We start from the raw sequence: 115,343 nt of genomic DNA on the forward strand, positions 1-115,343 counted from the left end.
ATGGGTTTTTTATTTGCAATTCGCTGGGCAACTGCTCCAAAGCTCTTACCAGGAGGAATAATAATAACGGATCATCTTGATCAAAGGCCTCCCGTATTTTTTGGTAAGCCAAACGCATTTGGCCCTCCACCGTTTTTTTAGAGATGTTTAGTTGTGCAGCAACCTGGTCGTATGTTAGTCCCTCAAGCTTACTTAGCTTCAGGATCTCTTGGCAGCGGGGTGGCAACTGGTCTATAATATGCAGTAATTTTTCAAGCCGCTCCTGTAAATATTCCGATTCCTCTAAAAATTGGTCCTGCAAGGCCCGTTGTTTTAAATCGGCAATAATCTCTATATGTATTTTATGGCGTCGGTAATAATCAATAAACAGGTTATGCCCCATTGAAAAGAGGTAGTGCTTATAGTCTTGCTCGGGTTTAATGGTTTCCCGCTTTTCCCAAAACTTAAAAAAGGCTTGTTGTGTTAAATCCTCTGCTTGGTCATGGTTGCGCGTTAGGGTGTTCATGTATGCCAATAGCGCGTCGTATTCGGTATCAAACAATTGCTTAAAAGCCTGTTCGTCACCTTGTTGTAACCGTTCTGTAAAACTTTTTTGTTCCATAGATTGCTAAGCCTGCATGCTTTAATATGGGCTAAATATATAAAAAGATTTGGGAATGGGGCGTGAAGTACAAAGTACGAGGTACAAAGTACGAGGTTTGAGGTACAAAGTATGAGGTATGAGGTACAAAATTCAAAAAAATCCCGTAACTTGTATAGGTAATGGATGTGTGTTTAGCGTTTTTTAAAAAATGTAAAAGTCTGGTTATTAGTTTTTTATAATAAAAATTTAAAATTTTTGGTCTTTGGCTTAAGGGTTTTTTAAAACTCGTTCGTAAGTGTGGTATAAAGCAAGATAGCATGAACAGCGATATGCAACATTTGGTTTACAAGGTATTGGAAAATACCATTAGCCCCTCCGAGATGGAGACCTTACAGCTATGGTTAGAAAAGCCCAAGAATTTCCAAGCCTTTAAGGCATACATGACAGCCGATTACCATTTAAACCACCTGTACCGCCATACCCAAAAAGAAGTGGCGTACAACAAACTGTTACAACGCATAGCCCAGGCAAACAAACCCGCAAGGCGCTTACGTACCGTATGGATAAAATATGCCGCAGCCGCCATTTTTGTTGGGCTGTTAGCCGTAGGCTATTGGCTTACCCAAAACCCAACACCTAGTACCCAGAACCCTATAATAGTCAACAACCAAATAAAAACAGGTAGTAACAAAGCCGTCTTAACATTAGAGAACGGCACAGAAATCGTCTTAGAAAAAGATAGCCTGTACCAAACAACATACGCCAGTAGCAATGGCGAGCAACTGGTTTACAACCCGGCAAAAGGTAGCGTATCGCCTAAAGCCTATAGCGTAGAGCGGGCAGTCAACACCTTGACTGTCCCCCGTGGCGGCCAATTCCAAACCACCCTGGCCGATGGCACCAAAATATGGCTCAACTCCGAAACTCAATTGGTTTACCCCGTTAGTTTTGCAGCAGGCCAACCCCGCGAAGTCACCCTCGTTTATGGCGAAGCCTATTTTGACGTATCCCCAAGCACCGAACATAAAGGTTCCAAATTTAGAGTCTTGTCCCCAACGCTGTCATTGCTAGGAACGAAGCAATCTCCCAACACCCAAATCGTCGAAGTCCTAGGCACCGAATTCAACATCAAAGCCTACAAAGACGAAACCAACATATACACCACCCTAGTAGAGGGCAAAGTAGCAGTCACCCCAAGTACAGTTGAGAAGTCTCAATACGCAATACCCAATACTCAAATCTTAAAACCCAACACCCAATCCACCCTAAACCTACAAACGGGCCAAATTACGCTGGCTAAAAACGTAAACGTTAGCAACATCATTTCATGGAAAGAAGGCATTTTTGACTTTAAAGATAAACCCCTTAAAGATATCATGACCGTACTAGAGCGCTGGTACGATATGGAGGTAGTGTTCGATAACCCAGCTTTACAGCAAGAACACTTTAATGGTAGAATCCATAAGCAATTTAGTATTGAAGACATTTTAAACACCATAAAAGCCAATAATAATATTAACAACTATGAGATTCATGGTAGCACGGTTATTTTAAAGTAACAAAGCATTGGAAGTGAAAAACTAAAAGTGAAAAGTGAAAAGTGAAAAGTTTGAACAAGTTCAGAGTTCAGAGTTCAGAGTTCGGAGCGTCTAATAATCGAGAAGTCTAGTAATCTAGAAATCTAAAACTAAAAGTGAAAAATACCGCGTAGCGGTTCAAGCATTGTAGCAAAAATGTTATAACGCTACATAAATTCCCCGTAGGGGATAAACAAAAACAACTAAAAGTGAAAAAATATTTTATATAAATAAGTAAACAATTTAAATAAAAAAGTAATAATAGGTATATTTATAGAGGCTAGAGGCTAGAGGCTAGAGGCTAGAGGCTAGAGGCTAGAGGCTAGAGGCTAGAGGCTAGAAGCTAGAAGCTAGAAGCTAGAAGCTAGAAGCTAGAAGCCAAAAAACAACCACTAAAACTTAAAACATGAAAAAACATCCAACATGAAATAGAAAATAGAGAAGAGAATAGAGAAAAGAGACACCAATCGGAGGTCAAGGGCCATGAGGCAGTCCCTCGGCCTATCGAGGGTATTGCTAGAAAATCAAGTGGGGCCAAGCGTTAAGAAAATGTCCGGTGGACATTTTTAGCGAAGGAGCCAGCCGGCGGGATGGAGAGGCTAAGAGATAAAAAGCTGTTTGAGGGGAGCGATAGCGGACCGAGTTCTTTTTATCTGTGGCGGGTTATCGCGTAGCATTTTCAGCAATGGTCTCGTAAGCCTAGATTTTTTTGGTTACTTTTTTCATCAATGGAAAAAAGTAATGAAACAAATAATAATAAAAGTAACCATTAACCACTAAAAACCAGAACAACATGAAAAGACATCCAACATGAAATAGAAAATAGAAAAGACCTGCCTGCCGGCAGGCAGGGAGAAGAGAGAAGAGACTTTACAAGGTTATGAGTTATGAGTAATCACATTCGAGTGCGAAAACAACTAACCGACTCTACAACAACCAACTAACCATTTAAAACAGCAGTAAGCAGTCTTTAATCTCATACCTAGATTCCTGCGTGCGCAGGAATATAAAAGGAGGAAACAGTTCGCAACCTGGAAAGTATCAAACTGTAATCCCCCTAAGCATATTAATTAATATAAATACTAACTAATACAACGTAAATTTATGGAATTAAAATTAACTAACAGTTGTTTCTTTAAACGACTTATAACATTGGTTATGAAAACATGCATTTTCTTGTTATGTGCCACGGTGTTTAGCTTAACACCCATAGAGCTCGTATCTCAAAACACCAAAATAGTGATAGACCACGACCAAACGGTTACGGTTGATGAGGTGTTTGATATGATACGCGCACAAACCAAGGACTATATGTTTATATACCACACCAGCCTGTTTAAAGACAGCCCCAAAATAGCACTAAAAAAAGGCAACATACCACTTAATGCCTTATTAAATAAAGCTTTAAACCATAACAAGCTTAATATAATAGTAACCCAAAACAATACCATTATCATTAAGGATGCCAATACCATACAGCAATTACAGGTAAGCGGTAAGGTAACCGACGCCCAGGGCATGGGCATACCCGGGGCTACCATACAAATTAAGGGCACCACCAAAGGCACGGCGGCCGATATGGATGGCAACTACAACATAGTAGTGCCTAACCCCGAAAATGTACTCGTGTTCTCCGCCTTAGGCTTTGCAACACAAGAAATAACCGTAGGCAATCAAAGTACTATAAACATCACCCTAAAAGAAGAAGTAGGACAGTTGGATGAGGTGGTTTTAAATGCGGGGTATTATAAGACTACAGAACGCACCAAAACAGGGAGTATTGTTAAAGTGACTGCAGAAACAATTGAGAGACAACCAATAAATAATCCTTTGCAAGGAATTCAAGGTAGAATGTCGGGGGTATTTGTTGAACAGTTAGGAGGAGTCCCAGGAGGAGCTTTTACAGTCCAAATTAGAGGATTAAATAGTTTAAGGGAAGGAGGAAATAATCCTTTGTATGTTATTGATGGAGTCCCTTATACATCAGAAACTTTATCATATGGTTCTCAGGCCAGTTCTATATTATTTGCTCCTAATCCACTTAGTATGTTAAATCCTTTGGATATTGAAAGTATTGAAGTTTTAAAAGATGCTGATGCTACTGCCATTTATGGCTCAAGAGGATCAAATGGTGTTATTTTAATTACGACAAAAAAAGGTAAGGTAAGAAAAACTAATTTGGAATTTAATATTCAAACTGGAATAGGAAGTTCTTATGATTTTGTTGATATACTTGATACGGAACAATACTTAGAGATGAGGAGAGAGGCTGTTGATAATGATGGACTTACGGGGCTTATAGGTAATCCTTCTTATGATAAATATTGGCCCGATTTAACTTTATGGGATACTACAAGGTATACAGATTGGCAAGAAGTATTATTAGGTAATAGTTCTCAAATAATTAATGCTCAAAGTTCTATCTCTGGGGGAAATGATAAAACACAATTTCTTTTAAATGGTGGCTATTATCGGGAGACCACAGTTTTTCCTGGGGATTTCGATTATCAACGAGGATCTGGACATATTAATATTGGTCATAAATCAGATAACGATAAGTTTACTTTTAATTTGTCAATTATTATGGCGAATGAAAATAATAAATTGCCAAGCAGTGATCTAAACAGTATTGCATTAACACTACCTCCTAATGCACCTAGATTATATAACGAAGACGGGAGTCTCAATTGGGAAAACGGCACGTGGATTAATCCAATGGTTTATACAGAACAGCCGTACGAAAACAAAACAAATAATATAATTTCTAGTTTTTCTTGCGGCTATAAATTATTCAAAAATCTAGAATTCAAAACTTCTTTTGGGTATACATTTAATCAGATGAGAGAGAAACGTCTTTTTCCTGAAAGTAGTCAAAATCCTTTGTTAAGTCCTGTCAATCGAACAATTCTTTCTAGTAATACACTAAATAATTGGATTATTGAACCACAGGTTAGATTTTTAGAGTCGTTTGCTTTTGGGAAAGTTGAATTACAGGCTGGAGCAACATTTCAGAGGAGCTTTTTGGATGGAAACATAATTAATGCTGAAGGATTTGAACTAGAATCCTTAATGGATGATTTGGGGTCGGCTACTGATATATATGTTTCATCTCAATATAGAGATTATCGGTATAATGGTTTTTTTGCGCGAATTAATTATGATTACAAAAATCGTTATTTTATTAATCTTACAGGTCGACGAGATGGTTCTAGTCGATTTGGAAATGGTAATAAATTTGCAAATTTCGGAGCTATTGGTATAGCTTGGATCTTTTCTGAAGAGGAATTTGTTAAAAAAACCTTCCCTTTCTTAAGTATGGGGAAAATACGTAGCTCATATGGAGTAACGGGAAGTGATCAAATAGGTGATTATGAGTATTTAGATAGTTACAAATCCAATGATGTGTACGTTAAGAATGGGCTTATTCCATCGCGTTTGTCCAACTCTAACTACCGATGGGAAAGTAATCATAAATTAGAATTTTCTATGAACTTAGGTTTTTTCAACCATCGACTGAACTTATCTTCGAGTTGGTATAGGAATAGAACATCTAATCAATTAGTAGGTCTTTCATTACCAATTATTACTGGTTTTCAGGAAGTGCAATCCAATTTTCCAGCGACAGTTGAAAATAAAGGCTGGGAATTTGAATTGGAAACGATAAATATACGTAGTAAAAATGTCAATTGGAAGACAAGTATTAATTTGAGTTTTAATCAGAGACGATTAGTTGCTTTTCCTAATATTGAAGGTTCTAGTTATGCTACTACTTATAAAGTAGGTGAGCCAATGAATATTTCTTTGAGATATAAGTATGATGGGGTTGATCCTGTTACTGGATTCTATGCGGTAGAGGATTTGAATGAAGACGGTGATATTTCCTCAACTGATGATCGGTATTGGTTTTTACCTAAGCCTGTAGCAGCTTTTGGGGGGATGAACAATTCTATTTCATTTAAGAATATCCAATTAGATTTCTTTATTCAATGGGTTCAAAAATCATCAACTAAAGCTAATTTTGGAATGCCAGGCTTATTGGGGAATCAACCTATTGAAGTAATGAACCGATGGCAAAAAGAAGGAGACATCACAAATGTTCAGAGGTTTTCTGCAAGTTCTACGTCAAGTTATAATCTTTATTCAGCAAGTGATGAAAATTATTTTGACGCATCATATTTTAGACTGTCCAATGTTTCACTCTCTTGGACCGTTCCTTCACATCATGCCAAGGTATATTTAAGTGGACAAAATTTATTTAACTATAAGATGAGCTCTTCATTGACTAATGGTAGTGTTTACTTTCTATCCCCTATTCGAGTTATTTCTTTGGGAGCTCAAATATCTTTATAAAAAAATAAATAATTGACAAAAGGATTAATATCGCATAAAAAAAATAATCATGAGTATTTTAACATACTTAAAAACATTAAAAATATGAAAGCAATAAAAAATCAAACTTGTTTTTGGCTGTACTTTTTACAATATTGCCAGGAAAATATAAAACTTATCTTAATTTCTTATTTGACTTGTTGTGTCATGTCCTGTGAGGATTTTGTAACGATTGATCCTCCTACAAATGAATTAGTTACAGGGACAGTTTTTGCTAATGACAAGGCTGCAGATGCAGCAATGGAGGGGGTTTATTTTGAAATGACCCAAAGCGAACACTTTTTGAGTGGAGCAATTTACTCTAGTTTGCCTTTATTTGGTGGATTAAGTTCTGATGAGCTTAATTGTAATAGAAGCTCCCAACCGTTAATTGAAATTTTTGATAATAATTTGACTGCAGATCATAACACAGTTAATAATTTTTGGACTAGTGCTTATGAGACTATTTATAGATGTAATTCTATTCTGGAGGGGTTATTTGAAGGGAATCAGATAAGTGGTGATTTAAGAGGTCAATTAGTTGGGGAAGCATTGTTTATTAGGTCGTTATGTTATTTTTATTTGGTAAATATATACGGAGGAGTCCCATTAGTAACTACAACCAATTATAAGGTGAACTCAACTAAGAAAAGAAGTTCCAAAGACGATGTTTATAATCAGATGATTGCTGACTTAAAAGAATCGTTAGGTACTCTTAATTCTAGTTATGAAATTGGAGGTGACGAACGAGTTAGATGCAATAAATGGGCGGCTGTAGCATTGTTGTCTAGAATCTATTTATATTTTGGTGATTGGGATATGGCTGAGAAAACTTCGTCAGAAATAATTGAGAAATCAGACCTCTATAAGCTTGTTGTTGATCTTGATAGCATTTCACTCAAGAATAATAGGGAGTCTATTTTACAAATTAAATCAATAAGGACGGCTAGAGATACTTATGATGGACTTTTATTTAATTCACCTACTTCTTCTTCCCGAATACCTGACTTTACTCTAACATCTCGTTTATTAAACTTATTTAGTTCTGAAGATTTGAGATTTAATAATTGGCTTAATAATAGAGTCATTAACGGTGTATCATACTATTATCCTTTTAAGTATAAGGTACGTTCTTTTTCATCTTCAACGGGTGATCATACTGAATACTTAACCGTTCTAAGGTTGGCCGAACAGTACTTGATAAGAGCTGAGGCAAGAGTAATGTTGGATAAATTAGTTGAAGCTGAGCATGATATTAATATAGTCCGCAATAGAGCAGGTCTTGATGATATAACGGCGGTCAACCAAAACGACATGATGATGATAATAGAGAATGAACGTTGGAAAGAGTTTTTTGCTGAGTGGGGACATCGCTGGTTTGATCTTAAAAGATGGGGTAAAGCTGACCAAGTACTTGGGAAAAGTGTAGATGAGGGAGGTAAGCTAGGTTGGGATTCTACAGATATATTGGCACCAATTCCAGAACGTGAGTTGACTACTAACCCTTATTTGGTTCAAAATCCAGGATATTAAATGTTGGGAGACCCTGAAACTGTTGTTTTTGAAAATCAATAACAACCTTAAACTTTATTAACGACTTTACTTGCTTCTGTTTTGATTAAAGGATGAATAAACTCATATCATCAACTTAGTAGTAAAGTTTCGGTTTTTGTACTATTCAAAATGCACTCAACCATGCTTAAGGATGAATTGGTTATAGCGTCAAAGGATAAGGAAAGGAATAAATTTATAGCGTTTAGGCTATTATATGGTATAAGCCAAATTGAACTCATTACTATAAAAGCATTACAAATCATGCTAGCGGTATAGTTTCTAAATAAGAATAATGAATATAAATAATTTTAAAACCAAATGAATATAATAAATAATCAATATTATTTTTGGACACTCTTTTTTAAATACTACTCTTTGTTTAGATATAGTATAACTGTTTTTTTGTTCGCTTTTGTATTACATCATGATTCTTTTTATGCTCAAAGTCAAGTTTTGAAATCTGACTTTACGATAGGTGGAAAGGCTCCAATCTTAACAGATGTATCTTGGTTGAGAGGAGGTCCAGTTGATGCTTATGAGAAAGGTAAATTTTATGTTGTGGAATTTGGAGGGACATGGTGTGCAGGATGTAGAGCAAATATTCCTCACTTAACTAAGCAAGCACAAGATTTTCCTGAAATAAATTTTATAAGTATTTACTTGCAGGATGGAGGGGCGGTTTTTGAAACTGAAATTGAAAAAGTGAAGCATCAAATGGAGATAATGGGCGATAAACATAAGTTTTTTACTGTAGGTGTGACTTCTATGAATGGAATACATAGAAAAGGAGGGGTTCCTGTTTCATATATTGTCGATGATACTGGTGTTGTTGTTTACTCCACATTTGGATTAATTCCTGATGAGATTTTACGATCTATTTTGTCCGATGGATTTATTGATGATTCGTTGAAAGAATTGGATAACAAAATAAGAAATGAGAATAAAGAGGTACAAGTTGTTTTAGATAGAGCTAAAAAAAATAGAGATTCTGGAGAATTCATTTTATCCTATTCAATTTTCGATAGTTTGATAGGAGCATATCCAAATCGAGTCCATCTTTATGCTGATATGTTTAATACGCTTGGGGGTATAAGTGATCCATGGATAAATAAAATACTTTACAGGAGATTAGTTTGGATGCTTTCGCATGATATGGTTGGTTTCTCTTGGTCAAAGTTTATTAGTACGTTGTATTTAATTCCAATCGAATATCGCCGATATGAATTGGATATTAAGGTTGCCGATCGAGCACTTGATGATTTGATTTCACAAGGAGCAGATATAAAATCTATCCAACACATGCTATGGCACAAAGGTTTAATCTTTGCTCAAATGGGAGAGTATCGAAAGGCATTAGAGACTGATTCAGTTGGGTATAGAAAGGGAATCAGGGCTTGCTACAATTATCTTTTAAAAGCTTCAGAGGTTGGGCTTAATTTCGCTAATAAGTGGTTGAATAAACAGGGTGAGGATTTAGATTGGGTTTCTATTAGTAGATTTGTATTAAGTCAGCCTAATGATTCGTTAGCTATTGATATTTTGAACTATGGAATTGAGGAGAGGTTTGGGGTAGAAAGGGCTTATATTTTGGATGCAAGGGCATTTTTATATGCAAAACAAGGAAAGTTAGATGAGGCAATTCGAATGCAACAAGTTGCTATCGAGGAAAGAATTAAATATAATTATTCAAGAGGTGTTTCAGATGACAACACATTAAGTGGTTTTAAAGAAAATCTTTTGTTATTTAAAAAGAGACAGAATCATGAAAAGAGTAATGATGATAGTTTAAGTGTAGGTGATGATGCTCCGGACCTAGTGATTCAAAAGTGGATAAATACAGATGCAAATTCTGTGTTCAAATTTCAAAAAGGACGTGTTTATTTAGTTGAGTTTGGAGCTGTCAATTGTGCTCCATGTAGAGTTCTTGCCCCTCACCTTACAGAACTTAGTAAAAAATATGGTGATTCCCTCACTGTTTTGAGTATTCATGTTAAAGAGAATTCTTTAAGTAATCCTAAAGATTTAAGATATGTTGACCGTGTGGAAAATTATGTTTCCGAAATGGGAGATAAAATTGGGTTTTCGGTAGGTGTTGATGTTCCAGAGCAAATTACATGGAGGAAATGGATGGTGGCTTCTGGTAGAAAAGCCATCCCTACTAGTTTTATAGTTGATCAATTAGGTAAGATTGCTTGGATAGGTGAGACTGCTAATCAAGATGTTATACTTGAAGCAATTGTTAATAAATCTTATCAAATTATTGAAGACAATAAAACTTTGAAAAGATCAAATGAAGAATTTTTAAAGGTAGGTGATGTGGCTCCTGATTTATTAGTTTCTGAATGGCTGAATACAACTGATACTATTGCTATAAAAAAAGGAAAACCCAGTTTTGTTTTTATTAGTAATGATTATGGTTTATTGGCATCTCGAAAAAGCAGATATATTTTAAGTAAAATAAGGAAAGAATATAATGATAGAATTTCTGTGATTAATATTTATTCTGTTAATAAAGAATATGAAGTATTAAAGAATTCATTTGCTAATTACTTTGATAAATTTGAAGGTGAATTTTTGGTTGGGATAGATTCTTCAGATGGTCAGACTTTTAAGAATTGGAATGCAAAGGTAGGTCCAAAAAATAATGGTGCCATTGCGTACGTTATTGATTCAAAAGGGGATATTATTTGGATTAGTAAATACTATGAATGGATAAATGATATTGCTGATTTGAAATTTGTTTTGAATTCAACTCTTATTGATTACGGTGTTGAGGCGGGAAAAGAGGTACTAGAGGATAATCAACAAATAGAAAAATCAATATTGAAATACAAAGATTATTTATCTGATGGTAATTATGATTTAGCATTAAAAAAAATGAATGAATTGATTTTTCTTAACCCCGATAATCAAGGACTATATTTTGTCAAGTACAGGGATTTTTACAACCATTATGATATGAAAAGTCAAGAAGCCAACGATTTTTTACGTTCAATGCTATTAAACATGCCAATTGGGTATTTTTGGTGGGAAGAATTATTATTAAGAAACAAGTATATTCAGCATGCTTTTTTTGAACATAGTCATGATAGTTTTGACCTAATCCTGAAGGTTTTTAATAGGGTAATTAATGAATCAGAGACACCTGAAATTGCTACTAATTTTATAATTCAAAAGGCTTATTTTTATGCAAAGGTTTATGAAAGAGATAAAATTAGTAGCCACCTTAGAGAGTCATTGAGTGTACTTGAAAATGCATTAAATAGTGAATGGATTCAGCAAAATGATAGAAGCTATAAGTTATTAAAACGTTCATTTTATGAAATTAAGTTTCGCTATTTGTTGTCTAAAAATAATCGTTATGCTAATTCATTTTTGAAATGGGTTTTTAAGAATGAAAATGTATATTTTTGGGAGGGACTTCTTCAATACTCCATTAAATATCAGAAAAACCCAAAGTTTAATTTGCTTTTAAAAATGGCTGAATTTAATATCAATAGATTTGACCCTGATCCCTCTGAGGCTTACTCGTTTAATGTAGTAGCATTTTATGCTAGATCAATTGCAGTCAAAGCAGATATATTTCGTCGGATGGGAAAATTAAATAAGGCAATAGACCTATTTGAGAAGGCTGTCTCGATTTGTGAAAAGTTTCCAAACAATCCTAATACAGATAATTACAAACAACAAATTATTTTTTGTAAAAATAAAATGCGTTAAATTGTTATCAATATCTAAAACTATATTAACAAACCCCACTGCAAATAACCATAAGGATACATTTCAAATTTTGCATTAATTTTTTATTGGGCATCCTTATGGATTGGCGGTGGTTTAATTAAAAGTGTAAACACCTACTTGCCGCTTGGCGGCAAGCGTGTTTTTGTTTAAAATTTCACTACCCCAAAATAATACAGGTACATGTTTAAAAAACTATTAGACCTTATAAAAGGGCTTCTTATTATAATTGGCTTGGCCCTATTAGGCGATTTGCTAACCTGGTTGTTTTTGTATTTGGTTTTTGGGTAGGGGTAGAGATTATTAGATTTTTGGATTTTTAGATTTGGAGGCTCTGTGAAGTTTGTAATTTTGCAGGGCTTTTATAGTACCACTCACTGTAAATGATACTTTAAGATACTATTCGTTTTGAAAACGTCAACTACTGGATTATCAGCTTTTCCCAGATTTCAAAAGTTGAAAATAATGAATTAGAAAAAGTTGTATTTCTTTATGAATCTGCTCACCGAAAATCACATTTAAATAAATATAGAAGAGAAAAGAAATATTCAACTAAAATGGAATTTTGAATTACCAAAATAAAAGCCCTCGCCACCACCAATCTCAATGCCCAAGAATTAGAAGAAATCTACGACAGCCGCGTCCGCTCACGCATGCGCCAACTTTTCAATTTGATTGCTTTTAATAAAGAAAGTTTGGATAAGAGAAAATAAAGAACAACATCACCTCAACACCACCTCAACACCGGCAAACTTATACGAAAACACCAAATTAAACTTTGGCAAAAAATTCAAAATCTACCAAAACTTAATTACTCTTTTAATAAACCAATTTTTAGAAACGAAAGTAAATTTTGCCCACGTATTTAAAACAAGGGCAATTTTTACCCTCGTTTGTAAAACGAGAGTAATTTTTTACCAATTGGAAAATGCAGGTCTGGGTAATCTAAAAACAGTTGGTAATTATTTAAAAGAGTTGGAAGCCAATGGTTTTCTCACAAGTGAACAAGTAGGTAAAGAAAAGCTATACCTTAATTTTAGATTATTAGAAGTTTTAAAGGGTTAATTAAAGAACACCTTGAATATTAAATATCCAAGGTGTTCTTTAACGGTAATCAAGAAGCTTTTTTCTTCTTTCTCCCAATACCGATGAGGTTTAAAAATGGAGTAACACGACCTCTACCAACGTTAGTGCTTAATGCTGGGCAATCATGGTAAATGCGTTCTGTATCAATTTTGTTTTCGCAAAAATCAATACAAAATCCTAATTCTTCCTTATACTTGAATGGGTGAATTCTATTCAAAAAGTCTGTAACACCTAAAGAAGAAACTGTTGCATTTAATGAAATAACAGGAGGGCTTTTTTCATTAGCTCCTTTTATGTACTTCTGTTCTTGTCGCTTTTTATATTCTTCAGGATTTTCTTTTATAAGTGATTCTCGCTCCAAGTCTTTAGAATCATACATGCCTCTTGTAAATAAAGATGAACCTCCAGGAATTAAATATCTAACCCATCCAACAATGGAGTCAATACCACCATTACCATCAGCATCCAATCCCATAGCCATATCAGTATAACCCATGATATAATAAGTTGTAAGTCTATTTACTACATCTCTGGGAAGATACCCATCTGTACATCCAAAAATGTGATCACAAAAACTTAATGCTTCCAATACTTCAATGGATTCGGTAACATCACCAATTATGGCAGTAACTTTAACGTCAAGTTTATACTCGGCAATTTTCTCCTTGAAGAAGTCAACCTTATATTTACCAATATCATTTATAGAAGCTCCAAACATCCTATTTAGATGTTCTTTTCCTATTTTTTTATTATCTACAAGAACCAATTCTCCAATTCCACTTCTAGCAAGTTCTAATATTGTTGGTGTTCCTAGTCCACTACACCCCACAACTCCTATTTTCATTTTTTGAAGTTGTGAGATAGTTTTCTTTCCAAAAGATTGTTGGTTACGTACCATATAATCAGGTAACTCAATTTCTAATTTAGTTGAATAAAAGTAATGTTGTTCCTTTCCAATAACTGCAATTTTTGAAACATTGATAAATTTACCATTAGGTAAAATAACTCTTCCAAAGATGGTTCGATCAGGTAACATAACAAAGCTTCCAACAGGTCTATTATCATCAAAATAGGCATTATAATAATCAAATAAATCCTTGTCGGATTTGTCATCTGTAATTGAAAATTGATTATATCCTCCTGGATGACAATGAAATTTAACAATGGTCAGTCCATTTTTTGATGCTTCTTCCAAAAAGGATTCAGAAAACTCTGTTGGCCAACTTATGAAATCAGGATGCCTCTCGCATATTTCATAAGGGATTGGAATTAGTTTATGCAATAATATTAAGCTTTCATCTTGGGATGAATCAAAGCCACACAAACCTAGCATAGCACTTTCATTTTCATCATGAAAAAGATAATGATGTAATTCACCAGATTGCTTTTGCGTAATTCTCATTGTATATTTCATCGCTCCAACTCCTTTCTTAAAAAAAATCTAATTAGCTCAATATGGGTTTCTATACAGTCAACACCAATAATCCAAGGATTATCATTGGTTCTGTGACGGCTCCATTGTTGAAATATTTCATTACCAAATTTTCTAGGGGACACTTTAATCAAAGGCCTTTTATCAGCTCTTGAGAGATGTGTCTTAAAAAAAGCCATGTCTAATTGCACAGAATCATATCTGTCAGGAATGATAATAACCATGTCAGATTGTGTTACATTGTATCCATTCGGTATATCAAAATCTTTTAGATATAGCAAATTAAGATTATCTATTCTTTTAAGTTCCCATCGCTCTACAAATGTAGTATCAAGATAGTTGGTGTCTTTTGAAGAAAGGGAGCTTTCGCTCCCTTTATAACCATCATTAACCTTTTTTGGCCTCGCTCTAAAACGCTCAGCCCCTGGATCTGATAAACAAACCGTTTGATTAAGAGGAATTATCTCTTCTTGGCCGTGTCTAATGAGGATTAAATCATAATCACTAGGTTTATTGTAACCAGCTATTGTTAATATTTCTGTCCCAGTAGGACATTCTGTTTCTGTTTCGTAAATAGTGTTATTTACTTTAAACTTAAATTTGGCTTGCGCCTTTTTTGCTTCCATATATTTCATTTTTTTATGGATTAAACATGTTTATCAATACTGATAAAATTTTTCAACCCTACCTTTTAAAACAGCCCAGGTTAACTGCTGTTCAGGTAAAATATTTGTTAAAGCAATTGTTTATGAAGAAAAATATCTATACATTTGTTTAACGAAATAAAAAAAGGAATGCTTCAATTAAGGTGACAAGCCTTTTGAAGTTTAGTTTACCAGACTAAAAATTATTCCTAAAAGTCTTAATCCAATCTGTTGCTCCAACAACAAATTGGATTTTTTTTGTTTCATGTCGGCACTTATTTAATTATTGCATCACAAATATACTAAAAAAAATAATTAATATATTTTTTGTTGATAACAATTTTGTTAAACTTTATTTAGCCTTAAATATTATTGACTTGTTACAAACAAATATATAATAATATTATAGTAAATTCATTTTGTGTTTACACAAAGTTCTTAATTTTTATTAACAAATTTCAAAAAAAATATTAACATTTTATTGATAATAAGGAGTTAATAACTATATTTGCATACTCTTTTAAACCAATTCTTTTTATGCAAAACAAAATCATTCACCCAGGTATTTTACTTGATAATATGTTGAATGAAAGAAGTTTAAGCCAACGAGACCTTGCCTCAAGAATTGACGTAGCTCATTCTTTGCTCAACAATATATTAAAAGGTAACAGAAACATCAATGTCCATATAGCTATAGCGCTTGAATCAGCAGGGTTTAAGGATGCTAATTATTGGCTAATGGAGCAAATGAAATTTAATTTATATCAGGCTCATAAAGATAAAGATGTAATTAAGAAGACGAAGTCCATAAAAGAGTGGAATGACATGGAAGAAGAAGGTATTGTGCCTTTATCTTTTTTTAAAAAGCAAAATATAGGGATTAATACATCTGATGATATTAACAAAATTTATGAAATATATGGTGTAAAAGACTATGAAGGTCTAAAAAATAGGGTAAATGAATTTAATCCAACATATTTTAGAAAATCATCTAAATTCTCCGAAAATAAAAACCATGTGGTAGCTTGGTCTTTGATGGCTAAATATAAAGCACACCAAGAAAAATTGCCAAATTTCAAACGCTCAAATGAAGTTTCTTTATTGAACGAATTAAAGAATTGTTTTTATGAAAATGAAAATGTTATTTATAGAACAAAAAAAATATTGAACAAATATGGAATAATATTCTTTACTTTAGATCGTCCTCCACAAACTCCAGTGGATGGGAAATCTTTTATGTCAGGTAAAAGTCCAGCTATTGTTCTTTCTTTGAAGTATAAAAGACTCGATAATTTTGCTTATACACTATTTCATGAACTTGGGCATGTGTTTGAACATTTGACAAATAAGGAACGACCAGAATTTAGAGAAGAAGAATTCTTCATTAGCAATAGTAATAATTCTGATTTAGTTGAATTTGAAGCTGATTCTTACGCCAGCAATAACCTAATTGACCAAAGTTTGTGGAGTGATTTTATCACACTCAATAGGGACTTCACAGATGATGTAATTTTAAGTTTCTCTAAAGAACATAAAATTCATCCTGGCATTGTATGGGGGCGTGTTTGTTATGAGCATAACGAATATTATAGTAAAAGGACCATTGTGAGGTCTATGAATAAGCTTGAGGTTTAATTACAGATTAGATTTGTGACTAGAAACCCAGCATTACGAAGTCTCCTGACTTCGCAGTTCTTGGCTAACGCTTGTTTGCAACGAGAGCCAACAACAGTGAGATATAGTATAAATCATTAGAAAAAAAACCTGGCTACCACACGAAACCTTTAGGTTCGACGGAGTCAAATCGTCAGATTCGACGCAGTCAATCCTTTCGCGTTAAGAGTGTATCACCAAACAACAACCATAACAAACACAAAAGCATAAGCCTGCCCGCTCTAAAATGTGTTAAACTTTCAACCGCATTGTTTTTAAAGAGATAATAAGGTTTAAAAGAATTTAGTTACTTTTAAAGGAATAAACCTAATGCAGGTAAATGTAATGGCGTTTATCTGGATACAGAAACCATTAATTAGTACATTATATAGAGATATAACCAGTTGGCAGCAAGGCAAAAACGAACAAAATATACATTTTTGCCAAATGTCAAATCCTTCACAAAAAGTGATTACTAAATTTGCTAAATGAACGATTTTATAGAATACATATTACAGTTTGGAAATTTGAACCAACAGCAAATTGACTTAATCACAAAGACAGGATCAGAAATTACATTAAAAAAAAACGATTTCTTTTGGGAAGCGGGAAAGCAAATAAAGTACGTGGGATTTACTACCAAAGGTGTATTGAGGGTTTATTATTATAATAACCAAGGTGAAGAAATCACCCGTTACTTTATTGAAAAAAAACTATTGATTCTTTATGGTCATAGTATCGAATCAAACTACATCCCTTCAGAATATTTACAAGCCATAGAGGAATCCCAACTTGTTATTTTCAAAAAAAAAGATTGGAAAGAAATTTCAGAAACTATAGTTGTTTGGGATAGTATCATTCAAAAAATAATCGGGAAACAACAAAGAGACAAATTAGACAGGAGAAGCCTTTTGATTGAACAGGATGCGCAGACCCGTTATGTTGAATTTATGCAGAAATTCCCCAACCTAATCAACCGTATCCCTTTATCCTACATCGCTTCTTATTTAGGCATCACTCAATCTACATTAAGCAGAATTAGAAAAAAAATCAGCTAGTTGGGCTTTTTGCCTTATGTCAAAAGATTCCATTTTTTTAAGCGTGAACTTTGTGTCATTGAAAATTTAACTTTAAAAATTAAGCAAAATGGAATCAAGAAAATTAGGAAACAACGGATTAGAAGTATCTGCATTGGGATATGGTTGTATGGGATTAAGTTTTCCAGGAGCACCTGCACAAAATGAGTCGATTAGTGTGATTCGTTCAGCATACGAAAATGGAATTACTTTTTTTGATACGGCACAAGCCTACGGAGAAAACGAAATATTAGTTGGTAAAGCCATTGAACCGTTCCGAAAAGACGTAGTTATAGCTACAAAATTTGGTTTCAAAGAAGGAAATCCACGCTTAGGGACAGACAGTCGCCCAGAAACAATAAGAGCAACAGCGGAAGCATCGCTTAAACGGTTAAAAACCGATTACATTGACTTATTTTATCAACACAGAGTTGACCCAAACGTACCTATTGAAGAAGTTGCAGGTACTGTAAAAGAATTGATTCAGGAAGGAAAAGTAAAACATTTTGGTCTTTCGGAAGCTGACAAAACATCCATTCGTAAAGCACATTCTGTACAACCAATTACGGCTTTGCAGAGCGAATATTCAATGTTTTATCGAAAACCTGAAAAAGAAATCATTACAACGTTGGAAGAATTGGGAATCGGATTTGTAACATTCAGCCCGTTAGGCAAAGGTTTTCTAACAGGAACAATTACAGCTGATACTGAATTTGACGAAAAAGATGGTCGAAATATGTCGCCCCGCTTCAATAAAGAAAACAGAGAAGCCAATCAGAATTTAGTAGATTTAGTCGTATCAGTTGCCAAAGACAAAGATGCTACTCCTGCTCAAATTGCATTGGCTTGGCTATTAGCTCAAAAACCTTTTATCGTTCCTATTCCGGGAACCTCCAAAATACATCGAGTGCAAGAAAATATTGGTGGAACAAAAATTTCTTTATCAAATGATGAATTAAGCAGAATCAATTCAGCATTGGAAACTATAAAAATTGTAGGTGACCGCTACCCAAAACAAATGCAAAAGAAAATTGGGAAATAGATAAAAGAAAGCCCAGCTGCCAACAAGGTATAAACGCAATAGCGGTTTAAGTGTAAACTTGAACCGTTTTTGCTTTTAATTAAGTATCTTACAAACTGAAAATAAAGTGTCTTAAATCCGCCCCCTGCTGGTGCCCGTTTGTAACGGTTATCTCGCTTCGCGAAAAAGTTTACCTTCTGCATCTGAGTGAAACTATTAAGTTCGACAAAGTCAACCCTATCGTGCTCTAAGAGTAACACAAAACAACAACCATAACAAACACAAAAGCATTAGCCCGTCCGTTCCAAAATGCATTAAACTTTCAACCGCATTGTTTTTAAAGAGATAGTTATGATTAAAAGAATTTAGCTACTTTTAAAGGAATAAACATCATGTGGATAAATGTAATGGCGTTTATCCGGATACAGAAACCATTAATTAGTACATTATATAGAGATATAAGCAGTTGTAAAGCATTTGACCGAATGGAATGAAAAGAATATTAATCATATTACCAATCATAATTTTATCAATGGGATTTTCTCTATTTAATAAACAACCAAAAGAAAAAATAAAAAAAACGCTTTACAGCAACGGGTATAGTGCATGCCCTTTGGGACACGCACCATACCCAAACCGTTAGGCTTAATATCTCTCAAAAAAGATTTATTCTACAATTTTACCATTTGGCTGTAATAATTCAAAATTTAACCCACTAACCAATAAAAAGAACACTATTGAGTAACGATTTTTATAAAACATCCATTTTACCATTTAAAGGAATAATCATCAAATTATGTCGAGCGTATACCAACTCGGAAGAAGATTTTGAAGATTATTACCAAGAAGTGTGTTTACAAATTTGGAGGAGTAAAGACAACTTTCGTGAAGAATCTCAATGGAGTACTTGGGTGTATCGAATTTCATTAAACGTTTGTTTAACCTTACTTAAGAAAAAGAAAAATAATGTTCAACATTATGTGTCAGATTCTATAACCGTTGAAGGAACCAAAGACAACCACGCTTTTTCAAATGAATCTCTAAATTTATTATACGATGCTATTCGAAAACTATCGGAAATAGATAGAGCAATCATTATGTTGTATTTAGAAGAAAAATCACAAAAGGAAATCGCCGAAATTATTGGAACAAATCCTAATAATATTGGTGTGCGCGTTAAAAGAATAAAAATTAAATTAAAAAAAATATTAGATGGAAAAATCAATTGAAAATATATGGAAAGAAGGTTTTTTAGAAAGTGACGCATTAGTAGCTCCAAAAATAAACAACTTATACAACCAAAAATCAATTCATGTCATTGATAAATTTAAAAGAATGTTTAAAATAAATTTGATTGCAATTATTGCTTTCTCATTTATCTTTTTAATTATCTCGTTCTTTATAGGAATACCAATAACAGGTGTCATTTTTTTTGTTACCCTTTCTGTACTCGTTTTTATTAATAAGAAGTTATTAAATAATTTAGAGAAAATAGATTTAGGTGCAAGTAGTTATCAATACTTAAAGGCATTTAACCAATGGAAAAATAAACAGATAGCTATCAATAAAAAAATATCAAGATTTTTGTACCCAATTATATTTCTATCTATGATTTTGGGATTTTGGTTTAAAGATGCAGAGGGTATGCCTTTAGGAGAAAGATTAGTAAATGAAGTTCTCAAAGGTTTTCCTGATATCTATTTAATATATGGAATCCCAGTTATAGGAATCGTTATCGCATTATTAATTTTAGTTTTACTCGCATTTTTTGGAGATCGAATTTATAAATGGGATTTAAACATTATTTATGGAAGGGTATTCAAAAAACTAGAAGAATTGATGGCTGATATAGAAAGCTTAAGGAGCTAAACACTTCTTAATAGCACGTGATTATACCACTTTTTAAAATTTTTCAAAAAAATAAGCTTTAAGTGTAATATTTTTAGTTGTCAGCCACTAACCAAGAAAACACTAAAAATTATGACGCTAAAAAATGCAATTAACTTTTTTGAAAGTTTGGTAATTGAGACGAGTAGAAAATCTGAGATAAAGGTTTACCAAGAATTTATTCAAATTATAACCAGTTTAGAAATGAAAGATTTGTCTAAAAATGAAATTCAATCTATAGAAACGGAATTGGATAATTTAAATTTAAAATCAAACTTTGTGAACCGAAAAAAATATTTTAAGAAAGCTCTTAGTGATTTTAAAAAATATTTAAAAGACACCTTTTCCTTAACTCCCAAAGGGTATTACACAACTTTTTATGGTGCGTTAGGATTGATATTTGGTTTGCTATTTGGGGTTGCAATTTTATCTAACCTAGAACGCTCGTTGGGTATTTCTTTAGGTTTAATTGGTGGAATGGTAGTTGGTTCAATTATGGGCCGTAGCAAAGATACTGAAGCTAAAGCTACTGGAAAGATGCTCTAATTAATATACGAAATAAACTAAGTGCTCTGCGAAGTTTGCAACTTCGTATTTTCCCCGCAATCAAACCCTTAGGTTCGACGCAGTCAAATCTTTCGCGTTAAGAGTGTATCACCAAACAACAACTAATAACAAACACAAAAGCATAAGCCTGCTTGCTCTAAAATGTGTTAAACTTTCAACCGCATTGTTGATAGTTATGATTAAAAGAATTTAGTTACTTTTAAAGGAATAAACCTAATGCAGGTAAATGTAATGGCGTTAATCTGGATACAGAAACCATTAATTAGTACATTATATAGAGATATAAGCAGTTGGCGCACATGCAAAAGGACGAACAATGACACGACATAGAATATTGATAATTAACGGGTGGTTCCTTGTAGTAGTGGGCTTTCTTCAAGCCATCATGACAATTATTGGACGCTTTACAGGCAACGGCATACTAAAACAGCTCCATGACGACCCATTAGGAGCCATCGGAATGTTTGAAGGGTTTATGCTGGCAGGACTATTTGGCATCGTTTTCATCAGAACAGCCAAGACGACTGACAAATTGAGATTTTGGAACTTACTTGCCTGTTTCATCCACTTGACACTTGGGACAGCCAATATTGTTTTCTGGACTGATACATTTGTAGTTATTAACGCTCAAATACTCGGGACAGTTGCGACAATACTTCATTTCGCATTTGCCCTGACAGAAGGGCTTATGGGACTAAAAAAATAAAAAGAATAAAAAGCACGATGCACCAACAAAGGCTAAGAAAACATGCTGGCAGAAAGGGTAAAATAAAATTTAGTACACAAAATAAATCTTTGTTCTCGACTGACAGTGACGTGTTCCAATACCCGCACGTTTCTTAGCCAAGCCGTTGGCAACAATTAGACAAATCGAATTATAATGATAAAATTGGAACAATTTAAATCCAAAGACTTAGAATATTTATCAAAATGGATTGACAATGAAAAAGATTTATTCCAATTCGCTGGAGATATGTTTTCTTTTCCAATAACAGAAACTCAAATTGTAAAATACCTAAATGATAATAATAGATTTGTTTTTAAAGTCGTTTATGGTGAAACCATCATTGGACACGCTGAAATATATTTAGAGGATAAATGTAACGCTCGACTTTGCCGAGTATTGATTGGAAATACAAAATTTAGAGGAAAAGGAATTGGAGAGAAACTAATCAATGAACTATTAAGAATGTCCTTTGAGGAATTAAAAGTTGACAGAGTAAACCTAAATGTTTTCGATTGGAATATTGGAGCAATAAAATGTTATGAAAAATCAGGAATGAAAATAAACAAAGGAATTACCAAAGAGGCAAAATTAGGAGAAGAAAAATGGATAGTTATTAATATGTCCATAAATAAAAATGAGTGGAAAAAATAAAAAACTGTTGCCAACAACTCTGCGAAGTTTGCAACTTCGCAGTCTTCCAACAACACCGACAAATCTATACAAAAACAACAAATTAAACTTTGGCAAATTTTATATTTTCTGCCAAAGGTTAATGCTATTATGTTTACATTAATCTTATTTTGTTAACCCTGCTCTGCGAAGTTTGCAACTGCTACTACTGGAAAGGCATAACGCTTTTAGGTGGTAAGGTTAAGTGTATAAAGCATTACGGTTGTTTATAAACGGGGTTGTATGGTTTTTTTTGTAATGTATTATGTTGTTAACCAATTACTTGTGTTGGTTGTATAAAAATCGTATCTTAACAAATCTTTCCCTATCGGTCTAGTAATAGCATAAGAATGCTAAGGGTCCTTAAGTGGCGCCTTGGTAAATTTTAACCAATAATTCTTAAGCTATGTCCAAAACATTTTTTGCGCTCCTTTTAGGGGTTTTCTGTGCCATAGGAAGCGTAAACAGTCAGAACAAATCTGTTCAGACCCATCACAGAATTAAGACCTTCACAAATCAATATGCAAGCCATTCTGGTATTGACTTGATTGCAAAAGACTGGCAATATATACTAACCATGCGAGATTCGGCATCTGCGTTTAAAGCCCTTACCAAAAGGGACCTGGCCCAGCTTAATAAAACCATGGATGCCATTTCCAAATTTCTTGACAACCCAGACAACCGTATCCACCAACTGGTTAAAGCCCGTTCCTTGGTATTTAATACCAATTATGTAAGGCAGGTGCACCCAGATAAATTTTTGGTGCTGGAAAAGCGCTATACCAATCTTGGTAATGGGGCTATTGCCATGCAAAAGGACAAACGTAGCCAGGAAATTGCAAATCTGGCCAAGGCCTACCAAGACCTAACGCTAGAGGCAACCAAGACCGTTAGGGCACATGCCATTAAACCGTTAAGCCACTACAAAAACCTGATAGATAGTGATATGGAACTGGTTCATGGTAGTACCGCAGACTCTATAACGTCCTACAGGATGGAAAGCTTATTTAACCGGCTGCCCCTTAGGGGTTTAAATATAGATATGGGCTTGGGCATATCTATTGATACGAATGACCCTTATATACCGCCACCATATACGCCACCAGGGCCAAAGCCAGCCGTGGGACTTTCGGTGGTAGGAACCACAGATACCTCCATTAATATTGGTTGGGTTGATGTTTCTGATAACGAAACGGGCAGCGATATTTTAAGAGAAGACACCGTGGGGTTTAACCTTATTGAAACCTTGGGGCCCATTCAAGAATTTGAAAACACCACTTATAACGACGATACGGGGTTACTGCCTGATACTAGGCACTGCTATAAAGTAAATACGTTTAACGACCAAGGCACCAGTAGCTCGAGCATTACATGTGCCTATACCAAGGATACTTTACAGATTCCTGTTTGGCGGGTGCAGCTACGGGTGCAAGTGGCAGACCTTAATAATGCGGGAACAAATAAAACTATGGCGGCTACATTAAAACCGGGCAATGGAAGCCTTTTTCAAACCACCTATTTAGATTATGGCAGGGATGATTTTGAACGTAACAAAAGCTATTTGTTCGACTTAAATTTTAAGGGTATAGAACATTTATGCGATATAAAAGGCTTTTCGTTTTCCAGCTTTGGTGGCAGCGACGACGACCTGTATGTTACAAGCATAGCATTATTGGTAAACGAACGGGAGGTTTATTTTCAATCTTTTGGTAGCACCTCGGCCAGTGTTCTAAAACTAAAGACCTATGGGGCTTATCAAGTAGATTATAATGAACTGAAAGGGAACCCAAGATATCAAGAGTACATTAATGCCCTTATGGTTTTCCCCAGGCTGGTGTATTTGCCTATTTTAACCCAAGTAAATGGGCAAACGGCCTTTATTATTACCAACGAGCAACTGGTGTCTAGGGTAGAGGCCCTTGTGGGGCATAACCTAAAATCGAGCTATAAGCTTCGCGACAATTTAAAGTGGGGCAGTATTAGTGGCGATCCAGTAGAAATAGAAAAGATGAATGATACCATCATGTCGGTAGATCTCGATTTAAGGGCCGTCCTGCCCATTTTACCAGACCCTGCTGTTGATGTCGATTTTGAGCTTGTTTTTAACGCGTCCTGTAGCAATAACAGCATTGTATTTACCTACTACTCGCAAAATTATACAACCAATGCCAGTTCATCCTTTTGGCAAGATATGCAGTCTTTAGGGCTATCGGCTGCTGCCGCGGCGATAATAAACTATTATTCTGATGGCATTGCGCCACCTTCGGTAGGAGGCACCATTACCCTGGGGCTTGGAGACCTTGTAGGCCTTAGCTGTTCTAACGTTACAATGGATATTACCCCAGATGGGGATGTGGTTTTTTGTTGTATTGATGAAAATTAGAGAAGGCCTTAGTAAACAGTTAAAAACTGAAAATTAACAACCCCAGCCACAGCAGTAGAACCTTGAAGGTTTTTTGTGGTTGGGGTTATTTTAAAAAACAGAATGGGTAATAAAATCTTCTAAAAATATAAGAAATTTAGCTATATTCGATGTGTGTGCTGTATTTAAAAAACGGCAATGCAAACTTCCCAAATCTATTATGTAAAATAGTTTATAACAAATAAAAGGCAACATGGGAAAAAAAGATGATTCTGAAAGAAAACTTACTATTCTTTTAAACGATTACAATATAACAAATGAAAAAATAGAACAGTTTTTAAAGGCACAGGTTGGTTACTTTGTTTCTGGTAATTTAATTGTATTTGGAATTTTAGGGGTGTTTGGTAATTCTAAAGAAAGCTTAGGCTTTACCGAAATATTATATTTAATACCAATAACAATACTAACTTATTTTGGGGTTATTATGTACCACTATCAAAGAACGTTAGCGTCGCAGGGATACAAAAAATATTTAGAACAAAAAATTAATGATCTTGCAGGAGAAAAATTGATTTTTTATGGCCAATTGGGTATGAAATATATGGAACGTGATAACAGGTTTGTTGTGTTTAATTTAATATCTTACGGTTTGTTGTTTTTAATTTCAATTTTTATATCCATTTTAGCTACAGTATATAATTTAGAAGATATTAGTAATATTATACTTTACTCGGTAATAGGCGTTACTGTTTTAATATTAACTTTATTTTGTTGGGCAGTTATTAAGGTAAAAAGTACATCATCAGAAATTTATAAAATAGCTATTAAAACAAATAAGTCAAAAAAATAAATCATCGACAATTAACTGTATACATGTTTTTGTTTCAAAAAAACTATATGCTATAATACCGCGTATGCGGTTAAAGTATTGTAGAAAATCATTAGGATGAATCCATTTTCCCCGTATGGGGATAAACAATACGTTTTTGCTAACTATATCTATCAATATGTGTAACCCCTGCTCTGCGAAGTTTGGAACTTCGTAGGGCCTTTATAGTAGCTAATACGCATTATGTTCTGGCATAATTTTCATGCTATTTAAGCCGTTCTAATCTTCCTTTTCTTTTTACTAGGTTTTTATAGTCCCATTGAATTTCTCTGGATTTTTGAAGCCATCTTTTTAAGTCGTTCGTGTCAATATCAAGCAGGGTATTGTAAAAGATGGATGCGTCTTTAAATTTCCCGCCTTTTGTACTTAAGGCTTCTTCGTTAAAATCTGAACCGCTCCAAAACATGAGCCTTATGCCCTTTTTCTGTTTACTATAGCCAACAGTAGGATTGCCGTTTAAGAACCAAACAGGGTGTGCGTGCCAAATTTTGCTTTCAGCTTCGGTTAATTCACTGTCAATGCACTTAGCGAGTAAGTTACAAATTTCTTTGTCTTCCAAGGTTTGCCTGTTGTTGTATGCTTGAATTTCAGAGCTCATATTTTTTGTGTTGTTTTATTTGGTTTAAACATGGAAATTTAAGAAAAACAACTATAATTTAGTAATTCCATATAATACTTATATTAAATAGCATAACTAAGTAACTAATATAGTTTTGGTATAAACATTGTTTTAAAACAAATAAATTATATAATTTTGTACAATATTTAAAAACTATGGCAATAGCAATTAAATCAATACCCATATTAAAAGATAAAGCGGCAGTACACTTTATATCTAAAGTCACTGAAAACTCTGCAAAGAAGTCTTCTATTGATTTTTCCCAACAGGCTTCTGTTGCATCAAAAATTTTAGCTAAAGCCAAATTATAAATAATAGCTTTGGGGTTTTTACTTGATAGCTGTACACTAAAACCTTATAATCAAAACATCATAGATAGTTGTAAGCCTTTTGATTGTGACCATCAGGATTTAAACGATTTTTTTTGCTAATGATGTAAATAACTATTCCTCGGAGCTATTAGGTAAAACATATTGTTTTACATTAGATGAAGATCCTACGGTAATTGTTTGTGCATTTACCATCTCAAATGATAGTATAAAGACAACACATTTACCTAATTCAAGAAAAAAGAAAGTAATTAAGGAAATTCCCAGACAAAAACATATGCGTAGTTATCCTGCGGTGCTTATAGGGCGTTTAGGCGTTCATAAAGATTATAGAATTATTGAAGGAGAAGAAGATAACACAGGTAAGCAGTTAATGGATTTTATTAAATCTTGGTTTATTGATGGAGCCAATAAAACAGGCTGCAGGTTTATAGTTGTTGACTCCTACAATGAACCAAGAGCACTAAGATACTATGCAAAAAATGGCTTTGAAGGTCTATTTAGTACAGAAGAACAGGAAAAAGAATATACAGGATTACCTGAAGGAGCAGACTTAACAACAAGACTTATTTTTTTGATTTAATTATTCTGGCAAAGGGATAACATTTGCTATTGTTTTATTTTTACGCTCCCGACATAACACCGACAATAATCCAATGATAGACCAATATAAATGCCATCCTCGTTTGTAAAACGAGAGTAATTTTCCACTATGTTTACCCTTGTATTAGCATAAAGGGTATTAACTAAACCCTTGCTGAGCTTCGACTTCGTTTTCCCCGTATGGGGATAAACAATACGTTTTTGCTAACTATATCTATCAATATGTGTAACGCCTACGCCGTAAAGGGTTAACGGGTAATAATTTGTTCTACAATACTTTATGTCCTACGGACAAGTAAAAATATTGAAAAACCAAAGTTCCTTACAGTTGTGGTTACAAACTTTGGTCCAGCAATGGCAGTTAGCATTTTTAACAAAACCACCTAATACTATTTAGCTTTGGTTTTGCGCTTTTGTTTGTTTCTTACATAAATTAATTTATGTCGGCTTTTAGGGTTTTCCCGTTGTTCAATATCAAAGCGGTCGGTAGATTTTATAAGCGGTGTTAGCTTTTCAAAACCATAATTCCTCGAGTCGAAATTGGGTTTCTTTTTCTGTATTAAACTGCCCACATCCCCCAGAAAGGCCCAACCATCATCATCCGATAGATCGTTAATGGTGCTTCTAATAAGGTTGATGTCTTTTTCGGTAATCTTATCTACAGAAGGCTCGGCAGTTTCTTTGTTGTCAACCTTTTCTTCGGTTTGTTTCTTTAAGATTTCTATATAAATAAATTTATCGCAGGCTACAATAAACGGGTTAGGTGTTTTCTTCTCACCAATGCCTATAACTTGCATGCCGGCTTCTTTTAGTCGGGTAGCCAGTCGTGTAAAATCACTGTCGCTGGATACCAGACAAAACCCATCAACCTTATTACTGTATAAAATATCCATCGCATCGATAATCATGGCAGAGTCGGTCGCATTTTTGCCCGAGGTATAGGCATATTGTTGTATGGGAGTTATGGCATTCTCCAATAGCAGGCTTTTCCATTTATACAGGCCCGGTCGGGTCCAGTCGCCATAAATTCGTTTTATGGTAGGATTGCCGTATTTGGCAATTTCTTCCATCATTTCCTTAACATTGGCAGAGGGTATGTTGTCGCCATCTATAAGAACAGCGATATTTTTGCTTTGATTCATTCTGTAAATTTAACCAAAGATAAGTAAATACTTGGCAACAGGCTTAATTAAAAGCCGCCCGAAATTCCAAAGGCGTTTGTTTGGTTTTCGATTTGAATAATTTACTAAAGGATTGCGGATGCTCGAACCCGAGGATATAGGCGATTTCACTCACCGATAAATGGGTGGTAGAGAGCTGTGTTTTGGCAACCTCAATAATTTTGTTATGGATGTGTTGCTGGGTGGTTTGCCCTGTTAGGCTTTTTAGCATACTGCTAAGGTAGTCGGGCGTTACATGCAACTTTTCGGCCACGTCGTGTACGCTGGGCAAGCCGTGTTCTGCCGCGGTGTCTTGGTTTAGTGCGGCGTTTAAGACGTCTTCCAATTGTCCTAAGAGGGCGTGGTTAGATACCTTGCGGGTTAGGAACTGGCGCTGGTAAAACCGCTCGGCATAGTTAAGCATAAGGGCGATTTGTGTGATGATGATTTCCTGGCTGAACTGATCGATATTACCCCGGTACTCCGACCGGATGTTTTTTAAAATACCTGCAACGGTCTGTTCTTCTTTATCGGATAGAAACAGGGCCTCGCGTACCGAGTAGTTAAAGAAGGGGTAACTCTTAATGGTTTTTGCCAAGGAGGTACCGAATAGAAAATCAGGATGGACGGCCAGGATCCATCCCGATGGTGTTTTATGGGCGTTGGGTTGTAACTCCACACTAATAACTTGCTCGGGCGCAAAGAAGGTCATAAGTCCCTCGTCAAAGTCATAAGACTGCTGACCATAGCGGTACTTGCCCACCACATCCTTTTTTAAGGACATGCTGTAGAATTCCTGCACCCACTTGAGCCTGTTGGTGGGCGATTCGTGTTTTACCTGCGCATAGTCAATCAAACTAATCAGGGGATGTTCCGGTTGTGGCAAGCCGTTAAACCGGTGCAAGTCGCTTATGGTTTTAAGTCGTTCCATGAGGTGTGCAATTTACAATATAATCCTTAAATATTTTGTCCGCCGGACACTTCAATACGCTGGGCGTTGACCCAACGGGCGGCTTCGGTACATAAAAAGGCGGCAATGCCCCCAATATCATCAGGAAGCCCTACGCGTCCTAAAGCGGTAGCATCTGCTACGTGTTTGTTAAGCTGTGCGTTATCACGTACCGCACCCCCTTGGAAATCGGTTTCAATAGCACCCGGTGCCAAGGTATTGGCCGCAATCCCTTTGGGGCCTAATTCTTTGGCAAGGTAGCGGGTAAAGACTTCAATACCCCCTTTCATCATGGCGTAAGCCGCATAACCGGGTAGGGAGAAGCGTGCCAGTCCGGACGACACGTTTATGATGCGTCCGCCGCTGTTGATGTACGGAATGGCTTCTTGGGTTAAAAAGAACACGCCTTTAAGGTGCACGTTTACCATGGCGTTAAACTGTGCTTCGGTAGTATCGGTAATGGGTTGAAAATTACCATACCCGGCATTGTTGATTAAGAAATCGAAATTTTTAGAGCCCTCGGTGGCTTCCAGATAGTCGGTAACGTCGGTTATAAACGCTTTAAAGGTCTCGGTTTTCGTGGTGTCCAGTTGAAACGCTCTGGCGGTTCCGCCCTGCGCTTCAATGGTATTTACGACCATATCGGCCTCGGTGTTATTACTGTGATAGGTAATGATGACATGAATGCCTTGTTCGGCAATTTTTAATGCCATGTTTTTCCCCAATCCGCGGCTTCCGCCGGTGATAATGGCTGTTTTACGCATGGTGTTGTTTTTTTAATGTTTTGATACAGCAAAGTTGCGGAAGTCTTGGCGAACCCATGTAGCCAAATCCGGGAGGGTTGTAGTTGAAAAAGAAAAAGGGACCCCATGGGTCCCTTTTAATTATACTTACTTAAATATTTTGGATAAGCCTTCTTCCTGGCGATAACCGTAAAGGTTGTTAGTAGGGTTAGCCTTATCTGCTACATACCATGTCAACATGCATGGTTGCCTTAATGGTGGCTCCCGATTGTGATAGGTCTTGTTTTTGTGTAACGCTCAAGCGTAGGGTCGTGGTATTAAGTTCTTTAATAGTATAATCAACCGAAGCCGGACCGTCCACCACATCGATGGCACCGGGTGTTGATATGGAAAATACATCGCCGGTTACCGTAAGGGTATTGCCTTTAAGAGACCAGGCACCTTCAGACTCAAAATTATCTACAGGGACTACTTGCGAGTAGTCTTGACCATTAATGTCGTAGGTAAGAAGCATGTTGTAAGACCCTTGCGATTGTATTGTATTTGGGCTATCGGTAAAAATAACGGTGGCATCTAAATCTTGACCTACACCCTCAAACGTAGAGGTTAGAGTAGTTCCGGAATAGCTGGTAGTCGTTTCACCGTCATAGGTAAAGTCGGTCAACGTCCAGGTACCCAAAAGCTCTTCATTGTTTACAGGATCTCCACTGTCACTGCTACAACCGGTTAATGAAATAGTGCCCATACATGTGATGGCGATAATGAATAATCTGAGTTTGTTTTTAATCATAATTGAAATTTATGTTAATAGTTATAAGAATATGCCTGCTAAATTAGATAATATAAATGATTGCAGTGTAATCTTTTTATTAACATATTGTAAACAGAAAAAGGTAATATGGTATTTTAGTATCTTTAGGCACTCAGGAAAATTATTTGCAAGTTTTGGTGCTATTATTGGATCGCTGGTTGCGATTTTTAAAAAGGCAGAAACGTTTTAAATTTATGGTAAACAGGAAAACTGGGACACGTTTAGGGCGGTTAAGCAGAAAAATTGCTTGTATTTAAGTAATAAATGAAATATTTAAGGTTAGTTATTCGTCCGTTATTTATGGGCGCCATGTTTTACTTATTTATATTATTAGCCAATAATTCACATTTGGTTGCAGATGATGTTATTAAAACTTGTACCGCTTTAATAGCCGGAGCCCTGTTTATGTATTTGATGGTTTATGCTGTGATTTATGATAGGCTGAGTTTAAGTGTTGCCGGTATTGGATTTATAGTGATGCGTGTTTTGTTTTCCATAGGCATGCCGATTTATTTAATAATTAATCAGGTTTTTTTTAAGGACGATTCTGAGTTAAAGCCAGCAAATTCGTTTATGCCAAAATCTAACAAGGAGGTTATTGTAAATTTTGATAAATGCCATAAAATTAAGTATGGGACTTTTGTTGTAGGAGGGTTTGACACCATTGTAAGGTACTCTGAAAATCAAAAAGATTATGAAACAATAAAGACCTATAACAACGAAGTGACCAACAGAATTTCGTGGTTAGATAGTTGCTCGTATATTAGATTTGATGAACATTCAGGGGCGGTTTGGGAATATGTGAAATTGGGGGATTTTGGTAAAAATGGGCATAGTATTTATACAAGACCTGCTAGAAGCTATGATCTGTCTGAGGAAAAGATTGAATTTGTAAGCTCGGTTAAAGAATAAAAGAAATAAATAATGAAGAAGATAGTAGAAACTACGCTATTGCTATTATGTTTAACAGCATGCCTAAGTTGTAACAAGGAAAGTGAGCGCCGGCAGGTTCACATTCAGGGCCGGGTAGAAGGTACATTACCTGTGGCTATTGAATACACGACGCCTATGGAAGGTACTTGGTTTTATGGCAATAAAAAGACGGTTACTACGGACAGTTCAGGGCACTTTAGTATGACCATAGCTGTTGATAAAGCAGCGTTTGTATCCTTATATATTTCAAGGAAAGCAGATGGGGTGTTGCTGGTAGAACCGGATAAGACTTATGAGGTCGTTTTTGATTTGAATAAGACCGAAAAACCGTTTATGGTGACATCGGCCGACAGTGCCTTGCAAAGTTTTTACAACCAACGGCCGCATCCCGAATTTTACATGCTTGCCCTAAACGATTTTTACAGGGATTCTATACCCTCGATTGCATCTAGAATAAAGACCCTTAAAACGGACGATCTTCGGGAGCTGTCGCAATTACAGGAACAGAACACGATATCGGAACAGGCCTATGAGTTGGCGGTGTTGGATAGGCAAGTGTACTACACTGCTTTAGAAACCGGCGTAGCCGGCATGCTATTAAAAAGGTTGTTGTATGAAGGAAAACAGGATCAGGCAGAGGCACTCGTTGCTTTTTGGGATGCTACTATTAGTATTGAGCAATTAAAGGCAGCAGATTACGAACGCTCCCCCTGGTTTTATGCCTTGGTACACAATACGTTGTGGTATAATAAATATGCCCAAGACCAACCCAATGCCGAGACCATGACTAAGATGAACGATGCCGATAAGCACTTGTATTTTAGAAGGGATGCCGCAAAAGAATACCTGAAAGGCAAAGCACTGGAATATTATTTAGCATCCTTTATATATTTTGAAAGTTGGCAGACCAGCGACTATTCTAAAACCATGCTAACACTTTACGAGGGGTTTAAAGAGACCTATCCGGACAGTCCGTACAACCCTTATTTAGCCGAGGTCGTACAACCCATTGTTGATTTTCATAATACGCTAGAAAACACACCTGCGAATACGAACATACGCCTGGTAGAGCACCCGGAACAGATAGACACCTTTGATGCGCTTATGAAACAGTTTGCCGGACACAAGGTTTTTGTGGACATATGGGGCACTTGGTGCGGTCCTTGTAAAAAAGAGTTTGAGCATAAGGCGGAATATTCCGAGGTGCTAAAGTCTAATAACATAACACCGCTTTATATTTGTGAGGGACGATCTAGTAAAGAAAAGGTTTGGAAGGAGATGATCGCGTATTACGATTTGGAAGGCTACCATATACAAACCAATACGGCCTTGCTGGAAGATATTTTTAAACGGTTTGGCAATCGGGGATCGTTTGCATACCCGCGGTATTTGTTGGTAGATGAACAGGGGCAGGTGGTAAACGACAAGGCCAGTTACCCTTCTAAAACAGACCGGCTGGAAGCACAAATACAGGCGGCTTATGAAGCATCATTATGATAAAAAATAAAAGGGGACTGTTGAGTCCCCTTTTTAAATGCTTACTTAAATATTTTGGATAAGGCTTCTTCCAACCGATAGCCCCTAAGGTTCTTATCGATTACTTTTCCCTGTGGGTCTATTAAAAGATTTGTTGGGATGGCTTTGACATCGTAAAGCACGGCAGCTTCATTTTTAAAGCCCTTTAAATCGGATACGTGTGTCCACGGCAAGCCCTCTTGTTCTATGGCTTTAAGCCAGGCGTTGCGCTTGGTATCCAACGATACGGCCAACACATCAAAACCTTTATCGTGATATTTGTTATAGGCCAAAACCACGTTGGGGTTTTCGGCTCTACAGGGTGCACACCAGGAGGCCCAAAAATCCAAAAATAGATAGGAGCCTTTAAAGTCTGACAGACTTACCGGGTTGCCATCGGGGTCGTTTTGGGTAAAGTCCAGTGCGGGTTTGCCAATACCGGTACGCTTTTTATTCACGCTTTCTATAAATGCAACGGCATTTTCACTGGTTTTTAAGGTGTCGGCCAATGCGTCATAAATGGGCATTAGTACGTCTTTGTCAAAACTTTTATCGGCAAAATCCTTGAGTATTTTTAAACTGAAATACGAATCGGGGTTTTGTTTGGCGAAAGCCAATAATGCTGAATCTTCACGTTTTTTGTGAGCGTTTCTAAAATCCAATAATTCTTTTTGCAGTTGTTCTTTTTCTTTAGAAGAGGCGGTTTCTTTAATAGCGGTACTAAGGCGCGAAAACTCATTCATATAGGCTTTAGAAAAAACAAGCTTATTATAGGCTTTAAAATCGGCGTTTATTTTTGAGCCTGTAATAGTGGCATCTTTAAGCTGGCCGTCCACTTCTATAACTATATTGTCATTATCTAGATATAGTGTGAGCATATCATCAATGTCGTTTAAAGACGTTAAACCCGAAGCGTCCTCTTTTTTAAGCAGTAAGGCTATTTGGCTCGGTTCTGAGACCGCGTTGCCCTTAAAGGTAAAAACGCCGTCTTTGATACTGACGGAGTCTATAATGGATGCTTTGCTAAACCGCATGATGGAGCTTGCCAGATACATCTTGGCATTGGGGTTATCTAAATGGCTCATCTTAACGGTGATGCTGTAACCGTTAGGGGTGTTTGCATTGTCCTTGTTGCTTTTACAGCCACTCAATGTTAAAAGGGTGTAACAAAGCAAGATACTTTTTTTTAATAGCATAATATATATTTAAAAACGGTTTAAAAAAGGAACCCATACTATTTTAAGCGAATTCATAAAATAGTATGGGTTTTATTGCGGGTTAATAGCCCGGGTTTTGTGTTAAATTAGGGTTTTTAAGGCGGTCCTCATTCGGTATGGGGTACAAGACCGCTTCAGGAACCCATCCGGGTTTTGCGGCTCCAAAAATGGCATCGGCCTGTCCGGTACGCTTCACATCAAACCAACGGTGCGACCACTCGCCAAAGAGTTCTCTGGCCCGTTCGGCATAAATATCCTGTAGCATAGCAGCCTTGGTCGTTGCCGTGGTACCTGAAAGTTCGCCTCGCGAACGAATCACATTTAAATCAGACGCGGCACTGTTTAAGCCCGTAATGTTATCTTGCTGTGCTCTGGCTTCGGCTCGAATTAGGTACATTTCTGCCAATCTCAACACCATGTTAGCTTCTGGCTTTTCTGGCCCAGAGGTGTTGGAATAAGACTTGTACTTATAAGGTCCAAGTAAAGTAGGGGTTAACCAAATATCGCGTCGTGCATCATCTGCCGGGATATTAGCAGCAAATGGGCCCGTTAAACGGTAACGTGGTGAGGCAGGAGAGGTTAAAAATAAATTGACTTTAGTGTATCTATTGTCACCATTGGCCAATTGGAAGATGCTTTCGCGCGAATCGGCGTAAAATACATCTTCTAAAGGCTCTAATTGATAAATGTTATTGTTAATAATTGTACTTGCTAAGCTTTCGGCAGCCCCCCAATCTTCTTGATAGAGTTTAACCCTAGCCAATAAGGCTGTGGCCGACCACTTATTGGCCCGATAGCGATCGCCTGCTTCTGTATAGATTGTACCACTTAGTGTGTTTTGGGCATCTATTAAATCAGTTTCAATTTGTACATATACATCAGCTACGGGCGTACGGGGTAACAGTCGGATTACATCATAATCTGTATCTAAATTAAGAGGAACGTCGCCCCAAAGGTTTACTAAATAGAAATAGCAAAAGGCCCTTATAAACTTAGCTTCACCAATCAATTGAGCTTTTATTTCGGGTTCTATAGCATTCGAGTTGGAGAGGTTGTTAATTATATTATTGCATTGATAGATAATATTATAAAAACCACGCCACATATTTAAAATGGTACTGCTATTAGAAGCAATAACATTATCTATGAACATGGTTTCCTCAGTAGAGTAACTCGTTTTCTCCAGTTCATCTGAAGACAGGCCAACCATTCTAAATATAAATAACGTGGCGTTACTATAGTTGGTATAGGCATATACGCCGCGCATGGCTGCTTGTGCAGAGCCTTCACTGGAAAAGACATCATCGGTGCTTACCAAATCTGGTGGTAAGTCTACGTCAACGAAGTCTTCACAACTGAAACAACAAAAGAGTGCCAAAACAAGAGCGACCGGTATGGTTTTATTTAAACGAAGCATTATGTTTTTATTTTTTAATTTCATGACGAATAGTTTTAAAAATTAAAGACTAATTTGAACACCTAAAATAAAGGTGCGTAATGGAGGTAACCTATTAAGCGTTGCCGATTCAGGATCGCCGACTTTATACGGTGAAAAGGTTAATAAATTTTGTCCCTGTGCATATACACGTAATGAACTCATACCAATGTTTTCCATTATTTTTTCTGGAAAATCGTACGATAGGGCCACGTTTTTTAAGCGTATGAAAGAGACATCAGTATATCTGAAATCGGAGAAATAGGCAGGGACATGGCCGCCATTTAAGTTAAAAAGATCAAAAAACGACGCTCTTGTGGTGAATTTTTGTATATCGGTTACATCGCCCGGGTTTTGCCAACGGTTTAAAACCACATCGGGATAGTTGATACCGGGTGCGCCCACAGGACTAGTTAAAGAGGTATATGAACCAATCCAGTTGGATCCTTTTTGCTTTCTAAATTGAAGCAGGAAATCTAACGTAAGGCGCTTGTATGTGATGGTGTTTTGAAACCCTCCGTAATACTCTGGATCGGTATTGAGCAGAGGTACAAAATCACCACCCACTTCTGCATCGAATACACCATTATCGTTATAATCCTTTACCTCGTAAAGACCGTTTTCGGGGTTTACGCCAATAAGATCGGCTCCAATCACCGTGTTTAGGGATTGCCCAATTATGTAGTAGCTATTGTAAGATGAGTCTTCAAGACCTGGGAATTCCAAAAGTTTATTGCTCGGGATGGTAATATTAAAACTGGTGCTCCAACTTAAGTCTTTTGTATGGATATTATTGGAAATCACTTGTAATTCTACCCCTTGGTTTTGTACCAACACATCTTTTAAATTGTTTACCACGTTATTGTAGCCGGTTATGCCCGGTAGCGGATAGCTCACCAACGGATCGGATGAATTGTTTCGGTACCATGCGGCCGAGAATTGGAGCTTGTTTTTAAACAAGTTCAAGTCCATAGCCACCTCTGTTTTGATATTCTTTTCCCAATGTAAGGCCGAATTGAATAGCGAAGATGGTACTAATGCCGTTTCGCCATTGTAGTTGTTTAGCCCGAAACCAGATTCATACACATCATGGTATTTATAGTTTCCAATTTTATCATTTCCGGTAACTCCATAACTGGCTCGTAATTTGGCAAAGCTTATAAAGGATACATCTTTTAAAAAGGGCTCGTTGCTTAGCAACCAGGCGGCTCCCACGGCACCAAAATTTGAAAATCGGAATGCAGGACCAAAACGACTGGAGCCATCGCGTCTTCCGGTTAAGTTTACAATGTACTTGTTGTTGTAGTTGTAATTGATACGCCCAAAAAAGGCGCTGTATTTGTACTCCGAAAAATTACTGTCTGGCGTACCGAACATTTCTGGTGTTACGACCGATAAGGTACCAATCAAGTCATCATCTTCATAACCTCTGATGTTGATTTTATAGCCTTTGTCTTCCTGACTTTGAAACGAGCCACCAAAAAGGATGTTTAAGCTGTGGTCTCCAAACACGCGGTTGTAAGTTACTTGTGGTTCTGCAATCCAGCTTTTAAAGGTTCTGTGACCGAATAGGTAGGAGCCATCGGCCCCGGTTCTATCCAAAGGATTTACCGATTTGGAGGTCCATTTACGGTCTTCATCGGTGGTGATAATGTTATAGCCAATACTACTTCTTACCGTAAAGCCCGGGAAGAATTCATAAGACAGTACGGCATTGGTATTGAGTGTAGTGATTCTGGCTTCGTACTTTCTTTTGGTGTATGCTAAGGGATTATCTGTATCGTATCCTCCCTCATTCCAGGCGATATCTCCGTTATCTTCATACAATTTATAATTGGGAGGCAAGGATAAGGCAAAAGAAAGATCGGTGGATGTACTGGTATTCAAAGTAGACGTATAACTTCCGGTAAAAGTCCCTGTAAATTTTTTGTTGGCAGAGTTGGTGGTTGCACTAAATCTGCCCGAAGCTCTGGTGTTGGGAAAATCACCCGGAATCACCATAGTTTCTTTGTGGTAACTACCGCCTAAAATAAACTGTGTTAACTCCGTACCACCTGATACAGAAGCTTGTACATCGGTGGTATACGCCGTGCCTCCAATTAATTGTTTGGCAAGATTGTTGTCTCTTAAAGTATCGTATTGTACCAGATCGTACACGCGGTTTCTAACAGACAGGCTGGGGCTGTTGGCCATGGTTTCCAGATCCAGACCATCATTGGCCAAGGCTTCTTTACGCATGGCTACGTACTCTTTTGTGGTTAACATGTTTGGTAAGGGGGCCATACTTACCCCGTTGGAAACGTTGAGGTTGAATTTGGGCTTGCCTTTTTTTCCTTTTTTGGTGGTAATTAAAATAACACCACTAGCACCGCGACTCCCGTAGATCGCAGTAGCATCAGCGTCTTTCAAAACTTCTATACTCTCAATATCCCCAATGTTTAAACTATATAGTGGGCTGATACCACTAAGCGACGAGGCGCTGATGGCCGAGGGTAATTGGTTGAGTGTTTCATTGCCACTGGCTAATGGAACATTGTCTATAATATATAGAGGCTCATCGGAGGCCCCGTTAATATTATCAATTTGTGTACGGCCGCGGATTTCCACTTCAAACGCTGCTCCGGGGTTCCCATTGTTTTGGGTAATGACCATACCGGGAACACGGCCCTGCAAGGCAGCCATAGGATCGGTAACGGGCGACAGGCTTAAATCTTCGCTGGATACCTTACTGATATTTCCTGTTTTTAAACGCTCGGTTGTAGAATAATAACCAGCATTAATAGTGACTTCTTCTAGGGTGCTTACACTTTCTTTAAGGGTAATATTGATGGTGTTTTGATTGCCCACAACAATTTCTTGAGGCTCAAAACCCAATGCGGAAAACACTAGAACATTTTCTGGATTGGCTACTGTAAGGGCGTAAAGGCCGTCAAAATTTGTCGCGGTTCCTTTGGTGGTCCCTTTTATAAGTACCGTTACACCGGGGACAGCCATCCCTTTTTCATCAATGACCTTACCTGAAACCCTGAGCTGTTGCTTGGTTTTACCCTCTTTGATAATAATGGTATTGTTAAGGGTAACGATGATGTTTAAATCTTTACCCGACAAACTTTTTGCCAATAAACTGTTGGTTGTAATGGTCCCTTTTTGTACTTGAATGCTTGGGAAATCTTCAAAAATGCCTTTTTCATATATAAATCTGTAGTCGGTTTGATACATAATCAAATCGAATACTTCGTCTACGGTCAAACGCTTATCGGCATCTATTTTCACTTTAGAGTTTTGGGACAACATACTGTTTGGCGTAAAACTAAATACGGCGGCACAGCATAAGAAAATAAGCGTTTTTGTCATAATTATCAAGAGTCGTTTTCTTCTAAGGAATCCGACATTAGTTAATTTTAATTCCATAAATTTGTAATGTTATTGGTTAGTGAATATTAATCAGTAATCTTAAATAGGGGGATAAGGTTTTTGCTTTCGACGGTTTAAACTTTACTCCCTTTTTTTATTCCCGCGAAATCGAAGATTCATGAATACCTTAATTTAAGATAAGATGAATGAATAAGGCGGGAATCTCAGGTTTAGAGGTTTAGCTTACTTGTTAGTTTTAGCGGCGGATGGCAAACTCTAAACTCCTAAACTTACTTTTTACGTTGGATGCTGTTTCATAATCGTGGTTTTTAGTGGTTAGTTTTTCAGTGATCATTTATCAATTAACATTGATCAGTGATAAATGTTAATTGTTTATTGTTATTTAAGAATAATCGTCTTCCCATGTATCTCATAGTTGCTCAACGACACCGATTTTATAGCTGATAGTATTTCTTCAATACTTTGATCTTTACTTAAAATACCTTTAAACTTTACTTTTTCAATAGCTTTATTTTCAAAAATAACTTCCATGTCATACCAGCGGGCCAATACTTTCATGATTTCTTTTAAGGATCCATCTGTAAATCTGAAGATACCATCTTTCCATGATATTTCGTTATAAACATTTACTGTTGCAACCGTTATTTGATTGGTTTTTAAGTTAAGGCTGGTTTGCTGGCCCGGTACCAAGGACTGTGTTTTACCATTGTAGTGCACCAACACCTTGCCTTTTGCCAAAGTGGTGTATACATGCGATTCGTCTTTGTAAGCTTTAACATTGAATTCGGTTCCCAATACCTGTATTTCCTGTTGGTTATGAAGTACTTTAAAATCGGCCCCCAGATGTTCAGTACTGTGGGACACTTCAAAATAGGCTTCCCCATAGGCTAATTCTACTAGTCGACTTTCGCCCTCTATAAAACTGATTGGGTATTTTAATTGGGTTTCAGAATTTAACCAAACTTTGGTACCATCAGAAAGCTTAATAAAAAACTGCCCGCCTCTAGGTACTGTTAAAATATTATATTCTATCTCTTTTTTTCCTTTTTCTCCAGATTGATAAACAATTTCTTCTCCATTGCTGGTGGCATTATCATTTTCATAAAACGCACCTTGTTCCAGTGCTAACTCTGAGCCATCTTCTAGTGTTAAAGTGGCCTTATTTGTACCAATTTCAATTTGGTTATTAACTATAATAGGTTTTTGTAATTCACTTGTATGGTCTCCTTTACTTAAAATTATGGTTAATGCAAAAATGAGTATAACGGCGGCAGCATAACCGGACCATCTAAATACCTTGATGCGGTTTTGTTTTTGTTTTTGCTTTCTTAACTCTGCTAAATATTTTTTCTTTACCTTTTCAGGATTAAAGGCGTTTAAACTCGAATCCATTATATAGTTTGTCTTTACATAACTTTGGAATATTAGATTGTTTTTAGGGTCTTTAAGCCATTCTTTTAAATGCTCCAAATCATTAGTATTTGTTTCATTCATAAGAAAATTAATACATGCCTTTTTATCTCTTTTAGTCATTTTTATCTAAAGCTTATATTATTAATACGGATGAGATTTAATACTACCCACAATTTTCAAGAAAAAAATTATAAATTTACACAAAGTTTATGCGTATTTAACACTTAAATTACTTGTATACAGATGAATGACAAAATCCTTATTGAAAATTTAATCCAAGGAAATGAAAGCACTTATACTTATGTAATGGACCACTATTATAATAGATTATGTGTATATGCATTAAACCTAACTAAAGATAAATATAAAGCTGAAGATGTTGTTCAAAATGTGTTTTTAAAACTGTGGTCTAAAAGAAAACAATTATCAACCGAGCATGCTATTAAAAGCTACCTTTACAAATCTGTATATAATGAGTTTATAGACCAATATAGGAAAAGTAAATTAATGTCGCCTCTTGAAGAGGAGCATGTTAAACACCTTAATGCAATTGTTGAGGACCAGGATATTAATGAAACCAATAGGTTGATTGAAATTGTAAAAAAGGAAATTGAAAAATTGCCAATAAAATGTAAAACAATTTTCACTATGGCTAAATTGGAAGGATTGACCTATAAGGAAATTGCAGAGTATCAAAAAATTTCAGTCAGAACCGTTGAGAACCAAATGCAAAAAGCTTTTGAAATTATAAGGCAAGAAGTGGGTGATAAAATAGACACAATTTTGTTTCTTCTTTTTAAAAATGAAAGTTTAATTCAATTTCATGCCCTGGCTAAGTCATCACCTTATAAAATGATTTAATAGGCGTTAATTCATCATGTATTGTTTGTTGTTTTTACAATGCTTATTTGCGGAAGCGTGGGTTTATTTTAGGAAGGTCAAACAATAAAAACAAAATACCATCCATACGTTCACCAATTTTTTTACGAAGCCGCGCATAGGCATTAAGCATGTGCCCTTCAACAGTTTTAATGGAAATTTTAAGGTATTCGGCTATTTCTACATTTAGAAGCCCCTCTTTTTTACTTAACAAAAACACCTCTTTGCACTTTGTAGGCAATTTTTCAATTTCCTCCTTCATAATCTGTATGGTTTGTTCCAGATCTTGGTCTTGATCTTCAACCACTTGGTTAAGTGTATCCATATATTGTTTTTCTATGGCCATAAAGCTACGTTGGTAGCGTGCATAATCTATAAACTCATTATAAACGGTTTTATATAAAAAGTTTTTTAAGGACTTGGTGGGGTGTAGGGTCTTACGTTTTTGCCATATCCTTACAAAAACGTTTTGTACCAAATCCTCGGCCACGGCCATATCATGCGTTAGGCTTGCTGCATATACACATAATTTGTGATGATAGGTTTTTAATAAATGGTCATAAGCCTCGGGCTTACCTTCTACAAGGTCAGCTATTAAGGTTGCGTCCGATTTATAAACCGTTTTCATTTTTTTTTTAGATTCAAAAATTGCTAAGCCATTTTGTGTTCAATAAATATTAATTAAACTTATAAATTAAAACACATACAAGGCGGGCCATTTTACCAAATGCGCATGCAGCAAATTAAACAAAAAAGTTTTTTAAAAAAAATAGAAAAAAATTCGAGGGTTAATCATTTTAGCTTCGTTATTATAAAAAAGGCATAGATGAAATCACTTAAAATAGATAAGATTCTTATTCGGTTTTTAAACCAACAGGCTACAATGGCAGATTTAAATACCCTGAGCAATTGGTTACAGGACAAGCGTAACCACGGTTATTTTAGGTCTTTTGTAAAAGCCAATTATGCTATGGATGTTCATGCAAAAACATTTGATGTTTCTAAAACCAGAAAAGTTATTATGGCTTTAATAGAAAAAGAACAACGCCGTAAAAACACACACCAACTGTATAACTATTTAAAATATGCCGCAGCAGTACTGGTAATTGGGTTTATGGTAGCGGACTATTTGTTTAAGGATACCTTATTTAGCACTCCAAAAAACCAGCAGCCCATTATAGTAAACAACCAAATTAAAACGGGTACCGATAAGGCTATACTAACCTTAGAGGATGGCTCTAATATAACCTTAGAAAAGGGCACCAGCTACCAAACTGCCAATGCCATTAGTAATGGCGAACAGATAACATACCAAGCCATGTCGTCTCAAGCGGCGTTGCGGGTAAATACCTTGACGGTGCCTCGTGGGGGGCAATTTCAATTAACCTTGGCCGATGGCACCAAAGTTTGGCTCAATTCTGAAACCCAATTCAAGTATCCGGTAAACTTTATTGATGGCAAAAGCCGAGAGGTAGAACTGGTTTATGGTGAAGTTTATTTTGAGGTATCGCCAAGCACCGAGCATTTGGGGGCCGACTTTAAGGTGTACCACAACAACCAGGAGGTAAGGGTGTTGGGTACCCAGTTCAATATTAAAGCTTATCAGGGTGAGGCCAATATCTATACCACATTAGTAGAAGGTAAAGTTTTGGTAAGCATAGATGATTATAAAAAACAGTTACAACCAGGACAACAAGCGGCCTACAATATAAGCACAAGAAACGTTCAAGTTAACCATGTAGATGTTTTTAGGGAAGTAGCTTGGAAAGAAGGTGTATTTAGCTTTAAGCATAAATCGCTTAAGGAAATTATGACCGTACTCTCGCGTTGGTACGATATGGAAGTTGTTTTTGAAAATAAGGAATTGGAAAATGTTAACTTTATTGGAACGCTTTATAAAAAACAGCCTATAGAAGATATCTTGGCATTTATTCAAGGAAGCATAAACACTTACGAAATAAATAATAAAACGATAATACTTAAATAAATACAAAAGCCTATGGGGAAAAAATTATTCTAAAAAAGCAAAGGGAATAAAGTTTATATCTCGCTAAAAATGTAACACTTTATCCCCCAATAACATTATTAATCAATTAAATCATTAACTAACTAATAACAAGCAAATTTATGGAAATAAAATTAACTGAAAGCCATTTCTGTTTTAGAAAATGGCTGCTAATAAACACTATGCGCACGTTTATATTTTTGTTTTGTACAACGCTATTCAGTCTCTCACCAAAAGAGATCTTATCTCAAAATACAAAAATCACGATTGATGCAGATAAAGAAGTCACCATCGATGAGGTTTTTGACTTGATTACTGAGCAAACAAAATATGCCTTTATGTACGAGGAAGGTTTATTTAAGGACACCCCAAAAATAGCACTTAAAAAAGGCAACATTCCACTTAATGCCTTACTAAATAAAACACTGGCCCATAACACGCTTAATATAATAGTAGCCAAAAACAATACTATTATTATTAGGGATGCCAATACCATACAGCAAATACGGGTAACGGGTAAGGTGACAGATGAATCGGGCATGGGCATTCCCGGCGCCACCGTACAAATTAAGGGGACTACTAAAGGTACGGCTACTGATATTGATGGCTTGTATAGCATAACAGTACCAAATCCTGAAAACGTATTGGTTTTCTCTGCTTTGGGATTCGCAACACAAGAAATTACAGTAGGGAATCAAAGTATTTTAAATGTTATTCTAGTAGAAGAAGTAAGTGAGCTAGGAGAGGTGGTTTTAGAATATTCATCAGGATACCAAAAAATACCTAAAGAAAGAGCAACAGGTTCCTTTAACCAACTCAATGCTAATATTATACAAAGATCAACAAGTACAGATATTATCTCAAGACTAGAGGGTATTGTTCCTGGTTTGCTATTTGATGAAAGAAGAGGGGAACAGCCCTCTTTAAGTATAAGAGGCGTTAGTACTATTTTTGCAGACTCACAACCTTTGATAGTTGTTGATGGTTTTCCTTATGAAGGCGAATTGACAAATATAAACCCAAACGACATTGACAACATCACTGTATTAAAAGATGCGGCGGCGGCATCCATTTGGGGTGTAAAAGCAGGGAATGGTGTTATAGTTATAAATACTAAAAAAGGAGTAAAAAATAAAAAAGCATCCATTAGATTTAATACCTTTTTAACAATATCTAATACGCCTGATTTGTTTTACGATAAGAGAATGTCTTCAAGTGATTATATAGATGTAGAAACTTTTTTATTTAATGAAGGTTATTATGATTTTGATTTAGGCAATACAATTGATCCTCCTGCTCTTTCACCAGTTATTGAAACTTTAGATGCTCTTAATAATGGCCTTATTACACCATCTCAAGCAAATAATCGTATCAATGCATTTAGAAATATTGATGTTCGTAAAGAAATGGAAGATGCCTTTTATAGAAACAGTATCAAACAACAGTATGCATTAAGTTTTGATGGTGGTTATAATAATTATGATTATTATCTATCTATCGGTTATGACAAAAATTTGAATAACCGTGTAGATAATGAGTACAATCGTATAAGCTTGCTTACAAAGCATAATATTAGTTTGGGAGACAAACTAGATTTAAGTGCGATTATTAACTATACAAATTCAAAGAATATAATTAATGCAACTAACTCAATTCTTTTTGACTTACAAAACGTTTATCCATATGCACAATTGGTTGATAATAATGGTAATGCACTCTCAATAGCCAGAAACTACAGAAACTCTTTTGTTGAGGATTCTGGTCAATATGGGTTCTTAGATTGGTATTATCGACCAGTTGATGAACTTAATTATACCGAAAATAATTCGAAAGTTAATAATATTCGAACCAATTTTAAATTAAAGTACGTAACGCCTTTAAAAGGCCTATCTGCTAATATAAGCTACCTTTTTGAAAAACAAATTACAAACAATTATTTTCATCAAACCGTAGATGCTTATTTTGTTCGTAATTTAATTAATTCGGCATCATCAATTTCAAATGGAGAGGCAGCAAGTATAATTCCATTAGGAGGGATATTAACTAAAGGTGATTTAAATTTAGATGTTCACGATGTTAGAGGTCAGTTGGATTATAATTACAAAAATGAAAATCATGAGTTACAGGCTATTGCTGGTGTTGAAGTTAGGTCATTTAAAATAGATGGCTACACATTTAGAAGCTATGGTTATGATGAAAGCACGGGTACTTCTCAACCTGTAGATTATATATCTTTCTACCGATCGTATCCTTCAGGTTCATTTTTAAAAGTACCTTATTTATCATCAAATACAGGTATTCTGGAAAGGTACAGATCTTATTATTCTAATTTGGGATATACTTTTCTTGATCGCTATTCACTTTCATTAAGTGGTCGTATCGATCAGTCCAATTTATTTGGAGTTAAAACAAATCAAAAAACCTCACCACTATGGTCAGTGGGTGGGAAATGGAAGTTAGGCAATGAAGCATTTATGGCTATACCTTGGCTTTCTGATTTAAGTTTGAGGGCGACCTATGGGTATAATGGTAATATCGATGATTCGGTTACAGCATATACCACAGCTACATATGGTTCAGCATTATACACAGGCAGAATTGCGGCGAGAATTATTAATCCGCCTAATCCAGATTTGAGATGGGAAAAAATAGGAATTTTTAATCTTGGTCTTGATTTTAATATTAACAATAGTGCTTTTCTGGGTACAATAGAGTACTATAAGAAAAAAGGGAAAGATATATTAGGCGATAGTGCTTTAGACCCAACAACAGGCTCAACATCATTTAGAGGAAATGTAGCAAATATTGAAGGAGAAGGTATTGATTTGAGTCTTACAGCAAATATTTTTAGAAAATCCAATTTAAATTGGAAGAGCACCTTCATTTTTAGTTATATAACTGATGAAGTAACAAAATATAATGCAGACCCTCCTACAATTCTAAATTACTTTTCAGATGCTAGTTTAACAGGAAGTCCTTTTGATATAACCCCTACCGAAGGACAACCCCTTTATGGTATTTATAGTTTTCAATGGGCAGGTTTAGACCCTCAAACGGGTGACCCTATGGGCTTTGTTGACGGTCAGGAAAGTTCAGATTATTCAGCAATTTTTGATGCTACTGAATTTGATGATTTAGTATTTCATGGAAGAGCTCTACCTAAATATTTTGGTTCTTTTATGAACACAATTTCATATAAAAACTTGTCTTTATCTTTTAATGTAACATACAAATTAGGTCATTATTTTAGAACACCTTCAATAAACTATTCGTCTTTATTTGCTGGTGTAAGAGGCCATAGTGATTTTGAAAATAGATGGCAAAATACTGGAGATGAACAATCTACCTATGTTCCTTCTATGGTTTATCCGGCAAATGGATCTAGAAACACATTTTATGAGAATTCTGAAGTTTTGGTTGAAAAGGCAGATCATATTAGGTTCCAGGATATTAGATTGGGTTATTTAATAACAAGGGACAAGCATCCCAAATGGCCTTTCAATAGTCTCGAAACATATATTTATGCCAGAAACCTTGGTCTAATATGGGCTGCTAATGATAAAGGCTTAGACCCAGACTATAGCGTTAGCCGTATTGTTCAAACGGGTTCCATAGTTTACCCAGAACCACTATCAATTTCTTTAGGATTTAATGTCAACTTTTAAAAAAAAATTATGAAAACTTTAAATAAAATACGTCTATATAGATCAGCCCTTCTGTTTCTTTTGATACTGCCTTTTTCATCTTGTGATAATGTGTTCAGTGAGGATTGGCTCGATGAGAAAAGAGATAAAAGTCTAGTTGTTCCAACGACGCTTAAGGACATGAGAGATCTTCTCAACAACACAAATTCGTTAGGATATGATTATTTAGGTAAAGCCATGGTGGGTATGGATGATTATTATCTAGCCTATGAAACATGGGAAGCAGCATACGATATGTTAAAAAATTGCTATATCTGGGAATCAGATGGTTTTGAAGATTTTTCAGGTTTCGAATGGGATGGGTCTTATGAACAGATTTTTTATGCAAATGTAATACTTGATGGTTTATTGAAAATTAACAAAACCAATGCTAATGAAGTGGAATATGAGGATATTAAAGGAGGTGCATTATATTTTAGGGCTAAAGCGTTCTATAATTTGGCCCAATTATTTGCTACTCCTTATGATCCTAACTCTGCATCTAGCAATACCAGCATACCTTTAAGATTAGTTTCAGATGTAAATGAACCTGTAGTTAGATCCACAATAGAACAAACCTATAGTCAAATAGTGTCAGATTTAATAGAGGCTGAACAATTGTTAAGAGATGTGCCTTTAAATAAATTTGACGCTTCCAAACCTGCTGCTTTAGGTATGTTGGCAAGGGTATATTTAAATATGGGAGATTTTGAAAATGCATTGGAATATGCTACCAAAACTTTAGAGCACCCACATGAAATGGTTGATTTTAATGATTTAAATAGCAGCAATTCATACCCAATTCCCCCTTACAATGATGAAATATTTGTTCAACATGTAGTATTTCCAAAATTTATAAATACAGTATATCTGGATGAAGATTTACTTAACTCCTATGCTTCCAATGATTTAAGGCCTGGGATTTTTTTTAGGTCCTTAAGTGGTAACCGCTATAGGTTTAAAGGTAATTACACAGGTAATTCTAGTTATTTTGGGGGTATTACTGCAGGTGAAATGTATATGATATCTGCCGAATGTAAAACTAGGCTAGGGAACTATCAGGATGGCCTTCAAGATTTAAACTTTTTAATGCAACATAGGTTCGATAATACGTTTACGCCATTTACTGCAAGCAGCCAAAATGATGCATTGGCTATAATTCTTCAGGAAAGAAGAAAAGAATTGCTATTTAGGGGGTTACGGTGGTCAGATTTGCGGAGGCTAAATAAGCAAGGAGAAGAGATCACCATCCAAAGGGATTTAAACGGTCAAATTTATTCACTTTCTCCAAATGATTCTAAGTATGTTTTACCGATACCTTATTACGTAATTGAAATGTCTGGGATTGAACAAAATTAGAGTTAGGCTATTTATAGATATTTAAATTTTATGAAATTATTCTTTTATATTTTCTGTCTTTTTTTTGTTGCTAATTTATTTGGGCAAAACAATTTAAATAGTTTGTTAACAAATAATAAAGAAGAAATTTCTAATGATACATTAAAAGTATTGCAAATAGGTGATGTTGTTCCCGATTATGTTTTTGATAAGGTTTTAAATTATGATGGGAAGACATTGGATTTATCTAATATTAATAAAGAACTTATAATATTAGATTTCTGGAGTGTAGGTTGTGCTGGATGTATTTACAGTATGCCAAAAATGGAAAGCCTTCAAAATAAATTTGAAGATCAAATACAAATTTTATTAGTAACAGCAGATGACGAAGAAAAAGTCAAAAATGCAGAAGAGAAGATAAAAATATTAAGAAACGTTAATTTACCTTCTGTAGTTGATGAAGAAAATTTTTGTAAGCTATTCCCTTTCAGGCTAGTACCTACACATGTATGGCTTGATGGTAATGGAAAAATACTTCAGATAACTAATGGGCGCAACACTACAGCAGACCAAATTCAAAAATACCTTCAAGGTGATGATGTAAAGCTTCCTGTAAAAAATCAACAGAGAGATTTTGATACGTCTGTTCCATTATGGGTAGAAGGTAATGGGCGCCAATTAAAATACATGTCGTATTACTCCTATATAATGAGGTATAATCCCAATTCGGGTGGGTTGAGAGGTATATTAAAAGATTACAATGGTACTGGAAATGTCTATAAAATAAACGCTTACAATGTAGATCTACTTAATCTTATAGTAATGGCATATGGAGGACTTGAAAAGAGTATGAAATTATATGGTGATAATCCTTTTGACCACAGTTCGAGAAGGGTTTTAGAAGTTTCTGATACAGAAAAGTATCTTGTGCCTAAAGATAAAACTAAATATGATGATTGGATAAAAGAAAATGTGTATTGCTATGAGTTGTTTTTACCAAACTCAACTAGTGAAAAAGTATTTGAATACATGCAGCAAGACCTGAAAAGATTTTTTAATGTTTCGGCTGTCGTAGAAAAAAGATCAATAAAATGTTGGGTTTTAGATATTTCTGAGAAGGATTTTGAAAAGCTAAAATCAACCAAGTCTGCATTTAAATCCAGTGTAGATTATAACACACAATTCTTAACTATAGAGAATTTACCAATATCTTATTTAGTACAAAAACTTCAAAATGCTACTTTTAAAGAAGATGTAAATCCTATTATAGATGTAACCAATTATTTAGATAACATCGATTTGAAAGTGAATGCTGATATATATAGGGATAAAGAAAATGTTATTAAGGAGTTAGAAAAAGCAGGTTTTAGTTTAGAGTTAAAGGACAGAATAATTGATGTATTAGTTATTAAGGAAATTTAAACACTCTGCGAAGTTTACAAACTTCGCAGAGTATAGTGTTTGTATTTCTACCGGATAGTTGGAATGTTAACACGCTCTGAAGTCTCAATTTCATAGCCACTCTGTACTTTAATAATCCTGAACCAAAACTTCTGTAGGAATATGAAGCGTAGTGCTTAATTTTCGTATCATATCCAAAGTGAGTTTGCGCTTTTTGCTTAAAATTTCGCTGACACGGCTTTTAAAACCCATAACTTCTACCAAATCCTTTTGCTTCATACCCATTTGTTCCATTCGAAACTTTATGGCTTCAATAGGGTCTGGCATGCCAATTGGAAAATGGGTGTTTTCGTAACGGTCTATTAAAATGGAAAGGATTTCCAGTTCATCACCGGCTTCGGTTCCTTTTTTGGCATCAAAAATCACCTCAAGTCTATCAAGGGCGTTTTGATAATCTGCTTCGTTTCTAATAGGGGTTATTTGCATAATTTAAATAGTATTTGCATCAATCTTATCATATTCGGCATGTGTGCCAATAAACCGTATCCAGCATACTTGGTATTCAAAATTGAATTTAACAATTAAACGATAATGGTTGCCTTTAATGTTATAAACAATACGATTATCCTTTAAAATACTGGCACTAGGGTATTCCTTTTTCAATTCGTTGATAGTCTGCCACTCAGATTTTTCAGTTTCCCGATACCATGATTTTAAAGAGGCTTCACAGTCTGCATGTTTTCCCCAAAAATCACGTAATGTTTGTTTTGCAATAACTCTCACGTAATATACGTTTGATACAAATATATAAAAAGTTACCGAATTGGTAACAGTGTGTGATAATATTTTAACATTTGCTAGTGGAGATGACTTGCCTGCTTTGCGAAGTTTGCAACTTCGCAACTTAGCAGTCTTCTAGTTCAACGGAGTCAATCCCCACCACAATCCTAATTTTTTTAAATTTTTTTTCACTTGTAACATGTTGTTTGTAAGTGTTTTGAGTTGTTATGTAGTAAAAAATCATAAAAAAGTTCGTCAGCACTTAAGGGTTTTTAAAAACTCGTTCGTAAGTGTTGTGAAAGAATTAATATGCGAATTAAGATTTAAATAACGACTATTTAAGATGTATAATATACATTTTAAAGCGTATTAACTAACAATGATACAGATATGATATTACAAACTTCAAAACTACCACCTACAACACTATGGGCCAAACTAGGCAAGGGCTTAAAAAAATCCCTTGGTTGGCTAATAAGCTTATTGATGCTCTTATTAAACCTATACCAATGCCATAGTACCAAAAGTGTGCATGCCAAATTGGATGCGGCCGAACAGCGTATTACCAATGCCCAGGACCAACTGGTACAGGCCAAAACCGCCATAGACAGTATGGAGGCCGGGCTATGGCATTACCGTGCTATTGACACCGAAATTGATGAAACTATAGAGGCCCTGCTTTACGAGTGGCAGGAAACACTAAACCGTATAAAGCCCCAATTAAACACCTATGAACAACAATGAACAAAAAGACGACCTTTTTGCATCACAAGATCATCATATTAGCATTACGGCAACCCATACCCTGGGTATTTTGGAAACCGTAACAAGGCTATTGAAAAGCCGACCGGGGCTAAGCATTAAGCGCTGCATGGTTACCACAACCCAATTGGAATTTATCGTTACGCTAAATGCCCACTATGGCATTGTAAACCTGATGGAATGGTTGGGTACAGTAGCGGGAGTGAAAGCGGTGGAGGTGGCGATGATTTTGGAGGCAAGACGAGACTAAAGAAATTAAGAATTAAAAAATAAACACATGCAAAAACGAATACTAAACCTACTGCTTTTAATGGCATGCATAGCAACAGCCCAAGAGCAACCGCAAACCAAAACTTTGTTGAACGACAGTACTGTAGTAACGCTAGATTATAACTGTAAGCAGATACTGGAAAGGCTGTTGGAGCAGGAGCAAGTGCATTTAGACAGTTTGCAAACCCTATTTGCCCAAAAGCAAAACAATATGGAAGGCCTGTTCCAATTCATTAGGGTGCATAATGTGGAATTGCGAACCCGACTCTTGCTAACCGATATGAAACTTTCGGAACTGAACATTAAGTTACTGGCCACCAAAGCACACTTTAAAAAAGAACAGCACAAAACGGTTTGGCGTACCATAGGTGCCGGAGTGGGTGGTGTTGTGCTAGGTATTGTAATGGGCGTTTTAATTCATTAAGAATTCAGAATTCAGAATTCAGAATTCAGGATTCAGGATTTAGAATATGATACGTTTTAAAACAATAGAATCATTCAATCATTCAATTTTTTAATCATTTAATTTTTTAACCATTTAATAAATATGTAATTATGAGTAATTTAACAAACAACAGGATTAACACCGTATTAACCCCAGAAGCTATTACAGCGATGAACGATGCGCTAACGGCTGCAGAAACAGCTTTTCAACCGTATACTTTTGCACTCACCACAGGCGAGCGCCAAACCTTGCCCAAAATACAGGGCAGTAACAAGATATTTACGGAAGATGCCATAACAGCAGCAGTGAACAATCCGCAGCTTTTGCCCGGCTATTTTAGTGCGGATGAAATGCAAAACGACATGACGTTTTTTGCCCAGTTAGAACCGTTTATCATGCGGGTGGCCTCGCTTTTGGAAAGGTTAAGTGATAGCCAAATGTTGGCAGGAAGTGAAAGCTATGTTGCGGCACTGGCATTTTACCGTTTGGTAGCTGCAGCGGCCAAAGCGGGACAGCCCGGTGCCGATGAGGTGTATAAGGCCTTAAAAAAGCGGTTTTCGCAAAGTCAGCAACCATCGGGCAACACACCGTCTTAAATAGGGGGGCTTCTAAACTACGCTGGCCTGGTTTTTAACTGCGCAGCCCTGCCTTTTAACTCGGTGGGCCGAGCAAAAAACTGGGCGGGCTTAGTAAATAACTCGGTCAACTTGGTTTTTTACTGGGTTGACTTAGTTATTTGCTCGGTTATCCCACGTATTAACTGCGTTAGCGGTGTTAATAGCTGGGGGGATGTTGTTTTTTACTAGGGCGCCGTTGTTTTTAACGCTATGGACGGTAATCTGTTTGAATTTTATAAGAAAGTCGTTATCTTTATAAGGTGACTTAAAACCTTTAAGCATAAAAGTGGAGACCAGAAACCATTGTAAAAACGGGGTAAATCTATAAAGCCATAGGCGTAGGACATAATTAAGTTAACATGGAAACTAATAAAATAATAACAGTATTTGGTGCTACAGGAGCACAGGGTGGTGGACTTGCAAGAGCCATTTTGGCCGACAGCAATTCGGCTTACAAAGTAAGGGCGGTTACCAGAGACACGAACTCGGATAAGGCAAAAGCATTGGCCGCATTAGGCGCCGAAGCGGTACAGGCCAATATTGATGATGCCGATAGTATTAAGAATGCATTAAAAGGGGCGTATGGTGCCTACTTTGTAACCTTTTTTTGGGAGCATTTTTCGCCTGAAAAGGAATACCAAGAAGTTAAAAACTTTATTCAGGCAGCCAAGGAAGCAAACTTACAGCACATTATTTGGTCAACCTTAGAAGATACCAGAAATTGGGTGGCCTTAGATAACGATAGCATGCCAACGTTACAGGGTCAATACAAAGTGCCCCATTTTGATGGAAAAGGAGCTGCAGATAAACTTTTTGAAGCAGCCGGGTTACCTGTAACGTTTTTAAGAACGTCTTTTTACTGGGACAATTTTATCTATTTTGGAATGGGCCCCCAAAAAGGGGAAGATGGCAATTACTACATTGCCTTTCCAATGGACGATAAAAAATTAGCGGGTATGGCCGCAGAAGATATTGGTAAATGTGCCTATGGGATATTTAAGAAAGGTAGCGAATTAATTGGTGAAACAGTAGGTATAGTAGGCGAAAAACTAAATGGCGATGCCATGGCAGCAAAACTGTCAAAAGCCTTGGATATTAATGTTATTTATAATAATGTAAGTCCAGAAGCCTATAGGAACTTTGGCTTTCCAGGGGCCGATGATTTAGGGAACATGTTTCAGTTTAAAAGAGATTTTAACGACGATTTTAATGGGATACGTAGCGAATCGCTTTCTTTGGAATTGAATCCCCAAATGCAGGATTTTGACGCTTGGCTTTCTTTAAATGCGTCACGCATTCCTATTGAATAACATTAATGGGCATGTGATTGCATGTGCCCGTTTAAACCGTCAATATATTCCAAAACGGCCTCTTTGCCCATGTTGTTGGTGGATGAGGTAATGAAGTAATTGGGCATGTCGGTCCAGCTTTCCAGAATAACGGCTTTATAGGCTTCAATATGCCTGTCTATAGCCTTAGGTTTTAACTTATCGGCCTTGGTAAAGATGATGGAAAAAGGAATGCCGTTTTCGCCCAGCCATTGCATAAATTCCAAATCGATGGTCTGGGGCTCGTGCCGAATATCTACCAACACAAAAGCGGTAACCAATTGTTCTCGCAGACTAAAATACTGGGTAATAAATTTTTGGAAGACCTTTTTAGCACTTTTAGATACGCGGGCATAGCCATAACCCGGCAAATCTACCAAATGCCAGTTTTTATTGATTAGAAAGTGGTTGATGAGTTGTGTTTTTCCCGGTCTGCCCGAAGTTTTAGCCAAGCTCTTTCGGTGCGTTAACATATTGATGAGCGAGGATTTCCCAACATTACTGCGACCAATAAAGGCATATTCTGGCAACATGCTTTTGGGGCATTTGGCAACATCGGAGTTGCTTACTACAAATTCAGCCGATTTTATAAGCATGTATCAAAAGGGTTTTTACAAGTTCCTGTCCTTAAGCCAAGCCTCCAACAGTTGGTTAAATTCGTCTGGGTGTTCCATCATGGCAGCATGGCCACATTTGTCTATCCAGAACAAATCAGAATCTGGTAAAAGATCATTGAACTCTTCGGCCACTTCTGGCGGGGTTACCGTATCGTTTTTACCCCAAATAATACAGGTGGGTGTGTGCATTTTTGGCAAGTCCTTAGCCATATTATGGCGTATGGCACTTTTAGCAATGGCCAGGGTTTTAATAAGCTTGTTTCTGTCGTTAACCGTGGCGTACACTTCATCCACAATAGCTTTGGTTGCTACATCAGGATCATAAAATACCTCTTGGGCTTTCTTTTTAATCACCTCGTAGTCACTGCGTTTGGTGTAGCCACCGCCCATGGCACTTTCGTACAGTCCGGAACTGCCTGTAATCACTAAGGCTTTGATTTTGTCGGGGTATAATTTTGTATGGTACAGGCCAATATGTCCGCCAAGCGAGTTGCCAAGTAAAATAACATCTTTATAACCTTTAAATTCTATGAAGTCGTGCAAGTACTTTGCAAAACTCTTAACATTGGTTTTAAGTAAGGACATGGTGTAGATGGGGAGCTCTGGGATGATGACTTTGTAGCCCCTTTCACTAAAGTATTGGGTTACCGAATCAAAATTACTTAAACCGCCCATTAAGCCATGTAATACTATAATTGGGGTACCTTCACCAGCTTCAATATAGCTGTAGTCATTCTCTTTTTTTAAACGATGCGTCATTCAATCAGTTAGTCGTTGCTTTAAAAACAAATATAGTTATTTCATTGACAAAATAACCATTTTAATTAATTCACAAAAATAATATATGAATTTAAAGATGTTAACAAAAGCTGTGTTACCAAATAATTATTTATAACGCATTGATACTAAGTGGCCGTTGCGATTTCAAGGCGTAAAACGCATAAATAAAGTGCCGTTAATCGAAAAATTATTAACAAAGTGGTATAAAGTGGTAAAATGTGGTAAAATTTTCAATATATTTGAATCATTAACTAAAAACCACTGAAAATTTACATTGGACTTGTTAACAGGAACATACGATTGTAAGGTAGATGCAAAAGGCAGGCTAATGATGCCGGCGCCGTTAAAAAAGCAACTAGCTACCATTTTAGACGATGGGTTCGTGTTAAGGCGTTCGGTGTTTCAGAAGTGTTTGGAGTTATATCCCATGGCAGAGTGGCAAGCGCTCATGCAAAAAATCAATAAGCTGAATCGGTTTAAAAAGAAGAACAACGATTTTATTCGTCGGTTTACGGCGGGAGTGAAAATGGTTGAGGTAGATACCAATGGCCGCTTATTGATACCAAAAGACCTTACAGTGTTTGCGAACATTTCAAAAGACATTGTGGTAACAGCCGCCATAAACATTATAGAAATATGGGATAAGGAATTGTATGAACAAGCCATTGATGATGCAACAGTAGATTTTGCGGATCTGGCTGAAGACGTTATGGGACAAGATGACGATGACTATGGAATATCATAACCCGGTACTTTTAAAGGAAACCGTTGATGGGTTGAACATACACCCAGATGGGGTGTATGTAGATGTGACATTTGGTGGTGGCGGGCATAGCAAGGAAATATTAAAACGTCTTGGTAAGCATGGTAAATTGTTTGCCTTTGACCAGGATTTAGATGCTCTTGAAAATGCTATTGATGATGACAGGTTTACCTTAATTAATGAAAACTTTAGGTATATAAAACGCTTTTTAAGGTTTTATGGTGTAAGGGAAGTGGATGGGATTTTGGCCGATTTTGGGGTGTCGTCACATCAATTTGATGTTGCCGATCGCGGTTTTTCAACACGCTTTGAAGCCAAGTTGGATATGCGTATGAACCAGCAAAGTGAACTGTCGGCCTACCACGTGGTTAACAATTATGAGGAACAGGCCCTTCGGGATGTGTTTTATCAGTATGGGGAGTTAAGGGCGGCTCCAGCCATGGCGAGATTGATTGTAGAGGCCAGACAGGTAGCACCCATAGTAACCAGCGAACAATTAAAAAAGGTGTTGAAGCGGTTTTTGCCGCCACGGCATGAAAATAAAGTCTTGGCACAAATATATCAGGCCATACGTATAGAGGTGAACCAAGAGATTGAGGCTTTAAAGGAATTTTTGCAACAAACCCCCGAGCTTTTAAAAACGGCTGGACGTTTAAGTTTTATATCCTACCATTCCTTGGAAGACCGTTTGGTAAAGCGCTTTATAAGAAATGGTCTATTTGAAGGGGAGCCCGAACGCGATATGTATGGCAATTTTGAAGTGCCTCTGAAAAAAGTAAACGGGCTTATAGTGCCAACAAAACAAGAAATAGAAAATAATAGCAGGGCAAGAAGTGCCAAGCTTCGCATAGCTGAGAAGATTTAGTAGGTTTTGCAACTTAAAAGAGAAAATGAAAAAAAACATCTATAAAATATTAAAAGGCACTTTTTTGGTAAGTGACGATGCTTTTAAGAATTGGAGGTTTATCATTTTTATTTCTGTACTGGCCATTATTATGATTGCCAGTTCGCATAGTGCAGATAAGAAGGTGTATGAAATAGCAAGGTTGAAAAATGAGGTGAACGAAATGCGTTCGGCCTTTATAGATGGACGCTCTAGATTGATGCGGTTAAAGATGGAATCGGCCGTTATCAATGCCATGAAAGAAAAGGGCATAGCGCCTTCGGTGATTCCGCCCAAAAAGATAAAGATTAAATCCCAAAAGTAAAGAAAGGTTTTGGCTGTAACAGAAAAAAACATATTAAACCGATTGTATTTTATAGCAGGATGTATGTTCGTCTTCGGTATTGCTGTGGTTTTTAAGTTGTTCAGTATTCAGTTTATGCAGGGCGATAAATACAAGGCCATGGCCAGTGAGCGTGTGGTTAAGAATGTGGTCATTCCTGCTAACCGAGGCAATGTGTATTCTGTTAACGGTAATTTATTGGCAACCTCCATACCCAAGTACGATGTACGTATTGATGCCATAACACCATCGGCTAAAACATTTGAAAAATATCTAAAACCCTTGTGCGACTCCCTGTCCGCCTACTCTGGGCGCCCATCAAGCTATTACCAGAACGGCATACGAAAAGCACGGGCCAATAAAAACAGGTATTACCTATTGGCGCGAAATATTGGGTATTCGGATTATATACGATTACGCAACTTCCCTTTATTGAACTTAGGTGCTTTTAAAGGCGGGTTAATCGTGGAACAAAAAACGAAGCGTGAGCACCCCATGGGGGGCATTGCACAGCGCTCTATAGGTTATGAGCGTTTTGATGATCAAGGTAATGTAACCCGAGCGGGTATTGATGGCGCTTTTGGGGTGAAGTATTTACGAGGTACAGCTGGGCAACGTAAAAAGCAACAAATAGGCAAAGGGCAATGGAAACCCCTAAGTGATGCCAACGAAATAGAACCTAAAGATGGGTATGATGTATATACCACCATTGATGTTAATATACAGGATATAGCGCACCATGCGCTTTTAGAGCAGCTGGAGTTTTATGAGGCCGAACATGGTTGTGTGGTGGTGATGGAAACCAAGACAGGTGAGGTACGAGCCATTTCCAATTTAGGAAGAAATAAGGACGGCCTCTACTACGAGCGTTTGAATTACGCGGTAGGAGAGTCGCACGAACCAGGGTCTACATTCAAGGTCATGGCACTTATGGCGGCCTTGGAAGATAAAATAATAGACACGTCTACTGTAGTAGATACCAAGTTGGGATATAAGCAATTTTATGGCAGACCTATCTATGATACCCACGGCTATGGAAAAATTTCTGCTGCTAGGGCTTTGGAGGTGTCTTCCAACATTGGGTTGGCAACCATTATAGACGAAGGGTATTCCAAACAGCCCCAAAAGTTTATCGATTACTTAAAGGGTTGGGGCTTAGACAAACCTTTGGGCTTGCCCATTGTAGGAGAGGGGAAGCCTGTAATTCCGCAACCAGGGGATAAAATATGGAGCAGGAGTGCCTTGCCTTCTATGGCCTTTGGTTATAATTTAAGGCTAACACCCCTACAAACATTAACCTTTTACAATGCCATTGCCAATGATGGTGTGATGGTAAAACCTCGATTTATTAGAGAGGTTAAAGAGTTGGATGAGGTTATTGAAGCCTTTGATAAAGAGGATTCGGATGATAAAATTTGTACAGAGAAGACCTTAAAGGAAATTCAGGACATATTAAAGCATGTGGTAGAACGTGGTACCGGACATTCGCTTTATTCCCCTTATTTCTCTATGTCAGGAAAAACGGGAACTGCCCAAACCGAATATTGGATGGAAGATTGGAAGGAAAACAAAAGATATATTTCCTCATTTGCTGGATATTTTCCAGCAGATAATCCCAAGTATTCCTGTATTGTGATTATCCATAAGCCCAGTACCAAAAAAGGCTATTACGGAGCCGATGTATCAGGCCCTGTATTTAAAAGAATTGCCCAAAAAATATTTACCGATACGCCTATTGTGGATGAGGTAACATCGCTGGACGTGCAGGTGGCCGCTGTTGAAGATGAGTTTGAAAGCTATTACAAAACGGCACAGACCTATAAAACCATCATGCCCAATGTAGTGGGATTGCCCGCTATGGATGCATTGGCATTGTTGGAGAACATGCAGGTAAAAGTAAAAGTAAAATTACAAGGAAGCGGTATTGTGAAAAAGCAATCCATCCATGAGAATATAAAATTGAAGAATAACCAAACCATTGTTTTAACAGCTTCATGATAGCATTAAAGGACATATTGTATAAAGTGACTATCAATGCCGTAGTAGGTAGTACAAGTATAGAAGTGGCTGCTATCGATTTCGATTCCAGAAACATAAAGCAGGACGATGTGTTTGTAGCTATAAAAGGCAATATAGCCGATGGGCATACCTATATAGATGTTGCTACCAAACTGGGGGCTACTGCGGTTATTTGCGAAAGCTTACCCAAACAATTGAAAGAAGGGGTAACCTATGTAGAGGTGGATAACACCAGTAAAGCATTGGCCATTATGGCCTCCAATTTTTATGAGGCACCATCTGAAAACCTAAAACTGGTTGGTGTAACTGGTACCAATGGGAAAACAACCGTAACCAGTTTGCTGTACCAGTTGTTTAAAAAGGCAGGGTATAAAGTAGGTTTGTTGTCTACCGTAAAAATCATGGTGGATAACCAAGAGTACACGGCCACACATACAACGCCCGATTCGATTACCATCAACAAATACTTGAAGGAAATGAACGAAGCCGGGGTTGAATATTGTTTTATGGAAGTGAGTTCGCATGGTATTCACCAATACCGTACGGCAGGCTTGCACTTTGAAGGGGGCGTGTTTACAAACTTATCGCACGACCATTTAGATTATCATAACACCTTTGCTGAGTACCGCGACGTTAAGAAATCGTTTTTTGATGGTTTGCCAGATAAGGCTTTTGCGCTTGTAAATGTAGATGATAAAAATGGTTTGGTGATGTTGCAAAATACCAAGGCAAAGAAAATGACCTATGCCTTAAAAGGGTATGCCGATTATAAAGCGCATATACTGGAAAACCAATTTGGAGGCTTATTGCTTAAAATCAATGATGCCGAGGTGTGGACCCGGCTCATAGGGAGCTTTAATGCTTATAACGTATTGGCTATTTATGCCACTGCTGAATTGTTAGGGCTTGAAAAAGTGGAAATCCTTCGATTGATAAGTGAGTTGGAAAGTGTAAGTGGTCGTTTTCAATATATGATATCCAATGAGAAAATCACAGCAATTGTTGATTATGCCCATACCCCCGATGCTTTAAAAAATGTTTTGGAAACTATTAATAGCATTCGTACCAAAAATGAGGCCTTAATAACCGTGGTAGGTTGTGGTGGGGATAGAGATAAGGCCAAGCGCCCTAAAATGGGCCATATTGCTTCTGCATTAAGCACGAAAGTCATTTTTACAAGTGATAACCCTCGAAGTGAGGTGCCAGAGGATATTCTTAAGGACATAGAAAAAGGCGTGGAGCCCCAAAACTATAAAAAGACATTGACCATAGTAGATAGAACACAGGCCATAAAAACAGCTTGCCAAATGGCACAGCCCAACGATATTATTTTAATAGCAGGTAAAGGCCATGAAACATATCAAGAAATTAAAGGCGAACGCTTTGATTTTGATGATTTTAAGATAGTAAACGCATTTTTAAAAGAATTACAGAAATAACCAATAACAATGTTATACTACCTATTTGAATATTTAGAACAACAATTCCAATTACCGGGCGCAACCCTGTTTGGGTTTATAACCTTTAGGGCGGCTTTGGCTATGATTTTATCATTGTTAATTTCTACTATTTACGGTAAACGCATTATACGGTTTTTGCAAAAACAGCAAGTAGGGGAAACCATTAGGGATTTAGGCTTGGAAGGCCAGCAAGAAAAAGCAGGAACGCCTACCATGGGTGGTATCATTATTATTTTGGCAACCCTAATACCTGTGGTTTTATTGGCACGATTGGAAAATATTTACATCATACTATTGATTATCACCACCATTTGGATGGGCATTATCGGGTTTATAGATGATTATATTAAAAAATTTAAAAAAGATAAAGAAGGCTTAAAAGGGCGTTTTAAGGTTCTTGGCCAATTAGGTTTGGGCATTATTGTTGGCACAACGCTGTATTTTCATAGCGATGTTACCATTAAAGAGAAATTGCCCGTTGCAGTACAGCAAGAGCTATTGGAGGCAGACCCTAAAGTGTCCCCAACAAAATTGTTTGACGAAGAAGAGAAATCAACCAAAACAACCATTCCGTTTGTAAAGGGCAACGAATTTGATTATGCCGATTTAATAACTTGGATAAGTCCCGAATTGGAAAAGTATGCCTGGGTAATATTCATCATAGTCACTATATTCATTATAGCCGCCGTATCTAATGGGGCCAACCTAACCGATGGTATCGATGGATTGGCAGCGGGGACTTCGGCCATTATTGTACTCACTTTAGGGATTTTTGCATGGGTGTCGGGTAATATCATTTTCTCCGATTATCTCAATATCATGTATATCCCAAGAGTTGAGGAGATTACGATTTATATAGCGGCTTTTGTAGGAGCACTGATTGGGTTTTTATGGTATAACACCTATCCGGCACAAGTGTTTATGGGCGATACAGGAAGCTTAACCATAGGCGGTATTATTGCAGTGATAGCCGTAGCGGTAAGAAAGGAATGGTTAATACCCGTACTATGCGGCATTTTTTTAGCAGAAAACCTATCGGTAGTTATGCAGGTAAGTTGGTTTAAATATACCAAGAAGAAATATGGCGAAGGCCGCCGCATCTTTAAGATGTCGCCTTTGCATCATCACTATCAGAAGTCGGGATATCATGAAAGTAAAATAGTAACGCGGTTTTGGATTATTGGGATTTTGCTCGCGATACTGTCGATAGTAACATTGAAGATTAGATAGATGAAGCGACTGGTGGTGCTAGGAGGAGGCGAAAGCGGAATAGGTACGGCGCTTTTAGGAAAGGCAAAAGGTTACGAGGTTTTCGTTTCCGATAAAGGGGAAATAAAAGAAACATATAAACAAGTTCTTATACATAATGAGATTGCATGGGAAGAAGCTACACATACTGAGGCAGAAATTTTAAGTGCCGATGTGGTTATGAAAAGCCCTGGAATACCTGACAAGGTGCCTTTGGTTAAGGCCATTAGAGATGCGGGCATTCCTGTGGTTTCTGAAATAGAGTTTGCTTCAAAGTTTACAAAGGCCACCATTGTGGGCATTACAGGAAGTAATGGAAAAACAACCACTGCTACCTTAACCCACCACATTTTAAAGCAGGAACTGCATGTGGGCTTGGCAGGAAATATTGGCGACAGTTTTGCCAAACAGATTTTGGAGCATGATTATAAAAACTATGTGTTGGAAATAAGCAGTTTTCAATTGGATGACATCGTGGATTTTAAGCCACACATAGCTGTGATTACAAACATAACACCAGATCATTTAGACCGGTATGATTATAAGTTTGAAAACTATATCGCATCTAAATTCAAGATTGCAGAAAATCAAACCGCAGACGACTATTTGATTTATGATGCCGATGACCCCGTGTTAGCCAATTGGTTGGAAACACATCCCATACAGTCAACATTATTGCCTTTTTCATTGAATAAAACCATTGAGAACGGCGCATATTTAGATAAAGAAAATATAACAATAACAATAGATAACAACAAAATAACTATGCCAACAACGAGTCTTACATTAGAAGGGAAACACAACATTAAAAATGCAATGGCTGCTTCTACTGTAGCGCATTTACTGAAGATTAGAAAACAAACCATACGAGAGAGTTTAGAGAACTTTCAAGGGGTGGAACACCGTTTAGAGCACGTTCTTAAAATTAATAAGGTGCAATATATAAACGATTCCAAAGCAACCAACGTAAATGCTACCTATTATGCCCTGGAAAGTATGGATGCACCAACCGTTTGGATTGTTGGAGGCGTAGATAAAGGTAATAATTATGAAGAGCTATTTCCTTTTGTAAACGAAAAAGTAAAGGCCATTATATGCTTGGGCTTAGATAACAGTAAATTACTAAAAGCCTTTGGCAATATGGTAGACATTATTGTGGAAACGGAGTTTATGAGCGAAGCGGTTAAAATAGCGTACAAGGTTGCCGAATCTGGTGACAATGTATTGCTATCACCAGCTTGTGCCAGTTTTGATTTGTTTGATAACTATGAAGACAGAGGGCGTCAATTTAAAGAAGCCGTAAGAAATTTGTAAAATATGCAAGCACTGTTTAAGAACATAAAAGGTGATCGGTTAATATGGGCCATTGTGGCACTGTTAGCTATTCTGTCATTTTTACCAGTTTACAGTGCAGCCAGTAATTTGGCATATCGAGGCGGCAATGGTAATACCTTTGCATTTTTTGTGAAGCATTTTATGCATTTGTTTTTAGGTTTTGCCATTATGTATGGGGTACATAAAATACCCTATCGTTATTTTAGGGGTTTGTCATTAATCATGATTCCTATTGTATTGGTGTTGTTGGGCATTACCATGCTGCAAGGCACTACCATTGATGGCGCCAATGCCAGTAGGTGGATTCAAATCCCTATTGTAGGTATGTCGTTTCAAACCTCTACATTGGCATCAGTCGTGCTTATGGTGTATGTGGCCAGGTATATGTCTAAAATTAAAGACAAGGCGATTACCTTTAAGAGTTCCATTTTACCACTATGGCTACCAGTGTTTTTAGTCTTGGTACTCATACTTCCCGCAAATTTATCAACCTCGGCCATCATGTTTTTAATGGTGGTGATGTTGGTGTTCTTGGGCGGATATCCCTTTAGGTATTTAGCTGTTATTATTGGATCGGGGGTTTTAGCCCTTGTACTGTTTGTATTGGTTGCAAAAGCCTTTCCAGAGGTTATGCCCAATAGGGTGGACACTTGGATGAGCAGAATTGAAAGTTTCTCGAATCCGGAGGATACCGAAGCAGACTATCAGATAGAAAAAGCAAAGATAGCCATAGCATCTGGGGGCATTCAAGGTTTGGGCCCTGGTAAGAGTATACAAAAGAACTTTTTGCCACAATCATCTTCCGATTTCATTTTTGCAATTATCATAGAAGAATACGGGTTGATAGGTGGTTTTTTCATTTTAATCCTGTATATGTGGCTGCTGTTTAGAATTGTAATCGTGGCGCAAAAGGCCGATACCATTTTTGGTAAGTTATTGGTGTTGGGTGTAGGCTTGCCCATTGTATTTCAGGCATTGATAAACATGGCCGTGGCTGTAGAGTTGTTTCCAGTAACGGGGCAAACCTTACCACTAATAAGTAGTGGTGGGACATCTATTTGGATGACCTGTTTGGCCATAGGGATTATACTAAGTGTAAGTGCTAAACGAGAAGAAATTAAAGAACAAGAATATATAGACGAAAATCCATTGGAAATTCTTTCAGAAACCATTTAAGTTGTGAGCAGTAAATCCAAGACATATAAAATTATTCTATCAGGTGGCGGTACAGGCGGGCACATTTATCCTGCGGTAGCTATAGCGAATGCATTGAAATCCCGATTTCCGGATGCAGAGTTTTTATTTGTTGGCGCTAAAGACCGTATGGAGATGGAAAAAGTGCCACAGGCTGGTTATGAGATTAAAGGGCTTTGGATTTCTGGAATTCAACGCCAACTAACCATGAAGAATCTCTTGTTTCCGTTTAAATTGATAAGTAGTTTATGGCGAGCCAGAAACATTGTAAAAGCATTTAAGCCAGATGTAGCTATTGGCACAGGCGGTTTTGCCAGCGGCCCCTTGTTGTATGTGGCTGCAGCCAATAACATTCCAAGCTTAATACAGGAACAGAATTCGTATCCGGGCATTACCAATAAACTACTGGCCAAAAAGGCCAAAAAGATTTGTGTAGCTTATGATGGTTTGGAGCGGTTTTTTCCAAAAGATAAGATAATAAAAACGGGTAACCCAGTGCGTCAGGGACTGTTAAATATTGAAACAAAAACCGTTGAGGCCAAAAACTTCTTTAATCTAAAACATGGAAAATATACCTTGTTGGTTATTGGAGGGAGTTTGGGAGCAAGACGTATTAACGAATTGATTGAAACAAAACTGGATTTTTTTGATACCCAAAACGTACAGATTATTTGGCAATGTGGTAAACTGTATTACCAAGATTATAAAATTTACAATAATACCAATAACATTCAAGTGTATGAGTTTTTGAACAATATGGATTTTGCTTATGCTGCAGCAGATATAATAATATCTAGGGCCGGAGCCAGTTCGGTTTCAGAGCTTTGCATTGTTGGTAAGCCAGTTGTTTTTATACCCTCGCCCAATGTGGCCGAAGATCACCAAACCAAGAATGCTATGGCTGTCGTAGAGCGGGATGCCGCCCTAATTATTAAAGAAGAAGATTTGGACGTGGATTTTGAAAATAAGTTTTCACAACTCATTGCATCACCAGAGAAACAAAAAGCCTTAGGTGAAAACATAAAGAAATTGGCATTGGTTAATGCTACAAAAGATATTATAGATGAAGTAGAAAAACTTCTTAAAGACAAAACATGAACTTAAATACCGTACATAGCGTTTACTTTATTGGCATTGGAGGCATTGGCATGAGTGCATTGGCACGCTATTTTGTGGGTCATGGTAAAACGGTGGCTGGGTATGACAAAACACCAACCGAAATTACCGATGATTTAATGGGTTTAGGTGTGCAAGTTCATTTTAGTGATGCGGTTAAAAACATTCCAGAACCCTTTTTAAATAAAGAAACAACCTTAGTGGTTTATACACCTGCAGTACCAAAAGAGCATGCCGAATTGGCTTATTTTAAAGAGTTTGGTTATACGGTATTAAAGCGTTCCCAGGTTTTGGGAACGATAACCGAAAACACCTTTTGTTTGGCAGTAGCGGGTACACACGGTAAAACAACAACAACAAGCATTTTAGGGCATTTAATGTATGTTTGTGATGTACCAGTGACAGCCTTTTTGGGAGGCATTAGCGAAAATTATAATTCTAATTTAATAACCAAGGGTACCGAGGTAACCGTAGTAGAAGCCGATGAGTTTGATCGCTCATTTTTAACCCTTTCGCCCAATATAGCCTGTATAACCTCTATGGATGCCGATCATTTGGATATATATGGTGATGCTACGGCGTTAATAACATCCTTTAAGGACTTTGCCAATAAAGTAAAACCCAATGGTGTTTTGTTTGTTAAAAATGGCTTACCCATTAAGGGTATAACCTATGGTATAGAGGATGATTCTGATTATAGTATTCAAAATATAAAAATAGAAGATGGAAGTTATGTTTTTGATGTAAAAACACCAAAAACCATACTTGAAAATATACAATTTAACCTACCTGGGAGACACAATCTGTCTAATGCACTAATAGCCTTGGCGATGGCTGTAGAATATGGTTGCCCTCACCGGCAGCTCGCCAAAGCTTTAGCGTCTTACAAAGGTGTTAAGCGTCGATTTACATACCAAATAAAGACCGAAGATTTGGTTTTTATTGACGATTATGCACACCACCCCGAAGAGATTAATGCTGTGTACCAAGCCATTAGGGAAATGTATCCCCATAAAAAAGTGCTCGCTATTTTTCAACCACATTTATTTAGTAGAACGCGAGATTTTGCCAATGCCTTTGCAGATAGCCTGTCACAGTTTGATGCCATAGCGTTACTGGATATTTATCCAGCTAGAGAACAGCCCATAGAAGGGATAACATCGGCATGGTTGCTAGATAAAATAAATAATGAAAATAAACGATTAGTAAGTAAAGATGTTTTGGTACAAACCATACAGCAAAGTGGGGCACAAGTGATATTAACCATAGGTGCCGGAGATATAGGAGAACAAGTTAAACATATTAAAAAAGCATTGTGTGTTGCGAATTAACTGGGGATACATAAAAGTGGTGGTTTTATTGGTTTTGGCCGTGTTCTTGTTTGCTTTTGCATCGAGAAAAAATGCTGCTAGAGCAGTGTCTAAACCACAGATAACATTTGTTGGAGAAAATAACCTTTTTGTAACCAATGAAACTGTTAGTAAATTGTTAATACAAAATTATGGGAGCGTTAAAAATGTAGCCAAAGAAACTTTAGATTTGAATGAGTTAGAAATTGCCCTAAAATCTAATCCAATGATAAAGACGGCGGAAGTGTATGTTACTGTAAACGGTACACTTAATGCCGAAATTGAACAAAAAACACCTATTGCGAGGGTAAGTACCAATGCGTCTTACTACATTGACGATGACGGTTTTTTTATGCCGCTATCAGCCAATTATTCAGCTCGTGTGCCTTTAGTTACTGGTTATGTTGAAAAAAATAATTTGAAAAATATCTATGTAGTTGCAAAAAAAATTACAAAGGACGAGTTTTTAAAAAAGCATGTTATAGAAATTCATCAAAGTTTAGATAACACCCTTTTTTTAAGGCTTAGACAATGCCGTTTTTTAGTGCAGTTAGGTGATGTGAAATTATTGGATAAGAAGATTAATAATTTAAAAGCGTTCTATCAAAAAAGTTTAAAAGAGCAAACGCTAGATAAGTATAGTAAAGTCAATTTGCAATTTGACAACCAAGTAGTATGTACCAAAATATAAACAATGGAGCATAATTTAGCAGTAGGGTTAGACATTGGAACCACAAAGATTGTGGCTATGATTGGCCGTAAGAACGAGTACGGCAAAGTCGAAATTTTAGGCATTGGCAAGTCTAAAAGTTTGGGCGTGCACCGTGGTGTGGTAAATAATATTACCCAAACCATTCAATCCATACAGCAAGCAGTTCAAGAAGCTGAGGTGGCTGCAGATATGAAAATTGAAGATGTTACCGTTGGTATTGCAGGACAGCATATTAGAAGTTTGCAGCATAGTGATTACATTACCAGATCCAATTCTGAAACGGTTATAGATGATGATGATATTGATAGGCTTATCAACCAAGTGCATAAATTGGTAATGCTGCCAGGAGAAGAGATTATACATGTGTTGCCACAAGAATATAAAGTTGACGGACAAGCAGAAATAAAAGAGCCCATTGGGATGTATGGTGGACGTTTAGAGGCCAACTTCCATGTTGTAGTGGGGCAGGTATCATCCATTAGAAATATTGGCCGTTGCATACAGAGCTCAGGCTTAAACCTGGAGGGAATTACCTTAGAGCCTTTAGCATCAGCAAATGCCGTGCTTAGTCAAGAAGAAAAAGAGGCAGGCGTAGCCTTGATAGATATTGGAGGTGGTACCACCGATCTTGCCATTTTTAGAGATGGCATTATTCGCCATACTGCCGTGATTCCTTTTGGAGGTAATGTTATTACAGAAGACATTAAAGAAGGTTGTTCCATTATTGAAAAGCAAGCCGAATTGTTAAAAATAAAATTTGGTTCTGCTTGGCCAGGTGAAAACAAGGATAACGAAATAGTATCCATACCAGGCTTAAGGGGTAGGGAACCTAAGGAAATCACCCTTAAAAACCTTTCAAAAATCATACATGCCCGCGTTGTGGAAATTGTTGAGCAGGTTTATGTAGAAATAAAGAATTACGGGCACGAGGAACAAAAGAAAAAACTTATTGCAGGAATTGTACTAACAGGTGGCGGTAGCCAATTAAAGCACTTAAAGCAATTAGTAGAATATATAACAGGTATGGATACCCGTATAGGCTATCCAAATGAGCATTTAGCTGGTGATAGTGATGATGATATTACGAGTCCGCTTTACGCCACGGCCGTAGGGTTGGTGTTGGATGGACTTAAGCGCCATGAACGAAGGAAAGCTGAGCAGCAAGAAGTAAAGCCAACAGCCAACGATGAAGAAGCACCCGTTGAGGATGTAAAACAGAAACCCATAAAAGAACGTCGTTCTTTTCTAGATAAATTAACCGAGCGTGTCAAGGATTTTTTAGATAACGCCGAGTAAGAGGATTAGTGATAAAAAAGTAAACAACAAAGAATAATATACCAGTAAAACAGAATTTATGAGCAGCAAAAAAGAATTCGACAGTATCGCATTTGATTTACCCAAAAATCAATCGAACGTTATTAAAGTTATTGGTGTTGGCGGCGGTGGCAGCAATGCTATAAACCACATGTTCCAACAAGGTATAAAAGGCGTAGATTTTTATATTTGTAATACCGATGCCCAAGCACTTCAAAATAGTGGCGTGCCCAACAAAATTCAGTTAGGGGTTAACCTAACCGAAGGATTGGGAGCAGGCGCTAACCCAGATGTTGGTGAAAAATCGGCAGTGGAAAGTTTTGAAGACATTTCAAGCATGCTAGACTCCAATACAAAAATGGTTTTTATTACCGCAGGCATGGGAGGTGGTACCGGTACTGGTGCAGCGCCTATTATTGCTAAAATGGCTAAAGATTCTGATATCTTAACCGTAGGGATCGTAACCATGCCGTTCCAGTTTGAAGGAAAAATGCGTATAGAACAAGCCCAAAAGGGTATTGAAAACTTAAGAGATGTTGTTGACTCTTTAATCGTGATCAATAATAACAAGCTTCGTGAAGTTTATGGTAATCTTGGATTTAAAGCAGGATTCTCAAAAGCTGATGAAGTGCTATCTACAGCTGCTCGTGGTATAGCCGAAGTAATAACGCACCATTACACACAAAACATCGATTTACGGGATGCAAAAACCGTATTGAGCAATAGTGGAACGGCCATTATGGGATCGGCCTTGGCATCGGGACAAAACCGTGCCAAAGAAGCTATAAGCAAAGCTTTGGATTCTCCTTTACTTAACGATAATAAGATTACAGGTGCAAAAAATGTATTACTGCTTATTGTCTCTGGATCTCATGAAATTACCATTGACGAAATTGGTGAGATTAACGATCATATTCAAAACGAAGCAGGCCATGGTGCCAATATTATTATGGGTGTGGGTGAAGACGATACCCTAGAAGAGTCTATTGCGGTTACTATCATAGCTACTGGATTTAATATTGAGCAACAGGACGAAATTTCTAATACCGAATCTAAAAAAGTGGTGCATTCCCTTGGTGATGATAATGAGGCCAATGCAAAAAGTGATAAAGACCCCGTAATTATAGCTCCAGTTATAGAATTAACCGAAAAGAAAGAACCACCTGTAGTTAGGCATACGTTGGATATAGAAGAGGTCGAACCTGAAATGCCTAGTAAAGCAGCCAACAAACCCGTTCAAAAAACTGAGCAGAATACACCTTTAAATCCCGATCCATTAATTCCTACCTCCAGTGCCATTAAGGATCTAGAGGTAGATTATGAAGAAGTAAAAGGCAAAATTCAGCAAGACGATGATTTTGTTATCAAGCCTGTAACTAAAATGTCGAAACCTGAAAAGATAGAAGTTGAAGAAGAGCAACAAATAACATTAACATTTGATTTGCCATTATCTAAAAAAGATGAAGATACAGGTAGTGAAGATGTGGTATCTTTTGGTATAAAAGATGATGAAGTTAAGGATATTTCAGTAAATGATTATGTAGAGCTTATACCCGTAACAGAATCTAACGAAGAAGGAGACGTGCGTTATGCACTTGAAGATTATATTGAAGTAGAATCGTCTATGAATAAAAGACAAAAAGATTCTGGTGAGTTGGTAGAAGAAATGGATGAGGATATTGTTTTTGAAAAGAAAGTTATAAAAGAAGAAGCCGCTGCAGAAGAAGATGTAGCAGCCGAAATAGACCCCATAAACACCCCTATTTCAGAAATGCTTAAAGAACGTGCCGAGGAACGCAGACGTAAGATGAAGGACTTTAATTATAAGTTCAATAATGCCAAGATTGATGATATAGAAAAAGTACCAGCTTACAAACGACAGGGGGTTCACTTAAATGAAGCCAAGCATTCTTCGGAAACAGATATGTCTCGAACCAGTGTTGGTTTAGATGATAATGACGACGTGCAATTAAGAAGTAACAATTCCTTTTTACACGATAATGTAGATTAATTTAGTACACTGACCTTACTTTAGTTATGAACCCGAAAGGCATCCCTCAGCTTTTCGGGTTTTTAATTCTTATTGGTTATATACTGGAACTTTTAAGCACTAAAATATAAACAGTAACATTTTATAGTTTTTTTTAACGGTGCCTTTAGGGACTTTTTTTATATATTCGCATTCTAATAAAAACGTACCATGAGTTTACAACAAGATGTTATGACGGCTTTAAAAGCAGCTATGAAGGCTAAGGACCAAACCGCTTTAACAGCTTTACGTGCTGTAAAATCGGCCATTTTATTAGCGCAAACAGAAAGTGGTGGACAAGCAGGGTTAACAGAAGAGCAGGAGCTTAAAATGCTTCAAAAGTTGGTAAAACAAAGAAAGGACAGTGCTGCTATTTATATAGATCAAGGTCGGGAAGACTTGGCAGCGCCTGAATTGGCAGAGGCAGAGGTTATCAGTCAGTTTTTACCAGAAGCCATGTCTGAAGACGCTATAGAGCAAGTGGTGGTAGAAGTTATCACAGCAGTAGGAGCAGAAGGCATGAAAGATATGGGTAAGGTTATGGGTGTGGTTACCCAGAAATTGGCTGGTAAGGCCGATGGCAAAACCATATCTAGTATAGTTAAGGCTAAATTATCTCAATAAATAAGAGGCTGCGTAGTTCAACTGGATAGAATATCAGATTTCGGCTCTGAGGGTTGGGGGTTCGAATCCCTCCGCGGTCACGAATAAATAAAAATTCCAAACGTTAAATCAAGCTCGCTTGAATTTATAAGTTTGGAATTTTTATTTTCAAAGCGGAGCTTTGAGGGATGACGAAAGTAATCCCATCGGATCATTGGGGGATGACAATGGTAATCCCAATTCAGTGTTAAATCAAGCTCGCTTGAATTTATAAGTTTGGAATTTTTATTTTCAAAGCGGAGCTTTGAGGGATGACGAAAGTAATCCCATCGGATCATTGGGGGATGACGATAATAATCCCAATTTAGTGTTTAAATAAGCGCGCTTGATTTTATAAGTTTAGATTTCTACTAACTTATAGCTTCAAATAATTGAAAACAAATCTCTATTTTTTTAATACATTTAACGTAATTAAATTTTAAAACCGACGTTATTATTTGATGCCAACCCTAATAACCACCAAAGAATTTAGCTTAGGTAGCAATATCATTCTTGGAATTTTACTTGCTGTTTTAGCCTATATTCTGTTTTACTATGCCTTTAAACTACTGGAGATGGGCTATGTGCTTAAGTATAAAAAACCTTTGTACAACCATATATATTTTTACTTAAGGCGCTTGAGTGCTAAACAAAAGCATATTTTAACACATCAATTTTCTTTTTATAAAAAATTAACACCCAAACAAAAGCGCCACTTTGAGCATCGTGTGGCCTCTTTTATAAAGGATAAGGATTTTATTGGCAGGGAGGGGATGATTATTAATGATGAAGTTAAGGTATTGGTATCGGCCACGGCTGTGATGCTCACCTTTGGTTTTAGGGATTTTTATATAGGCTTGATTTCTAAAATAGTGATCTACCCCAAAAGGTTTTACTCTAAAACCAATGAGGCCTACCACAAAGGGGAATTTAACCCTAAATTAGAGACCCTGGTGATTTCTTGGGAAGATTTTACCAAAGGCTTTTTTAACGAAAAGGATAATTTAAATTTAGGGATTCATGAACTGACCCATGCCATACATTTTAATAGTATTAAGGAGCGTGATGTAAGCTCTACAATTTTTAGTGATTCTTTTAAAGAACTCTCTGATTTATTGGTTAACAATAATACATTGCGTATAAGGCTTATGGAGTCGGATTATTTTAGAAAATACGCCTTTACCAACCAATTTGAATTCCTAGCTGTAATTATTGAGAATTTTATTGAAACCCCAAAGGATTTTAGGGCACAATTCCCAGAAGTTTATTTAAAGGTAAAGCAAATGCTAAATTTTACTGTAGCGGGGTATTAAATGATTTAATCATGACTTTTGTCATGCTTTATTGCTGCGTAGTTTAATAACTTTAGTGTGCTAACTGTAAATACGCTTGTTATGATACGAAAAGCACCTGTATCTATGATAATGACAGCACCTGTTATTACATTAAAGAAGAAAGATAGTTTAGAGACTGCCGAACGCCTTTTTAAAACCCATCATATACGTCATATTCCTGTTGTTACGGATCATGTTATTGTAGGTATGCTAAGTTATACGGATTTATTAAGGCTTAGTTTTGCTGATGTTACAAATGATATGGATATAGATGCAGATGCTATGATCTATAACATGTTTACTATTGAGCAAGTTATGAAAAAGAACATTGTAAGTGTGTCTACATCACATTCTATAAAAGAGGTTGCCGAGATCTTGGCCGCTAGGGAATTTCATGCGCTACCGGTTGTAGATGATAATAAGTTAGTAGGGATTGTTACCACTACAGATTTAATAAAATATTTGCTAAAACAATTTGATAGACGATAAATTGTGGAGTAGCCCTGCATAGTATATTATCCATATAAAAAAACAGTAATAAAAATAAATATTAATTAATAATAAAGTATATGAAACAGCGAACCCCAGTTTCTGAGATAATGAGTAAAAATGTTATTGCGCTTAAAAGAGGTGATACTTTAGAACACGCTGAAATGTTATTTAATACCCATAGAATAAAACATATTCCGGTGGTAAGCTCTGATGTTGTTATTGGCATGGTAAGTTATACAGATCTGCAAAAAATAAGTTATGCTGAAACAACTAATGATGAGCATGATGTTAATGCGGTTGTATTTAATACATTTACAATTGAGCAGGCAATGACCAAAAAGGTAGTGACTATTGACAGCCAAACTACTATAAAAGAAGCAACCATTTTATTAGCAGAACGCGAGTTCCATGCTTTACCTGTAGTAGATGATGGTATTTTGGTAGGTATTGTGACCACTACCGATTTATTGAATTATTTTATAACGCAGTATTAAGAATTAGCTGCAGTTTTTAATTCTTTAATGGTTTCAAGCGGGTGCTTGCTTTTAAAAACAAAACTACCTGCCACTAAAACATCGGCACCTGCATGAGTAAGTGCTTTGGCATTAGCCGTGGTAACACCGCCATCTATTTCTATAATGGTAGAGGCCCCTTTGCGTGCAATGAGTTCTTTTAACTGTTTTATTTTGGTATACGTGTTTTCAATAAAACTTTGTCCGCCAAACCCAGGGTTTACACTCATGATAAGTACCAAATCAATATCATTTATAGTGTCTTCCAGTAGACTTACATTAGTGTGTGGATTTAAAGATACGCCTGCTTTCATACCTTCGGCTTTTATGGCCTGAAGTGTACGGTGCAAATGTGGGCATGCTTCGTAATGTACAGTTAAGATATCACTCCCAAGATTGGCAAATGTTTTTATGTAGCGATCTGGTTCTACGATCATTAAATGTACATCAACCGTTTTTTGGGTATGTTTGGTAATGGCTTTTAGTACGGGCATGCCAAAAGAGATGTTAGGCACAAATACGCCATCCATGATATCAATGTGGAACCAATCAGCATCGCTTTGGTTTACCATTTCTATGTCGCGTTGTAGGTTTGCAAAATCGGCAGCTAATAGGGAAGGTGCTATAAGTTTTGTGTCCATCTATCTTTTAAAAGGTTTTGACAAAAATAGTGGTTTTGTTTTAGGTTTTAGCCAATTTTAATTGCAAAGTTTTAATTGCGATACACATCATACATATAAAAAAACAAACCCCCGGTAATCAGCCGGGGGTTCTTTCATCAATCAAAAAACGAACAGTTATGTGTGTAACTGTTTGTTACTGTAATTTAGTCGTAATTAAATATAATTACTATCCTAAATAGGTCTTTAATATTTTACTTCGAGACGTATGTTTTAATCTACGAATCGCCTTTTCCTTAATCTGTCTTACACGCTCACGTGTTAGGTCGAAAGTCTCGCCAATTTCTTCTAAAGTCATTGGGTGTTGATTACCCAAACCAAAGTACAAACGGATAACGTCGGCCTCACGAGGTGTTAAGGTTTCTAATGCCCGCTCGATTTCTGTACGTAGCGACTCGTGCAATAGCTCCTTATCAGGGTTTGGCGACTCACCACTGTTTAATACATCGTATAGGTTAGAGTCTTCACCTTCTACCAATGGGGCATCCATACTTACATGGCGTCCAGAATTTTTCATAGACTCTTTAACATCGTTAATGGTCATATCCAATTCCTTTGCAATTTCTTCAGCACTTGGTGGACGTTCATGACTTTGCTCTAAAAAGGCAAAGGTTTTATTGATTTTGTTAATAGAACCAATTTTGTTTAAGGGCAAACGTACAATACGTGATTGTTCCGCTAATGCTTGAAGAATGGATTGACGAATCCACCAAACAGCGTAAGATATAAACTTAAATCCACGTGTTTCATCAAAACGTTGTGCAGCCTTAATTAGGCCTAAATTACCTTCATTAATTAAATCGGGTAATGTTAAACCCTGATTTTGATACTGCTTAGCTACCGATACAACGAAACGTAGGTTGGCTTTGGTTAATTTTTCCAAAGCAATTTGGTCACCTGCCTTAATACGCTGTGCCAATTCAACTTCTTCATCTGCGGTAATTAAGTCAACTTTTCCAATTTCCTGAAGGTATTTGTCTAACGAAGCTGTCTCTCTATTGGTAACCTGCTTCGTAATTTTAAGTTGTCTCATTTAATAATTTTTTCCTCTAAAAGTTAAATATGAATATTGTTATTCAGTGATTATACGTACAAAAGATAAAAAATGTTACAAAAAAATTGAAATTATTTTGCATACATCGTTAGCAAGATTGAGATAATCTAACAAAAGGCTTGTAAACACTGAAATGTACGGTAGAAACCAATGGGTACAAAAGTGTTATGTTTTTTTAGATCTTTATTAATGATTTGTTGGGTAAATTAATGGCCTCTAGCATTTCTTGGGTAAATTTATAGTGCCCCCTAGCGGTAATTAACCTAAAGCGTGATGATTTTAGGGTACTAAGTGTGTTAAGAAATAACCATTTGGATTTTAAAAGTTTAGGTTTTTCAGATTTTAAACTGATATCAAAATAATGTTTTCTACCTTCTTTTTCTGCAACAATATCAGGTGTGATAGAGATATCGCTACCAGATTTAAGGTAAGATTTCGGGGTCTCATATCCATCTAAATCGGCTTTAATATTTTCAAAACCGTGGTTCTCTAAATAGGTGATGGAATCTTCTAGGATGTTTGAATATTTTGCTTTGTCTTCGTAAATCATAACCCATAAGATAATGAAAATAAGCAGAAAAGCAAATTTTTAACGAGATTTAACGTTTGCTATTCAAAATCAAATGCATCATTGTCAATAATAATACGCTCTCGTAACCTATTGATTTTTTGGTGCATGCGGTTAAAGAATAAGGAACGGTCTTTTTCACCTGCATTTACTAATAGCTTGGAAATGCTCATTTGTTTTTCAAAAAACTCGTACATGAGTTCACAAGTAGGTTGGTGCTCTATTTTAAAGTAGCTAATTACGGTAAAGGGGGTAAAAAATATTTTTTGATAGGGTGTTTTTACCATGATGGTATTGCTCATGGTATGTATGTCGTTTATATATAGGTTGTATATAGATTTATTTTTTGATCCAATTAAACATTGCTGTATAGCTTGTTTTTCTACATGCCGAATAACGTCTTCAATATCGGTACAGATAAGAAGGGCCAGTTCTTTAGAAAGGGCTCCAGCCTCAAAATAATATAATACTTGCTGTAAGGACCCATTGATGGTGGTATTGTTCCAAATTTCAGTGATATTGATGTCTTTATAAACTTCTCCTAAAGTAAAAGCTTGCTCTAGTAAGGATTCTGGAATATCCTTTATAAAATCGCTAAATGATACTTTATTGCGGGTCATTTCTGGATCCACATCTTTAAGCCATACATACATTTTGTATCGGGATAAATAGGAGTCTTTAAGTGTGTGGAACAGTGGAATGTCTTTTGCCGAATAAATCATAGAGGCACTTTTAAGCTTGGTTAAGGGAATAACACTGTTATAGGATTGCTTTAACCACAGTTCTAAATCTGCCTTGTCGTGTATGGGGGGCGATATATCGGTTGTTATCGTATTTTGGCTACCAACTTCAAACAATTTATTTAATGAAATTTTATAGTGCTTAGCTAATTTAACACTTTCATCTAAAGACAAGCTGGTTTTTAAATTGATGCGTCGGTAGGCGGCATCATAACCAATATCTAAAATACTGGCAATGTCTTCTACAAAAGAGGTGTTGTCTTGCGATTTGGCCTTTAAATACTGGATAAATTGCTCTTGCATTTTTTAAGAATTGTGAGTAGGAAAGCAGGTGATTTTGTGAAAAATAAGAAAAATAAATGAATTTTTAAGCATTTTGGTCTAATGATTATCAATAAATGCAAAGTAAGTTTGTGTAATAAGAAGGAGAAACAAATTTTTTACGGCACAAACCAAAAGCTATTAACAATGAAAACATTACAACAACAAAAAAAAGAATCGGGGGTGTTTAAAAGGCTTATACAGAGTGGCTTGGATATGTATCTTTATTATGTGGTAATTAGTAAAGATTACAAACAGCGTCTTAGCCAGGATATTCCCGAGCAAGCAACAATGAAATCGTATTCTGGTTTAGTAACTTCATTCAATATTTCATAAAATCTTCACGCTTTAAGGCTTGTAAAGTTCAATAGGCCCCGCCATATTTTATATAGTTGATAAATAGTAAGTTACAAGCTTCAGTATTTTGATTCCCTAAATAAACTTTTCAGACATTTTTGCTATCTTCGTTTTAAACGAAGTAAATTATTATTTAAGGACAGCCTTTAAAGCGGCTGTGCTTTTGGTTTTAGAGCAGGTATCTAATATAATGCGTAGCTTTTTAGTATGGACTTAGTGTCGGTCATAAACTTTTTTCTTATAGCTGGTGTCATTCAAGGCTTTGGCTTTAACCTTGTCACCTTATTTGTAAAAAAGAAGTATGATAAAACCATTGTGTTCTTAAATTTAACGGTGTTGTTTATTTCGTTAAACAATTTACAGCGATGGCTTATAGATAATGGCTATTCGTCGGATATGTTTCTTTTGAAAAACATGTTGGTTCCCTGGTATGTTTTAATTCTTCCCATGTTTTATGCTTTTACCATCCATTTTATAAAGGTTGAAAAACGGGTGAATGATTTTATTAAACCAACATTGGTTCTTTTTGTTGTAGAGATTGTTATTAGACTTTGCCTTATTTCTTATGTATACCATGAGGTGCCCAACCGGGATACGTCTTTAATCTATAACTATACAACCATTGAAGATATTTTTAATTTGTTGTACAGTCTGTTCTTTTTCGCAAATACCTGTTTGCTCATTTTTAGACGTCACTATTTATTGGATTTTATTTTGAGTTATGACGATTTAAATTGGATAAAATGGTTTATCCGTTTGGGGGCTTTTGTAATTGCATTTTGGGCGTTTGCCGTAATTATAAAAACAGTTACTGGTGATGAAACAGCCTATATTCCACTTAGACTAAGCTCGTCAATACTTTTGTACTGGATTGGATATCAAGGTTTTTATAAATACAATGTAGTGCAAGACCGAATTTCTTTAAGAAGTACTATCCATACCGATAAGGTGTTGATTGGGGCAGACAACCATGTAAAATCGCAGGAGCAAGGTAGTAGCGATATTTATAATGAAAAACACCAAAAAGAATTTGAAAACATAAAAAATCACATTATTAAAAACAAGTTGTATTTAGACCCGCTTTTAAGCATGGAAACCATCACCGGAGAACTGGGTATGAGCAAGAGCCACTTTTCAAAGCTTGTTAATACCTACAGCCAATATAACTTTTCAGACTTTATAAATTATTTAAGGGTACAACAGGCCAAAAAGTTTTTGTCTAATGATGAATTTAGTGCCTATACCATTGTGGCCATTGGTTTGGAATGTGGTTTTAACTCCAAATCAACCTTCTATTCGGCTTTTAAAAAATTCACTTCAGAAACACCTACAAGTTTCAGGCAACGCTTTTAGGTGTTGTTTTAGAGCTCTGAGCGTCCGAGATTATCGTTGGACATCCTAATATTTACACCATAGAACATCTAGGACATTAAAACCTGGTGCTACTAATAATTTTATGATTAGCAAATAATCTAAAAACTTTTAGTTATGATACCAGTTCTAATTTTATACGTTTTTAAAAGGTTTAAGCGACACGCTACAATAGCCAAACGTAAAGAAGCTATTAAAAGAATAGCTTATAGGGTAAAGGCCTTTTTCTTAACACTATTAATACTAGGTACATTGGCTTTTAATAAAGCTGATGTAAACAAGGTGGCTACATACCATGTTATTAAAAATGATGCTGTTATTGGAGAGATTAAAATAAAAAAACAAGTTGTTGGCGACTCGATTATTTATGCTTCAGAAAGCCACATCAAGGCAAAGCTTTTAGTAACATTTAATATTACCGCAAAAGAAACTACGATTTATAGGGATCATGTTATGGTGTACTCTTCCATATTCCGAACCCTAAATGATAAGCCTAAAACAAATCAACAAATCCTTCTAAAGGAAGCGGGCTATCAGCTTAAATCAGTTAAAAGCAACCAAAAACTGAATTTGAAGCATATTAAGCACAACCTCATTACGCTTTATTTTAATGAGCCTAAAAGTATCCAGACTGTGTTTTGTGATAATTTAAAAGCTATGGTTGAAGTTAAACCCATGGGGGACAGCAAATATAAAGTGTTGCTGTCAAAAAATGCCTATAACATTTTTTATTACAAGCACGGAAGATGTGTAAAAATAGATGCCGTTAGCAAATTGTTTAATGTAACATTAATTCCTATAACATCATGAACGTGTCTGCTACAACAGGAGTGCTTTTTACGGTGATTTTCTCTACATATTTTTTGGTGAGCCTTGTTTACAAAAAGATTGGGGTTGTTAATTTGGAAAAAGCACTAATGACCACCAATGGTTTAAGGCTTTTAAATTTAAAGCATGTATTGGGCATGGTACTTTTTGGAGCACTTCCTTTTTTAATGGTTCCTGAGTTAAGATACCTTATAGAAATCATATCTGTACCAAAGTTAGCTGTTTTAACGTCATTTTTAACGATGCTGTTTCTTTCAGCTTATGTGTCTTACAAGGCTTTTACAAAACAGCAGTCTATACACGAGACTAACACGGTAAATTTTAGTGTTTCTAATGTGTGGTTTTATTTTATAATAAGATTTTCGTTTTTGCTTTGCTACGAGTTTTTCTTTAGGGGCATTTTATTGTTTCTGTTTCTAGAGTTTACTGGTTTAGGGGCAGCTATCCTTTGCGCGACGCTTTTATATGTACTCATTCACATATTCGACTCTAGGAAAGAAGTATTAGGCGCCATACCCTTTGGAATACTGCTATGCCTTTTTACTTACTTAACACATAGCATATGGTATGCATTCTTAATGCATTTGGCCTTGTCGGCAGTTTATGAAGTTTCCATGTTTAATCATTTAACTACTAAAAGAAAGATATTATGAAAGTATTAGTTACAGGAGCCACTGGATATATAGGACATCAGTTGGCTTTAACATTGGCCCAAGACGGATATCAGGTCATGGCTTTGGTAAGGGACTTGTATTCAGACAAGGTGCCACAGCATAATAATATCCAACCATTAAAAGGGGATATTTGCGATTTAGACTCTGTAAGGCATGCAGTTAAAGGGTGTGCCTATGTGTTTCATACCGCGGCCTATACCAATTTAAAATGCAAACAGTTAAGCCTTTTTTATAATACGAATGTTTTAGGTACTGAAAATGTATTGCAGGCAGCCTTACAGGCCAAAGTAAAGAAGCTTATTTACACGAGTACACTTTCGGCATTTGGGCCATCGTACAAGGATATTCCCATTACCGAAAACCAACCACGTTTGGAATCGTATTCAAATGATTATGAATTAACAAAATGTATGTCGGAAGAGCGGGTTAGAGCCTATGCCAATAAAGGCCTTGCTTGTATTATTTTGAATGTTTCAAAAGTATATGGTCCAGGTTTAAAGACTTTTTCCAGTGGTGTTAATAGACTGGTACAGCTTATTGTGAAAAAAAACTATTTAATAGTACCCGATAGGTTGTGGGTCACTTCTAACTATGTATATGTGAACGATGTTGTAAATGCCCATATACTGGCCATGAAAAGCCCAATTACAAATGAAAAATATATTATAGGGGGTGAAAATATAAGTTATGAAAAGCTTTTTAATAAAATTAGGCAACTCTCCAAAAGCCATATTAAAATAGTAAGAATCAATTACCCTTTTTTAAAGGCCATGGTTTCTTTTATTGGAATGCTTCCATTGGTTGTTGGTGGTATGTCAGGAATTACTCCCCGTATTCTGGACGCCTTGTTTGTAAATCGGTTATCGATTTCTGATAAGGCCAAAAATGAATTGAAATATACAATAACCCCCTTAGAATTGGGATTACAGCAAACTATAAACTTTTCACAATGAAACCGTATACATTAATAACAGGAGCAAGTCAAGGGTTTGGTAAAGCCCTTGCTATTGAATATGCAAAAAAACATATGAATTTGGTATTGGTAGCACTTCCAAATTCTGGTCTGCCAGTACTAAGCGATTTTCTAAGGTTGAATTTTAATATTGATGTATTTTACTTAGAAATGGATTTAAGCACCAGAGATAATTGTATAAGATTACATCAGCTGGTAAAGTGCCATAACATAACCATTAAGTATTTGGTAAATAATGCGGGGATGCTAAGTAAGGGTCTATTTGGAGAGATGTCTGAGGATTATTTTCTAACACAAATACGCGTAAACGTATCAACCCCTACGTTACTGATAAAGCTTTTCATGGAGGATTTAAAAGCACAGGCACCTTCAGGTATTTTAAATGTAAGCAGTATGGCCAGTTTTTTTCATCTTCCAAGAAAGCAGGTGTATGGTGGCACCAAGGCCTATTTGCTGTCCTTTTCAAAAAGCTTAAGGAAGGAGTTAAAGCCTTATAACATTACGGTTTCTATTGTTTGTCCTGGAGGCATGAATACTACCACAGGTTTATGCATACAGAATCGACATTTAGGTTGGATTTCTAGACAATCCATTATGAACCCGGAAGACGTTGCCAAAGTCACCATCAAGCAATTTATTAATGGTCATGAAATAATTATTCCAGGCCGTGTAAACAAAACATTCATGGTTTTGGATGCTTTGTTGCCAGCTGCACTTAAAAATAGGCTAACAGCCCATGCTATCTAGTGTAGTTTGTCCAGAATTATCGTCTATGCATAATCTTGGACAGCCCTTTTTTAAACCCAAAATATATTTGTACAAAGCACAGAAATTATGCAATTAGTCTTTAAAATAATTCTCATTGTTGGATTGGTATTTCAAATAAATGCCCAGAATACCAAGTACAATTTTATTGAGGCACTTAATGGTTCTGAGATAATGACTATCAATAAGTATATAAACCTTTTTGACTCATTAGATATTTTGATAGAGCCACAGACTGGTGGATTGTTTAATAAGTCCTTTAGCTACGTAAAGGGTGTTTACAATTTAAAACAGAAGTATAATGATTTTGATCTTGGCTTTAAACTAGGCTTTACATGTAAAGTGCTAGGTTGTATAAGTATGCAATCAGTATATAATATAGGTGTGTTGAATTTTGAAAACCAGAAACCGGATAAAATTCCTGGCGCTCATATTAAAGCCGTATTGACATATATTTTCTAATTAAATAACTAACACAATGAAAACAATTTTAAGAATTTTAAAAACAATGGCTCTTTTAATGATTATCACCTCTTGTGGTGTTAATAGGGTATACACAACCGGTTCCTATGGGTCTATTAAGTCTTACACCGAAAAAGCACATTATGTAGATGAAAAAACATCGAATACGTATGCTTCTGCGTCGTTAAGTATGGGGAAACACCCTCAGTATGATGCTGACTTTAAAGATAAAAAGACCATTTTTGATTTAAAAGTTCATCGTAATACAACAGCACGTCATTATAACTTTTATTACGGGGCAGGTTTTTCCTTTGGGTCTTATCATTTTACAGAAGGGTATAACGACTTAATTACAGACGGTGAGGTAAAAAAGTTTTATAATATCAATGCAAAAGCGGGCATTAATTACACCTACTCAAGGCCTAAGATGGATTGGCGTTTTATTGGTGTTGAAATGGCTTACTTAAATGAATTTGGTCCTTATCAAGATAAATTGGCTATGCTATCTAAAAGTAGCGATGAGGCACTTGTGGTAGCCAATCCAAAATCTATGCTTACCTATAACTTCTATTCGGAATATGTATTTAAAACGTCTGAAGATAGTGCATTTGCATTAGGATTGTATATAGGTGATTTGTTGAATTACAGAGCTCCTGAGGAGTATGAAGGCGGCACAGGCTTTAATGGCTTTACATTTGGTTTAAGAATTAAGAAATGGACCTTTAGCGCTATCTTAGAAGAAGGGCAGGGTGATATTAAATCCACCATCATAGGACTTACCTATAAATTATAATAAATAAAAACAGTAATCATGAAAACAATAACAAAAAAATTAGTAATAGTACCTTTTTGTGTAGCTTTAATGTTTGGAATACAGGCTTTTGCGCAAAAGAAAACAAATTCAAATCAATTATTTTTAAGAGTGTACAATTTAGAAGGTAAAAAAATAGCAAAAGGCCATGTGGTTTATATTAATGATTCTATTTTAGGGATTCATGGAAACCAAGAAGAAATAAAATTAAGATACCAAGATATAGGACAAATAAAAGCAAAACATGCCCATGGTAATAATGTACTTATTGGGGCGGGTGTAGGTGCTGCTACAGGAGCGATTATTGGAGCATCATCGGCAGATCCTGATGCCTGGGTTTTTGGATATACAGCTGGTGAAGGTGCTTTGGCTTTTGGGCTTGTAGGTGCTGCGGCGGGTAGTGTTGGAGGTCTTATTTCAACAGCTTTTAAAAATTCTGAAACTTTTACTATTGATGGAGATGCAGCATTATGGCATACTTTTAAAAATAAGATAACATACCAACTTGTTAATAAATAAATTAATCATTTAGGATTAGAAGACCTGCATTTAAAGAATAAAAAAGGGCCGTGTAAAATATTTTATACGGCCCTTTGTAAATTACTAACGCATAAATGTTTAGTTATTTTCTCTTGGTTTTCTGTCGTCACGACGGTTACCATGTCCTCGATTGTCTCTACCACGGTTATCGCGTCCACCACCACGGTTATTATCTCTAGGTGGTCTAGCTACATATCCTTCTGGTTTTGGTAAAATGGCTTTGCGAGATACTTTTTCTTTTCGTGTTTTTGGGTCAACACCAAAGTATTTCACTTCAAAAACGTCTCCCATGTTAACCACATCACTAACATTTTCAGTACGCTCCCAAGCCAATTCGCTAACATGCAACAACACTTCGTTTCCAGGTGCTTGGGTGTATTCTACAACAGCACCAAAGTCCAACATTTTTATTACTTTCACTTCGTAAACACTACCAACTTCAGGCTTAAACATAAGCGAATCTATTTTAGCCAATACAGCGTCAATACCTTCTTGGTTGGTACCTAAAATTTCAACAATACCTTCCTCTGTTACCGGATCTTCGTTAATAACAATGGTTGTTTTGGTTTCTTTTTGTAATTCTTGAATTACTTTTCCGCCAGGACCAATCAAGGCTCCGATAAACTCATTAGGGATTACTCTGGTAATCATTTTAGGTGCATGTGGTTTCACTTCTGAATTTGGTTGTGCAATCGTTTCAACCAATTTGTCTAGAATGTGTAAGCGACCGTCTTGTGCTTGTTTTAAAGCTTTTACTAGAATTTCATAGCTTAAGCCTTTAACCTTAATGTCCATTTGGCAAGCAGTAATACCATCTTTGGTACCTGTTACTTTAAAGTCCATATCTCCTAAATGATCTTCATCTCCTAAAATATCGGACAGTACAGCATACTTACCTGTATCAGTATCTGTTATAAGCCCCATAGCGATACCAGATACTGGTTTTTTTATAGAAACCCCAGCATCCATAAGCGCCATTGTACCAGCACATACTGTTGCCATTGAGGAAGATCCGTTACTTTCCAGAATTTCTGAAACGATTCTTACGGTATAGGGGAAATCAGATGGCACCATGCCTTTAAGGGCACGTTGTGCTAGGTTACCATGACCTATTTCACGTCTGGAAGTTCCACGTATAGGGCGGGCTTCTCCTGTTGAAAAGGGAGGAAAGTTATAGTGCAAATAGAAACGCTCTTCGCCTTCAAAGGATGGCATGTCTATCATATTGGCTTCTCGACTGGTACCTAAGGTAACTGTCGCTAAAGCTTGTGTTTCACCTCGTGTAAAAATAGAGGATCCATGAGTAGAAGGTAAATAATCTACTTCACACCAAATAGGTCTAATATCAGTTGTTTTACGACCGTCTAAGCGTAAACCTTCATTTAGGGTTAAATCGCGCACGGCTGTTTTTTCAGCTTTACTATAATATTTAGATATTAAGCCTCCAAGTTCTTCTTGTTCCTCTTCTGTAAAAGAGGCGATAATGTTTTCTTTTATTTCTGCAAATGCAGCTCCTCTTTCATGTTTTGAAGAGCCAGCTTTGGCAACGGCATAGACTTTATCATACGCCATATCGTGTATTTTCTTTTCTAAAGCTTCATCTTCAAGTTCTGACTCGTATTCACGAACTTCTTTTTTACCAAATGCTTCGGCTAATTTTACTTGAGCTTCACACTGTACTTTAATGGCTTCATGGGCAAATTTAATGGCCTCGGTCATTTCTTCTTCTGAAATCTCTTTCATTTCTCCTTCAACCATCATCACAGAGTCGGCTGATGCTCCTATCACCATATCTATATCAGATTTACCTAATTGTGTTAGAGTAGGGTTAATGATGAATTCACCATTTATACGTCCTACCCGAACTTCAGAAATAGGTGTTTCAAAAGGAATGTCACTTAATTGAATGGCGGCCGATGCTGCCAATCCAGCCATAGCATCTGGCATGACATCTTCGTCATGCGACATTAGCTGAATCATTACCTGCGTTTCAGCATGATAATCTTTTGGGAACAATGGGCGCAACACACGATCTACCAAACGCATGGTCAATACTTCTCCGTCACTTGGTCTAGCTTCTCTTTTGAAAAAACCGCCGGGGTAGCGGCCTGCTGCTGCAAATTTTTCGCGATAATCTACCGTTAAAGGTAAAAAGTCTACATCGCTTTGCTGATAATTGGAAACTACTGTACATAACAGCATGCATTTTCCAGACTGAACAACAACAGAACCATGTGCCTGTTTTGCCAATTTTCCGGTTTCGATAGAAATTTCTCTACCGTTACCTAGGTCTATGACCTCTTTAAAAACTTGTGGAATCATAAATTTTTTAATTCTAATTAAACAATGGTCGTTGTGTTGTTGTGTGTAGTTGTTGTGACCAATGAAAAACTGTAATTAGCTTCTTCAATACGGGTTTATACTCTACGTAGAGTTATATTTAAGCAAAAAACCACGCTAAAGGCGTGGTTTTTTTTATTTTCTTAATCCTAATTCTTTTACTATGGCACGATATCTTAAAATATCTTTCTTAGTTAAGTAATCTAGTAACGCACGACGCTTACCTACTAATTTTACCAAAGAACGCTCGGTATTATAATCTTTTCGATTGTTTTTTAAGTGTTCTGTTAAGTGATTAATTCTGTGCGTAAATAACGCAATTTGACCTTCGGTTGAACCGGTATCATTCTTTCCTTTACCGTGTTTAGCGAAGATCTCTTCTTTTACTTCTTTTGATAAATACATGCTAATATTATTGTAAATAATTGTTATGTACACGAAAGGCTTTCTTTCGAGCGGCAAAGATAGTGTTTTTAAGTTGAAAGTTACAAGTTAAAAGTTAGAAAGTTGAGCCTAACTGAAAACTGCAACTGCGACTAAAATCTGCGACTGCGACTGTGAAAGTGACTGGGACTAAGCCCTGAGTGGTTGATTTAAAATAAGGTCTAAATATTGGTTGACTTTATTTTTTAGGTCTTTACGCAATGTAATAAAATCCAAAAAGCCATGTTCTAAAAGGAATTCTGAAGTTTGGAAGCCTTCTGGCAACTCTTTTCCTGTAGTGTCTCTTACAATTCGCGGACCAGCAAATCCTATTAAAGCACCGGGCTCACTAATATTAATGTCTCCTAGCATAGCAAAGGATGCTGTAGTTCCACCTGTAGTTGGATCGGTACACAATGAAATATAAGGAATTTGTGCATCAGCCAATTGAGCCAATTTAACAGATGTTTTAGCCAATTGCATAAGCGATAAAGCCGCTTCCATCATTCTAGCACCTCCAGATTTGGAAATAACCATTAAAGGTATTTTCTTCTTTAGGGCATAATCGGCAGCACGTGCTATTTTTTCACCTACTACACTTCCCATAGATCCACCAATAAAGCTAAAATCCATACAAGCTACAACTAAATTCTTTCCTTTGGATTTACCAACAGCTACACGTACGGCATCTTTTAAGTTAGTTTTTTCCTGGGCAGTTTTTAAGCGGTCTGGATATTTTTTGGTGTCTACAAATTTTAGCGGGTCTTTGGATTCTAGACTGGCATCTAGTTCTTTAAATTTATTATCATCAAAAAGGATTTCGAAGTATTCTTTACTACCTATACGCACATGGTATCCATCTTCTGGACTTACATAAAAGTTTTTCTCTAGCTCTTCGGCATCAACAATTTTACCTGTGGGAGATTTATACCATAGCCCTTTAGGGGTGTCTTTTTTCTCTTGCGTGGTAGTGGTAATTCCTTTTGTTTTTCTTTTAAACCAAGACATATTGACTTACGATTTACGATTTATGATTTACGATTTAGCATTAACAATGCTAATATATCGCTAGTAATATTACGGAATAATCATTTTAACTTATTAAAAATAAGGATTTTAAAATTTTGATAGCGTCCTATTTAAAAAAGTAAAACGAAAAGCCCGACCACAAAATTAAAGTTTTATTTTAATTCTGTGGTAACGCTATCGTAATTTTATAAGGTATTTATGTTATTTAGGTCTTCAAACGCCTTTTTTAAACGCTCTACAAAGGTTTTTTCTCCTTCACGTAACCAAACTCGTGGATCGTAATATTTTTTGTTTGGAACATCATCCCCTTCAGGATTTCCAATTTGTGATTGTAAGTAGTCGGCTTTGCTGCTCATATAATCGCGGATACCGCTCATGAAAGCATACTGTAAATCGGTATCAATATTCATTTTGATAACACCGTAGCTAATACCTTCTCTAATTTCTTCAACAGAAGACCCTGAACCACCATGAAAAACAAAATCAATATGGTTTTGGCCAACCCCGTATTTTTCAGAAATATATTCTTGAGAGTTTTTTAAGATTTTAGGAGTTAACTTAACGTTTCCTGGTTTATACACCCCATGTACATTACCAAATGCAGCCGCAATAGTAAATTGGTCGCTTACCTTGCTAAGCTCTTCATAGGCATAGGCTACTTCTTCTGGTTGCGTATATAATTTAGAATCGTCAACATCAGTATTGTCAACACCATCTTCTTCACCACCGGTTATTCCCAATTCTATTTCTAGGGTCATGCCCATTTTGCTCATGCGCTCTAAATAGCCTTTGCATATTTCAATGTTTTCTTCAATGGGTTCTTCAGAAAGATCTATCATATGCGAACTGAAAAGGGATTTGCCTGTTTCGGTATAATGCTTTTCACTGGCATCTAGTAAACCGTCAATCCAAGGTAATAATTTTTTTGCGCAGTGATCGGTGTGTAAAATTACGGGAACACCATAAGCTTCAGAAAGGGTGTGTACATGTTTTGCGCCAGCAACAGCTCCTGCAATGGCGGCTTTTTGGTTATCGTTACTTAAACCCTTACCCGCATTAAATTGTGCACCACCATTTGAAAATTGTATAATTACGGGAGCATTTAAAGCTGCTGCAGTTTCCAGTACGCCATTAATAGTATCAGACCCTATCACGTTAACTGCTGGTAATGCGAATCCTTTTTCTTTTGCTAGTTTAAAAATAGCTTGAACTTCATAGCCTGTAGCAACTCCAGGTTTTATATTGTGTCCCATATGTATTTAAAATTTTGGTTTATAGTTTGTGAACACCAAAAGTAATCAAATTTTAAATAAATAGTTGTGGTTTTGGGGCATGAAAATGTAAAAAGAGACTAAAACGTTATAGTTAAATATGAGCCATTTAGGGTTTAAAAAGGGTAGTTTATACCTATATTATATACGGCATTGGAAAAATTATAATCATTAAACCATCTGTTTTCATTTTGATAGGATGGATCGAGTGTTTTGAATCCAATATCAAACCGAAAAACGAAAAAGCTAAAATCGTAGCGTAATCCAAAGCCAGATCCTATGGCAATATCCTTTAATGAATTAAAGCTGGAAAAAGTAGCATTATCATTTTCTACATCATCCAGTACATTCCATATATTGCCTGCATCTATAAAAACGGCGCCATTTAGATCTTCAAATATGTTAAAACGCTGCTCGATGCTTAGGGCGAGTTTTAAGTTGGCTTCATTAAACTCATTAGAAGACTCCGAACTACCAGGGCCTAAATTATAGGCAGTCCATGCACGATTATCATTAGCGCCTCCAGCAAAAAAACTTTTAGAAAAAGGAATGTTGGTAGAATTGCCATAGGGTATGGCCACGCCTAAAAAGCTACGTGTAGCAAGTACATTTTTTTTACCTAAATCCCAATGCTTTACATAGTCGAGCTCAGCTTTCACAAATTGGGAGTAGGCAACATTAAAAATCTCATAGCGGTTGTTTTCATTTTTTTTCAATCCGATAACTTTGGATATTGCAGAAAGCGCATTACCTGCTAATTCCAGTTTGCAGCGAAATATTGAAAAATCTTCATCAAACAAATTAGTCCGCTCATCATTGATTAAACTAAAACTAGAAGATAGTATTAAGTTGTTTTCTGTGAGCCTGGTTTTTCGTTCGTTTATGGTATTAATGGTTGTTAATTGATTGGATGAAATTTCGTTAGGTGTTGGAGTTCCCAGAGCATAATTTATAAAAGCATTGGCTTCTTTTGGAATCACTAAGGTAGAATCTGACGGGATATAGTTTACATCTCTGGCAATATTGTTCAATGAATTGAATGAATTATCGTAAACCCTAAAATAGTTTTCAACATTTAAGTTTCTAACGTATTGCACATTAAAAACATCTAATCTATCAGTAACCTTTCTTGAAGGTTGCCAATTGTAATTAAAAATACCCGTAAAGGTTTGCTTGTCTAACCCAATATTGGTTTGGCTAGTTGTAGATAAACTTATTCGGGTGCTGGGCGACATGTATTTTGGGATAATATTTTCGGTATTGAACGGGAAAAAGAATCGCGGAATGGTGAGTTTTAAATCGAGTCCATATTCGTTAATATCAAAAAAGGGATCCTCTATATTATTTTTGTCTTTTGAGGCCCCAATAGACCCTATGGCAGACAGCTCTAAGGTTTCGGCTCCCCTAAAAATATTTCGGATTAAAAGACTGGGGTTTAATGAAAAACCAAAGGTTTGTATATTACTTTGGGAGATATCTGTACTAAACCCTAAACTGAATTTTTTTAAAGGGGTTAGCCTAATGGTATCAGATAGGGTATTGTCGGGGTTTTCAATATAATCAATATTTGGGTACTTAAATGTGCGTAACTCATTAATATGTCTATATGTAAGTGTTCGGTCCCTGTCCTTAAAAATAGTTCCTGGATTAATGAAAATGGCATCAGTAAGCGCTTTTGGGCGGTAACGTATTTTATTATAACTGTAGATGTTATAACCATTATATGAAATAGAGTCTAGGAAAGGCTTGTTTCTGTTTTCAAAAGCATCGTCAGTAATAATACTAACATCTTTTATTTTATAAATTTTAAAAGGGACGCGCTTTACGGAGTCTGGAGTTCTAATGGCCCTATTTTGAATTTGCACACTTACGTTTACATTTTTATTGGTACCAATGGTATCGATTTCAAAGGTCACATAATCTTGATTAAAATGATAAACCCCCAAGTTTCGTAGTTCACTTGTTATGCGGTCGCGCTCTTGTTCAAAATTAATGGTTCGATATTGGTCATGCTTTTGTAGTAAGCTATTACGCTTAATTTTTGTGTACAAAGAATCGATGACGGGTGATTTAATGATTTCAGAAATGGTATCCAGTTTATAAGGTTTGCCAGTTTCAACAATATATGCAATATTGGCTCTTTTATTTTCTTGCCTATCAATGTTGTACGAAGCATTTACATCAAACCAGCCATTGTTAATATAATAGTCTTGCAGCCGTTTTACAGATTTTTTTGTTTTTTCCTCATCAACAATTACGGGTGCTTCCCCCGTATTTTTTAGCCAATTGTTGAGCCCTATTCGGGTTTGAACATCTTTGTCCAATTGCTTTCTAGATAACATCTTGGTCTTCCATGCTAATTTTTCAGGATCATGATAAATTTTATGGGTTAAAATGGAATCTATATTAGGGCGTGCTAGATTATATATATGTAGTCTTAATGGAATGCCTACCGCGGGTATTTTGCTATTGGGTTTTTGGTATAATAAGTTGTTTATGGTTTCGGTATTGTCTTTTTTACCATTAATATAAACTTTGTTATTGGTAAGTAAATGCTCGTTTTCGCCCACCCGCTTAACAGCGTTGCATGAAGCTAACAATATGAAAATTACAACTAAGTATATTATTTTTGTAAATGGTTGTTTCAAATGAAATTAAAATTAATTCAAAATTACATGGTTAAAAATGGGCTGGGGTTAAAGACCTTTTATGTTAAGTTCAAAAATACATTATTTCTACAGAAAAAAATATTTAAATAAACTAAGACTTAATCGGCAGTATTTTCATTTCTTTATAAAATAAAACTGCTGCGTAAATTTCAATACATGCTCTCTAAAAACCAAATAAAACTAATAACGTCTTTAAAGCAAAAAAAATATAGATCGCAACATGGTTTTTTTGTTGTTGAGGGGGTTAAGACCATAAACGAACTGTTAAAATCGCATTTAGAATTACATGTTTTATATACAACCGAAACGTTCAATATCCTTGCCAAACAAGAAATTTTGATAACAGATTTAGAATTAAAGCGCATAAGCTTTTTAAAAACCCCTAATAAAGCACTGGCTATTTTTAAAGTACCTAAGCCCAAGCCCATAAAAAATTCAGGCATTATTGTAGCGCTTGATGCAGTAAGAGATCCTGGTAATTTGGGGACTATTATAAGGCTTTGTGATTGGTTTGGGATACAGGAATTGGTTTGTAGTACGGAGACGGTAGATTGTTTTAACCCTAAAGTTATCCAAGCTACTATGGGGTCTATTACCAGAGTTAATATTAATTATATGGATTTGGAGGAATTTATTAGTTCATCTAAATTGCCAGTATATGGTGCTTTTATGGAAGGCGCATCGGTTTACAAGGCATCGCTGCCAGAACACGGTATTTTGATTATGGGTAATGAGGCGAATGGTATTTCCAGTGCTATTAAGGCCGTTATAACCAATAAAATTTCCATACCTAGGTTTGGTGATTTGCAAGTGGCTGAAAGTTTAAATGTAGCCACCGCCACGGCCATTTTATTAAGCGAATTTAAACGTCGTTTTTATTGAAATGTAAAATTAATGAACACCCCTCTGGTTTTCATACTGTTAATATTGCTGGTCCAAGGACTATTGGGGTCTTTATCCCTAACCAATTCATCATTAATGGCAAATAAACCACGAATGGAAGGTGTAAACTTAAAGTTATGCAAATAGAGGTCTATGCCAAAGCCAAGTTCATAAAAAAGCATGTTTTTTTTTGTTCTAAACTGGCCATTGCTATTATCATTTGGATTGGATTCGTTACTTGATAAGTTTAAGGCAGTTGAAAAACCACCAACCACAAAAGGTTTAAAATTGTTTACGCGTTTGGTGGAAACTTTTACCAATAGCGGAAAATGTATATAGGTAGATTTTACCTCTCGTGTTAAATCAGAATCAGTAAATGTAGTACCATCAAAATAGGTCTGGCTATAATAAAGTTCTCGGGTTGTAATAACCAATCCAGGTTCTAACCGTAAGTCTATAAAACTATTAATGCGCATATTACCAATGAGTCCTACACTAAAACCAGGACTTCTTTTTACGTATATATCACGTAAATCTTCATTGTAGTCGAAGTTAAAATCATAGTTGTTAATTCCTAAAAAGTAACCCCAACGCAAAAATTTATTATCTGTAGAGCCGCGCCCTTGATTTGCATCATAAGTTACTTTTTCTCTTCTAAACAATTGGGCATTAGAAGTTTGTATAAGTGAAAAGAATAATATTAATGCAAAAAAATGCTTCATAGTTTTATTTTGATGATTTATAGATTGTCGCAACACCAAAAGTTTGAGGAAAATCTTCAACACTTATAAACCCAATTTTACGTAAAATATTGTTTAAGGCCTCGCCATACGGAAAAACGGATGCCGATTCACATAAATACTTATAAGCACTTCGGTCTTTTGAAAATAGCTTACCTATTAAAGGAAGCATATATTTGGTATATAAGGTGTATCCTTGTTTGTAGGGTGTCTTTGTTGGAACTGAAGTTTCAAGGATAACAAAAGTGCCATTAGGCTTCAGCACCCTGTAGATTTCCTTTAATCCGCTTTCAAGTGATTCAAAGTTTCTAACACCAAAAGCAACAGTAATGGCATCAAATGTGTTGTCTTGAAAAGGCATGCTTTCACTATCCCCCAAAACCATTTCTATTTTATGCTCTAGACCTTTATTTTTAATTTTTTTTTTGCCAATTTCCAGCATACCACTACTTATATCTAATCCAATAATCCTAGAAGCATTGGTTTCAGCTAGGTTAATAGCCAAATCACCAGTGCCTGTAGCAATATCCAAGATACTTTCTGGGTGACTTTCTTTAACTATGTTCACTACTTTTTTACGCCATTTAATATCAATTCCGAAAGAAATAACACGGTTTAGTCCGTCATATTCCCCAGAAATGGTATCAAACATTTTTGTGACTTGTTCCTTCTTTCCTAAATCACTGTTCTTGTATGGTTTAATTTTTGACAATGCTATATTTTTTGGCAAACCTACATAATTTATTCCGACTTTAAAATATCAATTAAAACCTAAATGTATTAAAGCCGCAGGATTATTAGAAGATTACTTTTGTTTTTTTATTAATTAATTGGTGGTAAAACGATAAATTACCTTGTAAAAAGTAATTTATAGTATATTTGTACTACTTTTTGTTTGAAGCTTTTGAATTATAGAAGCGAGGAGAGAATAGAGAGAGAGGGAAAGACGGCAGGTGTTCAGTGTCTAAAGACGAAGCGGTCTAAAATCTAATAGAAAATACATGAAAATAATTATTGCTGGTGCTGGAGAAGTTGGATTTCATTTGGCAAAGTTATTATCTTACGAATCGCAAGAGATTACCTTAATAGATACCAACAAGGAAAGTTTAATACATGCCGAAACCCATTTAGATATTCGTGTTATTAAGGGTGATGCCACATCAATTGCCATTTTAAAAGAGGCCCGCGTTAACATTTGTGAATTATTTATAGCAGTTACTTCTAGCGAAACAACTAATATTACCGTTAGTGTATTAGCAAAACAACTAGGTGCTAAAAAAACCATTGCTAGAATAGCCAATACCGAGTTTATAAACCATAAGGACGAAGTGGGCTTTACCAAGTTTGGTATTGACGAGTTGATATCTCCAGAATCTTTAGCAGCTTCGGAGATTGAATTGTCATTGAAACAATCGTCCTTTAACGATAGCTATGAGTTTGAAAATGGGGCGCTTGCTATGGCTGGATTAACACTTTCCAGATCGGCTTCATTTGTAGGGAAAACGGTTAAGGAGGCAGCAGCCATTTTTCCTGAAATACATTTTATGCCTATAGCTATACAACGTTTTGGTACCCAATATACCATTATTCCAAGAGGTGACACTAAGTTTAAACGAGGAGACAGCGTGGTATTTATTACCTCTGAAGGAGGAGGTGAAGAATTATGCAGGTTAACAGGAAAATCCAATAAAGAAATTAAGAATGTCATGATTTTGGGTGGTAGCCAAATAGGGTTTAAAACAGCCCGGGATTTATGCGAAAAGCATTTTAACGTCAAACTTTTAGAAGAGAACAAGGAAAAAGCTTTTGATATTGCTGATGAGTTACCAGACGTTTTAGTAATAAATACCGATGGTAGAAATGTCGATTTATTGGATGAGGAGAATATAGGTGATATGGATGCTTTTATTGCCCTAACAGGAAACTCTGAAACCAATATCATGTCTTGTCTGGTAGCAAAATCAAAAGGCGTTAAGAAAACGGTGGCACTTGTGGAAAACATGGATTATTTTGAGTTATCACATTCCATAGGTATAGATACGTTAGTCAATAAAAAATTATTGGCAGCCAATAATATTTTTAGATACATCCGTAGAGGGGAGGTTGTTGCCATGACAAAGTTGAGCAATTTGAATGCAGAATTGTTGGAGTTTGAAGTAAAAGGTACGTCGGCTGTATGCAATAAGTATATCAAGGATATTGATTTTCCAAGATCGGCTATTATTGGGGGTGTTATTAGAAATGGTATTGGCATGATAGCCCTTGGAAGCTTTAAGATACAGGAAGGCGACCGCGTGGTAGTTTGTTGTTTGTTGCAATCCATTAAACGAGTAGAAAAGTTGTTTCTTTAAATTGTGAAAAGACCTTGAAATTAAACTACAAAATCATTTTTCATTTTTTAGGACTACTGTTATTATTTAATGGTGGCTTTATGCTTTTAGCGACCCTCGTTAGTGTAATTTACAGAGACGGTGTTACGTTTCAAATATTTATTGCTGGTATTTTAACGCTTTTAGCAGGGGGGATTGCCATGGTGCTTACCCGCAATCATAAAAAAGAAATAAATAAGCGTGAGGGGTATATTGTGGTATCTTTTGGGTGGATTATTATGTCTTTGTCAGGTACTTTGCCTTATGTTTTAACTGATAGTATTCCCAGCTTTACAAATGCTTTTTTTGAAACCATGTCGGGATATACCACAACGGGGGCTTCCATTTTAACTGATATTGAGGCAATTCCCTATGGAGTTTTATTTTGGCGCAGTACGACACACTGGATTGGAGGTATGGGTATTATTGTGTTGGCCATAGCCATTTTACCTTTATTAGGTATTGGTGGTATGCAGCTATTTGCCGCAGAAGCACCAGGGCCTAGTGCTGATAAATTACACCCAAGAATCACTGATACGGCCAAGCGTTTGTGGCTTATTTATTTTGGCTATACGGCAGCAGAGACCTTGTTTTTAAAATTGGCAGGTATGTCTTTTTTTGATGCCATAAACCATTCTATGGCAACACTGTCCACAGGAGGGTTTTCAACAAAAAATGCCAGTTTAGCTTATTGGAACCACAAACCTGTTATTCAGTATATAGTCATACTCTTTATGTTTTTGGCTGGATCCAACTTTGTGTTGAGTTACTTTGCATTTAAAGGACGTATTCAAAAAATAATTCGTGATGAGGAGTTTAAATTATACTTTAGGTTTATAGTTATTTTTACAATAATAGCGGCCATTATTATATATTTTAGGGCCGATGTATCGGTGTCATCTATTTATCACCCCATGGTTTGGGGAGAAGCTGAAAGTGCTTTTAGGCATGCATTATTTCAAGTGCTTACGGTGATTACAACCACAGGTTTTATTACTGCAGATTATACCTTATGGACTCCTTTTTTAGTAGTTTTCTTTTTCGGACTCATGTTTTTAGGAGGATCGGCTGGAAGTACATCGGGTGGTGTAAAAGTTGTGCGTCATCTCCTCCTTATCAAGAATGGCTTTTTAGAATTTAAGCGCACCTTACACCCAAATGCTATTTTACCAGTAAGGTATAATACCAAGGCTATTTCGGGCAATATTGTTTTTAACGTCTTAGGTTTTTTTATTCTCTACATGTTATCATTTATTATTGGGGCATTGGTCTTTTCAATGTTTCAAATAGACTTTACTTCAGCTATTGGGCTGTCGGCCTCAAGTTTAGGTAATATAGGACCGGCACTTGGTGACTTTGGACCCGTAAATAATTATTCGGCATTACCGCCATTGGCGCAGTGGTGGTCTTCGTTTTTAATGCTCATTGGACGTTTGGAATTGTTTACAGTGCTTATCTTATTAACACCTTTCTTTTGGCGTAACAGGTAAACTAAGGGGTATTTAATATGCTACCCTGGATTCTAGATATATTCACCTTAGTTACAAACCAGATAAACCCCTGTTCTACATATGGAGGCAATACGTTTGAAATTGGATTACCCCTCGTTTTATGCCTGTTGGTACCCTTCTTGGAACTTATTAACCCCTCGTTCGGAACGAGGCAACAAGATTTTCCGAGCGAGGAGGAAACAGATCTGGAACTGAGAGGTGTGATGTTTGGAACGTGTTATGAATATATTTTGGCATGTAAGTTTTGATGTATGTTAATGTTTGGTTTTTATAAAAGCGGGATGTTATCCAAAAACCAGATGGAACTAACTCCCCTTTTCGAGAGGAATGTCATTGTATTCAACGTAATAGATAGGATGACAAATTTACAGCCCTAATCCACAGCATCTTCAATTTCATCACCAACATCTTCTGCGGCATCACCAATGCCATCACCTACATCTTCAACACCATCTTCAATTTTTTCGCCTGTGGTTCTTTGGTCTCTGCAACTTGTAAAACTGGTTCCAAGTATTAGGGATAAAATAAATATATATGCTAATTTTTTCATGGTTATAAGTTTTAATATTTTATTTGTTTTGAAATGATTTTTGTGGAAGCATACTGTATGGCATATCCCAACAACCGTTTAAATAGGTTGTTAGACTTGCCTACGATTAGCTTTTTTGAAACATAACCGCCTGTTATACTCAATAAGGTTTCCAGTAGATTGTTTTTTGCTATTTTATTTGCTTTAATATCTACTATGGCTCTATTTAGAAGCTTTGAAGGATGTAGTTCATTGTAAGTTTTGTTTAACTCGGTTTGCAATACTTTATAATCCTGTGCTTTTTTATGCTCTAAGACATGTATTTTAGCTTTTAACTCGGTACTTTTGTTTTTATAAATAGTCATAATTATTCTAAATCAGTTTTGTCGTGTTGCGCTTTTCCTGTTTTCAATAATTTGGCAATTACCAAATTGGTAATGGGTGCTTTAATAAGCGGTTTACTGAAAAAATAAAGTACTACGGCTATGATTAAATAGAATACAGATACGATTAAAAACCCCAAAAAATAATTTTCCATTTGCTGACCTATAAATAGGCTTATGGCAATGTTTACAAATAATGTAAATGTGGCTATTGCTAGTACTAAAACAATTCTTGAGGCTAATGACGACACTATGTCTGCAGTGGTTTCAATCGCATATAGCTTATGCAATTCTATACTAGTTTCTGTGTAATTTTTAGCCTTTTCGTAAATTGATTCAACGTGACTTGCAATGGGTTCCATATGTTTAAACCTTTTCAGTTTCATTAACGACTGCTTTTTTAAACGCTTCTTTTTTGGCGTTTATGGCGTCTTCACTTTCTTCTTTAACTGTAGTGTATTTTTCTGAAACACTGTCAACAATGTCATCTATGTTTTCTTTTAATTTGTCTTTGGCATCTTTAGCTTTTGATGCTATTTTTTTTCTGGTTTTATGTCCTTTGTCAGGTGCAAATAAGATTCCTAAAGTGGTTCCTACTGCGACTCCTGCTATAATACCTGCGATTGCTTTACTTGTTTTCATAATGTGTGTTTTTAAATATTAGTATTAAATTTAAGATCTGCCTACTTTAGACAGAAATGATATTAAACGCCTCGACCTCCAATTAATCTCAATAGGATTGCTATAACGGCAATGACTAGTAAGATATGGATTAGGCTTCCTAAGCTGTACACAAAGAATCCTAATGCCCAACCTATAACTAGGATGACAGCTATGATGTATAGTAAACTTCTCATAATTGTTGTTTTTATATTAATGATCGTTATCGTTTCATTTTTATGGAAAAATTCAACGCTATAAAAACCGTTATTTTAGAATTTGTCTTTCTACTGTTTCCATATTGTTTAGTGCTTGCTTTAGTATGGAATTTGTTTCTACTGATAGGGCTTTAAATTCAACATTATTTGTTGTTGTAGAAAGCTTATTTAGTAAATCAATTTGCGTTTTGATTTTTTGGGCAATTAAATCTAACTGGCTCTCAATAAATTCGCTAACATCTTCGTTCTTAGTTGCATTTGTTTCAATATTCGAATAATTGGGTATTGAAATCAATTTTTCGCGAGCCAATGCTTTGTAATCCTTAAAAATAACTTGGTGCGTGTTTTCTAAATTGTTTACTGAATTTAAAATTTTATTGTTGGGTTTGGTATTTGTAATCGCCTTGCAAAGTGCTATAATATCCAAACTGTTTTGAGAAGCTTTGACCAATAATTTAGCCTCATCTTTATTGGTTTTTATTCTGTTTTGTTTTTTAATGCTCAAGTCGTTTTGATTGTTGTTTTTAAATATGAAATTACAGGACACCATGTGTACAAGTGTAAAAGAGGTGACAAGTGTTACTTTTAAAAATGACTTGATGTTTATGTTCTGTTCCTTTTTCATAATACTTATAGAACTTATTTAATAAGTACAATACAAAGGTCGGGAATACATACACTTTTTATGTTACAGCATTTTTGTTAATACTTACAAGATTTTAATATTAATGACTAACAGTGAATTGATTTAATATCAAAAAATAAAAACCCGGTTTTATTTTGAAGGTAAATACACGGTAAAGATAGCACCTTTATTAGGTTTGCCTTTAGCAAAGATGTAACCTTTGTGGTTTTCTACAATTTTTTTGCATATGGATAAACCAATACCTGTGCCAGAGTATTCATCTTTGTTATGCAGCCTGTTGAAGAGCACAAATATTTTCTCGGCATATTTATTGTCAAAACCAATGCCATTGTCTGTAAAGGTTATTTTATGAAAATAGCCTTTTTTTGATTTTTTTATATTAGGAATTTCTGCAGCTTTCACTTTTGCATATACAATGACTATTTCTGGTGTTCTATCAGGTGCTCTATATTTAATGGCATTTCCAATTAGATTGCCAAATAGTTGTTGTATTTGAAAAGGAATAACCTTAATAATTGGAAACACATCTGTTTGTATTACTGCATTTTCTTTTGAAATAGTTTCGGCCAAATCTTGTTTGGCACCTTCTAGAAGCAGGTTGAGGTTAGATTTCTCAAATACTTTATCAGCTTTATTGGTTCTAGAGAATTGCAGTAAATCATCAATTAATGAACGCATTCTGGTAGCGGCAGTTTTAATCCGTTCCACATAACTTTTCCCTGATGCTGATAGTACATCGGCTTCTTTTTCTTCCAATCTAGATAAAAAGGTCTGTATTTTTCTAAGGGGTTCCTGTAAATCATGACTCGCCACATAATTAAAAGCCTGTAGTTCTTTATTGTTGCGCTCCAGTTCTAAATTGCGTTCTTCTAACATTTTAAAGTTTTTAATCTCGTCGGTCACATCGGTTGTGGTTGCCAGTAATTGCTTTTTACCTGCTTGGTTGGTAAATGTTTTTCCAAATGTTTTTAAATGCCTAATAGTGCCATTTTTATGTATAACCCTATAGTTAACAAAAGGTAAGTCTTTGATGTTCAGCATTTTTTCAAAAGCCTTACTCAATTTATTTTTGTCTTTAACATGCACAAACCTCATAAAATTTTCTATGGTTGGTGCAAAGGATTGGGGGGCTTCACCTAAGAGGCGATAAAAATTGTCTGAACAAACAAATTTATCTTCGTCAATATACCAGGCCCAATTACCATGATTACTAACAATTTCTGATAGATTGGCAGATTCCTTAAAAACTTCTAATTGCTCGTTGGAAGCTTTTAACTTTTTTAGGTTAGACGTAATTTTAGCATAGGCTCCGTACATAAGCAGCAACGACATTAATAACACTAAATAAAGAAAAATAGGTGTGAATTTAAGATTTTCCTTAAGCGCCGTTTGTTGTTCACTGAGCAACCTGTTTTCAAGGGCTATCATGTCCTTTATTTTAGCACGGACCGCATCCATGGCCTTTTTGCCATCTAAAAAATTTGCTTTAAAGTTGGGGTTCTCTAGGTTGGAGACAGAGGAGAATCGAAAGGATTTTTGAAAACAGGCCATTCTGTAATCAATTAAATTATTAAGTTCTTTTAGATTTTCCTGTTGGATCGGATTATTTTTGGTGAGTTCTTTTAATTCAGCAAAGCTGTTATTAATGTTTTCTCTTCCAGAGTTGTAGGGGTCTAAATAGTTAGGGTCGTTGGTTATAATAAAACCACGTTGCGCTGTTTCGGCATCTTTTAAATAGGATAAAATTTGCTCTAGTTCTACATTTACCCTATAAGTATGCGTGACTAAACTGGAGGACCGAGATAAGTTTTCCATGTTTTTGTAAGTCATCCCACCTACAAAAAGTATAACAAAGGAGCAGGTGAAAAAAACTGTTTTCACAAACCAAGGTGCTTTGTATATACTTTGAATCATGATACTATAGCCTTAATAAGAAGTTATCTTTATTTAGTCCGTTAGTATGGTATTGCCAATTGGTGGTAACCACTTCGGAAAGTACTTTTTTAAGCACCTTAAAGCTACTGGGCTTTTTTATGTAGATATTGGCACCTTGAACAAATGTTTTTTCGATGTCTTCCTCGGAAGCCGATGTGGAATAGATGGCAATGGCCATATCATTAAATTTAGGGTTGGCTTTTATTTCGTTTAAACATTCCAAACCAGATTTTCGTGGCATATTCAAATCCAGGAACAATACATGGGGCAATACGGCATCATCCATTTTTAAATAATCCATTAAATAAACACCATCTTTAAAGGTTTTTACTTTGGTACCTATTTTTAGTTCATCAAAAGCTTCGGTAAAGAACATACGATCATCGTCATCGTCATCTGCCAGTATAATATGAACATAGTCTTCTTGCATAATAAAAGGTATTATCTATTAAGGTTTAATTTACGCCGTTCTGAAATGATGCGCTGGAAGGCAGATGGTGTAATACCTGTAGTGTTTTTAAATTGTGTGCTTAAATGGGCTACACTGGAATAGTTAAGTTTAAAAGCTATTTCGGTTAAACTTAAATGATTGTTTATAATCAATTGTTTAGAGTATTCAATTTTTTGCAAAATGATAAAGTTTTCTATGGAGGTATAGGTTACTTCAGAAAATAAGCTTGATAAGTAGCCGTAGCTATGTCCCAACTTATCTACTAAATAGGCCGAGGTTTTTACATTTACAGTAGTATCTTCATTAAAAACCATATCTATAATGGTATCTTTAATTTTCTGCACCAAAATACTTTTTTGGTTTTCAATAACCTCTATGCTAAAGCTATTTAAGGTGTTGGTGAGCGTTTCTAATTTTTCTGGAGGCAGCTTTTCTAAAAGCTCAACTTCGCCAAAACCAATTATATTATATTTTATGCCTTGTGCTTTTAGGGTGTCTTCCAAAATTCTTTTACATATGGCATGGAAATCGAACTTTAAATATAATATCATCTACTTGTGTATTGGTTTTGTAAATTTAGTATATTATTATGTATTCACATGATGGGGTGGGTGTTAAATTAAATAGTGCCTAATAACCTGAGTTGACCAATCAACCTAATTAATCATGAAAAATTGAAGACTTTTGGGCACTTATTATATTATAAGTTAGAAATCATGCTATGCAATTCTTTTTTGGTCTTGCCCAGTTTTTGTTGAATTTTACCGAAAGTTTCTTCTTCTTTTCCATCAATCAATAACAAATCATCATCTGTTAAAGAGGCATATTTTTGTTTTAATTTCCCTTTAATCTCATTCCAGTTTCCTTTTATTTCTTTAGTGTTCATAATGTATGTTTTTTTAAATGTCATTATATCATATAACAACTTCTAGTTACAAAGTTAAACCTTGCACCAGCTATGTGCCTTACATAATTTTTATTGTTTGTTATAAGATTGCTATTAGGCACAAAAAAAGCCACTACTAAGTAGTGGCTTTGTATTTATTTATGTGTTTATGTTCTAGCTAACAGCTTCCTTGATGCGTTTTATAGCTTCAATAATTTGCTCTTGTGAAGCCGCATATGAAATCCTTATGCAATTAGGGTTTCCAAAGGATGCACCATCAACCGTTGCCACTAAGGCTTCTTCCAATAGATACATAGAGAAATCGGAAGCGTTATTTATGGTCTTTCCACGTAATGTTTTACCAAAGAAATGTGTAATGTTAGGAAATACATAAAAGGCACCTTCTGGTATGTTGGTCTTAAAACCTTCAATATCATTTAATAGCCCTAAGATTAAATCACGACGTATTTTAAACTCATCAATCATATATTTAACCCGGTCTGGCGATGCATTAAGTGCTGTAATAGTGGCACGTTGTGCAATACAGTTGGCACCACTGGTAATTTGCCCCTGCATTTTATTACAGGCACGTGCAATTTTTTCTGGGCCACCAAGATAGCCTATACGCCAGCCAGTCATGGCAAATGCTTTAGAAACACCATTAACGGTGATGGTGCGGTCGTACATGTCTTCAAATTGTGCCATGCTTGCATGTTGGCCTACATAATTGATGTGCTCATATATTTCATCAGAAACGACATAGATGTTAGGGTGCTTTACCAAGACATCTGCAAGGGCTCTTAGTTCTTCCTTACTGTAAATAGAACCACTGGGGTTGCAGGGAGAACTAAACCAAATCATTTTAGTTTTAGGTGTAATGGCAGCTTCCAACTGATCTGGAGTCATTTTAAAATCAGTTTCAATAGATGTTTTCACTTCTACAGGAACTCCATCATTCAACTTCACGATATCAGAGTAGCTTACCCAGTAAGGACAAGGCATGATTACCTCGTCACCTTTATTTACCATCACACCGGCAATGTTTGCCAACGATTGTTTGGCACCTGTTGAAACAACGATTTGTGCAGGTGCATATGTTAAGTTATTATCACGCTTAAATTTTGTGATGATGGCTTCTTTTAAGTCTCCATAACCATCTACTGGTGAATACGAATTGTAGTTCTCATTTATGGCTTGTATAGCAGCATCTTTAATAAAATCTGGTGTATTAAAGTCAGGTTCTCCCAAACTTAAGCCAATAATATCTTTGCCTTCTGTTCTTAATTCTCTTGCTTTGGCAGCCATAGCTAACGTTGCGGACGTTGCCATGTTTAAAATTCTATCAGATAATAATTGCATTTAAAAAATAATAATAGTTAGACTTGTAAAGCGGGTTTCATACCCATTTCGCGTAAATGCTTAAAGTGGGCAATAATGGCCTTACGTGTGGTTTTGTATTCCTTATAGGGTAAGTTAAACTCTTTAGCAGTTTCCTTAACTATTTTTGAAATTTTATTATAGTGTATATGGCTTATGTGTGGAAAAATATGGTGCTCCACCTGATGGTTAAGTCCGCCAGTAAACCAATTTACAATTTTATTTTTTGTGCTAAAATTAACTGTAGTTTTAAGTTGATGAACCGCCCAGGTATTTTTCATAGTACCATCTCTTTCTGGTAATGGCATTTCGGCTTCTTCCATAACATGGGCCAGTTGAAATACTACACTTAAAATAAGTCCGGCAGTATAATGCATAACAAAAAAGCCAATTAATATTTTCCACCAGGTGATGTCTAAAAACACCATAGGTATTACAATCCATATGGCAATATAAATCAGTTTTGAAATCACTAATTTACTCCAGTTCCATACAGGGTTTGGAAATTTGCCATACGATAATTTACGTTTCATATAGCGACGCATTTGAACAAAATCGGTGGTAATGGCCCAGTTTATAGTTAAAAGTCCATAAAGCAACACAGAATAGTAGTGTTGGAATTTATGGTGCCATCGCCACTCAGAATGTTCTGTAAATCGTAAAATACGGCCAGCTTCCAAATCTTCATCATGTCCATGAATATTGGTGTAGGTATGGTGCAAAACATTGTGCTGTACTTTCCAGTTATAAACGTTTCCAGCAAGGATGTAAATACTACTTCCCATTAAACGGTTAATCCATTCTTTATTGGAAAAAGATCCGTGGTTGCCGTCGTGCATTACATTCATCCCAACACCTGCCATGCCAATACCCATAACAATAGTTAGTAGAAATTGTGCCCAACCAGGAATATTTAAGGTCAATATTAAAAAGTAAGGCGTTAAAAATATTGAAAACATAACAATAGTCTTGGCCCATAGTTTCCAATTTCCTGTGCGCTTTACATTATTATCTTTAAAGTAATCATTAACACGTTTGTTAAGTGTCCTAAAAAACTTTGCAGAGTCTGTTCTTGAAAAGGATAGGGTTTGTTTTGTCATGGTACTAATTTTATAATCTGGTTTAGCTTTGGTTGGTTATGCTACATGTGGCGCAAAGATAGGCATAAACGAATTGAAGTTATAACCTTTTTTTGTAAAAATATGCATGTAAAAAACATATTTTTGTTGAAAATTTAACAGGAATGGAACTTATACTGAAATACTTCAAAAATTTAACCGATGACCAAATAAGTAAATTCAGGGCATTAGGAGCGCTTTACCAAGATTGGAATGTAAAGATCAATGTTGTGTCTAGAAAAGATATTGATGAGTTGTACTTAAGGCACGTGTTACATGCTATGGGTATTGCAAAAGTCATCCATTTTAAGGACGGCAGTAAAATTATGGATGTTGGTACCGGTGGAGGCTTTCCTGGCATACCATTGGCCATTTTATTTCCCAATTGTTCATTTCATTTGGTGGATAGTATTGCCAAAAAGTTAGGGGTTGTAGATGAGGTTGTAGATGGTTTGGGTCTAACCAACGTAAAAACAACCCACAGCAGAGTAGAGGATATAAACGACACGTATGATTTTATTGTGAGCAGAGCTGTGGCTGCCATGCCAACATTTGTTCATTGGGTAAAAGGTAAAATAGCCAAAAAGCAGCAAAATGATTTAAAAAATGGTATTCTATACTTAAAAGGCGGCGATTTAAGTGAGGAGTTACAGGATTACAGAACGGTAACAATATATGATTTAAGCAATTTTTATGCAGAACCATTTTTTGAAACCAAAAAAATTGTGCATTTGCCCATGAAGTATAAAGGTTGAAAAGGTATTATAGCGCCTGTAAGGCATCAAAATTTTCTTTGAAGTAATATAATTGGTTTTGGTACCAATAGGTGTTTTCAAATGCTTCCAAAGTGTTAGTGTTCAATTCAGGTGAAATAATGCTCTTGGCTTTATCAAAATAAAATTTAGCATTTTTGGGATCGTTGGCTTTGTAATAGGTTAGTGCTAGGCCAATCATGGCATCGAAGTCCAGGGCATCAAAGCGTAGGGCGGTATTATAATCAGAGATGGCTTTAGGGAAATTTCCAAGTAATAAATAAGAAGTGCCTCTGTAAAAATAGGCAAAGCTATTGTTATCATTAAACTTGATGGCCGAAGAGAAATCGGAGTTGGCTTTTTGGTAATAGTTAATACTCAAATAAAACACGCCTCTATTATAGTAAGTGTTTGTATTAGGATCTATGGATATGGCAGTGGAATAATCATTTAGGGCATTTAAAGGCTTGTCCAGTGCCTCAAAAGCTGCAGCCCTAAGCGCATAGGTTTTTGTTTGAAGGGGAGCTACATTAATAACGCTATTGAAAATGTAAATGGCACTTTCATAATCTTCCAAATCGTACTTTACACAACCCCAACTATACAGGGCGTCAATAAAATTGGGATCCAGTTCAAATGCTTTTTGGTAATCCTCTTCGGCACCCGCATAATCCTTTATGCTGTATCTGGAGTTTCCTCTGTTGTAATAAGTATCTGCATCGGGCTCCATCAAAATAACTTTGGAGTAATCTACAATAGCACCGTGGTAATCACCTAAATCATTTTTAGCCAACCCCCGGTAAAAGTAAGCATCCAGATTTTTTGGTTCTAGCTCAATAACTTTAGAGTATAGCTCAATTTTTTCATTTAAATCGGTCGATCTTGTAGCAAGTCTAAAGAATTTATTGGCCTGACAGAAAGCTGTAAACGGAATAAGAAAGAGAACTATTAAGGAGCAATTTGGTTTCATTTAAGTAAAAATGATTAGTAAGTTTTAAATACTAAAGTTAATAATATTTTTAACAGTAAGGGCTGTTATTTTTTTCTGTAATAAAATTATTTGAAATAATACTCATAAATAATCATGCCAAAGTGTTTTTTTTAATAAAAATTCATTTCGTCGAATATTTTATGCGTTTTATCGTGTGTGAATGAAAAATAATACTATATTTGTGGCGTAATTTGCTATTTATTATTTTAAAGTTTTATGGAAAAAATCTCTCACTCAACTTTCCTTACTCTCAAGGTATGCCTACTTTTCATTTTATTTAGTTTTTTTAGTCAAGCACAGGATATTCAAGTAGATATCATTGGGGGTACAACAGTTTCGTATGGTTCAACCATTGGTATTTCGGCAGGAAATTCAATTTCTTTTAGAATAACAAACATTAGAACTGATTGCGATAAAGTTAAAATTGAAGACATTAACATTACTAACACCACTGATTTTTCTTTAACTTCAGATAAGGTACCAAAAAATGTGGATGCCTTAGATTGTAAAGGGAATAATAATGTGATAGATTTTTCTATTACTAATGTTAGTGGTAATTGTAGCGCATCTACCAATATCAATATTGAAATTAAGAAGAACCCCAATTTTATATTTACATTTTCTATTGGAGGCGCGCCAGAAATTAATGTTTTAGGAGGCAGCCCATCTGCCGATATTCCAAATGGTACAACCACCACCACGGCTACTAATGGTACTTATTTTGGAGTGATTGATGAAGGTAGTACAATAACCAGATATTTTGTGATTGCTAATACAGGAAGTTGCCCTATGAGCATATCGTCAGTTACAAGTTCATTAAGCGATTTTGTTGTGCCTTCAAACTATGTACTTACAGCATCTTATGTGCCTTCTTACTTAACGGCTACGGTTGCAGTAGGCGATTATGTTATTCTGCCTGTTACATTCGTGGCTCCAGTGGGAGGCTCGGGTACCTTAACTTCTACGATATCTATTTCAAATAATGCTAATACTACGTTTACGTTTAATGTGAGTGCCGAGATGTTTGATTTTAATATACCTGGTCCGGGGGGTATCACGGCCAATTTTAGGCTTTGGTTAAAGTCTACCAGAGGTGTTACCAAAGATGGAAGCAATAAGGTTTCCAATTGGTCCGATATAGGAACCAATGGTAAAGATGCCATACAGCCTACAGCTTCCAATCAACCAACATATATGGATGATGCCTCTTATAACATAAACTTCAATCCAGTAATAAAATTTGAAAATGATGGGAGTAGCATTGAACAATATTTATATAATACAGATAATGGTTTTTACAGTCAGGATATTTTTATAGTCATGATTCCAGATGCTACCATGACTAACACATCGTCTAGAAACACTATATTTTCAGGGATCGCTTCTGGAAGTGCTGGAGATATGACGGGAATTGGTTTTGGGGATTATTCCACGGAATTTACAGGAGAAACATTGTCCTATAACCAAGACATTCCTGGAGGAGGAAATTATAATGGTGAGGCAGAATTAAATACTACATATGCCAATGCAGGCATTATTAACATTAGAAATGATGCCACAACAGTAACTGCCCAGGAAATACTATATAATTCAAGTTTGTTAACAACGACTTCGGTTAACGACAGTCCTTTTGCCAATGTGGGATCAGTAGATGTGGATGATAATATTCTAGGAACGCAATATTGGATTGGTAGAAATTTTGATACTCAAGGAAGTTTAAATGGTAGGGTAGCAGAGGTGTTTACATTTGCTGAACGTGTTCCCGATGCTGGCAGGCAAAAAATAGAATCGTATTTAGCCATAAAATATGGTATAACTTTAGGAAGTTCTAATGAAGCAAATAAAAACTATGTCAATTCTTTTGGAACCATTGTTTGGAATATAGGCTCCAGTTCTGGATATAATTACCATGTAGCAGGAATTGGTAGAGACTCCATTTCAGATTTAAACCAAAAGCAGTCCAAAACATTAAATACTTTTAATGAAGTAACCATAGGTTTGGAAGGCATCTTTGCTACTAATAATTTGAATGTTAATGAGTTTGGGGCCGATGGCGATTTTTTGGTATGGGGTAGCAATAATGAAGCTTATACTGCGGGCGGTAGTAACACTACAGAACTTACCACAGGGATAACTACATCGGTAACTCGAATTTTAAGGCAATGGAAAATTGTAGAGTCCACCGAAAGTTCCAGTGATGTAGGAAATGTATATGTTTCGATACCAGAGGCGGCTTTTTCCAGTTTTACGCTGGGCACAGATGAGCAATATGTTTTGGTGGTTTCCAATAATAGTAATTTTGCCGACAACCATATTGTGGATGTCATTCCGTTAAAGTCTGATGGGAACTCTAATTTGCAAACATGGTATGATTTTGATGATATTAAATACTTCACCTTTGGTAGGGCCTCCAAATTATCTGAAAATCATGCTATAAGCATTGCTTCAGGTGATTATTTGGTAGGGGAGTCTTCTTTAAACTTAAATGTGAACGACTTTACCATTTCAGCTTGGGTAAAAGCGGATGTTTTAGAAACAAGCACCAGAACCATTATGGCTAAGGGAAGCAAACTTCAATTGCGACTTAATAGCTCTCACCAAATTGAAGTGATGGTTGATGATGCAGTAATACCACGATTTACATCATCCATGCTGCTAAATGATAACAAATGGCATCAAATAACCTTTGTTTACAATAGCGGTACTATTTTCTTGTATGTAGATGGAGTTTTAGATAAATCGGAGCAAAATGTAGTAGCCCCCTCGCCGAATTATAACAACTTTTCAATAGGGGCATTATATATAGACAAAAATAATATTGAAAACCCATTTTTAGGTGCCATAGATGAAGTATACATTTGGGACCAAGGTTTAACTGAAAACCAAGTTAGATTTCTAATGAATCAGGAAATAGAACTAGGTGAAGGTGATTACGTAACAGGAAAAGTCATTCCCCAAGCAGCTTCTAGTAATGAGACGTCTACTATATTATGGAGTAAATTAAGAGGGTATTATGACTTTAATTCATTTTATGGTACTACAGTTGAAGGCTTGTCCGACAATAATAATTTCCTTAGAATAAAATATTTAAATAAAGATAAAACAGTTGTTGCCAATCAAAGTATACCTGTACCATACGTTTCTGCATCAGATGGAACATGGGATGATACTGCAACATGGAGCAATAGTTCTGATCAGGTCATTCCCAACTCCTTGAGTTTAGATGGTGTTACTGTTATTGATTGGAATATTGTTGAAATTTCCCATGATATTACTTCTGGAGATAGAGATATTTCTCTTTTGGGTTTAATACAAACAGGTGGGACACTAACCATTGCAGATCCTGCTGAAACTCTAGATGAAACGAATTCAGGTCATGGTTTAAGTATTTCACATTATTTAGAACTGGATGGTATTATAGATTTGGTTGGCGAATCACAATTAATACAAACAGAAGGTAGTATTGTAGATGCTGATAGTGGTGGCTATATTGAAAGAGATCAACAAGGAACAGCCAGTGGGTTTAATTATAATTTATGGACATCATCGGTATCCTCTATAGGTGGTGATACGAGTACAAGGGGAACTGGTATTTCTATATCAGGAGCCACTTATACTATTGAAGATGTTTTGTTTGATGGAACATCATCGTCGTCATATTTAGATATCAATTATAGTTCGAGTGCTTCGGCTGCTGATTCTAGTACGCCTACAAGTCCTATAACTATAAGTACGCGTTGGTTTTATAAGTTTTATGGACCTACGAATGATTATGATAGTTGGATTAAAATTAATGAGAGTTCAACCTTGTCGGTTGGAGAAGGGTTTACCATGAAGGGCTCTTCAGGTTCTACATCTATTTCTACATCTCAAAATTATGTTTTCAAAGGTTTGCCCAATAATGGAGATTTTACCTTGGCATTAAATAAAATATCCGGTACCCAGGATGTGGATCGGTTAATAGGAAACCCTTATCCATCAGCTATTGATGCTACAGAGTTTATATTGGATAACATGAGTATAGCCGATGGTGGTTATAATGAGTCTGGAACCATTTTTAATGGTGCACTATATTTCTTGGACCACTTTGGACAAGAAAATACCCATGTGCTAAAAGGTTACGTAGGGGGCTATGCAACACGAAATTTAGTGGGAGGTGCCGTCGCCATTTCAAATGATAGTAGAATAAATGATAACTTAACAACGGGAACAAAAGTACCAGGACAATATATTCCTGTTAACCAAGGCTTTTTTGTAACCACAAGTTTAGATGGTTTTAACAATGATAATGAGACGCCCATCTTATCGGTAGATGGCGGTAATATTGTATTTAAAAACAGTCAGCGTGTATATGCTACCGAAGATGGCTCTACATCACTGTTCCTGAAGTCTGGAAAAAAGAAAAATCCATCAGAACCGTTTGTAGATAATATAAGGGAACAAACACCTTTGGTCCGTTTAATGTACGACTCGCCTTTAGGCTATCACAGGCAGCTGGTACTGGGAGCAAACAGTAAAGCTTCTAGCGATTTCGATTTAGGTTATGATGCCTTAATGCTGGATGTTAATGAAGAAGATATGTATTGGGCTTTAAATGGAAGAAAATTTGTTATTCAGGGTGTTCATAGTTTCGATGAAACCCGGGAATTTCCTTTAGGGTTGGTTGTTAAACAAGAAGGTATTGTAACCATTAGATTAGAGGGTATAGAAAATGCTACATCTTATAATATGCCGTTGTTTATATTGGATGGGGTAACTGGTGAAACTCATAAGATTAATGACGAACCATTTGAGATTTATTTAAAGCCAGGTACTTATAACAGTCGGTTTAAATTGAGTTTATTCCAAAGCAATTCAGCTAAAAAAGTTGAAAAACAAGAAGCGGAAGAAGACTTATTGCATGATGATTTATTTGTTTATTATGATACTAATGTATCTGAAATAAAAATAATAAACCGCCGAAAATTAAAACTTTTAGGGGTGTCCCTATATAACATATTGGGACAAAATATAACATCGGTTGACGCCAAAAGCACGACTTCTGATTTAGCAGTACCCGTAGATGTTGCGTTAGGTATTTGTATTGTTAAAATAGAAACCGCTGAAGGCATTTTTAAAAGAAAAAAACTGCTATTGACTCGTGATCGATGATTATTTAAAAAAATAGTATCAATAAAAACCCCACAATAAGTGGGGTTTTTATCTAATTGTACTTAATGATTTATCCTAAAAATGGATATCTGTAATCTGTTGGCGTTACAAAAGTTTCCTTAATTAATCTAGGAGACACCCAGCGTAATAGGTTTTGGGCACTTCCCGCTTTGTCATTCGTTCCAGAAGCGCGAGCACCTCCAAATGGCTGTTGCCCTACTACGGCACCTGTTGGTTTATCATTGATATAGAAGTTACCGGCACTATTTTGTAGAACTGTGGTAGCCTCGGTAATGGCATATCTGTCTTTAGCTAAAATGGCACCTGTTAAAGCATATTCACTTGTGCTGTCAACGAGCTTCAATGTTTCAGAATAAGCATCGTCTTCATAAACATAGATCGTTATTACGGGACCAAATAACTCTGTACACATAGTTGTATACTTAGGGTTTGTTGTTACGATAACCGTTGGCTCAATAAAATAACCTTTACTTTTATCATATCCTCCACCAATAATAATTTCTGCATCAGTATCCGTCTTAGCTTGGTCAATATATTTGGCTAATTTATCAAAAGAGCCTTCATGAATTACAGCAGTTATGAAGTTGTTCATGTCCTCTGGAGAGCCCATTTTGAAGGAGTTGACATCTTCAGTAAGAAATGCTTTTACATCGCTCCACAAGCTTTTTGGGATGTAAGCCCTAGATGCGGCACTACATTTTTGTCCTTGAAATTCAAAAGCACCACGTGCAATAGCTGTTGCCACTTGTTTGGCATTTGCTGTTTTATGAGCAATTATGAAATCTTTACCACCAGTTTCTCCCACAATACGTGGATAGGTTTTGTAACTATGTATGTTATTTCCAATTTGTTTCCATAATTCTTTAAACACAAAAGTAGATCCCGTAAAGTGAAGTCCCGAAAAGTCTGGACTTGACAATACGGTTTCTGTAATCATAACAGGGTCTCCAAAAACTACGTTAATAACACCAGCTGGAACTCCTGCTTCTTCAAAAACATCCATAATGACTTTGGCAGAATATATTTGACTATCACTTGGTTTCCAAACCACTACATTGCCCATAAGTGCCATGCAAGAAGGTAAGTTACCAGCAATAGCAGTAAAGTTAAAAGGAGTTATAGCATATGTAAAACCTTCTAAAGGGCGGTATTCAACACGGTTCCAAGCATCACTGGTGCTCTCAGGTTGCTCAGTGTAAATATCCGTCATGTATTGCACATTAAAGCGCAAGAAGTCTACCAATTCACAAGCTGAATCGATTTCAGCTTGATGGATGGTTTTGGATTGCGAAATCATTGTGGCAGCATTTATTTTGTTTCTGTATGGACCAGCAATGAGCTCTGCTGCTTTTAAAAAGATACCTGCTCGCTGTTCCCAAGGCATTTGTGCCCAGGATTTCCTGGCTTCCAGTGCTGTTGAAATAGCCTCTTCAACATGTGCTTTTTCAGCCAAATGGTAAGTCCCAACAATGTGTTTGTGGTCATGTGGGGGCGACATGGTTCTTGTATTGCCCGTAGATACATACTTTCCATTGATATATAAGGGCACATCAACGTTGCTGCTAAATAAGTCTTTGTATGTTTTTAGTACGGCTTCACGCTCTGGCGAACCAGGAGCGTAACTTTTAACGGGTTCGTTAATTGCAATTGGTACATTAAAAAAGCCTTTTCCCATGATTTGTTTATTTTTGTTGTTGAATTATCAATAATTGTGCTGCAAACTTAAGAATTTTCAAAGGATTTATTTGAACGAAGCGTCTTAAAAGCTCGTTAAAGTTTGGTTATTTTTTGTAAGTTGCTCAACTGTTTTAAGACAATAAAATCAATGTGTACCGTAACAATAGTTCCAAAAGGAAAAAATGATTTTATATTAACGACCAATCGTGATGAAGCACCTAAACGAATTTCATTGCCTCCGGATTTTTATGTCATAAATGAAACAAAATTATTGTTTCCCAAGGATGAATTGGGTGGTGGTACTTGGGTTGGGTTAAGTGAAAAAAACAGGGTGATTTGTGTGCTTAATGGGGCTTATGTAAGACATAAGCGCCAGCAAAGTTATAGAAAAAGTAGGGGCATCGTTGCTAAGGATTTTATGCTATGTAATACTGTGGGAAGCTTTGTTGAAAGCTATGATTTTAAGGCTATTGAGCCTTTTACGATGGTTATAGCTGATTGGAATACCAGTTTAAAGTTTTTTGAGTTGGTTTGGGATGGCAGCAATTACCATTTTAATAAATTGACATTAGAACCTAAAATATG

At 36.1% G+C, this 115,343-nt stretch carries 104 protein-coding genes, 1 tRNA gene and 1 pseudogene (2 of these 106 running past the window's edge); 64 read left to right on the plus strand and 42 right to left on the minus strand.

Annotation, left to right across the window (positions count from 1 at the left end; genetic code table 11):
- On the minus strand, positions 1–601 hold the 5' portion of the coding sequence (locus AC5SR4_RS10290) for an RNA polymerase sigma factor (RefSeq protein WP_495356159.1). 2 nt of this gene lie to the left of the window's left edge; 601 of the gene's 603 nt are visible here — the first part of the coding sequence; the start codon lies at positions 599–601; only part of the stop codon is in view: it crosses the left edge, with 1 base visible at position 1.
- A gap of 299 nt (positions 602–900) precedes the next feature.
- On the opposite strand from AC5SR4_RS10290, the gene AC5SR4_RS10295 reads away from it, so the two are divergent.
- The 7 genes and pseudogenes from AC5SR4_RS10295 to AC5SR4_RS10325 all read left to right on the plus strand — a co-directional run bounded on the left by AC5SR4_RS10295 (position 901) and on the right by AC5SR4_RS10325 (position 12,885).
- Positions 901–2,142 carry a FecR family protein gene (locus AC5SR4_RS10295; protein WP_495356160.1) on the plus strand — a complete coding sequence of 414 codons (1,242 nt, stop codon included), beginning with the start codon at positions 901–903 and terminating at the stop codon, positions 2,140–2,142.
- Positions 2,143–3,318: 1,176 nt separating this feature from the next.
- Positions 3,319–6,510 (plus strand): SusC/RagA family TonB-linked outer membrane protein, encoded by a 3,192-nt coding sequence (locus tag AC5SR4_RS10300; RefSeq protein WP_495356161.1) that lies wholly within the window; start codon positions 3,319–3,321, stop codon positions 6,508–6,510.
- Between the two features lie 12 nt (positions 6,511–6,522).
- The gene (locus AC5SR4_RS10305; RefSeq protein ID WP_495356162.1) at positions 6,523–8,061 is read left to right on the plus strand and encodes a RagB/SusD family nutrient uptake outer membrane protein; all 1,539 of its coding nucleotides are present in this window, start codon (positions 6,523–6,525) and stop codon (positions 8,059–8,061) included.
- Between the two features lie 162 nt (positions 8,062–8,223).
- The gene (locus AC5SR4_RS10310) at positions 8,224–8,358 is read left to right on the plus strand and encodes a hypothetical protein (protein WP_495356163.1); all 135 of its coding nucleotides are present in this window, start codon (positions 8,224–8,226) and stop codon (positions 8,356–8,358) included.
- Positions 8,359–8,400: 42 nt separating this feature from the next.
- Positions 8,401–11,802, plus strand: coding sequence for a TlpA family protein disulfide reductase (locus AC5SR4_RS10315; protein ID WP_495356164.1), 3,402 nt, complete (start codon positions 8,401–8,403; stop codon positions 11,800–11,802).
- A gap of 593 nt (positions 11,803–12,395) precedes the next feature.
- Positions 12,396–12,533, plus strand: a pseudogene (locus tag AC5SR4_RS10320) (ATPase); the annotation flags it as partial.
- Entirely contained in the window at positions 12,496–12,885 is a 390-nt protein-coding gene (locus tag AC5SR4_RS10325; RefSeq protein WP_495356165.1) for a hypothetical protein, read from the plus strand. The pseudogene AC5SR4_RS10320 and the gene AC5SR4_RS10325, both read left to right, overlap by 38 nt.
- Positions 12,886–12,934: 49 nt before the next feature.
- Here the strand turns inward: AC5SR4_RS10325 and AC5SR4_RS10330 are convergent, their stop codons facing one another.
- Together AC5SR4_RS10330 and AC5SR4_RS10335 are read right to left on the minus strand one after the other, a co-directional pair.
- Positions 12,935–14,320, minus strand: a complete 1,386-nt coding sequence (locus tag AC5SR4_RS10330) for a ThiF family adenylyltransferase (protein ID WP_495356166.1) — start codon at positions 14,318–14,320, stop codon at positions 12,935–12,937.
- Positions 14,317–14,964 carry a multiubiquitin domain-containing protein gene (locus AC5SR4_RS10335; RefSeq protein ID WP_495356167.1) on the minus strand — a complete coding sequence of 216 codons (648 nt, stop codon included), beginning with the start codon at positions 14,962–14,964 and terminating at the stop codon, positions 14,317–14,319. Before AC5SR4_RS10335 ends, AC5SR4_RS10330 begins: the two co-directional genes overlap by 4 nt.
- 555 nt (positions 14,965–15,519) lie before the next feature.
- Between AC5SR4_RS10335 and AC5SR4_RS10340 the strand changes: the two genes are divergently transcribed.
- The 10 genes from AC5SR4_RS10340 (at position 15,520) to AC5SR4_RS10385 (ending at position 25,794) form a co-directional block, all read left to right on the plus strand.
- Complete coding sequence (locus AC5SR4_RS10340) at positions 15,520–16,617, plus strand: HigA family addiction module antitoxin (protein ID WP_495356168.1); 1,098 nt, start codon at positions 15,520–15,522, stop codon at positions 16,615–16,617.
- A 506-nt stretch (positions 16,618–17,123) separates the two neighbouring features.
- Positions 17,124–17,693, plus strand: coding sequence for a Crp/Fnr family transcriptional regulator (locus AC5SR4_RS10345; RefSeq protein ID WP_495356169.1), 570 nt, complete (start codon positions 17,124–17,126; stop codon positions 17,691–17,693).
- A gap of 88 nt (positions 17,694–17,781) precedes the next feature.
- Positions 17,782–18,753, plus strand: coding sequence for an aldo/keto reductase (locus AC5SR4_RS10350; RefSeq protein ID WP_495356170.1), 972 nt, complete (start codon positions 17,782–17,784; stop codon positions 18,751–18,753).
- Positions 18,754–19,469: 716 nt separating this feature from the next.
- Entirely contained in the window at positions 19,470–19,961 is a 492-nt protein-coding gene (locus tag AC5SR4_RS10355; protein WP_495356171.1) for an RNA polymerase sigma factor, read from the plus strand.
- Positions 19,945–20,601: a hypothetical protein gene (locus AC5SR4_RS10360; protein ID WP_495356172.1), complete on the plus strand. Its 657-nt coding sequence runs from the start codon at positions 19,945–19,947 to the stop codon at positions 20,599–20,601. The genes AC5SR4_RS10355 and AC5SR4_RS10360 overlap by 17 nt, the downstream gene beginning before the upstream one ends.
- A gap of 111 nt (positions 20,602–20,712) precedes the next feature.
- On the plus strand, positions 20,713–21,165 hold the full coding sequence (locus AC5SR4_RS10365) for a hypothetical protein (protein WP_495356173.1): 453 nt from the start codon (positions 20,713–20,715) through the stop codon (positions 21,163–21,165).
- 337 nt (positions 21,166–21,502) lie between these two features.
- Positions 21,503–21,892 (plus strand): hypothetical protein, encoded by a 390-nt coding sequence (locus AC5SR4_RS10370; RefSeq protein WP_495356174.1) that lies wholly within the window; start codon positions 21,503–21,505, stop codon positions 21,890–21,892.
- Between the two features lie 174 nt (positions 21,893–22,066).
- Positions 22,067–22,564: a GNAT family N-acetyltransferase gene (locus AC5SR4_RS10375; protein WP_495356175.1), complete on the plus strand. Its 498-nt coding sequence runs from the start codon at positions 22,067–22,069 to the stop codon at positions 22,562–22,564.
- A 424-nt stretch (positions 22,565–22,988) separates the two neighbouring features.
- Positions 22,989–24,965 carry a hypothetical protein gene (locus AC5SR4_RS10380; protein WP_495356176.1) on the plus strand — a complete coding sequence of 659 codons (1,977 nt, stop codon included), beginning with the start codon at positions 22,989–22,991 and terminating at the stop codon, positions 24,963–24,965.
- A 232-nt stretch (positions 24,966–25,197) separates the two neighbouring features.
- Positions 25,198–25,794 carry a hypothetical protein gene (locus AC5SR4_RS10385; RefSeq protein WP_495356177.1) on the plus strand — a complete coding sequence of 199 codons (597 nt, stop codon included), beginning with the start codon at positions 25,198–25,200 and terminating at the stop codon, positions 25,792–25,794.
- A 244-nt stretch (positions 25,795–26,038) separates the two neighbouring features.
- On the opposite strand, the gene AC5SR4_RS10390 is transcribed toward AC5SR4_RS10385, so the two are convergent.
- Positions 26,039–26,431: a DUF1801 domain-containing protein gene (locus AC5SR4_RS10390; protein ID WP_495356178.1), complete on the minus strand. Its 393-nt coding sequence runs from the start codon at positions 26,429–26,431 to the stop codon at positions 26,039–26,041.
- A gap of 176 nt (positions 26,432–26,607) precedes the next feature.
- Here AC5SR4_RS10390 and AC5SR4_RS10395 point away from each other — a divergent pair, with 176 nt between their 5' ends.
- Entirely contained in the window at positions 26,608–26,763 is a 156-nt protein-coding gene (locus tag AC5SR4_RS10395; protein ID WP_495356179.1) for a hypothetical protein, read from the plus strand.
- A 295-nt stretch (positions 26,764–27,058) separates the two neighbouring features.
- Complete coding sequence (locus tag AC5SR4_RS10400; protein ID WP_495356180.1) at positions 27,059–27,364, plus strand: GNAT family N-acetyltransferase; 306 nt, start codon at positions 27,059–27,061, stop codon at positions 27,362–27,364.
- 409 nt (positions 27,365–27,773) lie between these two features.
- Here the strand turns inward: AC5SR4_RS10400 and AC5SR4_RS10405 are convergent, their stop codons facing one another.
- From AC5SR4_RS10405 to AC5SR4_RS10420, 4 genes are all read right to left on the minus strand, one after another.
- Positions 27,774–28,526 carry an NYN domain-containing protein gene (locus AC5SR4_RS10405; protein WP_495356181.1) on the minus strand — a complete coding sequence of 251 codons (753 nt, stop codon included), beginning with the start codon at positions 28,524–28,526 and terminating at the stop codon, positions 27,774–27,776.
- 43 nt (positions 28,527–28,569) lie between these two features.
- Entirely contained in the window at positions 28,570–29,475 is a 906-nt protein-coding gene (locus AC5SR4_RS10410; RefSeq protein ID WP_495356182.1) for a helix-turn-helix domain-containing protein, read from the minus strand.
- A 26-nt stretch (positions 29,476–29,501) separates the two neighbouring features.
- Positions 29,502–30,257, minus strand: a complete 756-nt coding sequence (locus tag AC5SR4_RS10415; RefSeq protein ID WP_495356183.1) for an SDR family NAD(P)-dependent oxidoreductase — start codon at positions 30,255–30,257, stop codon at positions 29,502–29,504.
- Positions 30,258–30,450: 193 nt separating this feature from the next.
- The gene (locus tag AC5SR4_RS10420; protein ID WP_495356184.1) at positions 30,451–31,026 is read right to left on the minus strand and encodes a lipocalin family protein; all 576 of its coding nucleotides are present in this window, start codon (positions 31,024–31,026) and stop codon (positions 30,451–30,453) included.
- Positions 31,027–31,311: 285 nt separating this feature from the next.
- Here AC5SR4_RS10420 and AC5SR4_RS10425 point away from each other — a divergent pair, with 285 nt between their 5' ends.
- Both AC5SR4_RS10425 and AC5SR4_RS10430 read left to right on the plus strand, forming a co-directional pair.
- Positions 31,312–31,959 carry a hypothetical protein gene (locus tag AC5SR4_RS10425; protein ID WP_495356185.1) on the plus strand — a complete coding sequence of 216 codons (648 nt, stop codon included), beginning with the start codon at positions 31,312–31,314 and terminating at the stop codon, positions 31,957–31,959.
- Between the two features lie 12 nt (positions 31,960–31,971).
- Positions 31,972–33,477, plus strand: coding sequence for a TlpA family protein disulfide reductase (locus AC5SR4_RS10430; protein ID WP_495356186.1), 1,506 nt, complete (start codon positions 31,972–31,974; stop codon positions 33,475–33,477).
- A gap of 41 nt (positions 33,478–33,518) precedes the next feature.
- On the opposite strand, the gene AC5SR4_RS10435 is transcribed toward AC5SR4_RS10430, so the two are convergent.
- The 4 genes from AC5SR4_RS10435 to AC5SR4_RS10450 form a co-directional block, all read right to left on the minus strand.
- Positions 33,519–34,691: a redoxin domain-containing protein gene (locus AC5SR4_RS10435; RefSeq protein WP_495356187.1), complete on the minus strand. Its 1,173-nt coding sequence runs from the start codon at positions 34,689–34,691 to the stop codon at positions 33,519–33,521.
- A gap of 82 nt (positions 34,692–34,773) precedes the next feature.
- Complete coding sequence (locus AC5SR4_RS10440) at positions 34,774–36,153, minus strand: RagB/SusD family nutrient uptake outer membrane protein (protein WP_495356188.1); 1,380 nt, start codon at positions 36,151–36,153, stop codon at positions 34,774–34,776.
- Positions 36,154–36,171: 18 nt separating this feature from the next.
- On the minus strand, positions 36,172–39,558 hold the full coding sequence (locus AC5SR4_RS10445) for a SusC/RagA family TonB-linked outer membrane protein (protein ID WP_495356189.1): 3,387 nt from the start codon (positions 39,556–39,558) through the stop codon (positions 36,172–36,174).
- A 342-nt stretch (positions 39,559–39,900) separates the two neighbouring features.
- Positions 39,901–41,055 carry a FecR family protein gene (locus AC5SR4_RS10450; RefSeq protein ID WP_495356190.1) on the minus strand — a complete coding sequence of 385 codons (1,155 nt, stop codon included), beginning with the start codon at positions 41,053–41,055 and terminating at the stop codon, positions 39,901–39,903.
- 123 nt (positions 41,056–41,178) lie between these two features.
- Here AC5SR4_RS10450 and AC5SR4_RS10455 point away from each other — a divergent pair, with 123 nt between their 5' ends.
- Positions 41,179–41,796 carry an RNA polymerase sigma factor gene (locus AC5SR4_RS10455; RefSeq protein ID WP_495356191.1) on the plus strand — a complete coding sequence of 206 codons (618 nt, stop codon included), beginning with the start codon at positions 41,179–41,181 and terminating at the stop codon, positions 41,794–41,796.
- Between the two features lie 43 nt (positions 41,797–41,839).
- Here the strand turns inward: AC5SR4_RS10455 and AC5SR4_RS10460 are convergent, their stop codons facing one another.
- The gene (locus AC5SR4_RS10460) at positions 41,840–42,442 is read right to left on the minus strand and encodes an RNA polymerase sigma factor (RefSeq protein ID WP_495356192.1); all 603 of its coding nucleotides are present in this window, start codon (positions 42,440–42,442) and stop codon (positions 41,840–41,842) included.
- A 198-nt stretch (positions 42,443–42,640) separates the two neighbouring features.
- Between AC5SR4_RS10460 and AC5SR4_RS10465 the strand changes: the two genes are divergently transcribed.
- The 4 genes from AC5SR4_RS10465 to AC5SR4_RS10480 all read left to right on the plus strand — a co-directional run bounded on the left by AC5SR4_RS10465 (position 42,641) and on the right by AC5SR4_RS10480 (position 50,262).
- The gene (locus AC5SR4_RS10465) at positions 42,641–43,801 is read left to right on the plus strand and encodes a FecR family protein (protein WP_495356193.1); all 1,161 of its coding nucleotides are present in this window, start codon (positions 42,641–42,643) and stop codon (positions 43,799–43,801) included.
- A gap of 140 nt (positions 43,802–43,941) precedes the next feature.
- Complete coding sequence (locus tag AC5SR4_RS10470) at positions 43,942–47,484, plus strand: SusC/RagA family TonB-linked outer membrane protein (protein ID WP_495356194.1); 3,543 nt, start codon at positions 43,942–43,944, stop codon at positions 47,482–47,484.
- A gap of 9 nt (positions 47,485–47,493) precedes the next feature.
- Positions 47,494–48,861 carry a RagB/SusD family nutrient uptake outer membrane protein gene (locus tag AC5SR4_RS10475; protein ID WP_495356195.1) on the plus strand — a complete coding sequence of 456 codons (1,368 nt, stop codon included), beginning with the start codon at positions 47,494–47,496 and terminating at the stop codon, positions 48,859–48,861.
- Between the two features lie 30 nt (positions 48,862–48,891).
- Positions 48,892–50,262 carry a TlpA family protein disulfide reductase gene (locus AC5SR4_RS10480; protein WP_495356196.1) on the plus strand — a complete coding sequence of 457 codons (1,371 nt, stop codon included), beginning with the start codon at positions 48,892–48,894 and terminating at the stop codon, positions 50,260–50,262.
- 108 nt (positions 50,263–50,370) lie between these two features.
- On the opposite strand, the gene AC5SR4_RS10485 is transcribed toward AC5SR4_RS10480, so the two are convergent.
- Positions 50,371–50,727, minus strand: a complete 357-nt coding sequence (locus tag AC5SR4_RS10485) for a helix-turn-helix domain-containing protein (protein ID WP_495356197.1) — start codon at positions 50,725–50,727, stop codon at positions 50,371–50,373.
- Positions 50,728–50,730: 3 nt separating this feature from the next.
- Positions 50,731–51,024 carry a type II toxin-antitoxin system HigB family toxin gene (locus AC5SR4_RS10490; RefSeq protein ID WP_495356198.1) on the minus strand — a complete coding sequence of 98 codons (294 nt, stop codon included), beginning with the start codon at positions 51,022–51,024 and terminating at the stop codon, positions 50,731–50,733.
- A gap of 387 nt (positions 51,025–51,411) precedes the next feature.
- Here AC5SR4_RS10490 and AC5SR4_RS10495 point away from each other — a divergent pair, with 387 nt between their 5' ends.
- From AC5SR4_RS10495 to AC5SR4_RS10515, 5 genes are all read left to right on the plus strand, one after another.
- The gene (locus tag AC5SR4_RS10495) at positions 51,412–51,765 is read left to right on the plus strand and encodes a hypothetical protein (RefSeq protein WP_495356199.1); all 354 of its coding nucleotides are present in this window, start codon (positions 51,412–51,414) and stop codon (positions 51,763–51,765) included.
- Complete coding sequence (locus AC5SR4_RS10500) at positions 51,752–52,033, plus strand: hypothetical protein (RefSeq protein ID WP_495356200.1); 282 nt, start codon at positions 51,752–51,754, stop codon at positions 52,031–52,033. The genes AC5SR4_RS10495 and AC5SR4_RS10500 overlap by 14 nt, the downstream gene beginning before the upstream one ends.
- A 27-nt stretch (positions 52,034–52,060) precedes the next feature.
- Positions 52,061–52,477, plus strand: a complete 417-nt coding sequence (locus AC5SR4_RS10505; RefSeq protein WP_495356201.1) for a hypothetical protein — start codon at positions 52,061–52,063, stop codon at positions 52,475–52,477.
- Between the two features lie 131 nt (positions 52,478–52,608).
- Positions 52,609–53,094 carry a hypothetical protein gene (locus AC5SR4_RS10510; protein ID WP_495356202.1) on the plus strand — a complete coding sequence of 162 codons (486 nt, stop codon included), beginning with the start codon at positions 52,609–52,611 and terminating at the stop codon, positions 53,092–53,094.
- A gap of 380 nt (positions 53,095–53,474) precedes the next feature.
- A complete protein-coding gene (locus AC5SR4_RS10515) occupies positions 53,475–54,425 on the plus strand; it encodes an NmrA/HSCARG family protein (RefSeq protein WP_495356203.1) in 951 nt (316 codons plus the stop codon).
- Positions 54,426–54,427: 2 nt separating this feature from the next.
- Here AC5SR4_RS10515 and yihA read toward each other — a convergent pair whose 3' ends face one another.
- The gene (gene yihA, locus AC5SR4_RS10520) at positions 54,428–55,039 is read right to left on the minus strand and encodes a ribosome biogenesis GTP-binding protein YihA/YsxC (protein WP_495356204.1); all 612 of its coding nucleotides are present in this window, start codon (positions 55,037–55,039) and stop codon (positions 54,428–54,430) included.
- Positions 55,040–55,054: 15 nt separating this feature from the next.
- Positions 55,055–55,819, minus strand: coding sequence for an alpha/beta fold hydrolase (locus tag AC5SR4_RS10525; RefSeq protein ID WP_495356205.1), 765 nt, complete (start codon positions 55,817–55,819; stop codon positions 55,055–55,057).
- Positions 55,820–56,114: 295 nt separating this feature from the next.
- On the opposite strand from AC5SR4_RS10525, the gene mraZ reads away from it, so the two are divergent.
- The 18 genes from mraZ (at position 56,115) to AC5SR4_RS10615 (ending at position 74,567) form a co-directional block, all read left to right on the plus strand.
- The gene (gene mraZ, locus AC5SR4_RS10530) at positions 56,115–56,585 is read left to right on the plus strand and encodes a division/cell wall cluster transcriptional repressor MraZ (RefSeq protein WP_495356206.1); all 471 of its coding nucleotides are present in this window, start codon (positions 56,115–56,117) and stop codon (positions 56,583–56,585) included.
- On the plus strand, positions 56,560–57,468 hold the full coding sequence (gene rsmH, locus AC5SR4_RS10535; protein ID WP_495356207.1) for a 16S rRNA (cytosine(1402)-N(4))-methyltransferase RsmH: 909 nt from the start codon (positions 56,560–56,562) through the stop codon (positions 57,466–57,468). Before mraZ ends, rsmH begins: the two co-directional genes overlap by 26 nt.
- Before the next feature lie 25 nt (positions 57,469–57,493).
- Positions 57,494–57,811: an FtsL-like putative cell division protein gene (locus tag AC5SR4_RS10540; protein WP_495356208.1), complete on the plus strand. Its 318-nt coding sequence runs from the start codon at positions 57,494–57,496 to the stop codon at positions 57,809–57,811.
- A gap of 63 nt (positions 57,812–57,874) precedes the next feature.
- On the plus strand, positions 57,875–59,827 hold the full coding sequence (locus AC5SR4_RS10545) for a penicillin-binding protein (protein ID WP_495359176.1): 1,953 nt from the start codon (positions 57,875–57,877) through the stop codon (positions 59,825–59,827).
- Entirely contained in the window at positions 59,824–61,287 is a 1,464-nt protein-coding gene (locus tag AC5SR4_RS10550; RefSeq protein ID WP_495356209.1) for a UDP-N-acetylmuramoyl-L-alanyl-D-glutamate--2,6-diaminopimelate ligase, read from the plus strand. Before AC5SR4_RS10545 ends, AC5SR4_RS10550 begins: the two co-directional genes overlap by 4 nt.
- A 9-nt stretch (positions 61,288–61,296) precedes the next feature.
- Entirely contained in the window at positions 61,297–62,538 is a 1,242-nt protein-coding gene (mraY, locus tag AC5SR4_RS10555; RefSeq protein WP_495356210.1) for a phospho-N-acetylmuramoyl-pentapeptide-transferase, read from the plus strand.
- Positions 62,539–63,870, plus strand: coding sequence for a UDP-N-acetylmuramoyl-L-alanine--D-glutamate ligase (gene murD, locus AC5SR4_RS10560; protein WP_495356211.1), 1,332 nt, complete (start codon positions 62,539–62,541; stop codon positions 63,868–63,870).
- 3 nt (positions 63,871–63,873) lie between these two features.
- Positions 63,874–65,067, plus strand: a complete 1,194-nt coding sequence (locus tag AC5SR4_RS10565) for an FtsW/RodA/SpoVE family cell cycle protein (RefSeq protein WP_495356212.1) — start codon at positions 63,874–63,876, stop codon at positions 65,065–65,067.
- A 3-nt stretch (positions 65,068–65,070) separates the two neighbouring features.
- On the plus strand, positions 65,071–66,183 hold the full coding sequence (gene murG, locus AC5SR4_RS10570; RefSeq protein WP_495356213.1) for an undecaprenyldiphospho-muramoylpentapeptide beta-N-acetylglucosaminyltransferase: 1,113 nt from the start codon (positions 65,071–65,073) through the stop codon (positions 66,181–66,183).
- Positions 66,180–67,532: a UDP-N-acetylmuramate--L-alanine ligase gene (gene murC / locus AC5SR4_RS10575; RefSeq protein ID WP_495356214.1), complete on the plus strand. Its 1,353-nt coding sequence runs from the start codon at positions 66,180–66,182 to the stop codon at positions 67,530–67,532. Before murG ends, murC begins: the two co-directional genes overlap by 4 nt.
- The gene (locus AC5SR4_RS10580) at positions 67,519–68,241 is read left to right on the plus strand and encodes a cell division protein FtsQ/DivIB (protein WP_495356215.1); all 723 of its coding nucleotides are present in this window, start codon (positions 67,519–67,521) and stop codon (positions 68,239–68,241) included. The genes murC and AC5SR4_RS10580 overlap by 14 nt, the downstream gene beginning before the upstream one ends.
- Positions 68,242–68,244: 3 nt before the next feature.
- Positions 68,245–69,558, plus strand: coding sequence for a cell division protein FtsA (gene ftsA, locus AC5SR4_RS10585; protein WP_495356216.1), 1,314 nt, complete (start codon positions 68,245–68,247; stop codon positions 69,556–69,558).
- A gap of 58 nt (positions 69,559–69,616) precedes the next feature.
- Positions 69,617–71,587: a cell division protein FtsZ gene (gene ftsZ, locus AC5SR4_RS10590; RefSeq protein WP_495356217.1), complete on the plus strand. Its 1,971-nt coding sequence runs from the start codon at positions 69,617–69,619 to the stop codon at positions 71,585–71,587.
- Positions 71,588–71,776: 189 nt separating this feature from the next.
- The gene (locus AC5SR4_RS10595; protein WP_495356218.1) at positions 71,777–72,229 is read left to right on the plus strand and encodes a GatB/YqeY domain-containing protein; all 453 of its coding nucleotides are present in this window, start codon (positions 71,777–71,779) and stop codon (positions 72,227–72,229) included.
- A gap of 6 nt (positions 72,230–72,235) precedes the next feature.
- Positions 72,236–72,309 (plus strand) — tRNA-Arg (locus tag AC5SR4_RS10600).
- A gap of 399 nt (positions 72,310–72,708) precedes the next feature.
- Complete coding sequence (locus AC5SR4_RS10605) at positions 72,709–73,560, plus strand: zinc-dependent peptidase (RefSeq protein ID WP_495356219.1); 852 nt, start codon at positions 72,709–72,711, stop codon at positions 73,558–73,560.
- Positions 73,561–73,641: 81 nt separating this feature from the next.
- A complete protein-coding gene (locus AC5SR4_RS10610) occupies positions 73,642–74,070 on the plus strand; it encodes a CBS domain-containing protein (protein ID WP_495356220.1) in 429 nt (142 codons plus the stop codon).
- An 80-nt stretch (positions 74,071–74,150) separates the two neighbouring features.
- The gene (locus AC5SR4_RS10615; RefSeq protein WP_495356221.1) at positions 74,151–74,567 is read left to right on the plus strand and encodes a CBS domain-containing protein; all 417 of its coding nucleotides are present in this window, start codon (positions 74,151–74,153) and stop codon (positions 74,565–74,567) included.
- Here AC5SR4_RS10615 and rpe read toward each other — a convergent pair.
- The 4 genes from rpe to AC5SR4_RS10635 all read right to left on the minus strand — a co-directional run bounded on the left by rpe (position 74,564) and on the right by AC5SR4_RS10635 (position 77,930).
- Positions 74,564–75,226 (minus strand): ribulose-phosphate 3-epimerase, encoded by a 663-nt coding sequence (rpe, locus tag AC5SR4_RS10620; protein WP_495356222.1) that lies wholly within the window; start codon positions 75,224–75,226, stop codon positions 74,564–74,566. The two genes, AC5SR4_RS10615 and rpe, sit on opposite strands and share 4 nt — an antisense overlap.
- Positions 75,227–75,434: 208 nt before the next feature.
- The gene (locus tag AC5SR4_RS10625) at positions 75,435–76,298 is read right to left on the minus strand and encodes a sigma-70 family RNA polymerase sigma factor (RefSeq protein ID WP_019387909.1); all 864 of its coding nucleotides are present in this window, start codon (positions 76,296–76,298) and stop codon (positions 75,435–75,437) included.
- 196 nt (positions 76,299–76,494) lie between these two features.
- The gene (locus tag AC5SR4_RS10630) at positions 76,495–76,869 is read right to left on the minus strand and encodes a hypothetical protein (RefSeq protein WP_495356223.1); all 375 of its coding nucleotides are present in this window, start codon (positions 76,867–76,869) and stop codon (positions 76,495–76,497) included.
- Between the two features lie 59 nt (positions 76,870–76,928).
- Positions 76,929–77,930 carry a hypothetical protein gene (locus AC5SR4_RS10635; RefSeq protein ID WP_495356224.1) on the minus strand — a complete coding sequence of 334 codons (1,002 nt, stop codon included), beginning with the start codon at positions 77,928–77,930 and terminating at the stop codon, positions 76,929–76,931.
- Between the two features lie 165 nt (positions 77,931–78,095).
- Between AC5SR4_RS10635 and AC5SR4_RS10640 the strand changes: the two genes are divergently transcribed.
- The 9 genes from AC5SR4_RS10640 to AC5SR4_RS10680 all read left to right on the plus strand — a co-directional run bounded on the left by AC5SR4_RS10640 (position 78,096) and on the right by AC5SR4_RS10680 (position 84,708).
- A complete protein-coding gene (locus AC5SR4_RS10640) occupies positions 78,096–78,284 on the plus strand; it encodes a hypothetical protein (RefSeq protein WP_495356225.1) in 189 nt (62 codons plus the stop codon).
- Positions 78,285–78,512: 228 nt separating this feature from the next.
- A complete protein-coding gene (locus tag AC5SR4_RS10645) occupies positions 78,513–79,658 on the plus strand; it encodes a helix-turn-helix domain-containing protein (RefSeq protein ID WP_495356226.1) in 1,146 nt (381 codons plus the stop codon).
- A 135-nt stretch (positions 79,659–79,793) separates the two neighbouring features.
- A complete protein-coding gene (locus AC5SR4_RS10650) occupies positions 79,794–80,486 on the plus strand; it encodes a DUF6134 family protein (RefSeq protein WP_495356227.1) in 693 nt (230 codons plus the stop codon).
- The gene (locus tag AC5SR4_RS10655) at positions 80,483–81,157 is read left to right on the plus strand and encodes a CPBP family intramembrane glutamic endopeptidase (protein ID WP_495356228.1); all 675 of its coding nucleotides are present in this window, start codon (positions 80,483–80,485) and stop codon (positions 81,155–81,157) included. The genes AC5SR4_RS10650 and AC5SR4_RS10655 overlap by 4 nt, the downstream gene beginning before the upstream one ends.
- Complete coding sequence (locus AC5SR4_RS10660) at positions 81,154–82,131, plus strand: NAD-dependent epimerase/dehydratase family protein (protein ID WP_495356229.1); 978 nt, start codon at positions 81,154–81,156, stop codon at positions 82,129–82,131. The genes AC5SR4_RS10655 and AC5SR4_RS10660 overlap by 4 nt, the downstream gene beginning before the upstream one ends.
- Positions 82,128–82,898, plus strand: a complete 771-nt coding sequence (locus AC5SR4_RS10665) for an SDR family NAD(P)-dependent oxidoreductase (protein ID WP_495356230.1) — start codon at positions 82,128–82,130, stop codon at positions 82,896–82,898. The genes AC5SR4_RS10660 and AC5SR4_RS10665 overlap by 4 nt, the downstream gene beginning before the upstream one ends.
- An 87-nt stretch (positions 82,899–82,985) precedes the next feature.
- Positions 82,986–83,378: a hypothetical protein gene (locus AC5SR4_RS10670; protein ID WP_495356231.1), complete on the plus strand. Its 393-nt coding sequence runs from the start codon at positions 82,986–82,988 to the stop codon at positions 83,376–83,378.
- A 16-nt stretch (positions 83,379–83,394) separates the two neighbouring features.
- Entirely contained in the window at positions 83,395–84,171 is a 777-nt protein-coding gene (locus AC5SR4_RS10675) for a hypothetical protein (protein ID WP_495356232.1), read from the plus strand.
- A gap of 18 nt (positions 84,172–84,189) precedes the next feature.
- Positions 84,190–84,708 carry a hypothetical protein gene (locus AC5SR4_RS10680; RefSeq protein WP_495356233.1) on the plus strand — a complete coding sequence of 173 codons (519 nt, stop codon included), beginning with the start codon at positions 84,190–84,192 and terminating at the stop codon, positions 84,706–84,708.
- 99 nt (positions 84,709–84,807) lie between these two features.
- On the opposite strand, the gene AC5SR4_RS10685 is transcribed toward AC5SR4_RS10680, so the two are convergent.
- The 5 genes from AC5SR4_RS10685 to tamL all read right to left on the minus strand — a co-directional run bounded on the left by AC5SR4_RS10685 (position 84,808) and on the right by tamL (position 92,440).
- On the minus strand, positions 84,808–87,051 hold the full coding sequence (locus AC5SR4_RS10685) for a polyribonucleotide nucleotidyltransferase (protein ID WP_495356234.1): 2,244 nt from the start codon (positions 87,049–87,051) through the stop codon (positions 84,808–84,810).
- 153 nt (positions 87,052–87,204) lie between these two features.
- Positions 87,205–87,474, minus strand: coding sequence for a 30S ribosomal protein S15 (gene rpsO, locus AC5SR4_RS10690; protein ID WP_495356235.1), 270 nt, complete (start codon positions 87,472–87,474; stop codon positions 87,205–87,207).
- A gap of 168 nt (positions 87,475–87,642) precedes the next feature.
- Positions 87,643–88,500 (minus strand): acetyl-CoA carboxylase, carboxyltransferase subunit beta, encoded by an 858-nt coding sequence (gene accD / locus AC5SR4_RS10695; protein ID WP_495356236.1) that lies wholly within the window; start codon positions 88,498–88,500, stop codon positions 87,643–87,645.
- A 206-nt stretch (positions 88,501–88,706) separates the two neighbouring features.
- On the minus strand, positions 88,707–89,774 hold the full coding sequence (gene fbaA / locus AC5SR4_RS10700; protein ID WP_495356237.1) for a class II fructose-bisphosphate aldolase: 1,068 nt from the start codon (positions 89,772–89,774) through the stop codon (positions 88,707–88,709).
- 134 nt (positions 89,775–89,908) lie between these two features.
- Positions 89,909–92,440 (minus strand): translocation and assembly module lipoprotein TamL, encoded by a 2,532-nt coding sequence (tamL, locus tag AC5SR4_RS10705; protein WP_495356238.1) that lies wholly within the window; start codon positions 92,438–92,440, stop codon positions 89,909–89,911.
- A gap of 177 nt (positions 92,441–92,617) precedes the next feature.
- Between tamL and AC5SR4_RS10710 the strand changes: the two genes are divergently transcribed.
- Positions 92,618–93,343 carry a TrmH family RNA methyltransferase gene (locus AC5SR4_RS10710; RefSeq protein WP_495356239.1) on the plus strand — a complete coding sequence of 242 codons (726 nt, stop codon included), beginning with the start codon at positions 92,618–92,620 and terminating at the stop codon, positions 93,341–93,343.
- Here the strand turns inward: AC5SR4_RS10710 and porT are convergent.
- Together porT and ubiE are read right to left on the minus strand one after the other, a co-directional pair.
- Positions 93,337–94,065, minus strand: a complete 729-nt coding sequence (gene porT / locus AC5SR4_RS10715; RefSeq protein WP_495356240.1) for a type IX secretion/gliding motility protein PorT/SprT — start codon at positions 94,063–94,065, stop codon at positions 93,337–93,339. The two genes, AC5SR4_RS10710 and porT, sit on opposite strands and share 7 nt — an antisense overlap.
- 4 nt (positions 94,066–94,069) lie before the next feature.
- Positions 94,070–94,795, minus strand: a complete 726-nt coding sequence (gene ubiE, locus AC5SR4_RS10720) for a bifunctional demethylmenaquinone methyltransferase/2-methoxy-6-polyprenyl-1,4-benzoquinol methylase UbiE (RefSeq protein WP_495356241.1) — start codon at positions 94,793–94,795, stop codon at positions 94,070–94,072.
- A 289-nt stretch (positions 94,796–95,084) separates the two neighbouring features.
- Here ubiE and trkA point away from each other — a divergent pair, with 289 nt between their 5' ends.
- Both trkA and AC5SR4_RS10730 read left to right on the plus strand, forming a co-directional pair.
- Positions 95,085–96,434 carry a Trk system potassium transporter TrkA gene (trkA, locus tag AC5SR4_RS10725; RefSeq protein ID WP_495356242.1) on the plus strand — a complete coding sequence of 450 codons (1,350 nt, stop codon included), beginning with the start codon at positions 95,085–95,087 and terminating at the stop codon, positions 96,432–96,434.
- Between the two features lie 14 nt (positions 96,435–96,448).
- On the plus strand, positions 96,449–97,942 hold the full coding sequence (locus tag AC5SR4_RS10730; RefSeq protein WP_495356243.1) for a TrkH family potassium uptake protein: 1,494 nt from the start codon (positions 96,449–96,451) through the stop codon (positions 97,940–97,942).
- 394 nt (positions 97,943–98,336) lie between these two features.
- Here the strand turns inward: AC5SR4_RS10730 and AC5SR4_RS10735 are convergent, their stop codons facing one another.
- The 12 genes from AC5SR4_RS10735 to AC5SR4_RS10790 all read right to left on the minus strand — a co-directional run bounded on the left by AC5SR4_RS10735 (position 98,337) and on the right by AC5SR4_RS10790 (position 106,148).
- Positions 98,337–98,513: a hypothetical protein gene (locus AC5SR4_RS10735; protein WP_495356244.1), complete on the minus strand. Its 177-nt coding sequence runs from the start codon at positions 98,511–98,513 to the stop codon at positions 98,337–98,339.
- 11 nt (positions 98,514–98,524) lie between these two features.
- A complete protein-coding gene (locus tag AC5SR4_RS10740) occupies positions 98,525–98,857 on the minus strand; it encodes a hypothetical protein (protein WP_495356245.1) in 333 nt (110 codons plus the stop codon).
- Positions 98,858–98,859: 2 nt separating this feature from the next.
- On the minus strand, positions 98,860–99,237 hold the full coding sequence (locus AC5SR4_RS10745; RefSeq protein WP_495356246.1) for a hypothetical protein: 378 nt from the start codon (positions 99,235–99,237) through the stop codon (positions 98,860–98,862).
- 4 nt (positions 99,238–99,241) lie between these two features.
- Positions 99,242–99,517, minus strand: a complete 276-nt coding sequence (locus tag AC5SR4_RS10750) for a YtxH domain-containing protein (protein ID WP_495356247.1) — start codon at positions 99,515–99,517, stop codon at positions 99,242–99,244.
- A gap of 62 nt (positions 99,518–99,579) precedes the next feature.
- Entirely contained in the window at positions 99,580–99,732 is a 153-nt protein-coding gene (locus AC5SR4_RS10755; protein ID WP_495356248.1) for a lmo0937 family membrane protein, read from the minus strand.
- 70 nt (positions 99,733–99,802) lie between these two features.
- Complete coding sequence (locus tag AC5SR4_RS10760) at positions 99,803–100,378, minus strand: hypothetical protein (RefSeq protein WP_495356249.1); 576 nt, start codon at positions 100,376–100,378, stop codon at positions 99,803–99,805.
- A gap of 150 nt (positions 100,379–100,528) precedes the next feature.
- Positions 100,529–102,214, minus strand: a complete 1,686-nt coding sequence (locus tag AC5SR4_RS10765) for a CHASE3 domain-containing protein (protein ID WP_495356250.1) — start codon at positions 102,212–102,214, stop codon at positions 100,529–100,531.
- A 103-nt stretch (positions 102,215–102,317) separates the two neighbouring features.
- Positions 102,318–102,764 (minus strand): response regulator, encoded by a 447-nt coding sequence (locus AC5SR4_RS10770; RefSeq protein ID WP_495356251.1) that lies wholly within the window; start codon positions 102,762–102,764, stop codon positions 102,318–102,320.
- An 11-nt stretch (positions 102,765–102,775) separates the two neighbouring features.
- Complete coding sequence (locus tag AC5SR4_RS10775; protein ID WP_495356252.1) at positions 102,776–103,336, minus strand: helix-turn-helix domain-containing protein; 561 nt, start codon at positions 103,334–103,336, stop codon at positions 102,776–102,778.
- A gap of 149 nt (positions 103,337–103,485) precedes the next feature.
- Positions 103,486–103,671 carry a CsbD family protein gene (locus AC5SR4_RS10780; protein WP_495356253.1) on the minus strand — a complete coding sequence of 62 codons (186 nt, stop codon included), beginning with the start codon at positions 103,669–103,671 and terminating at the stop codon, positions 103,486–103,488.
- Between the two features lie 174 nt (positions 103,672–103,845).
- Positions 103,846–105,030 carry a pyridoxal phosphate-dependent aminotransferase gene (locus AC5SR4_RS10785; protein WP_495356254.1) on the minus strand — a complete coding sequence of 395 codons (1,185 nt, stop codon included), beginning with the start codon at positions 105,028–105,030 and terminating at the stop codon, positions 103,846–103,848.
- A gap of 17 nt (positions 105,031–105,047) precedes the next feature.
- Positions 105,048–106,148, minus strand: a complete 1,101-nt coding sequence (locus tag AC5SR4_RS10790) for a fatty acid desaturase family protein (protein ID WP_495356255.1) — start codon at positions 106,146–106,148, stop codon at positions 105,048–105,050.
- 143 nt (positions 106,149–106,291) lie between these two features.
- Between AC5SR4_RS10790 and rsmG the strand changes: the two genes are divergently transcribed.
- Positions 106,292–106,921 carry a 16S rRNA (guanine(527)-N(7))-methyltransferase RsmG gene (gene rsmG / locus AC5SR4_RS10795; protein ID WP_495356256.1) on the plus strand — a complete coding sequence of 210 codons (630 nt, stop codon included), beginning with the start codon at positions 106,292–106,294 and terminating at the stop codon, positions 106,919–106,921.
- Positions 106,922–106,928: 7 nt separating this feature from the next.
- Here the strand turns inward: rsmG and AC5SR4_RS10800 are convergent, their stop codons facing one another.
- The gene (locus tag AC5SR4_RS10800; protein ID WP_495356257.1) at positions 106,929–107,888 is read right to left on the minus strand and encodes a tetratricopeptide repeat protein; all 960 of its coding nucleotides are present in this window, start codon (positions 107,886–107,888) and stop codon (positions 106,929–106,931) included.
- 237 nt (positions 107,889–108,125) lie between these two features.
- Here AC5SR4_RS10800 and AC5SR4_RS10805 point away from each other — a divergent pair, with 237 nt between their 5' ends.
- A complete protein-coding gene (locus AC5SR4_RS10805) occupies positions 108,126–113,060 on the plus strand; it encodes a LamG domain-containing protein (protein ID WP_495356258.1) in 4,935 nt (1,644 codons plus the stop codon).
- A 70-nt stretch (positions 113,061–113,130) separates the two neighbouring features.
- On the opposite strand, the gene pruA is transcribed toward AC5SR4_RS10805, so the two are convergent.
- On the minus strand, positions 113,131–114,756 hold the full coding sequence (gene pruA / locus AC5SR4_RS10810; protein WP_495356259.1) for an L-glutamate gamma-semialdehyde dehydrogenase: 1,626 nt from the start codon (positions 114,754–114,756) through the stop codon (positions 113,131–113,133).
- Between the two features lie 150 nt (positions 114,757–114,906).
- Here pruA and AC5SR4_RS10815 point away from each other — a divergent pair, with 150 nt between their 5' ends.
- Positions 114,907–115,343: the 5' portion of an NRDE family protein gene (locus AC5SR4_RS10815; RefSeq protein ID WP_495356260.1), read on the plus strand. It continues 289 nt past the right edge of the window; only the first 437 of its 726 coding nucleotides appear in the window; its start codon is at positions 114,907–114,909; the stop codon falls past the right edge of the window.

The sequence above is a fragment of the Aestuariibaculum scopimerae genome, from assembly GCF_059428085.1.

Bases quoted from the DNA above. Each gene is read 5' to 3' on its own strand.
- AC5SR4_RS10300 (WP_495356161.1), top strand. From the start codon at position 3,319: ATGAAAACATGCATTTTCTTGTTATGTGCCACGGTGTTTAGCTTAACA.
- AC5SR4_RS10775 (WP_495356252.1), bottom strand. From the start codon at position 103,336: ATGATATTATATTTAAAGTTCGATTTCCATGCCATATGTAAAAGAATT.
- AC5SR4_RS10360 (WP_495356172.1), top strand. From the start codon at position 19,945: ATGGAAAAATCAATTGAAAATATATGGAAAGAAGGTTTTTTAGAAAGT.
- yihA (WP_495356204.1), bottom strand. From the start codon at position 55,039: ATGCTTATAAAATCGGCTGAATTTGTAGTAAGCAACTCCGATGTTGCC.
- AC5SR4_RS10780 (WP_495356253.1), bottom strand. From the start codon at position 103,671: ATGAACACTAAAGAAATAAAAGGAAACTGGAATGAGATTAAAGGGAAA.
- AC5SR4_RS10365 (WP_495356173.1), top strand. From the start codon at position 20,713: ATGACGCTAAAAAATGCAATTAACTTTTTTGAAAGTTTGGTAATTGAG.
- fbaA (WP_495356237.1), bottom strand. From the start codon at position 89,774: ATGGGACACAATATAAAACCTGGAGTTGCTACAGGCTATGAAGTTCAA.
- AC5SR4_RS10790 (WP_495356255.1), bottom strand. From the start codon at position 106,148: ATGACAAAACAAACCCTATCCTTTTCAAGAACAGACTCTGCAAAGTTT.
- AC5SR4_RS10670 (WP_495356231.1), top strand. From the start codon at position 82,986: ATGCAATTAGTCTTTAAAATAATTCTCATTGTTGGATTGGTATTTCAA.
- AC5SR4_RS10630 (WP_495356223.1), bottom strand. From the start codon at position 76,869: ATGATTTACGAAGACAAAGCAAAATATTCAAACATCCTAGAAGATTCC.
- AC5SR4_RS10380 (WP_495356176.1), top strand. From the start codon at position 22,989: ATGTCCAAAACATTTTTTGCGCTCCTTTTAGGGGTTTTCTGTGCCATA.
- AC5SR4_RS10710 (WP_495356239.1), top strand. From the start codon at position 92,618: ATGCTCTCTAAAAACCAAATAAAACTAATAACGTCTTTAAAGCAAAAA.
- AC5SR4_RS10415 (WP_495356183.1), bottom strand. From the start codon at position 30,257: ATGCGTAAAACAGCCATTATCACCGGCGGAAGCCGCGGATTGGGGAAA.
- AC5SR4_RS10765 (WP_495356250.1), bottom strand. From the start codon at position 102,214: ATGGAAAACTTATCTCGGTCCTCCAGTTTAGTCACGCATACTTATAGG.
- AC5SR4_RS10350 (WP_495356170.1), top strand. From the start codon at position 17,782: ATGGAATCAAGAAAATTAGGAAACAACGGATTAGAAGTATCTGCATTG.
- AC5SR4_RS10495 (WP_495356199.1), top strand. From the start codon at position 51,412: ATGATATTACAAACTTCAAAACTACCACCTACAACACTATGGGCCAAA.
- AC5SR4_RS10615 (WP_495356221.1), top strand. From the start codon at position 74,151: ATGAAACAGCGAACCCCAGTTTCTGAGATAATGAGTAAAAATGTTATT.
- AC5SR4_RS10595 (WP_495356218.1), top strand. From the start codon at position 71,777: ATGAGTTTACAACAAGATGTTATGACGGCTTTAAAAGCAGCTATGAAG.
- AC5SR4_RS10645 (WP_495356226.1), top strand. From the start codon at position 78,513: ATGGACTTAGTGTCGGTCATAAACTTTTTTCTTATAGCTGGTGTCATT.
- AC5SR4_RS10735 (WP_495356244.1), bottom strand. From the start codon at position 98,513: ATGAAAAAATTAGCATATATATTTATTTTATCCCTAATACTTGGAACC.
- AC5SR4_RS10480 (WP_495356196.1), top strand. From the start codon at position 48,892: ATGAAATTATTCTTTTATATTTTCTGTCTTTTTTTTGTTGCTAATTTA.
- AC5SR4_RS10685 (WP_495356234.1), bottom strand. From the start codon at position 87,051: ATGATTCCACAAGTTTTTAAAGAGGTCATAGACCTAGGTAACGGTAGA.
- AC5SR4_RS10750 (WP_495356247.1), bottom strand. From the start codon at position 99,517: ATGAAAACAAGTAAAGCAATCGCAGGTATTATAGCAGGAGTCGCAGTA.
- AC5SR4_RS10665 (WP_495356230.1), top strand. From the start codon at position 82,128: ATGAAACCGTATACATTAATAACAGGAGCAAGTCAAGGGTTTGGTAAA.
- AC5SR4_RS10330 (WP_495356166.1), bottom strand. From the start codon at position 14,320: ATGAAATATACAATGAGAATTACGCAAAAGCAATCTGGTGAATTACAT.
- AC5SR4_RS10345 (WP_495356169.1), top strand. From the start codon at position 17,124: ATGAACGATTTTATAGAATACATATTACAGTTTGGAAATTTGAACCAA.
- AC5SR4_RS10295 (WP_495356160.1), top strand. From the start codon at position 901: ATGAACAGCGATATGCAACATTTGGTTTACAAGGTATTGGAAAATACC.
- AC5SR4_RS10440 (WP_495356188.1), bottom strand. From the start codon at position 36,153: ATGAAATTAAAAAATAAAAACATAATGCTTCGTTTAAATAAAACCATA.
- ftsZ (WP_495356217.1), top strand. From the start codon at position 69,617: ATGAGCAGCAAAAAAGAATTCGACAGTATCGCATTTGATTTACCCAAA.
- AC5SR4_RS10655 (WP_495356228.1), top strand. From the start codon at position 80,483: ATGAACGTGTCTGCTACAACAGGAGTGCTTTTTACGGTGATTTTCTCT.
- AC5SR4_RS10500 (WP_495356200.1), top strand. From the start codon at position 51,752: ATGAACAACAATGAACAAAAAGACGACCTTTTTGCATCACAAGATCAT.
- AC5SR4_RS10745 (WP_495356246.1), bottom strand. From the start codon at position 99,237: ATGGAACCCATTGCAAGTCACGTTGAATCAATTTACGAAAAGGCTAAA.
- AC5SR4_RS10390 (WP_495356178.1), bottom strand. From the start codon at position 26,431: ATGAGCTCTGAAATTCAAGCATACAACAACAGGCAAACCTTGGAAGAC.
- AC5SR4_RS10660 (WP_495356229.1), top strand. From the start codon at position 81,154: ATGAAAGTATTAGTTACAGGAGCCACTGGATATATAGGACATCAGTTG.
- AC5SR4_RS10400 (WP_495356180.1), top strand. From the start codon at position 27,059: ATGCGTAGTTATCCTGCGGTGCTTATAGGGCGTTTAGGCGTTCATAAA.
- porT (WP_495356240.1), bottom strand. From the start codon at position 94,065: ATGAAGCATTTTTTTGCATTAATATTATTCTTTTCACTTATACAAACT.
- AC5SR4_RS10640 (WP_495356225.1), top strand. From the start codon at position 78,096: ATGAAAACATTACAACAACAAAAAAAAGAATCGGGGGTGTTTAAAAGG.
- AC5SR4_RS10315 (WP_495356164.1), top strand. From the start codon at position 8,401: ATGAATATAATAAATAATCAATATTATTTTTGGACACTCTTTTTTAAA.
- accD (WP_495356236.1), bottom strand. From the start codon at position 88,500: ATGTCTTGGTTTAAAAGAAAAACAAAAGGAATTACCACTACCACGCAA.
- AC5SR4_RS10525 (WP_495356205.1), bottom strand. From the start codon at position 55,819: ATGACGCATCGTTTAAAAAAAGAGAATGACTACAGCTATATTGAAGCT.
- AC5SR4_RS10420 (WP_495356184.1), bottom strand. From the start codon at position 31,026: ATGATTAAAAACAAACTCAGATTATTCATTATCGCCATCACATGTATG.
- AC5SR4_RS10385 (WP_495356177.1), top strand. From the start codon at position 25,198: ATGGGAAAAAAAGATGATTCTGAAAGAAAACTTACTATTCTTTTAAAC.
- AC5SR4_RS10625 (WP_019387909.1), bottom strand. From the start codon at position 76,298: ATGAGACAACTTAAAATTACGAAGCAGGTTACCAATAGAGAGACAGCT.
- AC5SR4_RS10565 (WP_495356212.1), top strand. From the start codon at position 63,874: ATGCAAGCACTGTTTAAGAACATAAAAGGTGATCGGTTAATATGGGCC.
- AC5SR4_RS10395 (WP_495356179.1), top strand. From the start codon at position 26,608: ATGGCAATAGCAATTAAATCAATACCCATATTAAAAGATAAAGCGGCA.
- AC5SR4_RS10430 (WP_495356186.1), top strand. From the start codon at position 31,972: ATGAAGAAGATAGTAGAAACTACGCTATTGCTATTATGTTTAACAGCA.
- murD (WP_495356211.1), top strand. From the start codon at position 62,539: ATGAAGCGACTGGTGGTGCTAGGAGGAGGCGAAAGCGGAATAGGTACG.
- AC5SR4_RS10410 (WP_495356182.1), bottom strand. From the start codon at position 29,475: ATGGAACGACTTAAAACCATAAGCGACTTGCACCGGTTTAACGGCTTG.
- AC5SR4_RS10485 (WP_495356197.1), bottom strand. From the start codon at position 50,727: ATGCAAATAACCCCTATTAGAAACGAAGCAGATTATCAAAACGCCCTT.
- AC5SR4_RS10550 (WP_495356209.1), top strand. From the start codon at position 59,824: ATGATAGCATTAAAGGACATATTGTATAAAGTGACTATCAATGCCGTA.
- AC5SR4_RS10755 (WP_495356248.1), bottom strand. From the start codon at position 99,732: ATGAGAAGTTTACTATACATCATAGCTGTCATCCTAGTTATAGGTTGG.
- pruA (WP_495356259.1), bottom strand. From the start codon at position 114,756: ATGGGAAAAGGCTTTTTTAATGTACCAATTGCAATTAACGAACCCGTT.
- AC5SR4_RS10425 (WP_495356185.1), top strand. From the start codon at position 31,312: ATGAAATATTTAAGGTTAGTTATTCGTCCGTTATTTATGGGCGCCATG.
- AC5SR4_RS10470 (WP_495356194.1), top strand. From the start codon at position 43,942: ATGGAAATAAAATTAACTGAAAGCCATTTCTGTTTTAGAAAATGGCTG.
- AC5SR4_RS10335 (WP_495356167.1), bottom strand. From the start codon at position 14,964: ATGGAAGCAAAAAAGGCGCAAGCCAAATTTAAGTTTAAAGTAAATAAC.
- trkA (WP_495356242.1), top strand. From the start codon at position 95,085: ATGAAAATAATTATTGCTGGTGCTGGAGAAGTTGGATTTCATTTGGCA.
- AC5SR4_RS10510 (WP_495356202.1), top strand. From the start codon at position 52,609: ATGAGTAATTTAACAAACAACAGGATTAACACCGTATTAACCCCAGAA.
- AC5SR4_RS10540 (WP_495356208.1), top strand. From the start codon at position 57,494: ATGAAAAAAAACATCTATAAAATATTAAAAGGCACTTTTTTGGTAAGT.
- mraY (WP_495356210.1), top strand. From the start codon at position 61,297: ATGTTATACTACCTATTTGAATATTTAGAACAACAATTCCAATTACCG.
- AC5SR4_RS10465 (WP_495356193.1), top strand. From the start codon at position 42,641: ATGAAATCACTTAAAATAGATAAGATTCTTATTCGGTTTTTAAACCAA.
- AC5SR4_RS10675 (WP_495356232.1), top strand. From the start codon at position 83,395: ATGAAAACAATTTTAAGAATTTTAAAAACAATGGCTCTTTTAATGATT.
- AC5SR4_RS10770 (WP_495356251.1), bottom strand. From the start codon at position 102,764: ATGCAAGAAGACTATGTTCATATTATACTGGCAGATGACGATGACGAT.
- rpe (WP_495356222.1), bottom strand. From the start codon at position 75,226: ATGGACACAAAACTTATAGCACCTTCCCTATTAGCTGCCGATTTTGCA.
- AC5SR4_RS10680 (WP_495356233.1), top strand. From the start codon at position 84,190: ATGAAAACAATAACAAAAAAATTAGTAATAGTACCTTTTTGTGTAGCT.
- AC5SR4_RS10455 (WP_495356191.1), top strand. From the start codon at position 41,179: ATGAATGACAAAATCCTTATTGAAAATTTAATCCAAGGAAATGAAAGC.
- AC5SR4_RS10435 (WP_495356187.1), bottom strand. From the start codon at position 34,691: ATGCTATTAAAAAAAAGTATCTTGCTTTGTTACACCCTTTTAACATTG.
- AC5SR4_RS10610 (WP_495356220.1), top strand. From the start codon at position 73,642: ATGATACGAAAAGCACCTGTATCTATGATAATGACAGCACCTGTTATT.
- AC5SR4_RS10760 (WP_495356249.1), bottom strand. From the start codon at position 100,378: ATGAAAAAGGAACAGAACATAAACATCAAGTCATTTTTAAAAGTAACA.
- AC5SR4_RS10545 (WP_495359176.1), top strand. From the start codon at position 57,875: ATGTTCGTCTTCGGTATTGCTGTGGTTTTTAAGTTGTTCAGTATTCAG.
- AC5SR4_RS10450 (WP_495356190.1), bottom strand. From the start codon at position 41,055: ATGACTAAAAGAGATAAAAAGGCATGTATTAATTTTCTTATGAATGAA.
- AC5SR4_RS10785 (WP_495356254.1), bottom strand. From the start codon at position 105,030: ATGCAATTATTATCTGATAGAATTTTAAACATGGCAACGTCCGCAACG.
- AC5SR4_RS10475 (WP_495356195.1), top strand. From the start codon at position 47,494: ATGAAAACTTTAAATAAAATACGTCTATATAGATCAGCCCTTCTGTTT.
- AC5SR4_RS10405 (WP_495356181.1), bottom strand. From the start codon at position 28,526: ATGAATCAAAGCAAAAATATCGCTGTTCTTATAGATGGCGACAACATA.
- AC5SR4_RS10800 (WP_495356257.1), bottom strand. From the start codon at position 107,888: ATGAAACCAAATTGCTCCTTAATAGTTCTCTTTCTTATTCCGTTTACA.
- rsmG (WP_495356256.1), top strand. From the start codon at position 106,292: ATGGAACTTATACTGAAATACTTCAAAAATTTAACCGATGACCAAATA.
- AC5SR4_RS10445 (WP_495356189.1), bottom strand. From the start codon at position 39,558: ATGGAATTAAAATTAACTAATGTCGGATTCCTTAGAAGAAAACGACTC.
- AC5SR4_RS10340 (WP_495356168.1), top strand. From the start codon at position 15,520: ATGCAAAACAAAATCATTCACCCAGGTATTTTACTTGATAATATGTTG.
- AC5SR4_RS10505 (WP_495356201.1), top strand. From the start codon at position 52,061: ATGCAAAAACGAATACTAAACCTACTGCTTTTAATGGCATGCATAGCA.
- AC5SR4_RS10460 (WP_495356192.1), bottom strand. From the start codon at position 42,442: ATGAAAACGGTTTATAAATCGGACGCAACCTTAATAGCTGACCTTGTA.
- AC5SR4_RS10805 (WP_495356258.1), top strand. From the start codon at position 108,126: ATGGAAAAAATCTCTCACTCAACTTTCCTTACTCTCAAGGTATGCCTA.
- rsmH (WP_495356207.1), top strand. From the start codon at position 56,560: ATGACGATGACTATGGAATATCATAACCCGGTACTTTTAAAGGAAACC.
- AC5SR4_RS10310 (WP_495356163.1), top strand. From the start codon at position 8,224: ATGCTTAAGGATGAATTGGTTATAGCGTCAAAGGATAAGGAAAGGAAT.
- AC5SR4_RS10635 (WP_495356224.1), bottom strand. From the start codon at position 77,930: ATGCAAGAGCAATTTATCCAGTATTTAAAGGCCAAATCGCAAGACAAC.
- AC5SR4_RS10370 (WP_495356174.1), top strand. From the start codon at position 21,503: ATGACACGACATAGAATATTGATAATTAACGGGTGGTTCCTTGTAGTA.
- rpsO (WP_495356235.1), bottom strand. From the start codon at position 87,474: ATGTATTTATCAAAAGAAGTAAAAGAAGAGATCTTCGCTAAACACGGT.
- AC5SR4_RS10605 (WP_495356219.1), top strand. From the start codon at position 72,709: ATGCCAACCCTAATAACCACCAAAGAATTTAGCTTAGGTAGCAATATC.
- AC5SR4_RS10740 (WP_495356245.1), bottom strand. From the start codon at position 98,857: ATGACTATTTATAAAAACAAAAGTACCGAGTTAAAAGCTAAAATACAT.
- murC (WP_495356214.1), top strand. From the start codon at position 66,180: ATGAACTTAAATACCGTACATAGCGTTTACTTTATTGGCATTGGAGGC.
- AC5SR4_RS10375 (WP_495356175.1), top strand. From the start codon at position 22,067: ATGATAAAATTGGAACAATTTAAATCCAAAGACTTAGAATATTTATCA.
- ftsA (WP_495356216.1), top strand. From the start codon at position 68,245: ATGGAGCATAATTTAGCAGTAGGGTTAGACATTGGAACCACAAAGATT.
- AC5SR4_RS10515 (WP_495356203.1), top strand. From the start codon at position 53,475: ATGGAAACTAATAAAATAATAACAGTATTTGGTGCTACAGGAGCACAG.
- AC5SR4_RS10650 (WP_495356227.1), top strand. From the start codon at position 79,794: ATGATACCAGTTCTAATTTTATACGTTTTTAAAAGGTTTAAGCGACAC.